Annotated in this window: 75 protein-coding genes; 38 read left to right on the forward strand and 37 right to left on the reverse strand. The window is 60.9% G+C overall.

Annotation, left to right across the window (positions count from 1 at the left end):
* Window positions 1–89 precede the first annotated feature (89 nt).
* The 3 genes from AC07YV_RS18480 to AC07YV_RS18490 form a co-directional block, all read right to left on the reverse strand.
* The gene (locus tag AC07YV_RS18480; RefSeq protein WP_102700614.1) at window positions 90–1,670 is read right to left on the reverse strand and encodes an aldehyde dehydrogenase (NADP(+)); all 1,581 of its coding nucleotides are present in this window, start codon (window positions 1,668–1,670) and stop codon (window positions 90–92) included.
* A 10-nt stretch (window positions 1,671–1,680) separates the two neighbouring features.
* Window positions 1,681–2,673, reverse strand: coding sequence for an AraD1 family protein (araD1, locus tag AC07YV_RS18485; RefSeq protein ID WP_102700613.1), 993 nt, complete (start codon window positions 2,671–2,673; stop codon window positions 1,681–1,683).
* A 144-nt stretch (window positions 2,674–2,817) separates the two neighbouring features.
* Window positions 2,818–4,140: an MFS transporter gene (locus AC07YV_RS18490; protein WP_102700612.1), complete on the reverse strand. Its 1,323-nt coding sequence runs from the start codon at window positions 4,138–4,140 to the stop codon at window positions 2,818–2,820.
* A gap of 194 nt (window positions 4,141–4,334) precedes the next feature.
* On the opposite strand from AC07YV_RS18490, the gene AC07YV_RS18495 reads away from it, so the two are divergent.
* Window positions 4,335–6,071, forward strand: a complete 1,737-nt coding sequence (locus tag AC07YV_RS18495) for an IlvD/Edd family dehydratase (protein ID WP_102700611.1) — start codon at window positions 4,335–4,337, stop codon at window positions 6,069–6,071.
* Between the two features lie 185 nt (window positions 6,072–6,256).
* Window positions 6,257–6,976 (forward strand): FadR/GntR family transcriptional regulator, encoded by a 720-nt coding sequence (locus AC07YV_RS18500; protein ID WP_156385876.1) that lies wholly within the window; start codon window positions 6,257–6,259, stop codon window positions 6,974–6,976.
* 147 nt (window positions 6,977–7,123) lie between these two features.
* On the opposite strand, the gene AC07YV_RS18505 is transcribed toward AC07YV_RS18500, so the two are convergent.
* Both AC07YV_RS18505 and AC07YV_RS18510 read right to left on the reverse strand, forming a co-directional pair.
* On the reverse strand, window positions 7,124–9,508 hold the full coding sequence (locus tag AC07YV_RS18505) for an efflux RND transporter permease subunit (protein WP_102700610.1): 2,385 nt from the start codon (window positions 9,506–9,508) through the stop codon (window positions 7,124–7,126).
* A gap of 28 nt (window positions 9,509–9,536) precedes the next feature.
* Window positions 9,537–10,589 (reverse strand): WD40/YVTN/BNR-like repeat-containing protein, encoded by a 1,053-nt coding sequence (locus tag AC07YV_RS18510; protein WP_102700609.1) that lies wholly within the window; start codon window positions 10,587–10,589, stop codon window positions 9,537–9,539.
* A 375-nt stretch (window positions 10,590–10,964) separates the two neighbouring features.
* On the opposite strand from AC07YV_RS18510, the gene AC07YV_RS18515 reads away from it, so the two are divergent.
* The gene (locus AC07YV_RS18515) at window positions 10,965–13,172 is read left to right on the forward strand and encodes a hypothetical protein (protein WP_146025376.1); all 2,208 of its coding nucleotides are present in this window, start codon (window positions 10,965–10,967) and stop codon (window positions 13,170–13,172) included.
* A 171-nt stretch (window positions 13,173–13,343) separates the two neighbouring features.
* Here AC07YV_RS18515 and pepN read toward each other — a convergent pair whose 3' ends face one another.
* From pepN to AC07YV_RS18545, 6 genes are read right to left on the reverse strand one after another with little or no spacing between them, the layout of a single operon-like run.
* Window positions 13,344–16,001, reverse strand: coding sequence for an aminopeptidase N (gene pepN, locus AC07YV_RS18520; RefSeq protein ID WP_102700607.1), 2,658 nt, complete (start codon window positions 15,999–16,001; stop codon window positions 13,344–13,346).
* A 10-nt stretch (window positions 16,002–16,011) separates the two neighbouring features.
* Window positions 16,012–16,842, reverse strand: a complete 831-nt coding sequence (locus AC07YV_RS18525) for a DUF2797 domain-containing protein (RefSeq protein ID WP_102700606.1) — start codon at window positions 16,840–16,842, stop codon at window positions 16,012–16,014.
* A complete protein-coding gene (locus AC07YV_RS18530) occupies window positions 16,839–17,099 on the reverse strand; it encodes a YeaC family protein (RefSeq protein ID WP_007979148.1) in 261 nt (86 codons plus the stop codon). The genes AC07YV_RS18525 and AC07YV_RS18530 overlap by 4 nt, the downstream gene beginning before the upstream one ends.
* A gap of 33 nt (window positions 17,100–17,132) precedes the next feature.
* Window positions 17,133–18,002 carry a rhomboid family intramembrane serine protease gene (locus tag AC07YV_RS18535; protein ID WP_015095365.1) on the reverse strand — a complete coding sequence of 290 codons (870 nt, stop codon included), beginning with the start codon at window positions 18,000–18,002 and terminating at the stop codon, window positions 17,133–17,135.
* Entirely contained in the window at window positions 17,999–18,973 is a 975-nt protein-coding gene (locus tag AC07YV_RS18540; protein ID WP_420849089.1) for a metallophosphoesterase, read from the reverse strand. The genes AC07YV_RS18535 and AC07YV_RS18540 overlap by 4 nt, the downstream gene beginning before the upstream one ends.
* The gene (locus AC07YV_RS18545; protein ID WP_008016128.1) at window positions 18,970–19,860 is read right to left on the reverse strand and encodes an NAD(+) kinase; all 891 of its coding nucleotides are present in this window, start codon (window positions 19,858–19,860) and stop codon (window positions 18,970–18,972) included. Before AC07YV_RS18545 ends, AC07YV_RS18540 begins: the two co-directional genes overlap by 4 nt.
* A 117-nt stretch (window positions 19,861–19,977) precedes the next feature.
* Here AC07YV_RS18545 and AC07YV_RS18550 point away from each other — a divergent pair, with 117 nt between their 5' ends.
* On the forward strand, window positions 19,978–20,928 hold the full coding sequence (locus tag AC07YV_RS18550; protein ID WP_102700604.1) for a DUF1853 family protein: 951 nt from the start codon (window positions 19,978–19,980) through the stop codon (window positions 20,926–20,928).
* A gap of 160 nt (window positions 20,929–21,088) precedes the next feature.
* On the opposite strand, the gene AC07YV_RS18555 is transcribed toward AC07YV_RS18550, so the two are convergent.
* The gene (locus tag AC07YV_RS18555; RefSeq protein WP_102700603.1) at window positions 21,089–22,192 is read right to left on the reverse strand and encodes a DUF2855 family protein; all 1,104 of its coding nucleotides are present in this window, start codon (window positions 22,190–22,192) and stop codon (window positions 21,089–21,091) included.
* A gap of 54 nt (window positions 22,193–22,246) precedes the next feature.
* Between AC07YV_RS18555 and AC07YV_RS18560 the strand changes: the two genes are divergently transcribed.
* Window positions 22,247–22,912: a TetR/AcrR family transcriptional regulator gene (locus AC07YV_RS18560; protein ID WP_102700602.1), complete on the forward strand. Its 666-nt coding sequence runs from the start codon at window positions 22,247–22,249 to the stop codon at window positions 22,910–22,912.
* 17 nt (window positions 22,913–22,929) lie between these two features.
* Here the strand turns inward: AC07YV_RS18560 and AC07YV_RS18565 are convergent, their stop codons facing one another.
* Entirely contained in the window at window positions 22,930–23,490 is a 561-nt protein-coding gene (locus tag AC07YV_RS18565) for an NADPH-dependent FMN reductase (RefSeq protein ID WP_102700601.1), read from the reverse strand.
* Window positions 23,491–23,665: 175 nt separating this feature from the next.
* Between AC07YV_RS18565 and AC07YV_RS18570 the strand changes: the two genes are divergently transcribed.
* Both AC07YV_RS18570 and AC07YV_RS18575 read left to right on the forward strand, forming a co-directional pair.
* Window positions 23,666–23,893: a hypothetical protein gene (locus tag AC07YV_RS18570; protein ID WP_102673602.1), complete on the forward strand. Its 228-nt coding sequence runs from the start codon at window positions 23,666–23,668 to the stop codon at window positions 23,891–23,893.
* 88 nt (window positions 23,894–23,981) lie between these two features.
* Entirely contained in the window at window positions 23,982–24,875 is an 894-nt protein-coding gene (locus AC07YV_RS18575; protein ID WP_102700600.1) for a LysR family transcriptional regulator, read from the forward strand.
* Here the strand turns inward: AC07YV_RS18575 and AC07YV_RS18580 are convergent.
* The 5 genes from AC07YV_RS18580 to AC07YV_RS18600 all read right to left on the reverse strand — a co-directional run bounded on the left by AC07YV_RS18580 (window position 24,841) and on the right by AC07YV_RS18600 (window position 30,169).
* Complete coding sequence (locus AC07YV_RS18580) at window positions 24,841–25,455, reverse strand: GNAT family N-acetyltransferase (protein WP_102700599.1); 615 nt, start codon at window positions 25,453–25,455, stop codon at window positions 24,841–24,843. The two genes, AC07YV_RS18575 and AC07YV_RS18580, sit on opposite strands and share 35 nt — an antisense overlap.
* 14 nt (window positions 25,456–25,469) lie before the next feature.
* On the reverse strand, window positions 25,470–27,725 hold the full coding sequence (locus AC07YV_RS18585; RefSeq protein WP_102700598.1) for an Orn/Lys/Arg family decarboxylase: 2,256 nt from the start codon (window positions 27,723–27,725) through the stop codon (window positions 25,470–25,472).
* A 183-nt stretch (window positions 27,726–27,908) separates the two neighbouring features.
* Window positions 27,909–28,670 carry a DNA polymerase III subunit epsilon gene (gene dnaQ / locus AC07YV_RS18590; protein ID WP_102700597.1) on the reverse strand — a complete coding sequence of 254 codons (762 nt, stop codon included), beginning with the start codon at window positions 28,668–28,670 and terminating at the stop codon, window positions 27,909–27,911.
* Window positions 28,671–28,865: 195 nt separating this feature from the next.
* A complete protein-coding gene (gene rnhA / locus AC07YV_RS18595) occupies window positions 28,866–29,318 on the reverse strand; it encodes a ribonuclease HI (protein WP_007979123.1) in 453 nt (150 codons plus the stop codon).
* A 92-nt stretch (window positions 29,319–29,410) separates the two neighbouring features.
* Window positions 29,411–30,169: a class I SAM-dependent methyltransferase gene (locus tag AC07YV_RS18600; RefSeq protein WP_007979122.1), complete on the reverse strand. Its 759-nt coding sequence runs from the start codon at window positions 30,167–30,169 to the stop codon at window positions 29,411–29,413.
* 65 nt (window positions 30,170–30,234) lie between these two features.
* Here AC07YV_RS18600 and gloB point away from each other — a divergent pair, with 65 nt between their 5' ends.
* From gloB to fabI, 8 genes are all read left to right on the forward strand, one after another.
* A complete protein-coding gene (gene gloB / locus AC07YV_RS18605; RefSeq protein WP_102700596.1) occupies window positions 30,235–31,002 on the forward strand; it encodes a hydroxyacylglutathione hydrolase in 768 nt (255 codons plus the stop codon).
* 99 nt (window positions 31,003–31,101) lie between these two features.
* Window positions 31,102–32,532 carry a transglycosylase SLT domain-containing protein gene (locus AC07YV_RS18610; RefSeq protein WP_102700595.1) on the forward strand — a complete coding sequence of 477 codons (1,431 nt, stop codon included), beginning with the start codon at window positions 31,102–31,104 and terminating at the stop codon, window positions 32,530–32,532.
* A 278-nt stretch (window positions 32,533–32,810) separates the two neighbouring features.
* Window positions 32,811–34,631 carry an extracellular solute-binding protein gene (locus AC07YV_RS18615; protein ID WP_494990340.1) on the forward strand — a complete coding sequence of 607 codons (1,821 nt, stop codon included), beginning with the start codon at window positions 32,811–32,813 and terminating at the stop codon, window positions 34,629–34,631.
* Window positions 34,628–36,469, forward strand: a complete 1,842-nt coding sequence (locus AC07YV_RS18620) for an extracellular solute-binding protein (RefSeq protein ID WP_102700593.1) — start codon at window positions 34,628–34,630, stop codon at window positions 36,467–36,469. The genes AC07YV_RS18615 and AC07YV_RS18620 overlap by 4 nt, the downstream gene beginning before the upstream one ends.
* Window positions 36,470–36,473: 4 nt before the next feature.
* Entirely contained in the window at window positions 36,474–37,547 is a 1,074-nt protein-coding gene (locus AC07YV_RS18625; RefSeq protein ID WP_007979116.1) for a microcin C ABC transporter permease YejB, read from the forward strand.
* 1 nt (window position 37,548) lies between these two features.
* Window positions 37,549–38,568, forward strand: a complete 1,020-nt coding sequence (locus AC07YV_RS18630; RefSeq protein WP_102700592.1) for an ABC transporter permease — start codon at window positions 37,549–37,551, stop codon at window positions 38,566–38,568.
* Between the two features lies 1 nt (window position 38,569).
* Window positions 38,570–40,180, forward strand: coding sequence for an ABC transporter ATP-binding protein (locus AC07YV_RS18635; protein ID WP_102700591.1), 1,611 nt, complete (start codon window positions 38,570–38,572; stop codon window positions 40,178–40,180).
* A 19-nt stretch (window positions 40,181–40,199) separates the two neighbouring features.
* Window positions 40,200–40,994 carry an enoyl-ACP reductase FabI gene (gene fabI, locus AC07YV_RS18640; protein WP_007979113.1) on the forward strand — a complete coding sequence of 265 codons (795 nt, stop codon included), beginning with the start codon at window positions 40,200–40,202 and terminating at the stop codon, window positions 40,992–40,994.
* Between the two features lie 169 nt (window positions 40,995–41,163).
* On the opposite strand, the gene AC07YV_RS18645 is transcribed toward fabI, so the two are convergent.
* Window positions 41,164–42,024 carry a LysR family transcriptional regulator gene (locus AC07YV_RS18645; protein WP_102700590.1) on the reverse strand — a complete coding sequence of 287 codons (861 nt, stop codon included), beginning with the start codon at window positions 42,022–42,024 and terminating at the stop codon, window positions 41,164–41,166.
* A gap of 113 nt (window positions 42,025–42,137) precedes the next feature.
* Here AC07YV_RS18645 and AC07YV_RS18650 point away from each other — a divergent pair, with 113 nt between their 5' ends.
* Window positions 42,138–42,563, forward strand: coding sequence for a VOC family protein (locus tag AC07YV_RS18650; protein ID WP_102700589.1), 426 nt, complete (start codon window positions 42,138–42,140; stop codon window positions 42,561–42,563).
* A 518-nt stretch (window positions 42,564–43,081) separates the two neighbouring features.
* Here AC07YV_RS18650 and AC07YV_RS18655 read toward each other — a convergent pair.
* The 6 genes from AC07YV_RS18655 to AC07YV_RS18680 form a co-directional block, all read right to left on the reverse strand.
* The gene (locus AC07YV_RS18655) at window positions 43,082–43,663 is read right to left on the reverse strand and encodes a GGDEF domain-containing protein (RefSeq protein WP_102700588.1); all 582 of its coding nucleotides are present in this window, start codon (window positions 43,661–43,663) and stop codon (window positions 43,082–43,084) included.
* Between the two features lie 74 nt (window positions 43,664–43,737).
* The gene (locus AC07YV_RS18660; RefSeq protein WP_102700587.1) at window positions 43,738–44,319 is read right to left on the reverse strand and encodes a hypothetical protein; all 582 of its coding nucleotides are present in this window, start codon (window positions 44,317–44,319) and stop codon (window positions 43,738–43,740) included.
* A gap of 1 nt (window position 44,320) precedes the next feature.
* Window positions 44,321–46,489, reverse strand: a complete 2,169-nt coding sequence (locus tag AC07YV_RS18665; protein WP_102700586.1) for a xanthine dehydrogenase family protein molybdopterin-binding subunit — start codon at window positions 46,487–46,489, stop codon at window positions 44,321–44,323.
* Between the two features lie 7 nt (window positions 46,490–46,496).
* Window positions 46,497–46,952: a (2Fe-2S)-binding protein gene (locus AC07YV_RS18670; protein ID WP_007976259.1), complete on the reverse strand. Its 456-nt coding sequence runs from the start codon at window positions 46,950–46,952 to the stop codon at window positions 46,497–46,499.
* 172 nt (window positions 46,953–47,124) lie between these two features.
* The gene (locus AC07YV_RS18675; RefSeq protein WP_102700585.1) at window positions 47,125–48,279 is read right to left on the reverse strand and encodes an NnrS family protein; all 1,155 of its coding nucleotides are present in this window, start codon (window positions 48,277–48,279) and stop codon (window positions 47,125–47,127) included.
* On the reverse strand, window positions 48,279–48,527 hold the full coding sequence (locus tag AC07YV_RS18680) for a transmembrane sensor/regulator PpyR (RefSeq protein WP_102700584.1): 249 nt from the start codon (window positions 48,525–48,527) through the stop codon (window positions 48,279–48,281). The genes AC07YV_RS18675 and AC07YV_RS18680 overlap by 1 nt, the downstream gene beginning before the upstream one ends.
* A 292-nt stretch (window positions 48,528–48,819) precedes the next feature.
* Here AC07YV_RS18680 and AC07YV_RS18685 point away from each other — a divergent pair, with 292 nt between their 5' ends.
* The 5 genes from AC07YV_RS18685 to AC07YV_RS18705 all read left to right on the forward strand — a co-directional run bounded on the left by AC07YV_RS18685 (window position 48,820) and on the right by AC07YV_RS18705 (window position 54,387).
* The gene (locus AC07YV_RS18685; RefSeq protein WP_041474885.1) at window positions 48,820–49,344 is read left to right on the forward strand and encodes a sigma-70 family RNA polymerase sigma factor; all 525 of its coding nucleotides are present in this window, start codon (window positions 48,820–48,822) and stop codon (window positions 49,342–49,344) included.
* Window positions 49,341–50,324, forward strand: a complete 984-nt coding sequence (locus AC07YV_RS18690; protein WP_102700583.1) for a FecR domain-containing protein — start codon at window positions 49,341–49,343, stop codon at window positions 50,322–50,324. Before AC07YV_RS18685 ends, AC07YV_RS18690 begins: the two co-directional genes overlap by 4 nt.
* A gap of 99 nt (window positions 50,325–50,423) precedes the next feature.
* Window positions 50,424–52,913 carry a TonB-dependent siderophore receptor gene (locus tag AC07YV_RS18695; protein WP_102700616.1) on the forward strand — a complete coding sequence of 830 codons (2,490 nt, stop codon included), beginning with the start codon at window positions 50,424–50,426 and terminating at the stop codon, window positions 52,911–52,913.
* A gap of 103 nt (window positions 52,914–53,016) precedes the next feature.
* Window positions 53,017–53,520, forward strand: coding sequence for a VOC family protein (locus AC07YV_RS18700; protein WP_102700582.1), 504 nt, complete (start codon window positions 53,017–53,019; stop codon window positions 53,518–53,520).
* A gap of 33 nt (window positions 53,521–53,553) precedes the next feature.
* Window positions 53,554–54,387, forward strand: a complete 834-nt coding sequence (locus AC07YV_RS18705) for a helix-turn-helix transcriptional regulator (RefSeq protein ID WP_102700581.1) — start codon at window positions 53,554–53,556, stop codon at window positions 54,385–54,387.
* Window positions 54,388–54,600: 213 nt separating this feature from the next.
* Here the strand turns inward: AC07YV_RS18705 and AC07YV_RS18710 are convergent, their stop codons facing one another.
* Together AC07YV_RS18710 and AC07YV_RS18715 are read right to left on the reverse strand one after the other, a co-directional pair.
* A complete protein-coding gene (locus AC07YV_RS18710; RefSeq protein WP_102700580.1) occupies window positions 54,601–55,188 on the reverse strand; it encodes a LysE family translocator in 588 nt (195 codons plus the stop codon).
* A gap of 86 nt (window positions 55,189–55,274) precedes the next feature.
* The gene (locus AC07YV_RS18715) at window positions 55,275–56,606 is read right to left on the reverse strand and encodes an aminotransferase-like domain-containing protein (protein WP_102700579.1); all 1,332 of its coding nucleotides are present in this window, start codon (window positions 56,604–56,606) and stop codon (window positions 55,275–55,277) included.
* An 89-nt stretch (window positions 56,607–56,695) separates the two neighbouring features.
* Between AC07YV_RS18715 and AC07YV_RS18720 the strand changes: the two genes are divergently transcribed.
* The 6 genes from AC07YV_RS18720 (at window position 56,696) to AC07YV_RS18745 (ending at window position 61,915) form a co-directional block, all read left to right on the forward strand.
* On the forward strand, window positions 56,696–57,592 hold the full coding sequence (locus tag AC07YV_RS18720) for a DMT family transporter (RefSeq protein WP_102700578.1): 897 nt from the start codon (window positions 56,696–56,698) through the stop codon (window positions 57,590–57,592).
* Window positions 57,593–57,682: 90 nt separating this feature from the next.
* On the forward strand, window positions 57,683–58,303 hold the full coding sequence (locus AC07YV_RS18725; protein WP_102700577.1) for a LysE family translocator: 621 nt from the start codon (window positions 57,683–57,685) through the stop codon (window positions 58,301–58,303).
* A 32-nt stretch (window positions 58,304–58,335) separates the two neighbouring features.
* Window positions 58,336–59,292, forward strand: a complete 957-nt coding sequence (locus tag AC07YV_RS18730) for a Dyp-type peroxidase (RefSeq protein WP_494990337.1) — start codon at window positions 58,336–58,338, stop codon at window positions 59,290–59,292.
* A gap of 70 nt (window positions 59,293–59,362) precedes the next feature.
* Complete coding sequence (locus AC07YV_RS18735) at window positions 59,363–60,445, forward strand: bifunctional transcriptional activator/DNA repair enzyme AdaA (protein ID WP_102700575.1); 1,083 nt, start codon at window positions 59,363–59,365, stop codon at window positions 60,443–60,445.
* A gap of 35 nt (window positions 60,446–60,480) precedes the next feature.
* The gene (locus tag AC07YV_RS18740) at window positions 60,481–61,293 is read left to right on the forward strand and encodes an isocitrate lyase/PEP mutase family protein (RefSeq protein ID WP_102700574.1); all 813 of its coding nucleotides are present in this window, start codon (window positions 60,481–60,483) and stop codon (window positions 61,291–61,293) included.
* A 4-nt stretch (window positions 61,294–61,297) separates the two neighbouring features.
* Window positions 61,298–61,915, forward strand: a complete 618-nt coding sequence (locus AC07YV_RS18745; protein ID WP_102700573.1) for a DNA-3-methyladenine glycosylase family protein — start codon at window positions 61,298–61,300, stop codon at window positions 61,913–61,915.
* 128 nt (window positions 61,916–62,043) lie between these two features.
* On the opposite strand, the gene AC07YV_RS18750 is transcribed toward AC07YV_RS18745, so the two are convergent.
* The 3 genes from AC07YV_RS18750 to AC07YV_RS18760 form a co-directional block, all read right to left on the reverse strand.
* Window positions 62,044–63,141 (reverse strand): extracellular solute-binding protein, encoded by a 1,098-nt coding sequence (locus AC07YV_RS18750; protein ID WP_102700572.1) that lies wholly within the window; start codon window positions 63,139–63,141, stop codon window positions 62,044–62,046.
* Window positions 63,142–63,143: 2 nt separating this feature from the next.
* Window positions 63,144–64,268 (reverse strand): agmatine deiminase, encoded by a 1,125-nt coding sequence (gene aguA / locus AC07YV_RS18755; protein WP_102700571.1) that lies wholly within the window; start codon window positions 64,266–64,268, stop codon window positions 63,144–63,146.
* A gap of 100 nt (window positions 64,269–64,368) precedes the next feature.
* Complete coding sequence (locus AC07YV_RS18760; protein WP_102700570.1) at window positions 64,369–65,253, reverse strand: LysR substrate-binding domain-containing protein; 885 nt, start codon at window positions 65,251–65,253, stop codon at window positions 64,369–64,371.
* A 355-nt stretch (window positions 65,254–65,608) separates the two neighbouring features.
* Between AC07YV_RS18760 and AC07YV_RS18765 the strand changes: the two genes are divergently transcribed.
* Window positions 65,609–66,097, forward strand: coding sequence for a GFA family protein (locus AC07YV_RS18765; protein WP_102700569.1), 489 nt, complete (start codon window positions 65,609–65,611; stop codon window positions 66,095–66,097).
* A 108-nt stretch (window positions 66,098–66,205) separates the two neighbouring features.
* On the forward strand, window positions 66,206–68,449 hold the full coding sequence (locus AC07YV_RS18770) for a TonB-dependent siderophore receptor (protein WP_102700568.1): 2,244 nt from the start codon (window positions 66,206–66,208) through the stop codon (window positions 68,447–68,449).
* Window positions 68,450–68,542: 93 nt separating this feature from the next.
* Here the strand turns inward: AC07YV_RS18770 and AC07YV_RS18775 are convergent, their stop codons facing one another.
* Entirely contained in the window at window positions 68,543–69,151 is a 609-nt protein-coding gene (locus AC07YV_RS18775) for a MiaE family protein (protein WP_102700567.1), read from the reverse strand.
* Window positions 69,152–69,314: 163 nt separating this feature from the next.
* Here AC07YV_RS18775 and AC07YV_RS18780 point away from each other — a divergent pair, with 163 nt between their 5' ends.
* A complete protein-coding gene (locus AC07YV_RS18780; protein ID WP_102700566.1) occupies window positions 69,315–70,178 on the forward strand; it encodes a universal stress protein in 864 nt (287 codons plus the stop codon).
* A 111-nt stretch (window positions 70,179–70,289) separates the two neighbouring features.
* Here the strand turns inward: AC07YV_RS18780 and AC07YV_RS18785 are convergent, their stop codons facing one another.
* A complete protein-coding gene (locus AC07YV_RS18785) occupies window positions 70,290–70,760 on the reverse strand; it encodes a DUF1289 domain-containing protein (protein WP_095966964.1) in 471 nt (156 codons plus the stop codon).
* Between the two features lie 454 nt (window positions 70,761–71,214).
* Between AC07YV_RS18785 and acnB the strand changes: the two genes are divergently transcribed.
* Window positions 71,215–73,815 carry a bifunctional aconitate hydratase 2/2-methylisocitrate dehydratase gene (acnB, locus tag AC07YV_RS18790; protein ID WP_102700565.1) on the forward strand — a complete coding sequence of 867 codons (2,601 nt, stop codon included), beginning with the start codon at window positions 71,215–71,217 and terminating at the stop codon, window positions 73,813–73,815.
* A 171-nt stretch (window positions 73,816–73,986) separates the two neighbouring features.
* On the opposite strand, the gene AC07YV_RS18795 is transcribed toward acnB, so the two are convergent.
* Both AC07YV_RS18795 and AC07YV_RS18800 read right to left on the reverse strand, forming a co-directional pair.
* Window positions 73,987–74,193, reverse strand: coding sequence for a hypothetical protein (locus AC07YV_RS18795; protein WP_494990338.1), 207 nt, complete (start codon window positions 74,191–74,193; stop codon window positions 73,987–73,989).
* A 40-nt stretch (window positions 74,194–74,233) separates the two neighbouring features.
* Window positions 74,234–75,514, reverse strand: coding sequence for a serine/threonine transporter (locus AC07YV_RS18800; RefSeq protein WP_102700564.1), 1,281 nt, complete (start codon window positions 75,512–75,514; stop codon window positions 74,234–74,236).
* Between the two features lie 367 nt (window positions 75,515–75,881).
* Here AC07YV_RS18800 and AC07YV_RS18805 point away from each other — a divergent pair, with 367 nt between their 5' ends.
* From AC07YV_RS18805 to AC07YV_RS18825, 5 genes are all read left to right on the forward strand, one after another.
* The gene (locus AC07YV_RS18805) at window positions 75,882–76,265 is read left to right on the forward strand and encodes a tautomerase family protein (protein ID WP_102700563.1); all 384 of its coding nucleotides are present in this window, start codon (window positions 75,882–75,884) and stop codon (window positions 76,263–76,265) included.
* A 29-nt stretch (window positions 76,266–76,294) separates the two neighbouring features.
* Complete coding sequence (locus AC07YV_RS18810) at window positions 76,295–76,882, forward strand: TetR/AcrR family transcriptional regulator (RefSeq protein WP_102700562.1); 588 nt, start codon at window positions 76,295–76,297, stop codon at window positions 76,880–76,882.
* Window positions 76,883–77,209: 327 nt separating this feature from the next.
* Window positions 77,210–78,175 (forward strand): 2-hydroxyacid dehydrogenase, encoded by a 966-nt coding sequence (locus AC07YV_RS18815; protein ID WP_102700561.1) that lies wholly within the window; start codon window positions 77,210–77,212, stop codon window positions 78,173–78,175.
* Between the two features lie 144 nt (window positions 78,176–78,319).
* Entirely contained in the window at window positions 78,320–79,387 is a 1,068-nt protein-coding gene (locus AC07YV_RS18820) for a phosphotransferase family protein (RefSeq protein ID WP_102700560.1), read from the forward strand.
* A gap of 136 nt (window positions 79,388–79,523) precedes the next feature.
* Window positions 79,524–80,291, forward strand: coding sequence for an SDR family oxidoreductase (locus AC07YV_RS18825; protein WP_007976320.1), 768 nt, complete (start codon window positions 79,524–79,526; stop codon window positions 80,289–80,291).
* Between the two features lie 187 nt (window positions 80,292–80,478).
* Here the strand turns inward: AC07YV_RS18825 and AC07YV_RS18830 are convergent, their stop codons facing one another.
* Window positions 80,479–81,486 (reverse strand): Ig-like domain-containing protein, encoded by a 1,008-nt coding sequence (locus tag AC07YV_RS18830; protein ID WP_102700559.1) that lies wholly within the window; start codon window positions 81,484–81,486, stop codon window positions 80,479–80,481.
* A 145-nt stretch (window positions 81,487–81,631) separates the two neighbouring features.
* Between AC07YV_RS18830 and AC07YV_RS18835 the strand changes: the two genes are divergently transcribed.
* Window positions 81,632–82,282 carry an SDR family oxidoreductase gene (locus AC07YV_RS18835; RefSeq protein WP_102700615.1) on the forward strand — a complete coding sequence of 217 codons (651 nt, stop codon included), beginning with the start codon at window positions 81,632–81,634 and terminating at the stop codon, window positions 82,280–82,282.
* 62 nt (window positions 82,283–82,344) lie between these two features.
* On the opposite strand, the gene AC07YV_RS18840 is transcribed toward AC07YV_RS18835, so the two are convergent.
* Window positions 82,345–83,346, reverse strand: a complete 1,002-nt coding sequence (locus AC07YV_RS18840) for a hypothetical protein (RefSeq protein WP_102700558.1) — start codon at window positions 83,344–83,346, stop codon at window positions 82,345–82,347.
* A gap of 236 nt (window positions 83,347–83,582) precedes the next feature.
* The gene (locus AC07YV_RS18845; RefSeq protein ID WP_102700557.1) at window positions 83,583–84,590 is read right to left on the reverse strand and encodes an Ig-like domain-containing protein; all 1,008 of its coding nucleotides are present in this window, start codon (window positions 84,588–84,590) and stop codon (window positions 83,583–83,585) included.
* 123 nt (window positions 84,591–84,713) lie between these two features.
* Between AC07YV_RS18845 and AC07YV_RS18850 the strand changes: the two genes are divergently transcribed.
* On the forward strand, window positions 84,714–85,075 hold a 362-nt coding region (locus tag AC07YV_RS18850), incomplete at its 3' end, for a hypothetical protein (RefSeq protein WP_494990339.1).

The raw sequence follows: 85,075 nt of genomic DNA on the forward strand, positions 1-85,075 counted from the left end.
CGCGAATGGGGGGTAACATTCAACATCTCTGTCGACTGACACTCCGCCTTCGCGAGCAAGCCCGCTCCCACAGGGATTGTGGCCAGCCGTTAGAGGGCCTCGCGCGATGGTTGCCCATCCACCAGTCGCTGGATGCGTAGCGGATTGCCGTTCTTCAGCGCGTCCGGCAGCAAACTGTCCGGGTAGTTCTGGAAACACACCGGGCGCAGGAAACGATCGATGGCCAGTGTGCCCACCGATGTACCGCGCGCATCGGACGTTGCCGGGTAAGGTCCGCCGTGGACCATCGAGTCGCAGACTTCCACGCCAGTGGGATAGCCATTGAGCAGGATTCGCCCAACCTTCTGCTCCAGCAATGCCGTCAGCCCGGCGAACTGCTCGAGGTCTTGCGGCTCGCCAATGACGGTGGCGGTCAATTGGCCGTGCAGACCGTTCAGGGCGGCCGTCAGTTGCGCCTGATCCGCGACCTCGACCACCACGGTGGTCGGCCCGAACACTTCCTCTTGCAGGACTTCATCGCGATCGAGCAGCAGGCGCGCATCGGCCTTGAACAGCTGCGGCTGGGCCTGATTGCCCTGTTGCGGATTGCCGGCCAGGTGTTCAATTCCCGGATGCGCCAGCAGTTTTTGCAAGCCTTGTCCGTAGCTGCCCAGGGTGCCGGCATTGAGCATGGTTTGCGCCGGCTGGTCGCCCATCAGCCCGGCCACTTGCTGCACAAAGGCACTGAACGACGCCGAGCGAATGCCGATCACCAGACCCGGATTGGTGCAGAACTGCCCGCAACCCTGCACCACCGAGGCCGTGAGGTCCCGGGCAACCGTGTCGGCCCGCACCTGCAATGCCTGGGGCAAGACGATCACCGGGTTGATGCTCGACATCTCGGCGAACACCGGAATCGGTTGCGCACGTGCCGCGGCCATGTCGCACAGGGCTCGCCCCCCCTTGAGCGAACCGGTGAACCCCACGGCCTGGATGGCCGGATGCTTGACCAGTGCCTCGCCGACACCCCCGCCGTAGATCATGTTGAACACACCGGCCGGCATACCCGTTTTTTCCGCAGCGCGAATGATCGCATCGGCCACCTGCTCGGCGGTGGCCATGTGGCCGCTATGGGCCTTGAACACCACCGGGCACCCGGCGGCCAGCGCCGAGGCGGTATCGCCACCGGCGGTGGAGAACGCCAGCGGAAAGTTGCTGGCACCAAACACCGCCACAGGTCCCAGGCCGATGCGGTACTGACGCAGGTCCGGACGCGGCAACGGCTGACGCTCCGGCAATGCCCGGTCGATTCGCGCGCCGTAGAAATCACCGCGACGCAGCACTTTGGCGAACAGGCGCATCTGTCCGCTGGTACGCCCACGCTCGCCTTGAATCCGGCCTGCGGGCAACGCCGTTTCACGGCAGACGACAGCGACAAAATCATCCCCGAGGGCGTCCAGTTCATCGGCGATGGCATCGAGAAACTGCGCCCGTCGCTCCGCGCTCAGGCTGCGATAGGCCGGATAGGCGTCCGCGGCAGCGTTGGCCGCCGCATCGACTTCCTGCGATGTCGCCTGAAAAAAATCGTGGGGCAAGGCCTCACCCGTGCTGGCATCGACACTCTGCAACTTGACGCTGCCGGCGGCGCTGCGTTGGCCGCCGATGTAGTTGTGACCAAGAATCCGGATCATGGGTAAGTCCTCAAAGTGTGCCGACGGTGCCGGGTTCGAAAGCCGCCGGGACCGGGGCGATGCCGTTGATCAATGGTGCGCCGAACTCGGCCTGGGTGATCTCGAACACGTCACCCGGTCGGGTGCGAATGCCGTCGGCAAAGGACAGGGTCGCGGTACCGAAGAAGTGAATGTGCACGTCCCCCGGGCGCAGGAACTGGCTGTACTTGAAATGATGGAATTCCAGGTTGGCGAGGCTGTGGCACATGTTCGCCTCGCCACTGAGGAACTCGTTCTGCCACAGCACTTCGCCGTTGCGCAGGATGCGGCTGGTGCCCGCCAGATGCTGCGGCAGCTCGCCCACCCGCAGTTCCGGGCCGTAGCTGCAGCTGCGCAGTTTCGAATGGGCCAGGTACAGGTAGTTCTTGCGCTCCATGACGTGGTCGGAGAACTCGTTGCCCACGGCAAACCCCAGGCGATACGGCTTGCCGTCGTGACCGATCACGTACAGGCCGGCGATCTCCGGTTCTTCACCGGCATCTTCGGCAAACGGCGGCAAGGGAAATGGCTGGCCAGGCCGGACGACGATGCTGCCATCGCCTTTGTAGAACCATTCCGGTTGCACGCCGGCTTCATCCGCCGCCGGCTTGCCACCCTCCACGCCCCATTTGAATATGCGCATGGTGTCGGTCATCGCGGTTTCGTCGCCGCTCTGCTGGTGCATCTTGTCCCGGGCCGACGCACTGCCCAGATGGGTCAGGCCCGTACCGCTGACCAGCATGTGCGCCGGGTCCGCATGATCCAGCGGCGGCAGGATGCGCCGTTGCGTCAGCAGATCGACATAGTCATGGCTGATGCCCAGCCCCAGGCTCTGCACCTGTTGTTCAAGGCTCGCGCCCGCCTCGATCGCCGCCAGTGCCAGGTCGCGTACAGTGCGCGCGTCCTGCACTTCACGGACCAGGCCGTTGTCGACCACACCGACACGGCGTTCGCCGTTACTCAATTCGAATTGAACCAAATGCATGAATTTCTCCTATTCCTTTAAAACACCGTAAATCCCTGTGGGAGCGAGCCTGCTCGCGATGGCTGTGTATCAGTCGCCATCAATGTTGAATGTGACGACCTCATCGCGAGCAAGCTCGCTCCCACAGTTGATGGGTGTTGGTCTTTAGGTACGGGTGGCCCCACGCGCACTCGCCGCAAACTCATCAGCCGGCAGGACATGTTTACGTTCCAGCAGGCGATAGACGACGCCAGTCAGAATCAGCCCGAACACCATCACGCCCGACAGGAAATACAGGCCCGAAGCCAGGTTGCCGGTGTATTCCTTGAGTGCGCCGATCACGAATGGGCCGAGGTAGCCGCCGAGGTTGCCCACCGAGTTGATCAAGGCGATCCCCGCCGCCGCACTGGCGCCGGCAAAGAAGCGGCCCGGCAAGGTCCAGAACACCGCCGTGCAGGAAAACAGGGCGAACGCCACCAGGCACAGCGCCGCCAGTTGCAGCACCGGCACCGACAGCCAGGCGCTGAGAAACAGGCCGATCGCACCCAGCACGTAAAGCACGGCGAGGTGGCCGTAGCGGTCATTCAAGCGGTCGGAACTGCGCGGAATGATCAGCAGGCCAACAATGCCGAAGATGTACGGCACCGCGGAAACGAAACCGGTCACCAGGTCGCTGCCGCCGAACTGCTTGATCAGGGTCGGCAACCATAAGCCGAGGCCATAGATGCTGAGGGTCACCGGCAGGTAGAACAGCGCCAACAGCAGGACGCGCTTGTCCTTGAGGGCGTGCAGCGGATTGCCGTGACGGGTCTGGCCATACGCGTCCAGGTCCTTTTTCAGCTCGCCGCTCAGCCAGTCTTTTTCCGCCTGGTCCATCCACTTCACTTGCTGCGGGCCGTCCGGCAACCAGCGCAGTACAGGCCAGGTCAGCAGGATCGCCGGGATGCCAATGACAATGAACAGCCACTGCCAGCCGTGCAGCCCGAGCACGCCGTCCATACCCAGCAGGCCGCCGGACACGGGGCCGGTGATCATCATCGCAATGGGTTGCGAGAGGATGAACAGCCCCAGGATCTTGCCGCGATGGCGCACCGGGAACCATTGGGTGATGTAGTACAGAACACCGGGAAAGAAACCGGCCTCGGCGGCGCCAAGCAAAAAGCGCATCACATAGAAACTGTTCGGCCCCTGGACGAAGGCCATGCCGATGGTGATGGCGCCCCAGGTGATCATGATCCGCGCAAACCAGCGCCGTGCGCCAAAGCGGTCGAGCATCAGGTTGCTGGGGATTTCCAGCAGGAAGTAGCCGATGAAGAACAGCCCGGCACCCAGTCCGTACGCCGCATCGCCCAGGCCGATGTCGGCGCCCATGTGCAGTTTGGCGAAGCCCACTGCGGAGCGGTCTACGTAGGCGATCAGGTACAGCAGGATCAGGAAGGGAATCAGTTTCAGCGTGATGCGACGGATAAGCCGCAGTTCCTGGCTCATGAGATCGGTCTCCAATTGTTGTTGTTATGGAACCTCGGGGGACGCCTCTCGCGAAAAATTCGCCAGGACCATCCCTCCGTTTGAGCGGACTATATAGTAATACTATTTACTCAACAACACTTCCAAACATCGCAATTTGAGCTTATGTTACGCCTCAGCTCGAACAATATAGTCATACAATAAGAGAACCGATCATGTCTGATAAGAAACCCACCCTGCGCTCCGCCCAATGGTTTGGCACGGCCGACAAGAACGGCTTCATGTACCGCAGCTGGATGAAGAATCAGGGCATCGCCGACCACCAGTTCCATGGCAAGCCGATCATCGGCATCTGCAACACCTGGTCGGAACTGACTCCGTGCAACGCGCATTTCCGCCAGATTGCCGAGCACGTCAAACGTGGCGTGATCGAGGCCGGCGGCTTCCCGGTGGAGTTCCCGGTGTTCTCCAACGGCGAATCCAACCTGCGTCCTACCGCCATGCTCACCCGTAACCTGGCGAGCATGGATGTGGAAGAAGCCATTCGCGGCAACCCGATCGATGGGGTGGTGCTGCTGACCGGTTGCGACAAAACCACCCCGGCACTGCTGATGGGCGCCGCCAGTTGCGACGTACCGGCCATCGTCGTCACTGGCGGGCCGATGCTCAACGGCAAGCACAAGGGCAAGGACATCGGCTCCGGCACCGTGGTCTGGCAACTCAGCGAACAGGTCAAGGCCGGCACCATCAGCATCGACGACTTCCTCGCGGCCGAGGGCGGCATGTCCCGCTCGGCCGGCACCTGCAACACCATGGGCACGGCCTCGACCATGGCCTGCATGGCCGAAGCACTCGGCACCTCCCTGCCCCACAACGCCGCGATCCCGGCCGTGGATGCGCGCCGTTATGTGTTGGCGCACATGTCCGGCATGCGTGCCGTGGAGATGGTGCATGAAGACTTGAAGCTATCGAAGATCCTCACCAGGGAAGCCTTTGAAAACGCCATTCGCGTCAACGCCGCTATCGGCGGTTCGACCAACGCGGTGATTCACCTCAAGGCCATCGCCGGGCGCATTGGCGTGGAGCTGGACCTCGACGACTGGACCCGTATCGGTCGCGGCATGCCGACCATCGTCGACCTGCAACCGTCGGGACGCTTCCTGATGGAGGAGTTCTATTACGCCGGTGGCTTGCCGGCAGTGCTGCGTCGCCTCGGCGAAGCCAACCTGATCCCGAACCCGAATGCCCTGACCGTCAACGGCAAAACCATCGGCGAGAACACCAAAGACGCGCCGATTTATGGCGAGGACGAAGTGATCCGCACCCTCGACAACCCGATCCGCGCCGATGGCGGCATCTGTGTCTTGCGCGGCAACCTGGCACCGCTGGGCGCCGTGCTCAAGCCGTCCGCCGCCACGCCGGCACTGATGCAGCATCGCGGTCGCGCGGTGGTGTTCGAGAACTTCGACATGTACAAGGCGCGGATCAACGACCCGGAACTGGACGTGGATGCCAACTCGATCCTGGTGATGAAGAACTGCGGGCCGAAGGGTTATCCGGGCATGGCCGAAGTGGGCAACATGGGTTTGCCAGCCAAGCTGCTGGCCCAGGGTGTGACCGACATGGTGCGCATTTCCGATGCGCGCATGAGCGGCACCGCGTACGGCACTGTTGTCCTCCACGTAGCCCCCGAAGCCGCTGCCGGTGGACCGCTGGCCGCAGTGAAAGAAGGCGACTGGATCGAACTCGATTGCGCCAGCGGCCGTTTGCACCTGGATATTCCCGACGCCGAACTGGCCGCGCGCATGGCCGACCTGCAACCGCCGCAGAATCTGATCGTCGGGGGATATCGTCAGCTGTACATCGACCATGTGCTGCAAGCGGACCAGGGTTGCGACTTCGACTTCCTGGTCGGTTGCCGTGGGGCTGAAGTGCCCCGTCACTCCCACTGATCACCTCCGTCCCCTGTGGGAGCGGGCTTGCTCGCGAAAGCGGAGTGTCAGCCTACGCATATGTTGCCTGACCCACTGCTTTCGCGAGCAAGCCCGCTCCCACATTTGATCTACGCCCGCCTCAAGTTCGTGCCGCGCCTGCTATCATGCGCGACACCTATTCGCACAGGACCGCGCCGTTCCCCATGGATTACCGCAAACCCTCCGACCGCAAAAGCATGCACTCGCGCATCGTCCAGGAACTGGGCATGCAGATCGTCTCGGGACGTTTCCTGCCGGACGACAAACTGCCGGCCGAAGCGCTGTTGTGCGAAGAATATGCGGTCAGCCGGCCGGTGCTGCGCGAAGCCACCCGAGTATTGGTTGCCAAGGGCCTGGTGTATTCCCGCCCGCGCGTGGGGACCGTGGTCAAGCCGCGCAAGGACTGGCACATGCTCGATCCGGACGTGCTGCACTGGTTGATGCAGAGCAGTCCGCAGAACCAGTTTTTCGACCTGCTGACCAGTGTACGCAGCATCATCGAACCGGCCGCTGCCGCCCTCGCCGCGCAATTCGCCACCGAGGCGGACATCGCGTCCATCGGTGAGGCCTACCAGCGCATGGAAGCCGCGCCGACACCGGAGGCGCTGTTGCAGCCGGACCTGGACTTCCACAGCCGCATCGCCGACGCCACGCACAACGACTTGCTGGCCAACCTGTGCAACATGCTCTCGGTGGCCATCGCCGAAGCCTTGAAGCATTCGAACCAGCGACCGAACCTGCATGAACTGGCGCTGCCGCGGCACAAGGCAATCCTGACCGCCATTGAAAACCGTGATGCTCTGGGCGCCCGGCATGCAACGCTGGTGCAGCTGGATGATGCGCGCAGTGCGTTGAATGTGGTGTTGGGTAGCGATCCGTCGTAGAGCAACGTCAAAAGATCGCAGCCTGCGGCAGCTCCTACAGGTGTACACCATTCCCCTGTAGGAGCTGCCGAAGGCTGCGATCTTTTGATCTTCAACGCACACAAAAAAGCCGCAACCAAGGTTGCGGCTTTTTCATTTCAACATGGATCAGTGAGCAAACAACGAATTACCCTTCTGCCCCGCCAGTTTCTCCGGCTTGATCAGGAACCGCGCCAGTGCCGGCAACAGCCACAGCGCACCGAACATGTTCCACAGCAGCATGAAGGTCAGCATCAGACCCATGTCGGCCTGGAACTTGATGGCCGAGAAGATCCAGGTGCACACGCCGATCGCCAGGCACAGACCAGTGAACAGCACGGCCTTGCCAGTGGACTTCAGCGTCTGGTAGTACGCCTCTTGCAGCGGCAGGCCGGCACGCAGGAAGCTTTCCAGGCGGCTATAGATGTAGATGCCGTAGTCCACGCCAATCCCCACCCCGAGCGCCACGACCGGCAAGGTCGCCACTTTCACGCCGATGCCCATGAAGGCCATCAGCGCGTTGCCGAGTACCGAGGTCAGCACCAGCGGCAGCACGATGCACAAGGTCGCCGCCCACGAGCGGAAGGTGATCATGCACATGACCGCCACGCAGATGTACACCAGGATCAGGATGGTCAGCTCGGACTTCTTGATCACCTCGTTGGTGGCCGCCTCGATCCCGGCGTTACCGGCAGCGAGGATGAACTCCAGGCCGTCCTTGTTGTTTTCCTTGGCGAACTCCTGCACCGCATGCACCGCGCGATCCAGGGTTTCGGCCTTGTGATCGTTGAGGAACACCAGCACCGGCGCCAGGGAGCAGCTGTTGTTGTACAGGCCGTCGGCGCGGGCAATGGAGTTGTTCAGCACATCAGGGTTACGCGACAGGGTTTCCCATTTCAGGTTGCCTTCGTTCATGCCCTTGATCATTTGCTTGGACACGGTCACCAGGGAAATCGCCGACTGCACGCCCTCGGTGTTCTGCATCTTCCACATCAGCTCGTCGATCGGCGCCATGGCTTCGTAGCGCGAGCAACCTTCGGACTTGGTCTTGACCATCACCACCAGCACGTCGGAACTGGTGGAATAGTTGTTGATGATGAAGTTGTTGTCCTTGTTGTAGCGCGAGTCCGGACGCAGCTCCGGGGCACCCTGGTCGAGGTCGCCGATTTTCAGGTTCTGGCTGTACCACAGGCCGCCGCCGAAGGCGATCAGCGCCAGCAGAATGGAAACCGGCGCGACTTTGGCGCTGGCGAAATTCGCCAGCAGGCGCCAGAACGGATGTTCGCGGGTGGCGTCTTTCTTGCTGCGGGCCACGGCACGCTTGCTGATGCCGACATAGGAAATCGCCACCGGCAACAGGATCAGGTTGGTGAACACGATCACCGCCACACCGATGGATGCGCCGATGGCCAGCTCGCGGATCACGCCGATATCGATGATCAGCAGCGTGATGAAACCCACGGCATCGGCGAGGATCGCGATCATCCCCGGCAGGAACAATTGACGGAAGGTGCGACGCGCCGCCGTCAGGGCGTTTTCCGCTTCACTCGATTGCAGGGCGATCCCGTTGATCTTCTGCACGCCGTGGGAAATACCGATGGCGAAGATCAGGAACGGCACCAGCATCGAATAGGGGTCGAGCCCGAAGCCGAAGAAGTGCATCAGGCCCAGCTGCCAGATCACGGCCACCAGCGTCGTGCTCAACACGGCGACGGTACTGCGCAGGCAGTTGGTGAACCACAGCAGGAGGATCAGGGTGATGACGAAGGCGATGCCGAAGAACATCACGACCATCACCAGGCCATCGATCAGGTCACCGACCTTCTTGGCGAAACCGACGATGTGGATCTTCACATTCGGGTTCTGCGCTTCGAACTTGGTGCGGATCTTGTCTTCAAGCTCGTGGGAGAACTTGCGGTAGTCCAGCGCCAGCAGCTTGCCCTGGTCCTGCGGGTCCGGGTAGGACTCCAGCAACGGAATGTCGACGATGCTCGATTTGAAATCGTTGGACACCAGGCGCCCGACCTGACCGGACTTGAGCACGTTGTTGCGCAGCAGATCGAGGCTGGCCTGGGAGCCGTTGTAGCTCTGCGGAATCACTTCACCGCCGGCGAAGCCCTCTTCCGTCACTTCGGTCCAGCGAATGCTGGGACTCCACAGCGATTTCAGACCGGAACGGTCGACACCGGAGATGTAGAACACCTCGTCGTTGATCTGACGCAGGGTCTCCATGTACTCCTTGGAAAAGATGTCGCCATCGGTGGCTTCCACCGAGATCCGCACGGTGTTGCCCAGGTTCGCCAGATCGTTGCGGTGCTCCATCATCTTCTGGATGAAGGGATGCTCCAGCGGGATCATCTTTTCGAAGCTGGTGGACGGACGGATCAGCGTCGCCTGCCAGAACAGGAAAATACTGACCAGCAGGCAGATCGTGATCACTGCCGGACGGTTGTTGAAGATCAGGCGCTCGAGGAACGTCGCCTTGTCCTGGTGATGCGTACTCAAGGAAGTCATAGCTCCGCCTTCTTATTATTAACCCGGCTCATTTGCCCGACTCGGTGCCGTTTGGCGAGGTGACGCGAACGCCGCCCTGCCCGGCCAGAACCAGATTGCCATTGCCTGCCGCCGTCACTGCCGAGACCGAAATACGGTCCGGACGGTTGACCACCTTGAAGGTTTCGCCATTGTCACTGCTGCGAATCACCGAACCGCCGTTGCCGACGATCACGATGGAACCATCGTCGAGCAGCGTGCCGCCGGAAAGCCCGAACTCCAGGTCGCCGCGCTCAGCCTTGAGCTCGACTTGCTCCCAGGTGCTGCCGAAATCCGTGGAGCGATAAAGGTTGCCGCGCAGTCCGTAGGCCAGCAGCGTATTAGCCTGCGCCGTGCCGATCACGCCAAACAGCGAACCTTCGTACGGACCTTCGAGCTTCTCCCAGGTCTGGCCCCAATCAGCGGAGCGGAACATGCTGCCCTGCTCGCCGACAATGAACAGCCCGGCGTCCTTGACCGCGGCAATCGCGTTCAGGTGGTACTGGTCTTCGTTGTCCAGGCGGTCGCTGGCGTCTTCCCAATGTTTGCCACCGTCGGTGGTTTCCATCAGCGAGCCATAAGCGCCCACGGCAAAGCCGCTGTCGACGTCCTTGAACCAGACATCGAGCAGCGGCGATTCACGATTGAGGTCTTCGAATTGCTTGGTCCAGGTCACGCCGCCGTCTTCGCTGGCGAGGATCTGCGCGTCATGGCCGACGGCCCAGCCATGCTTGTCATCGACAAAGAACACCGACGTCAGCAGGGCCCGGGTCGGAACCTTGGCCTGGGTCCAGGTCGCGCCCTGGTCATCGGAATACAGGATGTGCCCACGATCCCCGACCGCCACCAGGCGCTTGCCGGCGTGGACGACATCGAGCATCAGGCTTTTGGCAGCCTTGGCCGATTCAATGGAATAAACAACATCGGATGCTGGCGCCGCCGCGGCCAGCACAGGTGCCGACAGCATGGCAGAGCCCAACAGCGAGAGCGCTGTAGCCAGCAACGCTAATTTGCGCAGTGCCGGCGGGCGGCAGATACCCACACCCATGACAGGCTCACTCATAGACCTTCTCCCATTATTATTGTTAGGTCGTTCAACCTTTCTGGGCGCCGCAAGGGTGCGTGTCCGGACCGGCTGTTTCAGAGCATAGTCCTGAAACCCGCCATCCAGAGCCCCTTCGGAAGCTGGCCTATCCTATCGGTGTTTTTTAATGTCTGACAATCGACGCCACGTTATGTTTTGTTAACCGAGGGGGGATGCGGCCCGGGTGAATGGTCGGGTATTGCCGAGGGTGATCGAGTTGTTCATGGACGGTCTATACCGGTGTTTGGCTGATTCATGTAGCCAGGCGAATTGTAACCATGAGCGTTTTTTGTCAGAAACCGACTGGCCGCCCCCTTATGGTGGTACGCATTGACTCCCCATGGACGGCAAAAAATGCCTTCACCCCCAAACGGCGCAATCGGCGCAAGCGGCCGCACATCCAGCAGCCGTCCCGCAAACGACAACCCTCCAAAAAACCAAACACCCCTTGCAACAGCGGTGAAACTCGTTACCCAGGGACCATCGGTATTAGTGTCGCCCGTGCAACCACTCAAGACGGGGTTGCCGGAAAATCTGGATGGCAAGAGCCCCAGATCGATTGCCAGCGGCGACAAGCAGACAGCTGGCAGACATAGAACTGCTGCCTTGCGTGCAGAAAAAGCCAAAAGATCTGCTGCGCTGGAGACCAAAAAACAACAGTTCAACGCCCATCGCCCGACGCAGAAGGCAGCGTTCGCCAAAGTCGTTGCTGCCAGAAAAGATTTTGAGTTGAAAAGGGAAAAACTTGTTTGCGCTTTCAATAGCCTGGAGGTCGCATCGCCTGCGGGCAAGGACCAGGCAGCACCGGAATATAAATATGAAGAGGCGCTTAACGATACCAAAGTAGCCCACGACGTATTCGAAGTCGCCATGCGCAAGTGGAAACAGTGCCTGGACAATGCCAAGCCGGTGCGACAGGAGTGGATTAATGCCCTGAATCATGTTCGAGAAATTGACACTGACACCGCTCACGAAAACGATCTGCGGAAAACATTGATCGATGCAGCCACTGAGCAGATGTTGTGTAATAGTTTGCTGAGCAAACAGGGTCGCGACCTGCAAGTTACCTCCGAAGGTGAAAGCATAGACAAGCTGTTATCGCGGGTGAAGATCGAAATGGACCGTGGCGAGTCCGCTGCTTACGAAAATTTGATGGCACAGCAGAAAAAAGAAATAGACAAATTAAAAGAGTTGTTAGTGGGGACGATCCAACTAGAAACGATGCTTGAGGAAATACCTCGGCTGACGAAGTCCCACGCCCATGATAAAACTCTGAGGATGGTGTCAAGCTTGCATGACTCCAGCAGTGTGAAGTTATGCATGCTGCCCCGCTACAAAAACTTGATACTAAACCACCACCGCCCGATCGATGATCTGACCGAGCTTAACTTCCTCAAGCAATTAGTTGGAAACGAACTGCACTCTGCGGTCAGGGCGCACATTGAGATGCGCAACAATCGGGGCACCCCCCCGGAAAACAAAATCTCGACGTACGAGAATGCGCTCAATCAGTATGAAACCTATGCCCACGCCATTCGCTCACTCAAGGAAATGGGCTCAACTCAAATCCGCATGGAATATCAGGAGCCCTTTCAACAATGTCTCGAAGAGGCTCGCGTCATTGCCGAAAAAGATCTGGCCGCTGCGATCCTAGAGGTCGAAGAAGTCATGGTATTGCCCCGCTCGTCACTGCCGTTGAAACACAAGCCGGAAGAAACACGCAACTTAAAGTTGCTCAATAAAGGCGCTTTGACCAAGAAAACTGAAGTTCGAAAGCCCAAAGTGGAACACGAAGCCATCGAGACTCGTACCCCTCAATCCGGCGAAATCGCAAATACCCGGCAAGAGAGTCCATCGAAAAGTGACTACGCCGAAATTGAGCAAACACTAGCTATCGCGCCAAAACCGGTCTATCGGTCTGCGACAACCATTATCGCGGCAGGTAACAAACTGCTACTCGATCGCGCAAAACGCGAAGCAAAGATTCAACGCGAAATTAAACAGCTGAATGACCCTTCGCTGCGCGAAGAAAAGCGTCCTGCGGAATGGAACACCTTGCTGGAGCAGCTCGCCGAACAACTGGAATCAATCATTGACGAACTTGTTCTCGTCAAAAGCGAAGACCCGAAAACATCGGCAGTCATCGAAGCGTTTCGTACTGAAGCAAAAGATTTGAAGTCTACAGGTCTGAAGTACCGCAATGCCGGATACAAAAGGCAGGCGCCGACGGCGGAGAAGCTTCTAGTCTTGTGGCAATGTGAAGAGCTGAGTATCGAACCACTGAAAAACCGCCAAGCCACGAACGCAAGGGACTTTCTCACAGAGTTTGCCATCAGGGATAAACACTCCGGCGAAGTCCTGTGGTATGCGCACTTTCACTATGCCAACAGCACCGATCCAGACTTGGCCTATGTCGCTGGCCACTTGAAGCGCGCGGATCAACGTTCCATCGGGTTCAAGACACAGCTCAAACAGTCGCAGGAAGACACGCAAGTGGTGCGCGTCTGGCGAAGCAAGGTGCCTACCGAAATAGCCAGGCAACTATTCTTTAAAACCTCTTGAATGTTTTCAAGGCACCACTCCGCAAACAAGTTCGCGGCGTGGTTGCTTCCCAGGCACCGAAACTTCCGCAGAGATGATGTCAACGCCTGCTGGAATCGAACATCCCTTGTGGGAACGAGCCTGCTCGCGAAGCAAGCACCGCGCAGTGCCTGGCACTGCGCGGTATCAGGATCAAGCCAGGCTTTTGCTGACCACCTCAAACACATCACTGGACAACTGCCCCGAAGCCCGAATCCGCTCCAGCTCCCCCTTCATCAAAGCCTGCCGAGCACCGTCATACTTGCGCCAGCGCGTCAAAGGCGCCAACTGCCGAGAAGCAATCTGCGGATTGAACCCGTTCAGCTCAATCACCAGATCCGCCAGGAAGCGATACCCGGAACCATCCGCCGCATGGAAGTTGATCAGGTTCTGCCCGGCAAACGCGCCGATCAACGCCCGCACCTTGTTCGGGTTCTTGATGTTGAACGCCGGGTGCTGCATCAACGCCTTGACCCGTGCCAGCCCGCCCGGCAACACGCTGCCGGCCTGGACACTGAACCACTGGTCCATGACCAGCGGGTTGTCCTTGAAGTGCTCGGCGAAACTGGCCAGCGCCTTGGCCTTCTCGGCCTCGAACGGCGAATTGACCAACACGGCGAGTGCCGTCAGGCGCTCGGTCATGTTGTCGCAGGCGTCGAACTGCTCCAGCGTCGCCGCCAGAACCTCCGGCTTGCCGCTGAGCATCAGGTACGACAGCGCGATGTTCTGCAAGGCGCGACGGGCAAAATGTTCGGCCTCGGCCACGTACGGTGTTTGCTTCGAAAGTTCGCGGTTGGCCTGGTAACGCAGCCACAAGCCCTCGAACAACGCGTCAGCCAGTTGCTTGCGGGCAAACTCGCGGGCGCTGTGAATCGCTTCGACGTCCGCCACTTCGCTGATTTCGGTCAGGTACGCTTCGCTTGGCAGCGAGAGCATTTCGGCGACCATGGCCTGATCCAGCGACGCGTCCGAGAGCACCGTGCGCAGCGCCGACACCAGACGCTGATCGAGCACCAGGGCTTCGCCCTTCTGCTGCTGGGCGATCAATTCCTGCAGCACCTGCACCGACAGTTGCTGGCCGGCATCCCAGCGGTTGAAGCCGTCGCTGTCGTGCTGCATCAGGAACATCAACTGGTCGCGGTTGTACGGGAAGCTCAGTTTCACCGGTGCCGAGAAACCACGCAGCAGCGAAGGCAGCGGCTGTTCGGCGATGTCGACGAAGGTGAAGGTCTGCTCGGCTTCGGTCACCGAGATCACTCGGGAAGTGCCTTGGGCCGACGCCTCTCCGGCAAGACGCAGGGCAATCTCGCCACCCTTGCTATCGAGCAGCCCCAGCTCGACCGGGATCACGAACGGCAGTTTTTCAACCTTGTCCGGGGTTTCCGGGCAGCTCTGGCGGAAGGTCAGGCTGTAGGTTTTCGCCGCGGCATCAAAGGACTCGCTCACCGCCAGTCGCGGTGTACCGGCCTGGCTGTACCAGCGCTTGAACTGGGTCAGGTCGACGCCATTGGCATCTTCCATGGCCTTGATGAAGTCATCGCAGGTCACGGCCTGGCCGTCATGGCGTTCGAAGTACAGGTCGCTGCCTTTGCGGAAGCCTTCGGCGCCGAGCAGGGTGTGGATCATGCCGACCACTTCCGAGCCCTTTTCGTACACGGTCAGGGTGTAGAAGTTGGAAATCTCGATGAAGCTGTCCGGGCGCACGGCGTGAGCCATGGGGCCGGCGTCTTCGGCGAACTGGTGGGTGCGCAGGTACGCCACGTCCTGGATGCGCTTGACCGTGGCCGAGTTCATGTCCGAGGAGAACCCGGCATCGCGGAACACGGTGAAGCCTTCCTTGAGCGACAGCTGGAACCAGTCGCGGCAGGTCACGCGGTTGCCCGACCAGTTGTGGAAGTATTCGTGGGCGACGATCGCCTCGACCCGCTGGTGCGCGGCGTCGGTGGCGGTGTCGGCCTTGGCCAGCACGGCGCTGGAGTTGAAGATGTTGAGGCCCTTGTTCTCCATGGCGCCCATGTTGAAGTCGTTCACGGCAACGATCATGAAGATGTCCAGGTCGTACTCGCGACCGTAGACCTCTTCGTCCCAGCGCATGGACTTCTTCAGGCTGTTCATGGCGTGCTGGCATTTGTCGATGTTTTCCGGCTCGACGTAAATGCGTAGCGCTACGTTGCGCTCGCTCATGGTGGTGAAGCTGTCTTCGACGCACCACAGGTCACCGGCCACCAGTGCAAACAGGTACGCCGGTTTCTTGAACGGGTCTTCCCAGGTCGCCCAGTGCCGGCCGTCTTCGCCGGGGCCGGAAGCGATCGGGTTGCCGTTGGACAGCAGCACCGGATAGCTGTGCTGCTCGGCGACGACCGTGGTGGTGAATGTGCTCATCACGTCCGGGCGGTCGAGGTAATAGGTGATCTTGCGGAAGCCTTCGGCCTCGCACTGGGTGCAGAACATCGTGCCGGACTTGTACAGGCCTTCCAGTGCGGTGTTGGTTTCCGGATGGATCCTGACGCTGGTATCGACCGTGAAGGTCGCGCTGGTCGGGTGCAGGGTCAGGTGATTCTCGGTCAGCTGATACTGTGCCTCGGAAAGCTCCTGGTCGGCCAGGGTGACCGACAGCAGTTCCAGCTGCTGGCCGTCCAGCACCAGCGGCGGCAGCCCCGGGCCACGCTCGGGGTTACGGCGCATCACCAGTTGCGCATGGACCAGGCTGTGGTCCTCGTACAACTCGAAGGTCAGGTGTGTTTCGTCGATCAGGTACTCGGGCGCCTGATAGTCCTTGAGGTAGATCATCTTCGGTTGTTCGGTGCGCATGCTGGAGTCCTTACTGATGCACGGCGAGCTGGTAAGCCGTGTATTTACGAATGTTGATCACGCCGGTGTCGAAGATCAGGTATTGGCCCTTGACCCCCATCAGCGTGCCTTCGGCAATCGGGTTCTTGTCCAGGTTGAAGCTGACAATCTTCGCCGGGTATTGCTCGACCGGGTAGCGGATTTCCAGCGGTTCGACGCCGGTAACCGTCTGGATCGCCTGCAAGCCGAATCGTTCCTGCAACCCTTGCAAGCCTTCGGCGCAGCTGTCGAACAGTTGATCGCGAACCTCGGCCAGGTTCACCGCCGCCGCATCGCCCTTGAGTAAAGCACGCCAGTTGGTCTTGTCCGCCACCTGGCTGCGAAACAGATCCTCGACGAAACCCGACTGCTGCCGGGTCGATACGCGCACGATCGGCAAGGCCTGGCTCGCCCCCTGGTCGAGCCAGCGGGTCGGCAACTGGGTGGCACGGGTAATCCCGACTTTCACCCCCGACGAGTTGGCCAGGTACACCACGTGATCGGTCATGCAGAACGTCTCGCCCCACTCCGGCTCCCGGCAGGTGCCGGCGTCGAAGTGGCAGCGCTCCGGGCTCATGATGCACACGTCGCACTGGGCCAGCTTGGTCATGCACGGGTAGCAGTAACCCTGGCTGAAGCTGGTCTTGGTCTTGCGTCCGCAATGGGTGCAGTGGATCGCCCCCAGGTATTCCAGGCGCACCGTGGTGCCGATCAACGGATTGACCGGGACCTCGGTTTCGCCCAGACGGAAAGCGTATTGCACGTTCGGCCCGTCAAGGCGTGCCGACATTTTGCTGATTGCACCGCGACCAATCTCGATCAATGGATGGCATCCGACTTGAACAGGATGTTCGGCACTTCGATCGACTTCGAGGCGCATTCCTGCGGCCCCATGTAGCCGGTACGCTGGTCCTCGGGCAGGTTCTGGATTTCCCAGGCGATCATCGCCTGCAGCGACAGCTCGCGTTGTTCGGCGGTGAGCTTGCCACCGTCGGACCATTTGCCGATTTCCACGGCCAGTTTCAGGCTCTCGTAGATATCGGGGGTGATGTTCTGGATCATTTCGTTAAAAGAGGACATTGGGTCTCCGTCTCTTTATTGCATGTTCTTGAATTAGGCGGCCAGTTTACGGCGGTTATACAAACCGCCCAACAAACCGGTGAAGCATCCGATGAGTAACCCGCTGACGTGGGCCGCGTTGGCGATTTCGCCGAAGCCGATCATCGAGACCAGCCCGGACAGGCACAGCAGCAACCACACCAGCATCATCACCAGCACGCCGCGCGGCAGGCGATAAGCCGGGTTCGGCGCCAGCAACTGGAAGATCCAGCAATGCCCGAGCAGGCCGTACAGTACGCCGGACAGGCCACCGAACAAGGTCGGGCCACTGAAGTAGTACTGGGCGTAGTTGGACACCAGGCTGAACAGCAGGGTCAGGCCGATCAGGTTGATGCTGCCCTGGCGCGACTCGATGCGCCGCCCCAGCTCCCAGTACCACATGCCGTTCATCGCCAGGTGCAGGATGCCGAAGTGGATCAGCATCGGCGTGAACAGGCGCCACCACTGCCCCGCCGCCAGGCTGTCGGCCAGCGGTGTGAAATGGATGTATTCGCCGACTACGCGAAATTCGAGGAAGGTCAACCAGCGCATGGTTTCCAGGTTGTCACCGAGCAAGGTGATGGCACCGACGATGAGGCTCAGCAGCAACACCAGCGCAGTGGCCCTGGCATATTTCAATTGTTCGACAAAGCCCGGGCGCTTGATGGTCTGCGCCACCGGTATGTCCAGTTGCTGGTCGGGATCGCCCGCCGGAAACCGTTCGTACAGCGCGCGCACGTCTTCACTGATGTTGTCCGGCACCCACAGCACTTGCTCGCCCGCTTCTTCGCTGACCCGATGGGGCACTTGCATGCGCTTGAGCAGGGTGACGAACCCGCTCAAGTCCACCGCCAGGGGCAGACGCAATACCGCTACAGCACTCATTGCAGCACCTCCGGCCGCTCGACATCGACCCAGACGAATTTATCCGGATCGAGGCGGGTTTCCTGATCCAGTCGATAGGCAACCAGTTTGCCGTAGAGCACTGCGCTGTAATCCAGGCAGGCCAGGTTCGGGCGGATCGGTGCCGGCTTGCCGCTGCGCCAGTAATGGCCGACGAACAACAACGGCTCATCGATGCCATAGCGCAGCAGGCTGTTCTTTTCAGTGGACGTCAGCGGCGTCCGCGCCACGGGCTCAGGCAGCGCGTCCGGCTGGAACACGATGTCGCCGTAGGTTTTCGGATCGTCTTCCCAGAACTTGGTGCGGAAGAACGAACGCACCAGGCCGTCGCCGCTGGTCATGGTCAGGCCATGGGGCAAGCGCATGTCGGTGCCGCGCAGCAGGCGATCGAACACGGTGCAGGCAAACGAACCCGACTCCGCCGATGCCTGGAGAAAATGCTCGTCGACGCAACCGTTGGGGAACAACGCCCGCAGCGGCTCGATCAGCCCGGCATCCCAGCAGGCGTGGACCACGCGAAAGCGCCCGGCATCGACAAACAGCGGCAGCTCATAGAACCATTGCTGGAAGTCGTGCCAGTCAGCCGGATGGCCTTCGAACTGGGTCAGGGTTTCTTGCAGCAGGCGAGCATGGCGCGGCGTGTGCTCGCGCACGAACTGCTTGCCGCTGCCGGGCAGCGCCGGTGTGCTCCAGCCCAGCGCATTGAACTCATGGTTGCCCATGATGCACAGCGCCTGACCGGCCTCGACCATGTCGTGGACGATGTGCAGCGCCTCGCGAATCCGCGGGCCGCGGTCGATGATATCGCCGACGAACACCGCCATGCGCGAAGCATGCCGCCAGACGCCACCCTGTTTGTGATAACCGAGTCGGTCGAGCAAGTGCTCCAGGGTCAGGGCGCAACCGTGCACGTCACCGATCAGGTCGTAGCTACGCGCGGGATCGAGCATCAGTCGCCTCCACCCCCCAGCTTGCTGCCCCAGCCGAGCTTGGTCCGGCAGACTTCGTAGTAGTTGTGGTCGAGCGGGTGAATCAGCCGCAGTTTCTGGGCTTTTTTGCTGACGGTAATGGTGTCGCCGGGCGCGCAGGTGAAGTGGTTCTGCCCGTCGCACGAGACTTGCGGGTAAATCTGCATATCCTTGGACACGACGATTTTCAGCTCACTGTTGCCATCGACCACGATCGGTCTACCCGACAAGGTATGGGGGTACATCGGCACAATAACAATAGCGTCGAGCTTGGGGTGCATGATCGGCCCGCCGGCAGACAATGCGTAGGCGGTGGAACCGGTCGGCGTGGCGACGATCAGGCCGTCGGCCTTCTGGCTGCAGACGAACTGGCCGTCGATGTACAGCTCGAATTCGATCATTCGCGTGGATTTGCCGGGGTGCAGCACGACGTCGTTCAGGGCATCGCCCTGGCCGATCGCCTCACCATGGCGGCGGACTTCGGCCTGCAGCAGGAAGCGGTTTTCCACCAGATAGTGGCCATCCAGCACTTCGGCGACCTTGGTTTCCAGCTCGTCGGGGCGGATGTCGGTGAGGAACCCCAGGCTGCCCCGGTTGATACCGAGCACCGGAATATTGTGTTTGGCCAATGCCCGGGCAGCACCGAGCAGGCTGCCGTCACCACCGACCACGATGACCATGTCGCAGACTTCGCCGAGCATCTTGCGCGACGAGGTTTGCAGGCCGTGCCCTGGCAGCACTTCGGCGATGGTGTCTTCGAGGATCACGTGCAGGTGACGATCGAGCAGAAACCGTTTCAGTCGGCGGACGGTATCCAGCACCTGGGAACTGCCCAGGCGACCGATGATGCCGATATTGCGAAATTGCTCCATGGGGCTCCTGCGGGGATCTGTGTGGCGGCGAAAACCACGATTATGGGCGAAAGCGGCCCGTAGACAAAATCCTTTCAGCTTCAAGGGTGTGCCCGTGTTTCGGGCTATGCTCGCAAGATGATGCTATTTCCGGATTTGCTCCACCTGCCCCATCAGTTACGCCATCCCGAAGTGCGTGACCTGGCGTGGGTCATCCTCGCCCCGCCCATGCTGGACGATACCCCGTGGCCGCAACGTCACCCGTTGGCCGGCAGCGACTGGGTGCAGGCACCGGACCGGCTGGAGCAGTGGCTGCGGCAGCTGGACCGGGACAGTTATGGCTTGCTGCACTGGCTGGCCCAGGCCCGGACCCGCCGCCTGGGTCTGTACTACGAACGCCTCTGGCAATTTGCCGTGCAGCACGCGCCGGGCATTGAGCTGATTGCCGCCAACATGCCGATTCGCCGCGAAGGGCACACCCTGGGTGAACTGGACATGCTGCTGCGTGACCGCGACGGCGTGCATCACCTGGAACTGGCGATCAAGCTCTACCTCGGCCCGCAATCGGGCGACGGGCACGACACCGCCCAGTGGCTGGGCCCGGGCTGCCACGATCGGCTCGACCGCAAACTGGCGCACCTGAGCCAGCATCAGTTACCGATTTCCGCACGCCCCGAGAGCCGTGAAGTACTGGCGGCGCTGGATATCCAGGCCTTCAGCGCCCATTTGTGGCTGGGGGGTTATTTGCTCTACCCCTGGCCCGGACAGGCCGCCCCGCCGTCGGGTGCCCATCCGCAGCATTTGCGCGGTCGCTGGCTGCATCAAAAGGATTGGCCGGCGTTGGTTGCCCAGAGCGCGCCCGGTCGCTGGCAACCCCTGCCCCGCCATGCCTGGCTGGCACCGGCGCACTATTCGGCGGAGCACACCTGGACCCCTGAACAGATGCGGGCATGGCTCAAGGACCTGGACCCGCTGGCGCCGGCACAACTGCTGGTACGCCTGACGGAAAATGCCAATAGCGACTGGGAAGAGGCCGAGCGATTGTTTCTGGTGGCGGATCTTTGGCCGAATGTGCCGGGACAGGGTTGAGTTTTTGTATTGCCTGTGCCGGCCCCTTCGCGGGCAAGCCCGCTCCCACAGGGATCTTCAGCGGATACAAAATCTGTATTCGACCGAGATCAAATGTGGGAGCGGGCTTGCTCGCGAAGAAGTCACCACGGTCTATCCGGGATGCACGAAGACTGCCCGCCTACAACCGAATCACATGCCCCTCGACAGGTGGGACCTGGCCATGGAACAAGCGGAAAATGACGCTTTGCGCTGCCTCATAACCTCGACTTTCAATCACCTTCAACAACGGTTTCTCACTTTCCGTCACCTGCCGAATAAACCGCAGCAACCCCTCGCCGATATGCTGGCTGACCCCTTCCGGCCCCCATTCGGCATTGCGCTTGCGGATCTGGATCGGTGCAAAAAAGAACACCGGTTGTGGCCCTTCGATAGCCGTCAACCGTGCCTCATCGGTACTTTGCGCAGAGCCGGCGAAGCAGCTGTAGACCAGTTGTCCGGCACAGTGCTGGTGCACCTGATCCCGCAACGGGAGGTCACCCGAAAAATCCACATACAGCGCAGGACGATCATTCCCAAGACTCGTCAGCTCTTCATAGGACACTACCCGCTCGTAACAACCGAGGGTTTCGACAAAAGCTTTGTTGGCGGCCGAGGTCAGGGCAATCCGCTCCAGTTGCGGATGACTCTCCAGGCAGACCGCCGTGCCGTAGGCGGTTTTACTCGACGCACTGGAAAACACCAGCCGGGTTGCGCCAAAGAACTGGTTGTCCTGGAGGAAGTCCGCCAGCATTGAAGAGGTCAGGAACAGTGGCTTGAGCAATATCTGCAGGTTTTCGGTTTCCGGGCTGTAGTACGGATCCCAGCTGCAACGGGTGTATTGGTTGTACGCCGAGGTCAGCCCCAAGCGATGCCCGACCCCGTCGTAGAAGCCTCGTTCGGTGACCCGTTCCGGGCGCATCCACAGGTGGCTGGCCAGCGGAAAGTAACCGTAGAAGCGCTCGCCCACCTCGATGCCGACCACGGTCGAAACAATGACATCCGCGAACCCCCAGGCCGGAATGTGGCCCCAGCCCTCCTCGCCTGCAGGAAAGAAACCCCAGTAGTTCATTGAATTGCCATACGCCGCGTACGTAATGTTGTTGGTGGTCAGTGCGCAACGATCAATCTTCAGGATCACCTCGCCGGCAGCCGGAACCAGGCTACGTCGCTCCTGCGCTATGCGGCTCTGATCCAGGGCATTTTTACGGGTAATCAGGCGTGTTACCGTGGTGAAATCCTGCATGTTCGGTCTCCTGCTGCGACAAGGTGGCGGGTCACACAAGGGTAATGACTGCCGATGAAGAGTGGGTTCGGAAACACCAGGGGCGGCTCGCCCACCCTCAATTCCCGCGCCAAACCGCTGAAACGACCGAGTCAGGCTCGGGCGATCCTCACCGTCGAGGCGATTTACGAGGCTTTTGTTCGGATTTGGCAGCGCAACGGCTGGTCAAGACTGACCACCCGGGATGTGGCACTGGAAGCCGGGGTGGCGGTTGGCACGCTGTATGACTATTTCCCGAGCAAAAAAGCCCTGCTGTCGGGTTACATCCGGCATCGCCTGGATGTACTGCTGGCCCAACTGGATCAAGACGTCATCCAGGCAAACGACCTGGACTGGCTGGCGCGCATCAAGCGACTGATACGCCTGACCTGCGACCCTGACGATCCCCGACAACCCCTGTTCAACCATGCCGTGTCGCTCATCGAGCATCAGATCGCCGAACCCAAGCATCACCGAAGGGTGTACGAAGAACTGTCGCAAAAATGGCGGGAAGCCTTCGCGGCCTGCGGCGATATACCGATGCAGCCGTCAGCGCCGACCATAGAAGCCTGGGTCATCATGGCCTGGGGCGGTCGTCGCTACTGCGTCACGGCACAACCGGCGGCGGAACAAACCGCCGCCTGGCTGTCGGAAATGGAAGCACTGGTTTGCAGCCGATTGGCCAGCGCTTCGCAGGACTGAGCGCTGGCAAACGAACATCAGATTTTCTTGTGCTGCTCGACCCATTGCCCATAGGCATTGATGAAACTTTGCAGAAACGGCTTGACCGACTCGGACAATTTGCCCGCCTCGTCGAACGCCGAACCGGCGTTCCCGAGATAGGCCTCCGGTTGCTGCATCAGCGGCACATTGAGAAACACCATGGATTGACGCAGGTTGTGGTTGGCACCAAACCCGCCGACGGCCCCCGGCGAAACGCTGATAACCGCGCCCGGCTTGCCGCTCCAGGCACTTTTCCCGTAGGGGCGCGAGCCCACGTCAATCGCATTTTTCAACGGCGCCGGCACCGAGCGGTTGTATTCCGGGGTCACGAACAGCACCGCGTCGGATGTACTCACCTGTTGCCGGAAAGTGCTGTAGGCTGCCGGCGGTGAAGCACCATCGATGTCTTCGTTGTAGAGCGGCAGATCGCCAATTTCGACGATGTTCAGCTTCAGATTGGCCGGTGCCAGTTCAGCCAGGGCCCGTGCGACCTTGCGGTTGATCGATTCCTTTCTCAAGCTGCCGACCACGACGGCGACCGAATAGACGTTACTCATGGGAATGTCTCGACTGTCCGATATGAAGAGCTTGTAGTTATAGATGACGATTCAAGCAGCGGGCGACTGAAAACGCCGTCCCTGACTATTTTTTTCCTGTAGGAAAACTTACCTCACCCAGGCACGGTCTACAGAGCCGCAAATTGAGTGATTTATCTCCAGAGGTTCTAAGCAGATGGCAGCAGTACTCGTCGGTCAGTTCCATGCAAGAGACGCGCAAGGCCGTATTTATTCGGTGCACGAGTTCCAGGAATCTACCCCGGCGGTAGACGGTTCAGGGCCTGTCACTACCTATAAGCTGGCCATTGGCGACCGTGTCAACAAGGTCGACGACAATGAATTCATGCTGGTGCAAACCGGCGTGACCATTACCCGCGAACCGCAAACCGTCAGCGCTTCATAACCCGTCGTTATGAGCAGAAGTCATATGCGCGGACTTGGGGTAGGATTCAGCCACTGACTCCTCCACCTGCTGAACATGGACTTCACGCATGCGCTTACGCCATATCGAAGTGATCCAGGCGCTCCTGCAGACCGGTCACCTGGGCACCGCCGCCGAATGGCTGCAGTTGCCAGTGACCGAAGTCGAGCGCTTGCTGCGCGACGCCGAGGATCAGTTGGGGTTCATGCTGTTCGCCAGTGTTCGCGGACGATTGCAGGCCACCCGCGAAGCGCAGCAACTGCAGGTGGAAATCGCCCGGGTCTACGACGCGCTCGAACCGGTGCAACGTCTGGCCAACAGCCTCAGGCAATACCTGGCGCCGCCGCTGCGCATCATCTGCACCCCGCCCTTGGCCAACCAATTGTTGCCACACAGTATCGCGGCCCTGCGGCGACGCCTGCCCGACGCGCCTTGCACACTGCTGAGCCAGCCGACCCGCGACATCGTCAGAAGCCTGCTGCTGCGTGAAAGCGATCTGGGCCTGAGCCTGCACGACCCCGATCACGCCGACCTCGATTGCCAGGTGATTGCCCAGGGCAAACTTCAGTTGCTCGCCCCCCATGGCTGGCTGCAACCGAAACAGAAATACATTTCACTGCAGGACCTGGCCGGCCAATCGATGATCGGCCTGGAGGGGCACGACCCGCTGAGCCCGGCACTGGAAAACAAACTGCACGGCTTGCGCCCGGCCCCGGTGATCCAGACCCGGGTGCAGACGCACCAGATGATGCGCAGCATGGTCGAGGCCGGCGAAGGCCTGGCCATCGTCGACCCCTTCACCGCCCTCGGTGCCAAAGCCTCGGGACTGGACAGCTGCCCGCTGGCACCCGCCATCCCGGTCAGCCTCTACGCCCTGTCCCTGAAAAACGCCGAACCCTCTCCGGCGGTTCAGACCCTGTTGGCCATCGTCACGGAACAAGCCGCGGCGATGCTGACGAACTGAGCGGGTTTTCCAGCGGGTTTTCGAACAGTCGATACCAGAACAGCGCCACTTCGGCGGTGTTCGGATCGATGCCGCGATAGCGCAGGTGATCGATCCCGCCGATCACGTAACCGCAGCGTTCATAGAGCCGGCAAGCCCCCAGGTTGTTGTTCTGGGTTTCGAGCATGATGCCCGGGAGTTTCTTCTTGCGACTCCAGAATTGCGCCACATCCAGCAGGGCCTTGGCCACGCCGTGCCGCCGGGCCGGCGCATGCACCGCCAACTCGTCGATATGGGCAAAACCGTTCCAGTTGGTACTGACCACCAGGTGCCCTACGGGCTGGTCATCCAGGTAGGCCATGAAAATCGCGCTGTCGGCGGCATCGCGAAAGCTGCTGAACTCCTCCGGGTCGATGCCGTAGCACTTGCGATAAGGCGTGATCGGCGTCACCGGCCACTGTGCGACCGGTTTGCCGATTTCGGCCGCACCATAGGCTGCGACTTCAAAACTGAAATCACTGCCCCAGATATAGGCGGCAAAACCTTCATCGGCAACCCGTACCGACAACCCTGGATAATTCGGATTTATAACCGGCTGCATACTGGGAAAGGTCCTCACTCCTTGATGCAATCGACGGTGTAGCACCGCCCACTGCCCTGATCTTCATGTTGCAATCCGTGCACATCAGCAACGAACCCCGGGAAACTGCTATCGAACGTGCGGGCAAACGCCAGGTAATCGATGATCGAGCGGGTCGACTCGGTAAAGCGCTCACCCGGCATGATCAACGGAATGCCGGGTGGATACGGCACCAGCATCACCGCGGCGATCCGTCCGTCCAGCGCATCGATCGACACCGCCTCGACTTCACCGCGCACCAATTGATCATAGGCGTCCGCCGGCTTCATCGCGACTTCCGGCAGTACCGTGTACATGCGCTTGAGGTGCCTGGCGGTGGCATTGCTGCGATAACAGGCATGCAACTGATCGCACAGATCACGCAGCCCCATGCCCTGATACCGCGCGACGTTTTCCTGCGCCACGCAAGGCAGGCAACTGGCCAGACTGACGTTGGCGTCATAGCTGCGCTTGAACTCCAGCAATTCAGTGAGCAGCGTGCTCCACTTGCCCTTGGTGATACCCATGGAGAACAACACCAGGAACGAATACAGCCCGGTCTTCTCAACCACCAGGCCACGCTCCCAAAGGAACTTGCTGACCACCGCCGCCGGAATCCCGCGCTCGCTGAGGGCGCCACCGGCCGTCAGCCCCGGCATCACCAGCGTGACCTTGATTGGGTCGAGCAGCACATAGTCATCGGTCACGCCGCCAAAGCCGTGCCAGTCGGCCTCCGGCTGCAGCAACCAGTCCTCGGTGACGACCCGCTCGATGCCTTCCGCCGACGGCGGTTGCCAGATCGAAAACCACCAGTCATCAGCGGCAATATGCTGGCGCAAGTTAGCCAGCGCCCGGCGAAAGCTCAGGGCTTCGTCGAACATTTCCTGCAGCAGCGAACGCCCGGCCGGCCCTTCCATCATGGCCGAAGCCACATCCAGCGAGGCGATGATGCCGTACTGCGGCGAGGTCGAGATGTGCATCATGAACGCTTCGTTGAAGCGATCCCGGTCCAGTTGCCGAGCGCCGCCATCGCGCACGTGAATCATCGATGCCTGACTGAAGGCCGCCAGCAACTTGTGGGTGGAGTGGGTGGTGAACACCAACGGACTGTCTTCAGCGCGGGACGTGCCCATGCCGTAGCGCCCGGCAAAAAACTCATGGAACGCCGCATAGGCGTACCAGGCCTCGTCGAAGTGCAGCACCTCGACGCTGTTGCCCAGTTGCTGCCTGATCAGTTCGGCGTTGTAGCAGAGGCCGTCATAGGTCGAATTGGTCACTACGGCGAGCTTGACCTTCGGTGAGCGCCCCTTGGTCAGCGGACTGGCGTCGATCTTGGCCTGGATCGATTCGCGGCTGAACTCGCTCAGGGGAATCGGGCCGATGATCCCCAGCTCATTACGCTCCGGGCACAAGTACAGCGGGATCGCGCCAGTCATGATGATCGAGTGCAGCACCGACTTGTGGCAATTGCGATCCACCAGCACCAGGTCATCGCGAGCGACCACCGAATGCCAGACAATCTTGTTGGCGGTGGATGTGCCATTGATCACGAAAAAGGTGTGATCGGCACCAAAGTTGCGGGCTGCGCGGGCCTCGGCTTCAGCCAGGGGGCCGGTGTGATCGAGCAAGGAACCGAGCTCCGGCACCGATACCGAAAGATCCGAGCGCAGGGTGTTTTCCCCGAAAAACTGGTGAAACGCCTGCCCGACCGGACTCTTGTGATACGCCACCCCTCCGCCGTGACCGGGGGTGTGCCACGAGTAATTGGAATCCGCGGTGTGCTGCACCAAAGCCTTGAAGAACGGCGGCAACAGGCCATTGAGGTATTTGCGCGCGGCGCGGGCTACCTGCCGGGCAAGAAAAGGCACGGTGTCTTCAAACAGGTAAAGAATGCCGCGCAACTGGTTGAGCTCGGCCATGGCATCGGCGGGCGCGTTTTCCAGGGTCACTTTTTCGCCCAGGGCGAAGATCGGCAGATCCGGCGCACGCACTCGCGCCAGACCGATCAGTTCGGCCATGTTTTGCAACAAATGCGAATGGGTGCTGGCGTCCTCGGACGCTATCAACATGCAGGACAGGCCATGATAGGTCGACGCCACCAGTCGTCCTTCGGTGTAGTCCACCGCCGAAACGACGCTGAACCCTTCCTGCTCCAGCTCCCGGGCAATCCCCCGCACGCGGTCGCCGGCGACGCTGTCGGCCTTGATGTCGCGATGGACAATCAGGACCGGGAATTTCAAATCTTTATACATGAGGCTCAGTGTCCTGAGGCGGCAGACCAGAGCCTGCCAATCACCTCAGGGTAGAGTGTTGCAGCGCAAGTGGCGAGCGGTGCGGTTATTCGAAGATCAAAAGATCGCAGCCTTCGGCAGCTCCTACAGGGAACGCTTTTCTCTGCAGGAGCTGCCGAAGGCTGCGATCTTTTTTCCATGCCCCTACGCCTGCTGCGCTTCAGCCTCTGCCAACTGCACCCACAACGCCGGGGCACCAGCGGATTTGCCGATGATTTCCAGGCGCGCCGCGTGGCGGGCCAGGTCGTCTTCGCTGGCGCGGATGATGCGCGTCGGCTGGCGATCCGCCGGCAAACGACGGATCTCGGTGGCCGAATTGTCCGCCCCTTCACCGGAGCCATTGCCATCGGAGGCGTTACCGGCCAGGGACAGGCTGGTCTGCCCGCCGGTCATGGTCAGGTAGACGTCGGCGAGAATCTCGGAGTCGAGCAAGGCGCCGTGCAGTTCACGGCCGGAGTTGTCGACGCCATAACGTTTGCACAAGGCGTCGAGGCTGTTGCGCTGCCCCGGGTGACGCTCCCGGGCCATCATCAGGGTGTCGAGGATCGTGCAGTGCTGCGTGATGTCCGCGCGGTCCTGCTGCCCCATCAGGGCGAATTCGTTGTTGATGAAGCCAACGTCGAACGCCGCGTTATGGATGATCAGCTGCGCGCCCTTGATGAACTCGAAGAACTCTTCGGCCACCTCGGCAAAACGCGGCTTGCCCACGAGGAATTCGTTGGTGATGCCGTGAACGCCGATGGCGCCCTCGTCACTTTCGCGATCGGGCTGCAGGTACACGTGAAAGTGCCGGCCCGTCAGGCGTCGGCCGATCAACTCGACACAACCGATTTCAATAATCCGGTGGCCGTCGGTCACCGGCATGCCGGTGGTTTCGGTGTCGAGTACAACGGATCTGGTGGCCATCAGTGCTCAGCTCTCAATCGGTCAATCGTGCAAAAGCGGCGATGTTAACACGCTCGCCGGGGTCTTTCAGGTGGACCGTGTTGCGCCCTTCGCGAGCGGGCTCGCTCCCACAAGGGCTCTTCGGCATATGGAGATCAACTGTGGGAGCGAGCCTGCTCGCGAAGGCCGCGACTCGGTCCAGCAGTCGAGCCCAAATCAGCCCTGCTTGTACCCACGCACTTCATCGACGCCACGGTTGGCCAACTGGTCGGCGCGTTCGTTGCCGTGATGGCCAATATGCCCGCGCACCCATTTCCAGGTGACCTTGTGGCGGTTGACCTGCTCGTCGAGCAATTTCCACAGGTCGGCGTTTTTCACGGGCTCCTTCGCCGCGGTTTTCCAGCCGCGCTTCTTCCAGTTGTCCATCCACTCGTTGATGCCTTTCATCACGTACTGGGAGTCGGTCACCAGCAGCACCTCACAGGGACGCTTGAGCTCTTCCAGGCCACGGATCGCGCCCATCAGCTCCATACGGTTGTTGGTGGTATTGGCTTCGCCGCCCCAGAGTTCCTTTTCAACGCCCTTGCACACCAGCAGTGCGCCCCAGCCGCCAGGGCCAGGATTGCCCTTGCAGGCGCCGTCGGTGAACAGTTCTACGCTATCGCTCATGCCAATCTATCCAGAAAATGCGCTGGCCCGCCGATCGCAGATCGACGACGCCCGAAGCCGGGACAGGCCCGGCCGCAAATGAAAAGTGTGTATTACGGTTCGATGTTGCGACGGTTGACCTTGGCCATCGGTAAAGGAATCAACTTGCCCATCGGCTCGCGCCGCTCCTGACGGACCGGTCGCAGGCCCACCACGATCTTGCGCGCCACCAATAAATAGAAGCCGCCGCCCGACAGTTGCCAGTCACCGGCCTTGCGCTCCCAACCGGCCAGGCGGGCCTGCCACGCCGGTGACGCAAGCGGCGGACGATAGCACCCGAAGCGGCGTTTCTCCAGCGCGAAGCCCAGCAGGTTCAGCCAGTCCGCGACCCGTGACGGCGAAATGCAGCGCGCCTTGCGCAGCCCATCCTGAGCAAACACATGCCGCAGGCCCCAACTGCTCCAGGGATTGATGCCGATGATCAGCAAATGCCCACCGGGTCGCACGCTGCTTGCCGCCTCGCGCAGCAAACCGTGGGGCGACAGACAGAAATCGAGGCCGTGCTGCAGCACCACCACATCGGCGGCGTGCTCGCTCAGCGGCCAGGCCTGCTCCTCACAAACGATCTCGACCCCCGGCAACGGCGCGCCAAGGCGTACGTTACGCTGCACCTGCGGCGCTGACGGCGGGGTCTGGGCCGAGGGGCCGTAATGCACCAGATAGCCACCAAAGAACCGCCCGAGCTCGTCTTCGAGCATGCGCCGCTCTTCGTCCAGCAGGAATTGCCCGATCGGACCTTCCAGCCACTCGCGGGCGGCGCTGATCAACGCCAGCCAGTCAGGATCAGCCTGTGCGAACGCTTTATCAGTCATTGCATTCTCCAACGCGCCAGGAAGTTCTAAGATGCGCCATTGTTTTCCGCTTGGCGAATCCGACGATGATACAGATCACAGCCCTACCCGCCTTCACCGACAACTACATCTGGCTGTTACAAGACCACGGCAGCAAACGCTGCGCGGTGGTCGACCCGGGTGATGCCGCCCCGGTACACGCCTGGCTCACGGCAAATCCGGGCTGGGTACTGAGTGATATTTTGATCACTCACCACCATCATGACCACGTCGGCGGGGTCGAACAGCTGAAAAAAGCGACGGACGCGAAAGTCTATGGTCCGGCCAGCGAAACGATCCCGGCCCGGGAGGTTGCGCTCAAGGATAACGACCGTATCAGCGTGCTGGGGCTGGACTTCGATATCTTCGCGGTCCCCGGCCACACCCTGGGGCATATCGCCTATTACCATCACGGTTTGCTGTTCTGCGGCGACACCCTGTTTGCCGCCGGCTGCGGGCGGTTGTTCGAAGGCACGCCACAGCAAATGTACAGCTCGCTGACACGCCTCGCTGCGCTGCCGGAAGACACGCTGGTCTACTGCACCCACGAATACACCCTGAGCAATCTGAAGTTTGCCGCAGCCGTCGAACCGAACAATCCGGACACGGCCGAACGCCTGGCCAAAGTCACCCGCCAACGGGAATCCGGGATCATGACGCTGCCGTCGACACTGGCACTGGAAAAGCTCACAAACCCGTTTTTGCGCGCCGCTGAAACATCCGTTAAAGAAAAAGCGGACGAACGGACCGGCACCGATAACTCGGCGCCCGATATGGTTTTTGCTGCGCTGCGAGCGTGGAAAGACACGTTCTAAAGGCGTCCCCCAAGGCTGTAACAATTCTGAAAGGTTGACCGCGCAGGGTGCGCTTTCTAGAATCGCCCGACATTTTTGCCCGGAACTTACTTCCAGCCAATGTCGTCACCTATTCGCAAAGCCATCAGTTCCGACGCATTGACCCGCCTGGCTCAAGCCATTGCGGTGGCTGTGTCCGCCACCCTGGCGGGCTGTTCCAGCCATGCGCCGCAGACCGATGCGGCGCACACGCAGAACATCGCCGCGCGCGCCAAGCAGAAGCCGATCTGGCTCAGCGAAAAGCCCAGCCCGCAAATTCCACAGGACGTCTGGGAGCGTATGCGCCAGGGCTTCCAGTTGCAGGACGGGCTGGGTGTCAACCCGCGCATCGAGCAGCAGCGCCTGTGGTTCGCCAGCAATCCGTCTTTCCTCGAAAACGCCGGCGAACGTGGCAGCCTCTACATTCACTACATCGTCGAACGCCTTGAAGAGCGCAACATGCCGCTGGAACTGGCCCTGCTGCCAGTGATTGAAAGTGCCTATAACCCGATGGCCTACTCTCGGGCCAACGCGGTGGGTCTTTGGCAGTTCATCCCGTCCACCGGGCGTTACTTCAACCTGCGCCAGACCCGTTTCTATGATGGCCGCCGCGACATCACCGCGTCGACCACCGCCGCGCTGGATTACCTGACCCGCCTGCACGACATGTTCAACGGCGACTGGATGCTGGCCCTGGCGGCCTACAACGCCGGTGAAGGCACCGTCAGCCGGGCCATCGAGCGCAACGAGCGTCTCGGCCTGCCGACCGACTACTGGAACCTGCCGCTGCCCTCCGAAACCCAGGCCTACGTGCCGAAGCTGCTGGCGCTGTCGCAAGTGGTGATGGCGCCGGAAGCCTACGGCGTGAACCTCAACCCGATCGCCAACCAACCCTATTTCCAGGTCGTCGAAATCAATCAGCGCATGGACCTGTCCAAGGTCGCTGAAGTCGCCAACATCGACGAAGACGAACTGTTCCAGCTCAACCCGGCCTTCAAGCAGCGCACCACCATCGACGGCCCGCAGCACCTGCTGGTGCCGACCTCCAAGGCGCAACTGCTGACCAGCAGCCTGCAGACCATGCGCCCTGAAGAGCTGATCAGCAAGAAATCGCTCAAGCCGGTCTTCGAGGGCGCCGACGACACCCAGGTCGCCAGCGCCAGGCGCTCCTACCGGGTCAAACGGGGTGACAACCTCGGCTCCATCGCCAAGGCCAACAACGTTGACGTGAAGGACCTGCAACGCTGGAACAAATTGACCGGCAAGAATCTCAAGCCCGGCCAGACCCTGGTCATGCAGGACAACAGCAAACGCAGCTCCGGGCGCGTCAACACCGTGATTGCCGCCAACTCCAAAAAGCAGCAGACCAAGTACAAGGTCCAGCGAGGCGATTCGCTGGCCCTCGTGGCCAAGCGCTTCAACGTCGAGATGCAGCACCTCAAGCGCTGGAATCCTCGTGTCGGCCAGGCGCTGAAGCCCGGCCAGATGTTGACGGTGGCCAATCCGCATTAAAAAAGTGCCCCTGATTTCAGGGGCTTTTTTATGCCTGCGCAGTTTTTGTGGGCAGTGCAAGAACCTGTGGGAGCGAGCTTGCTCGCGATGACGGTGTATCAGTTTGCATTGATGGCGACTGACACGCCGCCATCGCGAGCAAGCTCGCTCCCACAGGGATTGTCGCCCGACCGATATTGCGCATTAATCCCCTGTCTTTTTCCTGTCCATACAAGCTGTTACTGTACGGTCCACAAAGCCCAAGCCGCCTGGATCGGATCTCCTATTTGAAGCGTCCCCTGCCCCTGCTCCTGATCAGCCTGGCCTTGAGCTCCACCGCAAGCGCGACGATCAGCGAAAGCCATGGTTATGCGCAGTTCGGCACGCTCAAGTACCCGGCCCGATTTACCCATTTCGACTGGGTCAACCCGCAAGCGCCCAAAGGCGGTACGTTGCGGGTGATGGCGTTTGGCACCTTCGATACGCTCAACCCGTACACCTTCAAGGGCACCAGCCCGGTCACCACGCCGAACTTCCTGCAATACGGCATCAACGAACTCAACGAACCGCTGATGGTCGGCACCGGGCAGTACGCGCCGTCGGGTGACGAGCCCGCGTCCAGCTATGGCCTGATCGCCCAGTCGGTGGAGTACAGCGAGGACCGCAGTTGGGTGGTGTTCAACCTGCGTCCTGAAGCACGCTTCCATGACGGTACGCCGATTACCGCCTTCGACGTTGCGTTCTCCTATCGCACGCTGCTCAAGGAAGGGCATCCGCTGTACCGCACCAACCTTCAGGAGGTGCTGCGGGTCGACATCCTCAACCCGCAGCGCATCCGTTTCGTGTTCAAGCGTGCCGGCAATCCGCTGCTGATCCTGCGCCTGGGCGAAATGCCGGTGTTGCCACAGCACTACTGGAAAGGCCGTGACTTCAAGGCCACCACGTTCGATCCGCCACTGGGCAGTGGGCCGTATCGCGTCACGTCGGTCACGCCAGGACGCCAGATCGTCTTCGAACGGGTCAAGGATTACTGGGGTAAGGACCTGTCGGTCAATCGCGGCAAGTACAACGTCGATCGTATGGAAGTCGAGTTCTACCGCGACAGCGACGTCGCGTTCGAGGCGTTCAAGGCCGGTGAGTTCGACATCTATATCGAGCATCAGGCGAAGAACTGGGACACCGGCTACAACTTTCCCGCCCTACGCCGCGGTGACGTGATCAAGACACAGATCCCCCACCAGATCCCGACCCAGACCCAGGGCCTGTTCATGAACGGCCGCCGGGCGACTTTCTCGGACGCCAGGGTCCGTGAAGCGCTGGGGCTGATGTTCAACTTTGAATGGACCAACCGCGCGCTGTTCAGCGGTGCCTACAAGCGCGCCATGAGCTATTACCCCAACAGCGAGTTCTCGGCCAGCGGCTTGCCGGTCGGACATGAATGGCTGTTGCTCAAGCCCTACCGTGAACAGCTGCCGGCCAGGCTCTTTACCGAGCCGTTCAGCCTACCCCAGACCGATGGCCGCGCTATCCCCCGGGAGACCTTGCGCAAAGCCCTCGGCCTGCTCGCCGAAGCCGGCTGGAAGCTCAATGGCCAGCACCTGCAAAACGCCACAGGCCAACCCTTGCGCCTGGAGTTGTTGCTGGTCAACCCGAACCTGGAACGCATCCTCCAGCCCTACGTCGAGAACCTCGCCAGCATCGGCATCGATGCGCAGCTGCGCACGGTCGATCGCGCGCAATACAAGCAGCGCCTCGACCAGTTCGATTTCGACATGATCCTGATGACCCTCAACCAGACCCTCAGCCCGGGCCTGGAACAATGGCAGTACTTTCACTCCAGCCAGGCCGGGGTCAAGGGCAGCAAGAACTACGCCGGCATTACCAACCCGGTGGTCGACCATCTGCTCGAACAGTTGCTGGCCGCCCAGACCAGAGACCAGCAAGTCGCCGCCGGCAAGGCCCTTGACCGCGTGCTGCTGTGGCAGCACTACATCATTCCCAACTGGTACCTCAATTATCACCGTCTGGCGTACCGCAACCGGCTCGCCTTTGTCACCACGCCGCCCTACACCCTGGGCCTGAATGCGTGGTGGCTGAAATCTTCGGAGAAAGATCAATGAACCCCATCCGCACCCTGCTCCTGCAGGCCAGCGGCCTGTTGTTCGCCGGGCTGGCCTGCGCCGCCCCGCAACACGCCGTGACCCTGTACAACGAGCCGCCGAAATACCCGGCCGACTTCAAGTACTTCGACTACGTCAATCCCGACGCGCCCAAGGGCGGGATCTTCCGCCAGGCCGGGTTCGGTGGCTTCGACAGCCTCAACCCGTTCATCAGCAAAGGCGTGCCGGCGGATGATATCGGCATCATCTACGACACCCTGGCCAAGCAAGGCCTGGACGAGCCGTTCACCGAGTACGGACTGATCGCCCGGCTGATCGAGAAGGCCCCGGACAACGGCTGGGTGCGCTTCTACCTGCGCCCCGAAGCTCGCTTCCATGACGGCCATCCGGTACGCGCCGAAGACGTGGTGTTCAGCTTCCAGATGCTGACCAAGGACGGCGCACCGATGTACCGCGGTTACTACAACGACGTGGCCGAAGTGATCGCCGAAGACCCGCTGACCGTGCTGTTCAAGTTCAAGCACACCAACAACCGCGAGCTGCCGCTGATCCTCGGCCAGTTGCCGGTGCTGCCCAAGCATTGGTGGGCCGACCGCGACTTCAACAAGGGCAACCTGGAGATCCCGTTGGGCAGCGGCCCCTACAAGGTCGGCGAAGTGAAGGCCGGGCGCTCGGTGCGCTACGAGCGGGTCAAGGATTACTGGGGCAAGGATCTGCCGGTCAATCGCGGTTTCTATAACTTCGACGTGATGACCACCGATTACTACCGCGACAACACCGTCGCCCTGGAAGCCCTCAAGGCCGGGCAGTTCGACTACTGGCTGGAAATGACCGCGAAGAACTGGGCCAATGCCTACAACATCCCGGCGGTCACCGAAGGCCGACTGGTCAAGGAGCAGATTCCCAACGGCAACCCGACCGGCATGCAAGGCTTCGTGTTCAATATGCGCCGCCCGGTGTTCCAGGATGTGCGCGTACGCCAGGCCTTGTCACTGTTGCTGGATTTCGAATGGACCAACAAGCAACTGTTCAACGGGGCCTATGTGCGTACCCGCAGTTACTTCGAGAACTCGGAAATGGCTGCCACCGGCCTGCCTGACGCCGAGCAGGTGGCGATCCTCGAGCCGTTCCGCGCCAAGCTGCCACCGCAAGTGTTCAGCGAAGCCTTCCAGAACCCGAGCACCGACGGCAGCGGCATGATCCGCGCCCAGCAACGGCAAGCCTATCAACTGCTGCAGGAAGCCGGCTGGCGCATCGTCGATGACAAAATGGTCGACGCCACCGGCAAGCCGGTGGTCATCGAGTTCCTGTTGGCCCAGACCGAATTCGAACGGGTGCTGCTGCCGTTCAAGCGCAACCTCAGCGACCTGGGTATCGACCTGGTGATCCGCCGGGTCGACGTCTCGCAGTACATCAACCGCGTGCGCTCCCGGGACTTCGACATGATCGTCGGCAGCTTCCCGCAGTCCAACTCACCGGGTAACGAACAACGGGAATTCTGGATGTCGGCCGCCGCCGACAAACCCGGCAGTCGCAATTCCATGGGGCTCAAGGATCCGGTGGTCGATCAACTGGTCGAGCGACTGATCAACGCCGATTCGCGCAAAAGCCTGGTAGCCCATGCCCGCGCGCTGGACCGCGTTCTGCAATGGGGCTATTACGTAATACCCAACTGGCACATCAAGACCTGGCGCGTGGCGTACTGGAACCACCTCGGCCACCCGAAGGTCTCGCCCAAATACGACATCGGCACGGCCACCTGGTGGGTCAAGCCCGACATCAAGCCGGCGATAGAAGTCGAAACCATACTGCAGGCCGATCCTGCGGGCACGGAGTAATCAGATGCTGGCGTACATTTTTCGTCGACTGTTGCTGATCATTCCGACCCTGTTCGGCATCCTGCTGATCAACTTCGTGATCATCCAGGCCGCACCGGGCGGGCCGGTGGAACAGATGATCGCCAAGCTCGAAGGCTTCGAAGGCGCCACCAGCCGCATCGCCGGCGGCGGTGCCGAAGTCTCGGTGGCAGGTTCCGCCTATCGCGGCGCCCAGGGTCTGGACCCGGCGCTGATCAAGGAAATCGAGCACATGTACGGCTTCGACAAATCGGCGCCGGAACGCTTGTGGATCATGGTCAAGAACTATGCGTCGCTGGATTTCGGCGACAGCTTCTTTCGCGACGCCAAGGTCATCGACCTGATCAAGGAAAAGATGCCGGTGTCGATCTCCCTCGGGCTGTGGAGCACCCTGATCATGTACCTGGTGTCGATCCCGCTGGGGATCGCCAAGGCCACGCGACACGGCAGCCATTTCGACGTCTGGACCAGTTCGGCGATCATCGTCGGCTACGCGATCCCGGCGTTCCTGTTCGCCATCCTGTTGATCGTGGTGTTCGCCGGCGGCAGTTATCTGGACTGGTTCCCGTTGCGCGGGCTGACCTCGAACAACTTCGATGAACTGAGCATGGGCGGCAAGATCCTCGACTACTTCTGGCACCTGGCGCTGCCGGTGACCGCGCTGGTGATCGGCAACTTCGCGACCATGACCCTGCTGACCAAAAACAGCTTCCTCGACGAAATCAACAAGCAGTACGTGATCACCGCCAGGGCCAAGGGCCTGACCAACCACCGCGTGCTGTACGGCCACGTGTTCCGCAACGCCATGTTGCTGGTGATCGCCGGTTTCCCTTCAGCCTTCATCGGTATCTTCTTCACCGGCTCGCTGCTGGTGGAGGTGATCTTCTCCCTCGACGGCCTGGGCCTGATGAGTTTCGAAGCGGCGATCAACCGCGACTACCCGGTGGTGTTCGGCACGCTGTTCATCTTCACGTTGCTGGGGCTGGTGGTGAAACTGATCGGCGACCTCACCTACACCTTTGTCGATCCGCGCATCGACTTCGAAAGCCGGGAGCATTGAGATGAACCTGTCCCCTCTCAACCGCCGGCGCTTCGAACTGTTCAAGGCCAACAAGCGTGGCTGGTGGTCGCTGTGGCTGTTCCTGATCCTGTTCGGCGCCAGCCTGGGCGCCGAGCTGATCGCCAACGACAAGCCACTGGCGGTGCATTACGACGACAACTGGTACTTCCCGGCGCTCAAGCGCTACCCGGAAACCACCTTCGGCGGCGAGTTCCCGCTGGAGGCCAACTACAAGAGCCCGTACATCCGCGAACTGCTCAAGGCCAAGGACGCCTGGGTGCTCTGGGCGCCCATTCCCTACAGCTACCAGAGCATCAACTACGACCTGAAAGTCCCGGCCCCGGCCCCGCCCTCGACGGACAACCTGCTGGGCACCGACGACCAGGGCCGCGACGTGCTGGCCCGGGTGATCTACGGTTTCCGCATTTCGGTGCTGTTCGCCCTGACCCTGACCCTGTTCAGTTCGATCATCGGTGTGATCGCCGGGGCCTTGCAGGGTTTCTACGGCGGCTGGGTGGATCTGGCCGGGCAGCGCTTCCTGGAGATCTGGTCCGGACTGCCGGTGCTGTACCTGCTGATTATCCTCGCCAGTTTCGTGCAACCCAACTTCTGGTGGCTGCTGGGGATCATGCTGCTGTTCTCGTGGATGAGCCTGGTGGACGTGGTGCGCGCCGAATTCCTGCGCGGGCGCAACCTGGAATACGTGCGTGCCGCCCGCGCCCTGGGCATGCAGAACGGCGCGATCATGTTCCGCCATATCCTGCCCAACGCGATGGTCTCGACCATGACCTTCATGCCGTTCATCCTCACCGGCGCCATCGGCACATTGACCGCCCTGGACTTCCTCGGTTTCGGTCTGCCGGCGGGCAGTCCGTCGCTGGGTGAACTGGTGGCCCAGGGCAAGTCCAACCTGCAGGCGCCCTGGCTGGGCATCAGCGCCTTTGCGGTGCTGGCCCTGATGTTGAGCCTGCTGGTGTTCATCGGCGAATCCGCTCGCGATGCCTTCGACCCGAGGAAGTGAAATGAATCAGGACAATCTGATCGAAGTGCGCAACCTGTCCGTCGAATTTGTCGTCGGCAATCGTTGTCAGCGGGCCGTCGAAGGCGTCAGCTTCGACATCAAGCGCGGCGAAACCCTGGCCCTGGTCGGCGAGAGCGGTTCCGGTAAATCGGTAACCGCACATTCGATCCTGCGCCTGTTGCCCTACCCGCTCGCCCGCCATCCCTCCGGCACCATCGAATATTCCGGGCAGAACCTGCTGGACCTGAAGGAAAAAACCATCCGCCACATTCGTGGCAACCGGATTGCGATGATCTTCCAGGAGCCGATGACCTCGCTCAACCCTCTGCACTCGATCGAAAAGCAGATCAACGAGGTGCTGGGCATCCACAAGGGCCTGACTGGCAAGGTCGCGACCAAACGCACCCTGGAGTTGCTGGAGATGGTCGGCATCCCCGAGCCGCACAAGCGCCTCAAGGCCCTGCCCCATGAATTGTCCGGCGGCCAGCGTCAGCGGGTGATGATCGCCATGGCCCTGGCCAACGAACCGGAACTGCTGATCGCCGACGAGCCGACCACCGCGCTGGACGTGACCGTTCAGCTGAAAATCCTCGAATTGCTCAAGCAATTGCAGGCCCGACTGGGCATGGCGCTGCTGCTGATCAGCCATGATTTGAACCTTGTGCGAAGAATTGCGCATCGCGTATGTGTCATGCAGCAAGGTTGCATCGTCGAACAGGCATCGTGCGAAGAATTGTTCCGCGCGCCGCAGCATCCGTACACTCGGGAACTGCTGGCAGCGGAGCCCGGCGGCAAGCCTGCAAGCAACGTGATCGGCCCGCCCTTGCTGGCGGTCGAGGACCTGAAAGTCTGGTTTCCGATCAAGAAAGGCTTGCTCAAGCGCACGGTGGATTACGTCAAGGCGGTCGACGGCATCAACTTCAGCCTGCCCCAGGGCCAGACCTTGGGGATAGTGGGTGAAAGCGGTTCCGGCAAGTCGACCCTGGGCCTGGCGATTTTGCGGCTGATCGCCAGCAAAGGCGCCATTCGCTTTGAAGGCCAGCCGCTGGACAGCCTGACGCAGCAACAGGTCCGGCCGCTGCGGCGGCAGATGCAAGTGGTGTTTCAGGACCCGTACGGCAGCCTGAGCCCGCGGATGTGCGTGAACGACATCGTTGGCGAAGGCCTGCGGATCCACAAGATGGGCACCGAGGCGGAACAGGAACAAGCGATCATTGCAGCACTCAAGGAGGTAGGCCTGGATCCGGACACCCGGCACCGCTACCCCCACGAATTTTCCGGCGGGCAACGGCAGAGAATCGCCATTGCCCGGGCATTGGTGTTAAAACCGGCGTTGATTTTGCTGGACGAGCCGACTTCGGCCCTCGACCGCACGGTACAACGCCAGGTAGTGGAGCTTTTGCGTTCGCTGCAAACCAAGTACAACCTGACGTATCTGTTTATCAGCCATGACCTGGCTGTGGTGAAAGCGCTGAGCCACCAGTTGATGGTGGTCAAGCATGGCCAAGTGGTCGAACAGGGAGACGCGCAAAGCATTTTTGCCGCCCCCCAACATCCGTATACACAGCAGTTGCTGGAAGCCGCTTTTTTGGCTCCGGCCACTGCGCAATAACCTGAAAGAGGAGCAACACATGGGTTTTCTCGCCGGTAAGCGCGTACTGATCGTCGGTGTCGCCAGCAAGCTGTCCATCGCATCCGGCATTGCTGCCGCCATGCATCGCGAGGGCGCTGAGCTTGCCTTCACTTATCAGAACGACAAACTCAAGGGTCGTGTCGAAGAGTTCGCACAGAGCTGGGGTTCGAACCCTGAGCTGTGCTTCCCGTGCGACGTGGCCAGCGATGAAGAAATCGCCAAGGTCTTCGTTGAGCTGGGCAAGAAGTGGGACGGCCTGGACTGCATCGTGCACTCCGTCGGCTTCGCCCCGGGCGACCAACTGGACGGCGACTTCACCGAAGCCACCACCCGTGAAGGTTTCCGCATCGCTCACGACATCAGCGCCTACAGCTTCGTGGCCCTGGCCAAGGCCGGCCGCGAAATGATGAAAGGCCGCAACGGCAGCCTGCTGACCCTGTCGTACCTGGGCGCCGAGCGCACCATGCCGAACTACAACGTGATGGGCATGGCCAAGGCTTCCCTGGAAGCCGGCGTACGTTACCTGGCCGGCTCCCTGGGCCCGGACGGTACCCGCGTCAACTGCGTTTCGGCCGGCCCGATCCGCACCCTCGCCGCTTCCGGCATCAAGAACTTCCGCAAGATGCTGGCCGCCAACGAAGCGCAAACCCCGCTGCGTCGCAACGTCACCATCGAAGAAGTCGGCAACGCCGGCGCCTTCCTGTGCTCGGACCTGGCGTCCGGCATCAGCGGTGAAATCATGTACGTGGACGGTGGCTTCAACACCACGGCCATGGGCAGCCTCGAAGAGTAATCTTCGGTCAGCCAAGAAAAACCCGCCTCTATTGGCGGGTTTTTTATGCCTGTGATTTCCGCCATGACTCGATCAAATGTGGGAGCGGGCTTGCTCGCGAAGGCGTAGTGTCAGTCGATATAAATGCTGAAGACACACCGTATTCGCGAGCAAGCCCGCTCCCACAGGGTCAGTGTTGTGTCAGGCATTGGGCGAACAACTGCTGAATCGGCTGCATTCGCTGGCTGTACCGCTGCAACAACACAATCTCCCGATAGAACGTCAACTCGCCCAAGGGAATGACTCGCACCCCGACCCCATGCTCAAGCCACAACCCCGCCTGCGGCAACAACGAAATCCCCAACCCACACTCAACCATTTTGACAATGGCCTCCAGCTCATCCAGCTCCAGTGCCCCGTGCACCTCGATCTGCTGTTCGCGCAAAAACCGCGTCACCAGTCGCCCGCCAAACGAATTGCGGTCGTAGCGCACATGCGGGTGCTCGGCGAGCAGTTGCAACGGATCATCGCCGTCCAGGTCCGCCGGTACGATCAGCACGAACGGCTCCCGGCGTATCACCTGCGCGGACAACTCCTTGGGCAGTTCGAATGGCGGCTTGATCAGGATCGCCAGGTCCACTTCTCCGGTGTCCACCTGACTCAGCAGGTTCAGTGACACACCCGGCACCAGCTTGGGCTCCAGCAAGGGCGCCTGTTGGCGCAATCGCAGCAGCGCCTGGGGCAGCAGCCCGGTCTGGACGGTCGCCACCGCGCCGATTTTCAACTCGCCACGGTACTCGCTGACATCGTCACTGACCGCCATGCGGTTGAAGGTTTCGAGCATTTCCCTGGCCATCGGCAACGCACGCTGCCCCGCCGCATTGAGCAGCGCCTGGCGGCCGGTGCGGTCGAACAGACGAATGCCCAGGGCCTGCTCCAGGTTGCGAATCTGCGCGCTCACGGCCGACTGCGTCAGGCCGATGTGCATACCGGCCGCGGCAAACGTGCCGTGACGCGCCACAGCGACAAAGGTTTTGAGTTCTCGCAGCATGGCGGCCTCGATTGATCGAAATAATTTGAGCTCGACGCAAAAATTATCGTCTTTCAATCAAAAAGCACAGGACTAAACTCTACACACGCCCACCCACCACCGAGGTTCGCCCGATGCAACTCTGCCCTTTTCACCTGGCCATTCCGGTCTACGACTTGCCCGCCGCCCGGCACTTTTATGGCGCGGTGTTTGGCCTGGAAGAAGGTCGGTCGAGCGACCATTGGGTCGATTTCAATTTTTTCGGCCATCAACTGGTGATTCACCTGGCACCGAAAAACCCTTCGCAAGAAGCAGCCCACACCAATGCCGTCGATGGCCACGATGTGCCGGTGCCGCATTTTGGCGTGGTGCTCGGGATGGCGGAGTGGGAAGCGCTGGCCGAGCGGCTGAAGTCGCTGGGAACTCGCTTCGTGATTGAGCCGGGGATCCGTTTTCAGGGGCTGGTGGGCGAACAGGCGACGATGTTTCTGTTCGATCCTTGCGGGAATGCGCTGGAGTTCAAGGCGTTCAAGGATATTGGGCAGTTGTTTGCCAAGTAAAGATATGCGGTGCCTGTCAGGCCGCCTTCGCGGGCAAGCCAGTTCCAGCATTTGATTTTTGACACAGTTGAAAGGGCGGAAGATCAAGATCAAAAGATCGCAGCCTTCGGCAGCTCCTACAGGAGGAATGCGTTTAGCCGAAGAGCAGGTTCGCCCCCACAGTAGGTCCGCGTACACAAACGCTCTTCACCACTCATCAGGCCGAGCGTTAGCTCGCCTGCAGCTCTTGATCCACCCGCCCCCTCGGAAGGCTGAGTGGAGGTGTTCATCCGGGGATGGGCGCGCAGCGCCGTTCGACGCAGTCGAACTCATTGCATGTAGGTCGAAGCGAAGCCGACCGGAGGGCAATGCCCCCGGATGAATACCGCAGCGAAGGTACCCCGAGCCTCAGCGAGGGGCCGTACGTAAGGGGCGAGACCTTTTGGTTACTTTTGGGGCGTTTGCCAAAAGTGACTCGCCGTAAGGGCGAAACCATAAGCCGCCGTTACCGAAGAAACGGATATGTACACAGTCCAGCCCTAACGGCTCATCACACTCTCAGCCTCCCCCAGCAACTCCTCGATCGAACCATGAACAACCGGGTCATATTCAACCTGGACAACACTGAAGTGAATGTCATAACTGCGATGCGCCGCAGCGTTGCGCTCATCGAGTATCTCATTGAGTCGTGCCTTGATCGCCGCAATCTCAACGCTGCCAGACCCGGTCAGCAGCGCCACGAAGCGGTCGCCTTCGAGCCGGCCGACCACATCGTTTTCACGAAAGCCGATACGCAGGACATCGGCGAAGGTCTTGAGCGCATCGTCACCTTTGGCCCGGCCATACAGATAGCTGATGCGCTTGAACTCATCGAGGGAGAAGTACAGCAGCGTCGCTGGCGTCTCCAGCGTCCGGCAAGCCTCCAGCCCGAGTCGGGCCAGCGCGGTGAAGCCATGGCGATTGGACAGCAGCGTCAGCTCATCCATGCTTGCCATTTGCACGCCCGCCAACTCTCGTTCGGCCTGGCGCGCCATTTCACGCAGCCGCTCCCGTTCTTGCTGTGGCGTGAGCAACGGGCTCGCGGAACGGCCCGATTTGCCCGTTTTGCCTGAGATCAACATCGTTCACTCCCATTGCTGGTATGCACTTTAGAGTCGCCCATACCCGCATTGACTCCCTGCAAGCGTGCCGTTGGTCAGCTTCCCGCCACCGGGCACGGCCCTCCTGCGTCGGCCCAGCGTTTGAATTGGCTGACGAAGATGTCGTGCGGCACCGGCACCGGCGCGCGATTGCCGCCCGGGTTCCAGCCCCACAGCACCAGCTTGTCGTCGCTGACGTGCTTGATCAGCGCGGCGAAATCCCGGTCGCCGTTGCTGGCGCGATCCTTGATCATCGTGCACAGCCGGTCGGCCGGCAGGCCGATCCAGGCCATCCGCTGCGCTGCCGGCGGCAGACTCCAGTGTGGCGCCCCGGGCGGCGCATGAGGACCATAACTGGCCGGTGGATTGCTTTGCGCATGACAGGTTGCACAGGGCAACCCGGCCGAGCCCTTGCCGTCCATGCCACGCACGACATTCATCGCATGGGGCACACCGGCATCGAATTGCAGCGGCGAATCCCCGGGAATGTGGCAGTTCTGGCAACGGGGGCTCTGGAAGACTTTCTGCACGGTGTCGAACGCCTGCAAGGCCTCTCGGTCATCGGCGAACACGTGCGATGCATAGGCGATGAGACAGACCAGGATCACCGCCCCAAGCAACCAGTGATGACGTTTCATCTCACACCCCCGACAGCTGCAAGGGCAGCTCGCGCAGGCGCTGCCCGGTCAGGGCAAACACCGCGTTGGCCACCGCCGGCGCCGTGGGTGGTACACCGGTTTCGCCGATACCGCCAGGTTTATCGCTGCTGGGCACGATATGCACTTCGACCACCGGCATTTCGTTGAGCCGCAGCACCTGATAGTCGTGATAGTTGGACTGCACCACCTGCCCGTCCTTGAGCGTCAGCTTGCTGTGCAAGGCGAAGCTCAAACCGAAGGTGATGCACGACTCCATCTGCGCGGCGATGCTCTGCGGGTTGACCGCAATGCCGCAGTCCACCGCGCACACCACCCGGTGCACACGGATGGCGAGATTGTCCTGGGACACCTCGGCCACCTGGGCCACGTAGCTGCCGAAGGATTCATGCACCGCCACACCCAGGGCATGGCCATCGGGCAGCGGCGCCTTCCAGTTGGCCTTCTCCACCGCCAGGTTCAACACACCGAGGTGGCGCGGATGGTCCTTGAGCAAGGTGCGCCGGTACTCCACCGGGTCCTTGCCGGCCGCCGTGGCCAGCTCATCGATCAGCGACTCCATGACAAACGCGGTGTGGGTGTGTCCCACCGAACGCAGCCACAGCACGCTGATCCCGGTTTTCGGCGAATGCAGTTCGATCTGGTGATTGGCCAGCCCTCCGATGTAGGGGCTATCGGCCACGCCTTCGACCGAGGTCTTGTCGATCCCGTCCTTGACCATGCTCGCTTCAAGCGAGGTTCCGGCCATGATCGACTGCCCGACCATCACATGCTTCCAGGCCAGCGGCAGACCGTCAGTGCCCAGCCCGATACGCGCATGGTGCAGGAACGCCGAACGGTAATAGCCGCCGCGGATATCGTCCTCCCGCGCCCACACGGTTTTCACCGGCATCCCGGCGGCCTTGGCGACATGCACCGCTTCGCTGACGAAGTCCGAGGTCGGATTGGCCCGGCGCCCGAAGCCGCCGCCGAGAAACTCGGTATGGATCTCGACCTGTTCGGGTTTGAGCCCGGTGATTTGCCCGGCGACCATCTGGTCCAGGGTCTGGAACTGGGTGCCGGTCCAGATTTCGCACTTGTCCTTGCTGATGCTCACGGTGCAGTTGAGCGGTTCCATCGGCGCATGGGCCAGGTAAGGCACACTGTATTCGGCGTCGATGGTCCTGGCCGCTTTCGCCAGCGCAGCCTGGGTATCGCCCGCCTGACCGGCGTTCAGGCCAGGGGTGGCGGCGAGTTTGCGGAAGCTTTCCAGCAGCGCCTGGCTATTGAGCCCCGCGTTCGGCCCCGGGTTCCACTCGACTTTCAGCGCATCGCGCCCCAGCTTCGCCGCCCAATAATGATCGGCAATCACCGCAATGCCCGTCGGCACTTGCACCACTTTGTGCACGCCGGGAATCGCCAGCGCCTCGGCGCCTTCAAAGGATTTGACGCTGCCGCCGAAGGTGGGCGAACGGGCGACCATGGCCGTCATCAGCCCATCGAACTGCACGTCCATGCCGAATTTCGCCCGGCCGGTGATTTTCTCCGGTGTGTCCAGGCGTTTTGTGGGTTTACCGATCAGGCGCCAGTCTTTCGCGTCCTTGAGTTTGATCGAGGCCGGGTCCGGCGGTGGCAGCTGTCCGGCATCATCGGCCAACTCGCCGTAGGTGGCGCGATGCTCACCGGCAACCACCACGCCCGACTCTGTATGAATCTGCGAGGGAGCGACGTTGAAACGCTTGGCCGCGGCATCGATCAACATCAAGCGCGCCGCCGCGCCGGCCAGACGATAGCGATCGAATTCCATCCAGGTCGAGGTCGAGCCACCGGTGATCTGCATCCCGCCAAACCCGGGCATGCCGTAGTCGGCGGCCGATGCCGGGGAATGCTCGACACGGATCTTCGACCAGTCGGCGTCCAGTTCCTCGGCAATCAGCATGGTCAGGCCGGTCCAGATGCCCTGGCCCATTTCCGAATGGCCGAGCAACACGGTGACGCTGTTGTCATTGCCAATGCGCAGGAAAGCGTTGGGCGCAAACACGTTGCCCTGATTCTCCGCGCCCATGGCGAACCGGTGGGCGCCGGGCATGACAAACGCCACCACCAGCCCGCCGCCCAGCACAGCACTGCCCTTGAGAAAACCCCGGCGCGATAACGCGTTGATGCTGTTCATGGCCACCTCAACCCAGCTCGGCGGCGCGCTTGACCGCCGCGCGAATCCGCGGGTAAGTGCCGCAGCGGCAGATGTTGCCGGACAGCGCCTGATCGATGTCGCTGTCGGTCGGCTTGGGAATTTTCGCCAGCAGCGCCGCCGCCGACATGATCTGCCCGGACTGGCAGTAACCGCACTGGACCACGTCGAGTTCCGCCCAGGCCTGTTGCACCGGGTGCGAGCCGTCCGCCGACAGGCCCTCGATGGTGAGAATCTTTTGTCCATGGGCGACGGCGGTGGCCGGTGTGATGCAGGCGCGTAGCGGCGCGCCGTCGACGTGCACCGTGCAGGCTCCGCATTGGGCCATGCCGCAACCGAACTTGGTGCCGGTGAGGTGGGCGACATCGCGCAAGACCCAGAGCAACGGCATGTCGGCGGGGACATCCAGCTCCTGATCCTGGCCATTGATGTTCAGGGTGAGCATGGCGCGGTTCCTCAGACTCACGGTGATCTGAAGGGGCGTCGCTGCAGCCTTGTACAACCTGCGCGCGCCTCGGGTTATCCCTTCAGCTAAGCGCAGATTTTCCGCCAGACCTCGGTGCATCGACCACCGGTCATGCAAAGGCCGCCTCGATGGGCGGCCCTGGAACCCTTCGCTAGAGCCTTGGCCCCAATAGAATCCCGGTGTAGCGCCAGACAAACAGCGCAAAAGCGCTACACCACAGCAACGCCGACAGCGCCAATCCGAGACTGGAAAAAGGCACCAGCCCTACCCGGCACGCCCCCGCCAGCAACACCAGGACAAACCCCGCCACGACCGCTCCGGACGGCTGCAGCAAACGCCCGGTATGCCCCAGGCTGACCCGCGCGATCATCGCCAGAATCAACCCGCCGATACCGCCGACGGCCAGCGCGTGGGTGGCCAGGCTTTGTTGCGCCAGCCAGCCCAGGTGCCACAGCGCCATGGCCAGTGTCGCCACGGCGAGCCAGGCGTAAGCCAGGTACAGCGACCACAGCAGCGGCACGCGCCACAGGCCGCGGTCATGCCAGCGCCACAGGCGCAGCAGATGCAAACCGCTGATCAACGCAAACAGCAGTGCCAGCCACACACGGGGCACGTCATTCAAACCGGCGGCAAAGGACAGCGCCGCCAGCATGGCGCTGACCAGCAGCACCTTGCCCGGCAACGGATGGGCCGTAGCCGTTGCCGGGCGGTTCAAGCCGCGCTGGATAAAGAACGGAATCACCCGCCCGCCAATCACACTCATCAGCGCACCGACCAGCCACAGGGCGGCCAGCACGCCATGCCGTTGCAGGTTGCCGTCATCAACGGCAACCCCCAGCAGCGTCAACGCCTGACACCCGGCCAGCAGCGACACCATCAACAGAATCGGATAATTCTCGCGTTTGCCCGCAGCCAGCAGGTCGCGCCCCAACGCCCACGCCAGCAGCGGCAGAAAAGGCACCTGCAAGGCCAGAAGCAGGGATGCAGGCATCGGCAGGCACCAGGCCAGTCGCGCCAGCAGCCACACCAGCACCAGGCCGATCAGCGGCCAGCCCTTGAGCCCCGTCCGACCTGTCCAGTTCGGCACCGCAGTCAGGAGGAACCCGGCAATGATGGCCGCGGCAAAGCCGAAGGGCATTTCATGTCGATGCCAGGCCAGCATGCCGCCCACGGGTTGCGCCTGGGGTAAACGGCCGTACAGCCACATTGCCCAGACCGCCACGGCAAAGGTGGCGAAACCGGCCCCGGCCAGAAAGAACGGCCGAAAACCAACACTGAAAAGCGCTGCAGCGCCAAGCTTTCGCATCAAGCCACCACCCGGACCAAGCCTCGGCTCAGGCGATATTGGGAAAGCAGGCGCATGACATAACCGATTTTCAACAGGGTCGGGCCGAGAATGGTCATGGCGTGCAGGCTGACCAGCACGACGATCGGAAGCTGACCGTCGTAGAGATAGGCGCCGTAGATGCCGGCCAGCAGCATCGCCAGACCAGCGCCGAGCACACGGCTCGACAGTTGAAGAACGTTCTGAGGGTTGCTGAAGAAGTCGGACATTTTGCGTACTCCTGAAGGCGTTCAGTTGTACGTTGCCTGCATCATGTTTCGTGCCAATGAGCTAACTCCCTGTAAATCAATGGCCTCGGGGAACCGCAGTCAATTTGACTCACAGCAAAAATAGTCTTAATGACACACACAGATGTCATAAAGACTGCAAATCCATTCGACCCCGGGTCAAACCCTGTAAAAGCAAACCAATATCATTTGCACAGTCATAGGCCTTTTGCTTTAATCGCGATCAATTCTTATTTACACAGGCATGCGGATCGCCCATGGACATGTGCTCACGATGACGGTTGCCGACTCCTCCTGCGTCCAGAACCTCTACGCCAGCCACCACCACTGGCTGCACGAGTTGCTGCGCCGACGCTTGAACAATGCGTTCGATGCCGCCGACCTGGCCCATGACACCTTCATTCGGGTGCTCAAGCGTCCGCAGGTGTTTGACGGGGAAACCCACGAACGCTCTTACCTGGCGACCATCGCCCGAGGCCTGTGCATTGACCATTGGCGTCGTCGCCAGCTGGAACAGGCCTGGCTCGAGACCCTGGCCGCGCAGCCCCAGGCCGTCCAGCCTTCGCCGGAGCAGCGGGCGATCATCGTCGAAACCCTGTACGAAGTGGATGCCATGCTGCAGCGCTTGCCCCAGCGGGTGCGTGATGCGTTCGTTCTGGCGCAGGTGCATGGGCTGCCCTACCGAAACATTGCCGAAGAAATCGGCGTGAGCGAGCGCATGGTGAAAAAGTACCTGGCCCAGGCGCTGATGCATTGCGCAATGCTCGAAGCCGAACTCGACGGCCTGCTGATTCAATGACCCGCGCCGCCACCCACGCCATCAGCCACGCCTGCCTCGAACAGGCGGCCAGCTGGTACGTGCAACTCAACGACCAGCACGCCAGCGAGCAGGAACGCGAGCATTGGCAAGCCTGGCTGGCGCAAAGCGGCGAGCATCAGGCCGCGTGGCACTATGTCGAGCGTGTGAGCCAGCGCTTTGCCGCGCTACAGGACAATCATCAGCAAGCGGCCGGCCACGTATTACGCAACAGCGGGCGCGCTTCCATCAGCCGCCGCCAGACGGTCAAGAGCCTGCTGGTCCTGGTGTCGGGCAGTTGGCTCGGCTGGAGCGCATGGCGGCAAAGCGCCCTGCCGCTGACTCTGGCCCGATGGGCCGCCGACCTCTCCACCGGCACCGGCGAAACCCGTGAAGCCCGGCTCAGCGATGGCAGCCGGATCTGGCTCAACGCCCTCAGTGCACTGGATGTACGTTTCGACACCGCACAACGGTTATTGCTGTTGCAGGCCGGAGAGGTGTTGATCGACACCGCCAGCGACACCAGCCGCCCGCTGCGGGTGCAAACCGTCGAGGGCCGCCTGCGCGCGCTGGGCACGCGTTTCAGCGTGCGTCAGGAAGATCGGCAAACGCTGTTGAATGTCTACGAAGGCGCCGTTGAAGTCCGCACCACCCAGGGTCAGGTGCAGGTGGTCAAGGCCGGAAAGCAGCTGTGTTTTACACAAGACCACACACCGACACCGACCGCAGCGTCGGCCGGCCGCGAAGCCTGGCGCCGCGGCCTGTTGCTGGCGGACAACCTCCCCCTGGGGCAGTTGCTCGAAGAACTGAGCCGCTATCGCCCCGGGCATCTGGGATGTGACCCGGCGGTGGCCGGGCTGCCGGTCATGGGTGCGTTCCCGCTCAAGGACACCGATCAGGCCTTGCGCCTGCTGGAAGCGGCATTGCCGGTCCGGGTGCAGAAGCCGCTGGAGTGGTGGGTCAACCTAGGCCCGAAAACCTGATGAGGTTTTTTTCCGGCGCGTCGGTTCCCTTTTGCCTTTTTCGCTCGGTTAATCCTTCAAGCACTACGAATGCAGATTGATCCGAATTCCGGGAACACCATGCCGCGCGCCACCCTTACTCGCCAGCGCTTCGCCTTGCATCCGCTGGTGCTGGCGCTGGCGGTGCTCCTGCCGGGTCTGGACGTGTCCCGCAGTCAAGCCGCCCCTCTGGTCGATAGCGAACAACCCGGCAGCCAGACACGCCATTACGCAATCGCCGGCGGAGCGCTGGTGAGCGTTCTCAACCGCTTTGCCGAACAGGCCGGGATTTTCCTCGCCGGACACAATGAACTCGCTGCCGGCAAACGCAGCCCTGGCCTCAACGGTGTCTACAGTCAGCAGCAAGCGTTGCAGCGACTGCTGCAAGGCAGCGGCCTGCAAGCGCAACGCCAGGGGAACGGCGGGTATGTGCTGCACGCCGCCCCCGTGGCACAAGATGCGCTGGAACTGGGGGCGACCAACATTTCCGGGCAGGCACCCGGGACGACCAGCGAAGACTCTCATTCCTACACCGTCGGCTCGACGTCTTCTGCCACCGGCCTGCCGCTGTCCCTGCGCGAGACGCCGCAATCGGTCACGGTCATCACCCGCCAACTCATGGACGACCAGGGCGCCACCAGCATCGTCGACGCCCTGCGCCGCGCGCCCGGCATCAGCGTGCAAAACTACGACAGCGAGCGCTGGGAGTTTTCCAGCCGTGGCCTGCCGATCACCAACTTCCAGTACGACGGCGTCAATACCGACTACGACGGTGTCTACGACTACGGCACCACCAGCACCGACATGGCCCCCTATGACCGCGTCGAAATCATCAAGGGCGCGACCGGCCTGATGACCGGCGCGGGTGATCCCTCGGCGACCGTCAACCTGATTCGCAAGCGCCCGACCCCGTCATTCAAAGCCTCAGTCAGCGGCACCGTCGGCTCCTGGGACACCTATCGCAGCGAAGGCGATATCTCCGGACCGCTGAGCGCCAGCGCCAATGTCCGCGGGCGCCTGGTCGGGGTCTATCAGGAGCGCAGCGCCTACATCGATCACTACCGCAACACCAGGGACATCGCCTACGGCATTGTCGAAGCCGACTTGACCCCGGACACCCTCGTCACCCTCGGTATCGACCAGCAAGACACCCGTTCCCGGGGCGCCAGCTGGACCGGTTTCCCGATGTACTACAACGACGGCTCGCGCACTGATTTCTCCCGTTCCTTCAACCCGGCCACCGACTGGAGCCGTCGCGATTTCACCAACCAGACGCTGTTCGCCAACGTGCAGCAACAACTGGCCAACGACTGGACACTCAAGGTCAGTTACGACCGCAAGCACCGCCAGCACGACACCTTCCTCGCCTCCGCCAGTGGCGGCAACCCGGACCCGGCCAGCGGTGACGGCATGTTCATGTACATGGGCAAGTTCAAGGGCGACCAGGTGCAGGACAACGTCGACGTCAACCTGAGCGGTCCGTTCACCCTGGCAGGTCGCGAGCACGAACTGATCGCCGGGCTCATGTCGATGAACACGCGCCAGGACATCCCGGTGTACGGCTCGGTGTACCCGCCTCTGGACGGCAGCATCTTCGACTGGCGCGGCGAGTTTGCCAAACCCGAGATCCCGCGGGTGGGCACCGACGACATCGTCCAGCGCCAGACCGGCGCCTACCTGGCCACCCGGCTCAAACCCGTCGACGACCTGGCGCTGATCCTCGGCGCGCGCGTCAGCAACTTCAGCGGACACGACGACCTGGACTACAGTGACCCGCACAGCGCCGACCTGCGCGACAGCTATCGCCAGAGCGGTGTCGTCACGCCTTACGCCGGGCTTGTCTATGATCTCGACGACACCTGGTCGGTGTACACCAGCTACACCAGCATCTATCAGCCGCAAATGAGCAAGGACGCCAACCGCCAACTGCTCGATCCGGTACAGGGCAAAAGTCTTGAAGCGGGCATCAAGGCCGAATACTTTGACGGGCGCCTGAACGCCAGCTTCGCCCTGTACCGCATCGAACAGGACAACATCGCCGAACATGTCAGCGGCGTTGATACCGAGTCGGTGTACCGCGCCGTCCAGGGCGCCACCACCCAAGGCTTCGAATTCGAACTGGCTGGCGAGTTGCGCGACGGCTGGAACCTGGCGGCCGGCTACACCTACAACCACACCCGCGATGCCCAGGGTGATTACGTCTACGGTTCGGTGCTGCAAACCACGGCACCGGAACAGCTGGTGCGGGTTTTCAGCACCTACCGCCTGCCAGGCGCGTGGGACGGGCTCACCGTCGGCGCCGGCGTGAACTGGCAAAGCGAATTCTTCGGCAAGGTGTTCCGTCCCGACCCCACCGATACGGTGAACTTCGGTCAGTACACGACGATCACCCAACCGGGTTACGCCCTGGTGGACGCGATGGCGCGCTATCACTTCAACGAGCACCTGAGCACTACGCTGAACGTGAAGAACCTGTTCGATAAAACCTACTACACCGGGCTGGGCAACTTCGGCACCGGGTTTTATGGCGAACCGCGCACCGTGCAACTGACCACCCGCTGGGCTTTCTGATCGCGCCCTGAAACGGCTGTTTGGCGATCTACGGTACTGCCGACCCCACTCAGGCTGGCTACGCTGTATTCCTGCATGCATAACCTGCCGAGGAGTGCCCGCCATGCAACGCGTACAAAAACTCACGCCCTGCCTGTGGTTCGACGATCAGGCCGAAGAAGCGGCGAAATTCTATTGTTCGATCTTCGACCATTCGAAAATCACCGCCGTCACCCATTACGGCCACGCCGGTTTCGAGTTCCACGGCCGGCCCGAAGGCTCGGTCATGACCGTCAGTTTCGAGCTCGACGGCCAGAGTTTCACCGGCCTCAACGGCGGGCCCCTGTTCAAGTTCACTGAGGCGGTTTCGTTTCAGGTCAATTGCCTGAGCCAGGAAGAAGTCGACCATTACTGGGGCAACCTGTCGGCCGGTGGCGCGCCCGAGGCCCAGCAATGTGGCTGGCTCAGGGACAAGTTCGGGCTGTCGTGGCAGATCGTCCCCGTCGCGATGATGGACATGATCAAAGACCCCGACACGAAAAAATCCCAACGGGCCATGCAGGCGATGATGCAAATGAAAAAGCTCGATATCGCCACACTGCAACGAGCCTTTGACGGCGAGAGCTAATACACTCGGACGCTGACCTGCCGAGGAGAGAGCATGAAGCACGCCGTTGCCAAGAACGCCGACAAGGCCCCGCGCTTCTGGCGCGATGACGCCCTGCCCTTCATCGAAGCCCGCGCCATCGCCGACGGGCGCGAGGTCTGCTACACCCGGCACGCCCACGAACACTTTTCCATCGGGGCGATCACCGCCGGGCGCAGCACCTATCTCCATGAGCAGTCAGCCTTCGAGGTCAGCGCCGGCACGGTGGTGCTGATGAACCCCGGCGACGTCCACGCCTGCAACCCGATCGAAGACCAACCCTGGTCGTACCTGATGCTGTACGTCGATACGCCGTGGCTGACCGATTTGCAGCACCAGCTCGGGTTCAGTGATGACGCGGCGTTTCGCCGTTTTTCAGCGACCCATACGCGCGATGCCAACCTGTTTGCCGGCCTTGCGCAGTTGTATGAAGTGTTGGTCGATCCGCAGCAGGATGTCCTGCGCAAGCACAGCGTGGCCGTGGAGTTCTTTACTGAGGTTCAGCTACGACTCAACCCGGTCGATCAGCCGCTGCGCGAACCCAATTTCAAGCTCGAGCGTGCCGCCGATTACATCCGCGAGCACTGCACCAAAACCCTCAGTCTCGAAGACATTTGCGAGGCGGCGCAATTGTCGCCGTCCTACCTGATCCGCGCCTTCAAACAGCATTACGGCATGACGCCCCACGCGTTCCTGGTGAACCGGCGCATCCAGTTCGCCCGGGATCAATTGCGCAGCGGCAAGCTGATCGCGGACGTGGCACTGGAAGCGGGGTTCGCCGATCAGGCGCATTTTCAACGGGCGTTCAAACAGCATCTGGCGGCGACACCGGGGCAGTATCGGGGGTGATACCCGAGGTTTACCTAGATCTGTGGTTTAGCTAAATCTGTGGCGAGGGGGCTTGCCCCCGTTCGGCGGCGAAGCCGTCGTAAAACCAGCATGCAGCCTATGTCTGAAGGAACGCCGGGGGCCGCTTCGCAGCCCAACGGGGGCAAGCCCCCTCGCCACAACACCCCTTTGCCACAACAAACTCACTCACCACAAATTCTGTGTTGATTGCAGCTACGGCAACACCAGATACACCGCACTCACCACCAGCAGCAACGCCATGACCCGATTGAACAACCGCATCCCCACCGGGTTGTTCAGGAAGCCGCGCAAAAACGTCCCGGCATAAGCCCAGCAACCCACCGACACATAACAGATCACCAGATAAATCGCGGCAAACTGCCAGACCAGGCGTGCCTCGCCATCGGCGACAAACGCGCCCATGCCGGCCACGCAGGCCAGCCAGGCCTTGGGGTTGAGCCATTGCATGATGGCGCCATACAGCATTGACGGAGCCTGCGCCGATTCACTGGCTTGCACCTGCCCATTGTCGGCCGCCAGCTTGAAGGCCATGTACAACAGAAAGGCCACGCCGGCCCATTGCACCCCCTGGGTCAACGCCGGCCACCGTTGCAACAGCTCATGCAGGCCCAGCCCCATCAGCACCAACAGCAGGACAAACCCCAGCGTGGCCCCGGCCACGTGACGCTGGCTGGCCCGGAAACCAAACCGCGCGCCGGCGCTCAACGCCACAATATTGACCGGCCCCGGCGTAATGGACGCGACCAGCGCAAACGCCGCCATGGACATCATCAGATTCATTGCACACCTTCTTCCATCGAGTTGAACAAGGCCCTCAAGGTAAAGAGCCAAGCGATTCGCGTATTGAACAAAACTGCCCTGCAGCGCTATGAGTAATAACCGACGACGCTTTTCACCTTGGTCAGGGCAATGCGCAGCGAGTCCATGTCCACCGAGCCCAACGCCAGGCGTATCGCGTGGGGCACATGGGCTGAAATCGCAAAGGGCTCGGCCGGCGACACCGACACTTGCTCGCGCATCAGCGCCATGGCGATCTGGTCGGCCCGGGCGTCTTCCGCCAACGGCAACCAGATGAAGTAGGAATTCGGGTGACTGACAGTCCTGAGTCCCGCCAGCACCTCCCGGGCCAGGGCTTGCCTGGCTCGGGCGTCCGCACGTTTTTGCGCCTCCAGCTGGACGACGGTGCCATCGTCGAGCCAGGCCGTGGCAATGGCGGTCATCACGCCGGGGGTGTTCCAGGTGGTCGCCATGATGGTGCGTTCGAAGGCGGCGATCCATTGCACGGGTGCCGCAATAAAGCCGACGCGCAAGCCGGTGGCGATATTCTTCGACAGACCGGACACGTACACCGTTCTTTCCGGCGCCAGCTCGGCCAGCGGCGGCGGCACGTTTTCGGCCAGGAACGCGTAGGCGGCGTCCTCGATGATCGTCAGGTCATGCTGGCGCGCTATCGCCACCAGCTGCTCGCGTTGATCGGCGTCCATCACCCAGCCCAGCGGGTTATGCAAGGTCGGCATCGAATAAACGGCGCGCACCGATCGGCTGCGGCAGAGTTTTGCCAGGGCCGGAAGATCAGGCCCGGTATCCGTGACCGGAATGGGCAAGACTTCCAGATGCAGGGTTTCGGCCAGCGTCTTGAAACCGGGGTAGGTCAGCGCATCAGCGGCGATGACATCGCCGGGCTTGAGCAGCGTCATCAGCGTCACCGCCAGGCCATGCTGGGCACCGCTGACGATCAACACCTGTTCGGCCGGCACGTTCAGCCCGCGCTCGACCAGATGACGGGCGACCGAAGCCCGCTCATGCAGGCGCCCCGCGTGGGGCTGATAGCGCAGGAGCGCCTCCAGGTCACCGGACAACGCCAGTTGACGCAAGGCATGGCGCAGCAGCTCGGCCTGGCCGGGCAATGACGGGTAGTTGAAGTTCAGGTCAAGCATCCCCGCCGCCACCACGTGCTGCGAGATGCCCTGCCCCGGCGGCAGCGAAGTCTCCCTGACAAAGGTCCCGCGACCGGTTTCGCCACTGACCAGGCCCATGCCCTCCAGCTCGGCATAGACCCGGCTGGCGGTGACCAGCGCCAGGCCGTGCTCGGTTGCCAGTTGCCGGTGCGTCGGCAGGCGCGTGCCCGGCGGCAAACACCCGGAACGGATGTCGGCGGCAAAGGCATCCACCAGCGTTTTATAACGGGATCGAGGCATGTTGAGATGTATCCATGACAATTTTTTGATTGTATCGATACTCGCTCATACGATGGGTTTCGTGCAATCAGACAATGAGCGTGAGCCAAATGGAACGGACTTCGAACCTGCAACACCGGACGCTGGAAAACAACACCAGCGGCTGGATCAACGGACTGATCGGCGTGGTGATCTTCAGCGGCTCGCTGCCGGCGACCAGGGTGGCGGTGCTGGAATTCGATCCGGTGTTCCTGACGGTTGCGCGGGCGACCATCGCTGCGATCCTGGCGCTTTGCCTGCTGGGGTTATTCAAGGAAAAACGCCCGGCGCGCCAGCAACTGGTCCCGCTGATCATAGTCGCCCTTGGCGTGGTCATCGGTTTCCCCCTGCTGACGGCCCTGGCGCTGCAATACGTGACGTCCGCGCACTCCATCGTCTTCGTCGGCCTGTTGCCCCTGGCGACGGCGGTGTTTGGCGTGCTGCGCGGCGGCGAGCGACCACGGGCGGCGTTCTGGATTTTCTCGGTGCTGGGCAGCCTGTTGGTGGTCGGCTTTGCCCTGTCCCAGGGACTGAGCGCCTCCCCGCAAGGCGACATCCTGATGCTGCTGGCGATCCTTGCCTGTGGCCTGGGTTATGCCGAAGGCGCGAAGCTGTCGCGCACCCTCGGTGGCTGGCAGGTGATTTCCTGGGCGCTGGTGCTGTCGCTGCCGGTCGTGGCGCTGCTCAGCTGGATGCGCATGCCGGCTTCGTTCAGCGGCATCAGCACCCCAGCCTGGTTCAGCCTGGCGTACGTCTCGCTGTTCAGCATGCTGATCGGTTTCGTGTTCTGGTATCGCGGCCTGGCCCAAGGAGGCATCGCCGCGGTTGGACAGTTGCAGTTGCTGCAGCCGTTTTTCGGGCTGACCCTGGCGGCGACCCTGCTGCATGAACAGGTCAGCCTCGGCATGCTGGGTGTGACCGTCGCGGTGATCCTGTGCGTCGCCGGGGCGAAAAAATTCGCCAAATAGCCCTGATACGGTGGTTTACGCCCATCACTGTATGGGTCTGACCACCGCCGGGCTGTGATAAAAATAGCGCTCTTGCTTCAGGAGCCGACCATGGACCTCGCCACCCTCACCCTGTTTCTGCCGGCCTGCTTCGCCCTCAACATGGCACCCGGGCCCAACAACCTGCTGTCGGTCAGCAATTCGACCCGCTATGGCTACCGCACCGCGTGCGTGGCCGGCATCGGCCGGTTGCTGGCGTTCGCCGGGATGATTGCCCTGGCCTCGGCGGGGTTGGCGGTGGTGCTGCAGACCTCAGAGCTGTTGTTCTACGCCATCAAGATCCTGGGTGCGGCGTATCTGTTCTACCTCGCCTGGCAATTGTGGCGTGCCAATCCCGGTGTCGAGAACCTGGTCACCAGTGCGCCCGTGGGCACGCTGGCACTGGCCCGGCAGGAGTTCCTGGTGGCGGCCGGCAACCCCAAGGCGATCCTGATCTTCACCGCGTTCCTGCCGCAATTCGTCGACTCGACCCAGGCCATTGCGCCGCAGTTCGTCGTATTGGGCGCGTTGTTCCTGGTGCTGGAATGGGTCGCCATCGGCGCCTATGCCTATATGGGCCTGCACATGCGCCGCTGGTTCGCCAGGCCGTCCGGCAAGCGCCTGTTCAACCGCTGCTGCGCCGGGTTGCTGTCGGCGGCGGCTTCAGTGTTGCTGATGGCGCGACGCGCCTGAATATTCCGCCTGCTCATGGAGTGCAAATGCCAATGGATCACCCAACACCAGAGCCTCAAGCGGTATGCAGCCCCATCACCGGCAGCGCGATTTTCATCGTCGCCACATTGGCACCCGGCGGCGATGCGGCCGCTAAAGTGCGGGCCTGGTGTGCAGACATCGCGGCCCTCACGCGCTCGGTCGGCAAACGTGTTCCCTCCGGCAATTTGTCGTGCATCTGTGGCTTTGGCTCCAGTGCCTGGAACACCTTGTTCGGCAGCCCTCGCCCGGCTTCGCTGCACGGGTTTCGCGAGTTCGGCGCCGAAGGACGTCGAGCGCTGGCAACACCGGGCGACATATTGCTGCACATTCGTGCCGAGCAGATGGACCTGTGCTTCGAACTGGCCACGCAATTGCTCTCGTCCCTTGGAGACGCGGTCACGGTCGTCGATGAAGTTCAGGGCTTTCGCTATTTCGATATGCGCAGCATCATCGGCTTTGTCGATGGCACCGAAAACCCGGTCGGTCGCAAGGCTGCCCACTTCACGATGGTCGGCGATGAAGACCCGCTGTTTGCCGCGGGCAGCTATGTGCTGGTACAGAAATACCTGCACGACATGACGGCCTGGAACGCGCTCTCAGTCGAGGCCCAGGAACGGGTGATCGGGCGCACGAAATTGTCCGATATCGAACTGGATGACTCGATCAAACCCAGTTGCTCCCACAGCGCCTTGACGACGATCACCAAGGACGGGCAGGAAGTGAAAATCCTGCGCGACAACATGCCGTTTGGCCGGCCCGGTGCCGGTGAGTTCGGCACGTATTTCATCGGCTATGCCCGTTCACCTGAGCCTATGGAACAAATGCTCGAGAACATGTTTGTCGGCAAGCCGCCTGGCAATTACGACCGCCTGCTGGATTTCAGCACGGCAGTCACGGGTGGCTTGTTCTTTGTGCCTTCGGCCGATCTGCTGGAAGAACTGGCCGATCGCGAGCCATCCCACACCTGATTGGAAACCACTGGAATTCGCTGTCGATTTTCCGGTGGAGGCCACCCATGACGCCCTCTATGCTGCGCCCATGAACCTACAAAAAACGCTGCTCCCGCCCCGCACCGAGATGGTTCGCGCCATGCTCGAACGAGACACCTCCTACGAGGGCGTGTTCTTCACGGCGGTCAAGACCACCGGCATCTTCTGCCGCCCCGGTTGCACCGCCCGCAGCCCGAAGCCGGATAATGTCGAGTTCTTTGCCAACGCCGAGCAATGCCTGGCGGCGGGCTACCGCGCCTGCCTGCGCTGCAAGCCGCTGGACACCGCCGCCAGCGCGCCGGACTGGGTGCAGAAGCTGTTCAAATCGGTAGACGCCGACCCGGAGCAGCGCTGGACCGACGCCCAGCTATTGGCCGCAGGCATCGAGCCGCTGAAACTGCGTCGCTGGTTCAAGCAGCATTTCGGCATGACCTTCCATGCCTGGCTGCGCGCCCGGCGCCTGGGCATGGCATTGGGCGGGATCAAACAGGGCGACTCCATCGACGCCGTCGCCTTCGATTCCGGCTACGAGTCCCTGAGCGGCTTTCGCGATGCCTTTCAAAAGTCGTTTCACATCACCCCGGGCCGCGCGGCCAACAGCGAGCCGCTGCTGTTCACGCGCCTGACCACGCCGCTGGGGCCGATGATCGCCATGGCCGAACGGCGCGGGCTGGTGTTGCTGGAATTTCTCGATCAGGCCTCACTGAACCCTTCGGTCGAAGCGTTGCAAAACCGATTCGGTTACGCCGTGGCCCCGGGGCACAATACCCATTTGCAGCAGATCGAAGCGCAATTGTCGGCGTACTTTGCCGGGACGCTGACCGAGTTCAGCGTTGCCCTGCACATGCCCGGCAGCGAGTTCTCCCGCCGCGTCTGGGCTGAACTGGCGAAGATCCCCTACGGCCAGACCACCACCTACGGCACCATTGCGGCGACGCTGGGCAAGCCCGGTGCCAGCCGGGCGGTAGGCCTGGCCAACGGGCATAACCGCTTATCGATTGTCGTGCCGTGCCACCGCGTGATCGGCGCCGACGGCTCGCTGACCGGCTACGCTGGAGGCCAGCCACGCAAGGCGTTTCTGCTCAGGCTGGAAAACGCTGCGGTGCAGCTCACGGAGCAGTTGGCGCTCTGATCCCCCCACAGGCTTTTCATAAGGAAGGAAACTCGATGGACAGGCTCGACAATCTACTGCACCAACTGCATCACGAAGGTTTGCTGATCCTCACCAACGTCGCCGATGCCGCCGGGGCGCGACTGGTAGAGCAACTGGGCAACAAGGCGGTGGCCACCAGCAGCGCCGCGGTGGCCTGGGTGCATGGCTACCCGGACGGCAACACCCTGCCCCTTGAGCGCCTGGTCTCGACCGTCGAGTCGATTGCCCGGGTCATTTCGGTGCCGCTGACCGTGGACATCGAGGCCGGTTACTCCGACGACCTGGAACGGGTGGCACAGGTGGTTGACGCGGTGATCGCCGCCGGCGCGGTAGGGATCAATATCGAGGACGGTTCCTCGCCGCCGGAGTTGCTGGTACGCAAGATTGAAATCGCGCGCCAGGTGGCCGATCGACGTAACGTGAACCTGTTCATCAATGCGCGCACCGATGTCTACCTGCGCGGCCTGGTGCCTGCCGAAGACCGCGTCGCCGAAACCCTCAGGCGCGCCGCGCTGTATCAGGCGGCCGGTGCCAATGGCCTGTTTGCCGCGGGCGTTACCGCCGAGTACGAGATCAAGGCGCTGTGCCACGGCACCTCGTTGCCATTGAATGTGCTGGGGTTCCCGGGCCTGCCGTCGCCCGAAGCGCTTGAAGCGCTTGGCGTACGCCGTCTGAGCGCCGGTTCCGGCATCGCCGAATTCCTCTATGGCGCCATGGCCGGCATCGCCCAAAGCTTTTTGCAAACAGGCAAATTCGATAGCCACAACCTGAAAGCTTTCACCTATGGCGAAATCAACGCCCTGTTGAAACCGTCCGGGAAAGCCTGAGCCCATGGTCGACGGCTATCGGGCAGCCAGTGAGTTCCTGGCCGCCATCGATGACGACTGGCGTCGCCACATCGACGCCATCGGCCCGTGCCTGCACCAGCCGCATGCGGCTCGTGATCCGTACGAGTCGCTGGTGCGGGCGATTGCCTATCAGCAACTGCACGCCAAGGCCGGCGATGCGATTGTCGGACGGCTGCTGGCGCTGTTCGGTTCGGGCTCCCTTCCCCGGCCTGAACAGATCGTCGCCACGGACTTCGACCGATTGCGCAGTTGCGGATTCTCCGCGAGCAAGATCGCGACCATCCAGGGTATCGCCCAGGCATCGCTGGACGGTGTGGTACCGGATTACGCCACGGCGCTGGCCATGGACGATGAAGCATTGATCGAGCGGTTGATCACGTTGCGCGGGGTGGGGCGCTGGACCGTGGAGATGCTGCTGATCTACAGCCTGGAACGCCCGGACATCCTGCCGGCCGACGACTTTGGCGTGCGCGAGGGTTATCGCCGGCTCAAGGGGCTCCAGGTGCAGCCGACACGCAAGCAGATGATCGAGATCGGCTCGGCGTGGAGCCCGTATCGGACGGTGGCGGCCTGGTATTTGTGGCGGGTGCCCGGGCGGTAGACCGCGTTATCGTTCTTCGCGAGCAAGCCCGCTCCCACAGTGTCCGAGTCGTACACAAAAAATATGTATACCGCTAAACCTGTGGGAGCGGGCTTGCCCGCGAAGACGTCAGTCCAGTCAACACAGCATCACAACCCCGACTTCAACCGGCTGAACGCCCGGATCAACGCCCGGTTGAACGCCTTGCCATTGTCATTCTTGCTGTACAACGAAGCCTTGACCGCGGCCGGTGGATACGTCCCCGGATCATTGCGGATCGCCGGGTCGATCAGGCCATCCGCCGCCGTGATCGCATTGGCGTAATGGATGGTGTCGGTGATCGGCGCAATCACGTGCGGGGTCATCAGGTAGTCCATCAATGCCAGGCCGGCCTTCGGATGCGGCGCATCCTTGGGAATGACCATGGCATCGAACCAGATCAACGTGCCCTCCTTCGGAATCCGGTACTTGAGCGAATAGGGTTTGCCCGCCGCCTCGGCCTGGCCCGCCGCGATGCCCACGTTGCCGTTCCACGACATCGCCACGCAGGTGTTGCCGTTGGCCAGGTCGCTGATGTTCAGGTCGTTGTCGAAGTAGCGAATGTACGGCCGAATCTTCGCCAGTTGCTGCTCGGCGAGTTTCAGGTCGTCGAGGTTCTGGCGATTGATGTCCAGCCCCATGTACTTCATGACCGCCGCGAACACTTCATTGGGATCGTTGAGCAGGCTGACCCCGCAATCGGCGAATTTCGCGACCACTGCCGGGTCGAACAGCATCGCCCAACTGTCGGTCGGCGCGTCGGGCAGGCGCTGTTTCACGGCCTGTTCCTGATAACCCACGCCCGTGGTGCCCCAGGCGTAGATCCCGGCATAGCGGTTGCCCGGATCGAACACCGCCATGTGCTGGCGGAACTCCTCGCCGACGCCAGCGAAATGCGGCAGTTGCTGCTTGTCGACCGTCTGCACCGCACCACTCTCGATGGCGCGCGACAGGTGCTGCCCCGCCGTCAACACCAGGTCGTAGCCACTGCGACCGGTGAGCAGCTTGGTCTCGACGGTTTCCAGGGAGTCGAAGTGATCGACCACCACATGGATGCCGGTTTTTTCCTCGAAATTCTTCAGGGTATCCGGGGCCAGGTACTCGCCCCAGATATACAGGTTGACCACCGGTTTGGCGGTATCGGCGGCCTGCACACACAGGGGTGCAAGCACCAGCAGTATTGCTTGAGTCAGTTTGTGCAGGCCCATGGTCACACTCCCTTTTTGTTGCAAGCAGTGCCGGCGTACTGCGGCATGGTGATGCATGCGACGTTGCCACCGCCGAGGAGGATTTCCCGGGAGTTTTCGATGCCGACGATGTTGTGTTTCGGAAACAGCTCGGCCAGGGTCGCCAGCGCCACCTTGTCGTTGCGATCACCAAACAGCGGCACCACGATGGCGCTGTTGCCGGCGTAGTAGTTGATGTACGACGCGCAGATCTTCGTCCCGGCCTGGCGGGTATGGGTGCTGTCCTGCTGGTCCAGCCCTTCGGCTTCTTCGGCCGTCCACTCCAGCACATCCGGCTGCGGCAGCTTGTGCACGATCAGCTCGCGGCCGCGACTGTCGCGGGTGCTGCGCAGGATGTCATAGGCTTCCTGATAGATTTCCCACTGCGGGTCGTCGCGGTTGTCGGTCCATTGCAGCACCACTTCACCGGGGCGCACGAAGCAGGCGAGGTCGTCGACGTGGCCATCGGTTTCGTCGAACTTGCAGCCCCGCGGCAGCCAGATCACCTGCTCGGCACCGAGGTAGTCGGTGAGGCGACGGGTGACTTCGTCCTTGCCCAGATGCTGGTTGCGGTTACGGTTGAGCAGGCATTGCTCGGTGGTGAGGATGCTGCCCTGGCCGTCGCTCTGGATGCCGCCCAGTTCGGCAATCAAGGGGGCGCGATAGCGGTCGAAGCGTTCGATTTCGAGGATCTTGCTCGCGATCTGGTCGTCCTTGTCCCACGGGTAGTACAGGCCGCCGTCGAGTCCGCCGTAGGCATTGAACTCGAAGTCGACGCCGCGCACTTCGCCGCTCTGGTCATTGACCACAAAGCACGGGCCGCTGTCGCGGAACCAGGTGTCGTTGCAGGTCATTTCCACCACACGCACTTGCGGCGGCAACTGCCGGCGCGCGGTGGCGAACTGTGCCGCCGAGGCGCACACGGTGACCGGTTCGCTCATGGAAATGGCGGTGACGATCTGCACCCAGACTTTCTGCGCAGGCTTGGCACCGTTGCGCCAGACGTCGGTGCGCTCCGGCCAGCCGAGCCAGCAACCGGACTTGGCTTCGAATTCGCCGGGCAGACGGAAACCGTCCTGTTTGGGAGTGGTGTCGAGCAAACGGGCCATGGTCAAACCTCTTCAGCAGGGATTGGAATGACCACAGGCTAAGGGTGTTGGCGACTGGCTCGCCAACGATGATTATTTCGGAATACTTGAATTCAACTCATCAATCGAGCAACTGATCGTTGAACCATTCCAGCATCTGCGCCACGGCCGGACGCTCCAGCCGCACCCGTTCGCACACCAGCGCGTATTGGCCCAGGGCGGTCATGCTCGACGTGAACGGCCGTACCAGGCGGCCGCTGAGCAAATCTTCCTGGGCCGTCAGGTTGTCGCCCATGGCCACGCCCTGCCCTTGCGCCGCCGCCTCCAGCGCCAGCCCGGCATGGGCGAAATACAACTGGCGGTCGGGGCGCTGGTCACCGGCATGGCTGGTGAGCCACGCGGTCCAGGTCTTGCCGTCCTGGTCGTCGTGCAACAGGCAATGGCGGGCCAGGTCCTTCGGGGTTTTCAGCGAGCCCTGGTTGAACAGGCCGGGGCTGCACACCGGGAAGAACTGCAACGCCGGCAGCGGCCGGACGAAATACGCGCTGCTGTCCACCGGGCCGGTGCCGTAGGTGATCGCCAGGTCGATGTCTTCCCCCGGGGCCGTGGCGTCGATCGGTTGTTCGTACAGATGCAGGGTGATGTGCGGATAGCGCGCATAGAAATCCGTGAGACGGCTCATCAGCCACTTTTGCGCCAGCTCGGCGGTCACCGCCAGACGCAGCACCGCGAGCGATGAAGGATCGCGCAGTTCATCGCAGGCATCGCCAATCAGTTCGAACGCCTGCTGCAAACTCTGCATCAGGCGCCCGGCGGCCAGGGTCGGGCGAATCTGCCGGCCTTCGCGCACGAACAGCGGCACACCGAGCTGCTCCTCGAGCTGGCGAATCTGGTGGCTGACCGCGCTGTCGGTGACACACAACTCGGCCGCCGCCCGGCCGAAATGGGCATGGCGAGCCGCGCATTCGAAGGTTCGCAGGGCTGCCAGGGAAGGTAATCGTCGCATCAGGTCGTGTCCCGGTTTCGAGGGGGACATGCTGACTTGGCCTTTGGCAGGCGTCCAGTGGGACCGCGTTATCGTTCTTCGTCGGAACGCCGCCCGGAGCAAGCCCGCTCCCACAGGGGATCGCATTCAAAATGTGGGAGCGGGCTTGCTCGCGAATGGGCCGGCCCACTCACCACAAATCCACCCGCCCATCACCTTCCCTTATGGATCATGACATCCACCCGCACCCGGCACATGCTGGACGTGACCCGCGCACAAAGCGGCGATGCCGAACTCACCCTGGCTTTTCGCACCTGTCGAGTCACGCTAAGGGTCTAGGCTGTCCCGGGTACGCTCAAGACAGCCCGAGGCTCCCATGCAACTCGAAGGTTCCTGCCATTGCGGCGCGGTGTCGTTCAGCCTGACCTGCGCCCACCCCTACCCCTACCAGCGTTGCTACTGCTCGATCTGCCGCAAGACCCAGGGCGGTGGCGGCTATGCGATCAACCTCGGGGGCGATGCCGCCAGCCTCAAGGTGCGCGGGCGCAAGCACATCGCGATTTACCATGCGCGGCTCAAGGAAGAAGGCGACAAACGCGCCCACAGCAGCAGCGCCGAGCGGCATTTCTGTGCGGTCTGCGGCTCGGGCCTGTGGCTGTTCAGCCCGCAGTGGCCGGAATTGATTCATCCGTTCGCCTCGGCCATCGACACGCCGCTGCCGGTACCGCCGGAGCACACGCACCTGATGCTCGGCTCGAAAGCGCCGTGGGTGGAGGTCCAGGCGCAGCCCGGGGATCAGCAGTTCGATCTGTACCCTGAAGAATCCATCGCCCAGTGGCATCAGCGTCTCGGCCTGGCTGGCTGAGAATAATTATCAGTTTTTTTCAGGCGGCAGTTCCCCTTTGCATGTTTCGTTCGGTTAACCCCTCAGAAGCACTTCAACTACCGATCGATTCGATGCAAAGGGATCCCCATGTCGCACCCGCTTGTCACCCGTTTCCGTTTTGCCTTGTGCCCTCTGGCGCTGGCCCTGCCCGCCGCCCTGCTGAGCCTCACCGCCCACGCCGCTGAAACCGATGCCGAGAAGAAGCCGGCGAAGGACGACGGTGTACTGCAACTGGGCGCAACGACCATTTCCGCCCAGGCGCTGGGCGCCACCACCGAAGGCACCCACTCCTACACCACCGGTTCAACGTCTTCGGCCACCGGCCTGCCCCTGTCGATCCGCGAAACGCCGCAATCGGTGACCGTCATCACCCGCCAGCAGATGGACGACCGCGGCGTGCAGACCATCGGCGACGCGCTACGCAACACCCCCGGCATTTCGACGCAGAAGTACGACAGTGACCGCACCGAGTTTTCCGCCCGTGGCTTTGCCATCACCAACTTCCAGTACGACGGCATCAACATCCCGTATGACGGCGTCTACGGTGAAAACCCCAGCAATGGCGACGACGCCTCCAGCCTGGACCGCATCGAAATCGTCAAGGGTGCGACCGGACTGATGACCGGTTCGGGCGACCCGTCCGCCACCGTCAACCTGATCCGCAAGAAGCCGACCAAGGAATTCAAGGCGTCGATCAGCGGCACCGTCGGTTCGTGGGATGCCTATCGCAGCGTCGGTGACATTTCCGGTTCGCTGAACGATTCCGGCAGCGTACGTGGCCGCTTTGTCGGCGCCTATTCCGACAAGAACTCCTATCAGGATCACTACAGCCAGAAGAAGGACCTGTTCTACGGCGTCCTCGAAGCCGACCTGACGCCCGACACCCTGCTGACCTTCGGCGTCGACAAGTCCAGCACCACTCCGCGCGGCTCGTCCTGGACCGGCAACCCGGTGTACTTCTCGGACGGCGGCCGTACCGACTTCCCGCGTCACTTCAACCCGGGCGCCGACTGGAGTCGTCGCGACTTCGACGACATCACCTACTTCGCCTCCCTGGAACAGGCCCTGGCCAACGACTGGACGTTCAAGGCCACTGTCGACCAGAAAACCACCGATCACGACACTCGCCTGGCCTCGGCCAGTGGCGGCAACCCGGACCGTGCCACCGGTGAAGGCATGTTCCTGTACTGGGGGCGCTGGGAAGGTCATCGGGTGCAAAACACCGCTGACGTGAACGTCACCGGTCCCTTCTCACTGGGTGGCCGCGAGCATGAACTGGTGGCCGGTTTCATGGCCTCCCACTCGCGCCAGACCGGCGCGACCTTCGACACCAGCGCCTTCGCCATGGTCCCCGGGAGCATCTACGACTGGAACGGCGATCTGCCGGAACAGGACTTCCCGAAGAACGGCAAGTACGAACGCACCCAAAGCCAGAACGGCCTGTACCTGGCCACGCGCCTGCACGCGACCGATGACCTGTCGATCATCCTCGGCAGCCGCTTGAGCACCTTCAAGTACAACGAAGACTATTCGTACTATCCGGGTGCGGGACTCGATGACACCCATGCCAGCTACAAGGAACATGGCGTGGTCACGCCTTATGCCGGTGTGGTCTATGACCTGGATGACACCTACTCGGCCTACGCCAGCTACACCAGCATCTACCAGCCGCAAACCTACAAGGACATCAACGGTTCGACCCTGGCGCCGGTCGAAGGCGACAGCTACGAAGCCGGCCTGAAAGCCGCCTACTTCGACGGGCGACTGAATGCCAGCCTGGCCTTCTTCCGCATCGAGCAAGACAACCTCGCTGAATCGATCGGCACCAACGCGGTGACCAACGAAGGCATCTACAAAGCCGTCGACGGCGCGACCACCAAAGGCGTCGAGCTGGAATTGGCCGGTGAATTGGCCGAAGGCTGGAACGTGTCGGCCGGCTACACCTACGCCCGCACCCGTGACGCCGATGAACAGCGCATCTTCGGCTTCCCGCTGTCCACCAGCAAACCGGAACACGTCGTGCGTACGTTCACCACCTACCGCCTGCCCGGCGCACTGGACAAGGTGACCATCGGCGGCGGCATCAGCTGGCAGAGCGCGTTCTACGGCAAGATCTACAGCCCGACCGTGGGCGACTACACCCGCATCAAGCAAGGCGGTTACACCCTCGTCGACCTGATGAGCCGCTACCAGTTCAACGAGAACCTGAGCTTCACCGTCAACGCCAACAACGTCTTCGACAAACGCTACCTGACGGGCCTGGGCAACTTCGACACCACGTACTACGGCGAACCGCGTAACGTGATGTTGACCACCACGTGGGATTTCTGAAGCTGAACACCTGACAAAAATCGGCCTTTTTGGCTAATACCAGTCAGTCAAGCCGTGGAACCTGTGGGAGCGCGTCGGAACCACACCAGTTGATCAGGCTGCGACCGGTACACCGCTATGGAAACGGAATTCCACATCCGGGGATTCGATCAGTTCCTGTTCGGCGGCGCGGACCTTGTCGATCACCTGGGCGATGTCCCTGGCGTCGCCATACTGGTAGGCCAGTTTCAGGTAACCCTGGAAATGCCGCGCCTCGCTCTTGAGCAAACCGAAATAGAACTTGCCCAATTCTTCGTCCAGATGCGGCACCAGCGCTTCGAAACGCTCGCAACTGCGGGCCTCGATGAAGGCGCCCACCACCAAGGTGTCCACCAGCTTCACCGGCTCGTGACTGCGCACCACCTTGCGCAGGCCCGACGCATAACGCCCGGCAGACAGCTGGCGCAGGCCAATCTTGCGGCGCTTCATCAGGCGCATGACCTGCTCGTGGTGCACCAGTTCTTCCCGGGCCAGGCGCGACATCATGTTGATCAGGTCGACGTGGGAATGGTACTTGGCGATCAGGCTCAACGCGGTGCTGGCGGCCTTGAATTCGCAGTTCTTGTGGTCGATCAGCAAGGTTTCCTGATCGGCCAGCGCGGCTTGAACCCAGCCGTCGGGGGTGCGGCAGCCAAGGAACTCGTGAATTTCGGGAAGGATCATGGGGCTCACGGACAAATAGGTTCAAAACGAAGGGCGCCGATTATACCGGCCTGCCCGCAGACCACCAGTCGCCAACCGTTGATATGCATCAAGTCCCCGAATCGCAGGCAGCAACTATAGTTGTGCAACGCCGTGCCTTTTTTATTTTCAGGAGATCGCGCTCATGCAAGCCGTACGCAGCATTCTGGTGGTCATTGACCCCGAACACTCCGAAAGCCTCGCGCTTAAACGGGCGAAGCTGATCGCCGGCGTGACCCAGGCGCAGTTGCATCTGCTGGTGTGCGACCCCAAGCATGATCACAGTGCCATGTTGAGTGTGCTCAAGGCCGCTTTGACGGAGGACGGCTACAGCGTCACCACCGAGCAGGCCTGGAACCATAGCCTGCATCAAACCATCGTCGAGGTTCAGCAAGCCGAAGGCTGCGGTCTGGTGGTGAAGCAGCACTTTCCCGACAGTGCCCTGAAAAAGGCCCTGCTGACACCCGAAGACTGGAAATTGCTGCGCCAATGCCCTTCCCCGGTACTGCTGGTGAAAACCGCTGGCTCATGGAAAGACAAAGTGATCCTGGCCGCAGTCGACGTCGGCAACACCGACCTCGAACACCGCCACCTGCACGACACCATCATTAATCATGGCTATGACATCGCAACCCTGGCCAAGGCCCGTTTGCACGTGATCAGCGCCCACCCGTCACCGATGCTGTCTTCGGCCGACCCGACGTTTCAACTCAGCGAAACCATCCAGGCGCGCTACCGCGAGCAATGCAAGTCGTTCCAGGCCGAGTACGACATCGACGATGAACACCTGCACATCGAGGAAGGTCCGGCGGACGTGTTGATTCCGTTCATGGTGCACAAGCTGCAGGCGGCCGTGACCGTCATCGGCACCGTGGCGCGTAGCGGGTTGTCAGGCGCGTTGATCGGCAATACGGCGGAAGTGGTGCTCGATGCGGTCGAGAGCGATGTATTGGTGCTCAAGCCGACGGAGATCGAGGATCATCTTGAGGAGATTGCCGGCAAGCATTGAGATATGTGGTGATTGAAAGGCCGTCTTCGCGAGCAAGCCCGCTCCCACAGAGGATTTGTGAACGACGCAAATCCCCTGTGGGAGCGGGCTTGCTCGCGAAGCTTTTAAAAATCAGCCTTCAAACGCGTCCTTGAGGAACCCCGGCGCTATGTAGCGCTGGTAATGCGCCTCGGAGAGCAGGAAAAATTCCCGATCAATGGCATCGCGCAATTCCGGCAGGTTCCAGTCGCGAAATTCCGGCAGCAACACCATCCCGTAGGCTTCCAGGTTGTTGATCACCCGCGCCCCCCGGGCGATCAACTGGTAGGCCCAGCAATATTCCGACTGATGGGGCACGAAACGGATCTTGCGTTGCTCCAGCTGCATCCGCAGCTGCGCCGGATCGAAAATCTCCACCTTGGCGGCCATCACTTGCGACAGCAATTGCTCAAGACGCAGCCATACAGCGCGCTTTTCCTCCTCGTTGTAACCGTTCCAGTGGATCACTTCGTGGTGGAAACGCTTGCAGCCACGGCACACCAGGTCACCGTAAACAGTGGAGCAAAGGCCGACGCACGGCGTCTTGATGGTCTGATTGGGCATAGGTAGGCAAAACGCGAAAAAGCAGAACAGGCCGGCATGTTAGACCTTTGTCCACCATTGATCACCCCTCAAAGTTCAGGGCCATGGCTAAATCGGCGTTTACCGGCCGCCACCAAAGTCCAATAAAACCTGACTTACCTTAAATTTTTTTTTGCCGTAGAATCAGCCTGCCTTTTTAGGCGCCAATGTCCGTTAGAAGCTGTTTTCAAAGCGTCACGAGCACAGTCGTTCCTTCAGAGCGGTGTTGGCGAGGGGTTTTTCCAGCGGGGAAAAGCCCAACGCCAACCCTCATCAGCTCCCGTTCTGCAGGCGTAAAACTTTGAAAGCAGCTTCTGTAAGGAATTGTCGGTAATTCTGGCTAAGTGGCTCACAACGCCATGCAGCGCATGAGTACGGCAATTTCGGGATGAGCGTCCCGGACACCCATTTGGGACCACTGATGAGGGTAATAACTGTGCTTGAAGCCTACCGCAAACATATCGAAGAGCGCGCAGCACTGGGTATCGTTCCCCAGCCGCTAAACGCCGAACAAACTGCAGGCCTGGTCGAGCTGCTGAAAAATCCCCCGGCTGGCGAAGAAGCATTCCTCGTTGACCTGATCACCAATCGCGTTCCGCCTGGAGTGGACGAAGCAGCCTATGTCAAGGCCGGCTTCCTGTCCGCCATCGCCAAAGGCGAAGCCAACTCCCCCCTGATCGACAAGAAGCGCGCTGTTGAACTGCTCGGCACCATGCAGGGCGGCTACAACATCGTGACCCTGGTGAACCTGCTGGACGACGCCGAATTGGCGCCAGTAGCCGCCGAAGAACTCAAGCACACCCTGCTGATGTTCGATGCCTTCCACGACGTCGCGGAAAAAGCCAAGAACGGCAACGTTCACGCCAAAGGCGTACTGCAGTCCTGGGCTGACGGCGAGTGGTTCGTCAAGCGCCCTACCCTGGCCGACAAGATCAGCCTGCGCGTGTTCAAGGTCTCCGGCGAAACCAACACCGACGACCTGTCCCCTGCTCCGGATGCCTGGTCCCGCCCGGACATCCCGCTGCACGCCCTGGCCATGCTGAAAATGGCGCGCGACGGCATCGTGCCGGACGCACAAGGCGTCACCGGTCCGATGAAGCAGATCAAAGAAATGCGCAACGCCGGCTTCCCGATCGCCTACGTCGGCGACGTGGTCGGTACCGGTTCTTCGCGTAAATCGGCGACCAACTCCGTACTGTGGTTCTTCGGCGACGACGTTCCTTACGTGCCGAACAAGCGTGCCGGCGGTTTCTGCTTCGGCAACAAGATCGCTCCGATCTTCTACAACACCATGGAAGATGCTGGCGCACTGCCAATCGAATTCGACGTTTCCAACATGAACATGGGCGACGTGATCGACCTGTACCCGCATGCTGGCAAAGTCTGCAAACACGGCACCGACGAAGTCCTGACCACCTTCGAAATGAAGACCCCGGTCCTGTTGGACGAAGTTCGTGCTGGCGGCCGTATTCCGCTGATCATCGGCCGTGGCCTGACCGAGAAGGCTCGCGCCGAGCTGGGCCTGCCACCTTCGACCCTGTTCAAGAAGCCTGAAGCACCGGCTGAAAGCACCAAGGGTTTCACCCTGGCGCAGAAAATGGTCGGCAAGGCTTGCGGCGTGACCGGCGTGCGTCCGGGCACCTACTGCGAACCGAAGATGACCACCGTGGGTTCCCAGGACACCACAGGTCCAATGACCCGTGACGAACTGAAAGACCTGGCGTGCCTGGGCTTCTCGACCGACCTGGTGATGCAGTCCTTCTGCCACACCGCGGCTTATCCAAAGCCGATCGACGTGACCACCCACCACACCCTGCCTGACTTCATCATGACCCGCGGCGGCGTTTCCCTGCGTCCGGGCGACGGCATCATCCACTCGTGGCTGAACCGCATGCTGCTGCCAGATACCGTCGGTACCGGTGGTGACTCCCACACCCGTTTCCCGATCGGCATCTCGTTCCCGGCCGGTTCCGGTCTGGTCGCGTTCGCCGCAGCCACTGGCGTCATGCCGCTGGACATGCCTGAGTCGGTCCTGGTTCGCTTCAAGGGCGAACTGCAGCCAGGCGTCACCCTGCGTGACCTGGTTCACGCCATTCCTTACTACGCGATCCAGGCTGGCCTGCTGACCGTAGAGAAGAAAGGCAAGAAGAACGCCTTCTCCGGTCGCATCCTGGAGATCGAAGGCCTGCCCAAGCTGACCGTCGAGCAAGCGTTCGAACTGTCCGACGCCTCGGCTGAACGTTCGGCTGCCGGTTGCACCATCCAGCTGTCCAAAGAGTCGATCGCTGAATACCTGCAGTCCAACATCACCCTGCTGCGCTGGATGATCGGCGAAGGCTACGGCGATGCCCGTACCCTGGAGCGTCGTGCCCAGGCGATGGAAGCCTGGCTGGCCAACCCTGAGCTGATGGAAGCGGACAAGGACGCCGAGTACGCCGAAATCATCGAGATCGACCTGGCCGACATCAAGGAGCCTGTACTGTGCGCTCCGAACGACCCGGACGACGCTCGCCTGCTCTCCAGCGTTGCTGGCGAGAAGATCGACGAAGTGTTCATCGGTTCGTGCATGACCAACATCGGTCACTTCCGCGCTGCCGGCAAGTTGCTGGAACAGGTCAAGGGTCAGCTGCCAACCCGTCTGTGGCTGTCGCCGCCGACCAAGATGGACGCTCACCAGCTGACCGAAGAAGGCTACTACGGCATCTACGGCAAGGCCGGCGCGCGCATGGAAATGCCGGGCTGCTCGCTGTGCATGGGTAACCAGGCACGTGTAGAGCCGAACTCGACCGTTGTGTCGACTTCGACCCGTAACTTCCCGAACCGTCTGGGTGACGGCGCGAACGTCTACCTGGCTTCGGCTGAGCTGGCGTCCGTGGCTTCCATCCTGGGTCGCCTGCCGACCGTCGAGGAGTACATGGAATACGCTGGCAAGATCGACAGCATGGCGGCCGATGTCTACCGCTACCTGTCCTTCGACCAGATCGCCGAGTTCCGTGAAGCTGCTGCGAACGCCAACATCCCGGTCGTTCAAGCCTAACGTTGCAACGCAATGAAAAACGCCGCCCATCGTGAGATGAGCGGCGTTTTTTTATGCCTTCTGCCTCAGCCCCCTCCCCCTGTGGGAGCGAGCTTGCTCGCGATAGCGGCGGGTCAGTCGACATGGATGTAACAGACAGACCGCCATCGCGAGCAAGCTCGCTCCCACAGGTTATGCGCCAGCCTTCAAGGCTTGCTGCACCGCACCATCCACACTCAACCCACTCAGCACCACCCCGCTAATCTCCACCTGCGGCAACACCGCCAACAGGTCCTGCCAACGGTTGGGTTGCTCGGTGGGATCAGCCTTCGGTTCGCTCGACAATCCAGTGCCTCCAGGCGAAAAAAAACCGCTGCACGTATCACGTGCAGCGGCCACTGTAGCTGTCAACCCGGCACTGCGCGAGCAGGCCGGTGGATCACGCGCTCAACGAATAGATCAACGCCGAGATCGCCACCAGCCCCACCGCCGTCACGAAGACGTTGGACGCCTGACCGCGATAGCGTGCCATCGCCGGCACCTTACGAATGGCGTACATCGGCATCAGGAACAGGATCGCCGCGATCACCGGGCCACCGAGGGTTTCGATCATCCCGAGGATGCTCGGGTTCAGCGTGGCGACGATCCAGCACACCACCAGCATGAACGCGGCGGTCATGCGGTCCAGGGCCTTGGCGGACGGACGCTTGCCGCTCTTGACGATCAGCCCCTTGAGACCTTCGCTGGCGCCGATGTAGTGCCCCAGGAACGACTTGGAGATGGCCACGAAGGCAATCAACGGTGCCGCGAAGGCGATAGTCGGGTTGCTGAAGTGGTTGGCCAGGTACGACAGGATCGACAGGTTCTGCGCCTTGGCTTCAGCCAGTTGCGCTGGCGACAGGGTCAGCACGCAACTGAAGACGAAGAACAGCACCATCGCCACCATCAACAGGTGCGCCCGGGACAGGATCTGCGAGCTGCGCTCCTCGGCGTGATCGCCGTAGCGACGCTTCTGGTCCACGGCGAACGCCGAGATGATCGGCGAATGGTTGAACGAGAACACCATCACCGGAATCGCCAGCCACAGGGTGTGCAACAGCGCCGACGGTGCCGGCACGCTGCTGGCGGTGGTCAGGATGCCGCCGTTCCAGTGCGGAACCAGGTACACCGCCAGGAACAGCAAGGCGACGATGAACGGATAGACCATCAGGCTCATGGCCTTGACGATCAGTTGCTCGCCGCAACGCACCACCGCCAGCAGGCCGAGGATCAGCACCAGCGACAGCACCGCGCGCGGCGGCGGCGTGATGTGCAGTTGATGCTCGAGGAAACTGCCCACGGTGTTGGTCAGGGCCACGCTGTAGATCAGCAGGATCGGGAAAATGGCGAAAAAGTACAGCAAGGTGATCAGCGCACCGGCCTTGATGCCGAAATGCTCTTCCACCACTTCCGTGATGTCGGCGCCTTCGCGACCGGACAACACAAAACGGGTCAGCCCGCGGTGCGCGTAGAACGTCATCGGGAACGCCAGCAACGCCAGGATCAGCAGCGGCCAGAAACCGCCGAGGCCCGCATTGATCGGCAAAAACAGGGTGCCCGCACCAATCGCCGTGCCAAACAGGCCCAGCATCCACGTGGTGTCCTGGCGATTCCAGCTCGAAAGCGTTGCGGGTGTTGCTGCTACATAGCGTTTGTTGACGCTATTGGCCTGATCATTCATCCGGTGGGATCTCCACATTCCGGTCACTTGCCACCCGGTCAGAACGCGTCGGAATACCCGACAGGCAGCGCCCTGACTGGAACAGGGGCGCGATTCTGGAGGATTAGTGAACAGAAGCAAAGACTTAGGTGAGGAACGGTGGTACCAGATTGACGAAAGTTCCCCCTGTGGGAGCGGGCTTGCTCGCGAAGGCGGTGTGTCAGACACATCAATGCTGAATGTGCCGCCGTCTTCGCGAGCAAGCCCGCTCCCACAGGGATTTGGCGGGTTCAGATACTGTGCTTGATCGCAAGATGGCGCTTGCCACTTGATAAAGGTCCACCATCATGTATTTTTAAACAACCTGCATTCCTCCTGGAGTCTTCCCATGCCACTGGTTCGCGTCGACATCAAAAAACATCAGGACCCCACCCACGCCAAACGCATCGGCCAACTGATCTACGCCGCGATGCACAGCACCATCGGCGTGCCGGAGAACGATAATTTCCAGATACTCGCCGAACACGATGAGCAGCATTTCATCTTTGATCCCGGTTACCTGGGTATCGACCGCACGGACCAGTTGGTGGTGATCCAGATCACCATGAGCGAGGGGCGAACCCTCGAGCAGAAAAAACGCCTCTACAAAACCATCGCCGAAAGTCTTCACACAGAGTTGGCCGTACGCCTGGAGGACGTTTTCATCAATCTGGTGGAAGTCAAAAAAGAGAATTGGTCGTTTGGCAACGGAATTGCCCAATACGCCCTCTGATGTTCAACCTCAAGACCTGAGAGTGACCCATGCCCCGCGTTTCCCGTAAACAAGCCGACCTCAACCGCGAGAACATCGTCGATGCCGCCACGCGGCTGTTCCGCGAACGCGGTTTGCACGGGATCAGTGTGGTGGATGTGATGGCCGCCGCGGGCCTGACCCACGGCGGCTTCTACGGGCACTTCGAATCCCGCGAAGCCCTGGCGCAAGAGGCCAGTGGCCGGGCCTTCGAGCAGGCCGCGCAACGCTGGCAAGCGCGGGTGGCCGATCAAGAGAGCAAGGACACCGCCCGCCGCGCCGTGGTCGGAACGTACCTGTCCAGCGAAAGCCGGGACAATCCGGGTGACAGCTGCCCGGTGGTGGCCTTTGCCGGGGACATGTGCCACGAGGCCGCCGAGAGCGGTTTGCGCCAAACCTATCTGCAGGGCCTGAACAACCTGCTCGACTCCCTGGGCTCGCTGCTCGACACCGAAGACGAGGCCGACAAACGGCAGCAGGCGCTGGTGCAGTATTCGCTGATGTTCGGCGCGTTGATGTTGTCCCGGGCGACCCGCGGCGATCCACTGTCGGATGAAATTCTCGAGGCTGCCCGAGCAGCACTCTCGGCGTCGAAATAAAAGGTACTTCACGCAATCCCGGGAAACTGTAGGAGCCAGCCTGCTGGCGATGGACTCCAGTGCGCCGCGTTCATCCAGCTCATACGCGTTATCGTTGACGACCATCGCTGCGATGCGGCGACCCGACAAGCCAGCTCCTACAGGGGACCGCGCCCACGCTAAAACTGTAGGAGCCAGCCTGCTGGCGATGGACTCAAGAGCGCCGCGTTCATCCAGTTCACACGCGTTATCGTTAACGACCATCGCCGGCGGTTGCCAAGCTATCCTGAAATCAGCAATCTCAAGTGACGTTCGAGCCGATTTTCCGATGCCCACAGGGAGCCAAGCATGCCTGTAACCGTTCTGGTACTGGTTGAAACCATCAATGATTACCTGCCTATTCTCGAACATCAGGGCTTCCACCTGATACTGGCCCCGACGCCCGCCGAGCGTGCCGAAGCCATCGCCCGCCACGCCGGGCAGATCGACGCCGTCCTGACCCGCGGACCATTGGGGCTGTATGCCGATGAAATCGCCGCGCTGCCCAAACTCAAGATCATCTGTGTGATCGGCGCCGGCTATGAACACGTCGACCTGCAGGCCGCCGCCGACCGGGGCATCACAGTCACCAATGGTGCCGGGGTCAACGCCTCGTCCGTCGCCGACCATGCCATGGCGCTGCTGCTGTCGCTGGTCCGCGACGTGCCCCGCTGTGATGCCGCCGTTCGGCGCGGCGAGTGGCCGAAGATCATGCGCCCTTCCCTCGCCGGCAAACGCCTGGGCATCCTCGGCCTCGGCGCGGTCGGCATGGCCATCGCCAAACGTGCCGGCGCCGGCTTCGACATGAGCATCTGCTATCACAACCGTCAACGTCGCAGCGATGTGCCCTACACGTTCTGCTCGACCCCGACCGAACTGGCGCGCGCCTCGGACTTCCTGATCGTCGCCACGCCCGGCGGCCTGGGCACCAAGCACCTGATCAATCGCCAGGTCCTAGACGCCTTGGGCCCCAAGGGTTTTATCGTCAACATCGCCCGGGCCAGCGTGATTGCCACCGCCGACCTGATCACCGCCCTGGAGCAACGCCGGATCGCCGGCGCCGCGCTGGATGTGTTCGACGCCGAACCGAAGGTGCCGGATGCGCTAAAGACCCTGAGCAACGTGATCCTCACGCCCCATGTCGCCGGGCTGTCCCCGGAAGCCACCCAGGGCACCGTCGAACTGGTGGGCAAGAACCTCGTGGCGTTTTTCTCCAGCCAACCGGTGCTGACGCCGATCGAATTGCCGCCGGCCATGAGCCGGGTGGTTCATTGAGGGCAATTCAAACAGCTGTATCAAAAACAATGATTGGCCGGCAACACGCTCACCTATAAGAGCCGATCGCGGTTGTGGGTGCGGGGTATGCGCATTAGATTAGCCAATAGTTTCAGGCCTCCAGAATAAGCAGAAGGGATAAGCATGGCGCTTACTGACCAGTCCACCCGTATCCGCACCGGCGAAGAGCTCGATGCCAGCCTGATTGATCCATACCTCAAGGCCCATATTCCGGGGCTCAGCGGTTTGCCGAAAATCAGCCAGTTCCCGGGCGGCGCGTCGAACCTCACTTACTTGCTGGAATACCCCGAGCAGGAATTCGTCCTGCGTCGCCCGCCCTTCGGCCACAAGGCCAAGTCGGCTCACGACATGGGCCGTGAATTCCGCATCCTCAATCAACTGCGCGACGGATTTCCGTACTGCCCGAAAGCCTACGTGCACTGCACCGACGAATCGGTGATCGGTGCCGAGTTCTACGTGATGGAGCGGGTCAACGGCATCATCCTGCGTTCCGACCTGCCGCCGGAGCTGGGGCTGGATTCGGCGAAAACCGAGGCCCTGTGCAAGAGCTTCATCGACAAGTTCGTCGAACTGCACCAGGTCGACTACAACGCCTATGGCCTCGGTGACCTTGGCAAGCCGCAAGGCTACGTGGCGCGGCAGATCAAAGGCTGGAGCGATCGCTACGAGAAGGCCCTGACCCCCGATGCGCCACAATGGCAAACGGTGAAAGCCTGGCTCAACGACAAGATGCCGGCCGACCATCCGACCTCCAGCATCGTGCACAACGACTACCGCTTCGACAACGTCATCCTCGACCCGGCCAACCCGATGCAAATCATCGGCGTGCTCGACTGGGAGCTGACCACCCTGGGCGACCCGTTGATGGACCTGGGCAACACCCTCGCCTACTGGATCGAAGCCGATGATCCGGCACCGGTGCAGATGATGCGCCGCCAGCCAAGCCACGCGCCGGGCATGTTGACCCGCCGCGAGTTCGTCGATTACTACGCCCAACGCTCGGGCATCCAGATCGACAATTTCGATTTCTACTACACCTACGGCCTGTTCCGCCTGGCCGGCATCGTGCAGCAGATCTACTACCGCTTCTACCACGGCCAGACCCAGGACAAACGCTTCGCGCAGTTCATTCACATGAACAAGCTGCTGGAGCAGATGAGCCTGCAGGTCATCCAGAAATCCAGCCTGTGACCGTACGCGATCCCTGTGGGAGCGAGCCTGCTCGCGATGATCGTGAACGATAACGCGCACTGACCGGCTTCAACTGAACAGCATTGGCCGCACCCGGCATTTGACTCGATAACAAGACTTTTCATAAGGGAATCCCATGTCCAAGACTCAGTTGTTCGACCTCGACGGCAAGATCGCTTTCGTCTCCGGCGCCAGCCGTGGCATCGGTGAAGCCATCGCCAAACTGCTGGCCCAGCAAGGCGCCCACGTGATCGTCTCCAGCCGCAAGCTTGAAGGCTGCCAACACGTCGCCGACGCCATCATCGCCGCTGGCGGCAAGGCCACCGCCATCGCCTGCCACATCGGCGAAATGGAACAGATCAGCCAGGTCTTCGCCGGCATCAAGGAACAGTTCGGCCGCCTCGACATCCTGGTCAACAACGCCGCGACCAACCCGCAGTTCTGCAACGTCCTGGACACCGACCTCAGCGCCTTCCAGAAAACCGTCGACGTGAACATTCGCGGGTATTTCTTCATGTCGGTCGAAGCCGGCAAGCTGATGCGCGAAAACGGCGGCGGCAGCATCATCAACGTCGCCTCGATCAACGGCGTTTCGCCGGGGATCTTCCAGGGCATCTACTCGGTGACCAAGGCGGCAGTGATCAACATGACCAAGGTGTTCGCCAAGGAATGCGCGCAGTTCGGGATTCGTTGCAATGCCCTGCTCCCGGGCCTGACCGACACCAAGTTTGCATCGGCGCTGGTGAAGAATGAGGCGATCTTGAACACGGCGCTGCAGCAAATTCCGCTCAAGCGCGTGGCGGATCCGAGTGAGATGGCGGGGGCGGTGCTTTACCTCGCCAGCGATGCTTCAAGCTATACGACAGGAGTTTCGTTGAATGTGGATGGTGGTTTTTTGTCCTGATTCGCGTCACGCCTGGAATAAAAAGGCAGCCCGTGGGACCGATGGGGCTGCCTTTCTACTGGTTGAGCAATCATTCAGGCGAATCCTGAACATCAATACTCACCCATTGGCGCATTCTGATGGTCGACGTGAGCACCTCGATCTTCGCTTGCTCCACTTTGAAGGCGGTTACTGAAGTTGGTGTTGCTTAGTTCTCGCCTCCTGTAATCCTCACCAGCAGTTCGAGCGGTGTTGCCCCCACAGGAAGCGCTGCTACCGCTTTGATTACACGCACGCCAGGAGTACTGAAGCGCAAGCCGGTCGAAAGGGCTATCCCGTTGGCGTCAGTTTTATACTGGGATGGCTCGTGTTCAGGGGCTGTAAACGTCACATCCACACCCACTGCAGGAGAGCCATCTGAATTCATGAGCCTCACCCTGAAAACAAGCCAAAAGTTACGAGGCAACACGACTTCACCAGGAGGCAACGGCAAGTCGACATTGAGCAGATCAAGGAATCGGAAAACCTCTCGACTCAACCGATTCGTCGGCGTTAAAAGTGACGCCCTTTCACCTTCGCTAAACAACTTCAACTTGAATATTCCGGATTGCAGCTGTTTGCCGGTTAACGTCCATTCATGCTTCGTGGATAGCTCACGAAGCTCTGGCACACAAGTGAAGTCACTGGGTACAACCCCTGATAGAGGCTCCACGTCAATCGCCAACGGTGCACCCGCCAGCAAATCTCCATTCTTGTACTCCAGCGTCAGTAGGTTGGGCTGCCCGGCAATGAAGTTTGCCCCGCGCGACGGCATCGCCTCGCCATTGAGCAAAACCGTTACCTCCTCCGCCAGATTGCTCGAAATCACCGCACTTTGATGTACCCACGGCACCTCCACTTCCCTACTGAAAAACACCAGGGTGATACGCCCGCTCTTGCCTGCGTCCGGGGTAATCTTCCATTCGAACTTGCCAAGGACGGGATCCACCCAATCGCCAAATGTCGGCGATGCAACGATGGTCAACTCTCCATTTTCAGGCAGCCCCAGGTTCAGCGCCCTGGCGATCGCGGGTGGGGCCTCCACCGTCACAACGTTCTCCTGCCCAAGGAGCAAAACGAGTTTCGCTCCCCATTCCACTTTATTGCCGTTGATCGACAACGTGGCTTGTTTCCAGGGGCTTGATGCAACCGTTGCGGCTTTTAGTTCGTCGGTCATGACGACATTTCCTTTTCAGCGTTGGACATAAAAAACAGTCCGTGAACTATCAGGAAAAATCGACAAGTTGAAAACAGCTATAAGTGATAGGCCACTTAGAACAAAACACGATAAACAGTCTAAATTTCCGTATCAAAGTCAGGTACTGAATGAAGTCAGTGCTCAACTCGACAGTTGGATCACTTTCGTCTCCGGCGCCAGTCGTGACATCGGTGAAGCCATCGCCTGCCACATTGGCGAAATGGAACAGATCAGCCAGGTCTTCGCCGGCATCAAGGAACAGTTTGGCCGCCTCGACATCCTGGTCAACAACGCCGCGACCAACCCGCAGTTCTGCAACGTCCTGGACACCGACCTCAGCGCCTTCCAGAAAACCGTCGACGTGAACATCCGCGGCTACTTCTTCATGTCGGTCGAAGCCGGCAAGCTGATGCGCGAAAACGGTGGCGGCAGCATCATCAACGTCGCCTCGATCAACGGCGTTTCGCCGGGGATCTTCCAGGGCATCTACTCGGTGACCAAGGCGGCGGTGATCAACATGACCAAGGTGTTCGCCAAGGAATGCGCGCAGTTCGGGATTCGTTGCAATGCCCTGCTGCCGGGCCTGACCGACACCAAGTTTGCTTCGGCGCTGGTGAAGAATGAGGCGATCCTGAACACGGCGTTGCAGCAGATTCCGTTGAAGCGGGTGGCGGATCCGAGTGAGATGGCGGGGGCGGTGCTGTATTTGACAAGTGATGCTTCCAGTTATACGACTGGGGTTTCGTTGAATGTGGATGGTGGGTTTCTGTCCTGATTCGATAGTTTGATGAAAAAAGGCAGCGATAGCTGCCTTTTTTATACAAAACAAGCTCACATCTATCTGTCTCTGATATGGATATTGATGACATCAACATGGTCGCCAACACCCGAAAACTTAAACATAAACTTACTCGACGAAGTGTGCAAATTCTTTGCTATATCCATTCTACTCACTATTGAACCGGGACCAACAGTGTAACTAAAAGGAGGCGCCGGCCGAACATTTAAAAACCCACCGCCTTCAACCTCAACGGTATCTCCTTCCATTTCTGGAGATACACTAACTAAAAAAATATGATTACCCCAATCCCCAATATCCGCCTGACCAACACCATCAATCATTTCAACTTCCTTGCCAGCCACACTATAGTTAACATCAATTTGTTTACACCCAATATAAATTGAATCTTCAAGAATCGAACAGTACAACTCCAACCTGAAAAAACCACGCCCAGCAGTAACACAACCAACATCCCATTCAAGATCAAATGTTTCATCACCAATAGCTGGAACACTTTCGACCTTCTCAGGGAATTGCTCACCTAAAACTTCATACCGCATAATGAATGCAAGCCCAACTACTGGACTATTTTGTTTTGCCACCAATTTAATGTTGCGACGATTCGTTCTAAGAAAAGCGATATCAGCATCTGAAGCATCTTTATCATCAACTTTTACTTCAATTTCATCAGCCAAGTTACTCGAAATCACCAGGCTTCGGTGCTCCCACGTTTCCTCCACTTCCCTGCTGAAAAAAGCCAGGGTGATACGACCGCTCTTGCCAGCCTCCGGTGTAATCTTCCAATTGAACTTGCCGTTGACGGGATCAACCCAATCGTCAAAATTTGGCGATGCAACGATGTTCAAACCGCCATTCTGAGGCAGTCCCAGGTTGAGTGCCTTGGCGACCTCGGGTGGGGCCTCCACCGCTACAACGTTTTCCTGCCCGCGAAGCAAAACGGGTTCCGCACCCCATTCCACTTTCTTGCCGTTGATCAATAATGTGGCTTGTTCCCAAGGGCTTGGTGCAACGGTTACGGTATTTAGTTCGTTGGTCATGACGACATTTCCTTTTCAGCGTTGGACATAAAAAACAGTCCGTGAACTATCAGGAAAAATCGACAAGTTGAAAACCGCTATAAATGATAGTTTTCCTAGAGAAAAACTCGATAAAAGCTCTAGATTTGTATGTACGGAATAAAAAAAGGCAGTCGATTGACCGCCTTTCTTCATTCCGATGATAAAATTCACTCTTTTTAACTTATCAAGTGAGACGAATATTGTTTGATCCGCTTTTAACTCTGTGGCAGAACATCCAAAAGCAACTTTGCCACATACTCTCGGCTATCGCTTGTCATTACCGCAGAACATTCTCGTTTGCCCACTGTCGAAAAAGAAAATGCCGAAGTCGCGATCCCATTAGAACCGGTAGTGCCGGTTTTTGGGGCGTCGCCCTGGACATTGAATGTCACAAGGGCACCCTCTACCGGAGAATTATCAGGCCTTCTTACCCGAACAACCATAAAGTAGATACCTGTGACTACGCCCACCTCAACCGGCGGTTGAGGTAGCTCTACATACTCGCCCCCAATCAACGCCAGGTACCTTAGCCTGAAAGCAGGCACCAATCGGTTAGCCGGCGTAAGCAACGCCGTCTGCTCTCCTTCATTGAAAAATTTCAGCCTGAATGTTCCCTCCTTCTCAGCACCGGTGATAGTCCACTCGTGCCCCCCGGAAAACTCTCGAAGAGGTGGTTCACTAACAAGATCCTCAGGTTCAAGCCCTCGCCCAGGAGCCCAATCGAGAGCCAGGGGAATACCATCCAATAGATTTCCATTCTTGCAAGTCAAAGCGACTTTTTTTGTTTTGCCGCCGACAAGATTCACACCGCCTGAAGGTAATTCAATACCGTCGAAATAAACTGTAACTTCATCGGCGAGATTACTCGAAATCACCACACTTTGATGTCCCCACCCCACATCCATTTCCCGACTGTAAAACACCAGGGTGACAGGGCCGCTCTTGCCCGGGGCCGGCGTAATCTTCCATTTGAACGTGCCTGAGTCGGGAAGCACCCAATCGCCAACTTTCGGCAATGCAACGATGTTCAAATCGCCTCCGTTCACGAGGTCCAGGTTCATCTCCCTGGCGATCTCGAGAGAGGCCTCCACCGTCACAATGTTCTCCTGCCCACGGAGCAAAACGACTTTCGCTCCCCTTTCCACCTTCTTGCCGTTGATCAACAACGCGGCTTGTTCCCACGAGCTTCGTGCAACGGTTGCAGCTTTCAGTTCGGCGGTCATGACGACGTTTCCTTTTCAGCGATGGACCTAAAGACAGTCCTTTAACTATCAGGAAAAACCGACACACCGGGAACTGTCATAAATGACAGATCAACTAGAACAAATTGCGATAAAAAACCGCTGATGATTTACAAATCATTCAAGTTTTTTGAGGACGCCGGTCAACAAGTGCCGGATCACCCCGTCGCCCAAGGCGACGATGAAGGCAATCACCATCACCCCGAGCAGGTCGAGGTTGCTGCGCATCGCGCTGATCGCGCCTTCAATGGCGAATTCCGCCGTACCGGCAAGGTCGGCGATCAGTACGGTGCTCTCGACACGGGGGCTTCAACGAAGACAGCGCCGGGTTTATTGCGTAACGCAGCGAGTCGTGGTGGTGACTCGGGTCACCTCGCCGTTTTCAGCCCGCACATCGCCCAGTACGTCGGTTTTATCCATGGCCTGGCAGGTGCGTACAGGAGGGGGTGGCGTGACCGTTGGAGGGG

Source organism: Pseudomonas sp. GW456-E7 (assembly GCF_059424105.1).

Bases quoted from the DNA above. Each gene is read 5' to 3' on its own strand.
- AC07YV_RS18550 (WP_102700604.1), top strand. From the start codon at position 19,978: ATGATGCTATTTCCGGATTTGCTCCACCTGCCCCATCAGTTACGCCAT.
- AC07YV_RS18645 (WP_102700590.1), bottom strand. From the start codon at position 42,024: ATGCTGCGAGAACTCAAAACCTTTGTCGCTGTGGCGCGTCACGGCACG.
- pepN (WP_102700607.1), bottom strand. From the start codon at position 16,001: ATGCGCACCGAACAACCGAAGATGATCTACCTCAAGGACTATCAGGCG.
- AC07YV_RS18735 (WP_102700575.1), top strand. From the start codon at position 59,363: ATGAACCTACAAAAAACGCTGCTCCCGCCCCGCACCGAGATGGTTCGC.
- AC07YV_RS18770 (WP_102700568.1), top strand. From the start codon at position 66,206: ATGTCGCACCCGCTTGTCACCCGTTTCCGTTTTGCCTTGTGCCCTCTG.
- AC07YV_RS18805 (WP_102700563.1), top strand. From the start codon at position 75,882: ATGCCACTGGTTCGCGTCGACATCAAAAAACATCAGGACCCCACCCAC.
- rnhA (WP_007979123.1), bottom strand. From the start codon at position 29,318: ATGAGCGATAGCGTAGAACTGTTCACCGACGGCGCCTGCAAGGGCAAT.
- AC07YV_RS18800 (WP_102700564.1), bottom strand. From the start codon at position 75,514: ATGAATGATCAGGCCAATAGCGTCAACAAACGCTATGTAGCAGCAACA.
- dnaQ (WP_102700597.1), bottom strand. From the start codon at position 28,670: ATGGCCACCAGATCCGTTGTACTCGACACCGAAACCACCGGCATGCCG.
- AC07YV_RS18665 (WP_102700586.1), bottom strand. From the start codon at position 46,489: ATGAACAGCATCAACGCGTTATCGCGCCGGGGTTTTCTCAAGGGCAGT.
- AC07YV_RS18750 (WP_102700572.1), bottom strand. From the start codon at position 63,141: ATGGGCCTGCACAAACTGACTCAAGCAATACTGCTGGTGCTTGCACCC.
- AC07YV_RS18725 (WP_102700577.1), top strand. From the start codon at position 57,683: ATGGACCTCGCCACCCTCACCCTGTTTCTGCCGGCCTGCTTCGCCCTC.
- AC07YV_RS18565 (WP_102700601.1), bottom strand. From the start codon at position 23,490: ATGAGTAACGTCTATTCGGTCGCCGTCGTGGTCGGCAGCTTGAGAAAG.
- AC07YV_RS18745 (WP_102700573.1), top strand. From the start codon at position 61,298: ATGGTCGACGGCTATCGGGCAGCCAGTGAGTTCCTGGCCGCCATCGAT.
- AC07YV_RS18690 (WP_102700583.1), top strand. From the start codon at position 49,341: ATGACCCGCGCCGCCACCCACGCCATCAGCCACGCCTGCCTCGAACAG.
- AC07YV_RS18575 (WP_102700600.1), top strand. From the start codon at position 23,982: ATGCGCTTACGCCATATCGAAGTGATCCAGGCGCTCCTGCAGACCGGT.
- AC07YV_RS18660 (WP_102700587.1), bottom strand. From the start codon at position 44,319: ATGAAACGTCATCACTGGTTGCTTGGGGCGGTGATCCTGGTCTGTCTC.
- AC07YV_RS18630 (WP_102700592.1), top strand. From the start codon at position 37,549: ATGAACCTGTCCCCTCTCAACCGCCGGCGCTTCGAACTGTTCAAGGCC.
- AC07YV_RS18830 (WP_102700559.1), bottom strand. From the start codon at position 81,486: ATGACCGACGAACTAAAAGCCGCAACGGTTGCATCAAGCCCCTGGAAA.
- AC07YV_RS18780 (WP_102700566.1), top strand. From the start codon at position 69,315: ATGCAAGCCGTACGCAGCATTCTGGTGGTCATTGACCCCGAACACTCC.
- AC07YV_RS18820 (WP_102700560.1), top strand. From the start codon at position 78,320: ATGGCGCTTACTGACCAGTCCACCCGTATCCGCACCGGCGAAGAGCTC.
- AC07YV_RS18655 (WP_102700588.1), bottom strand. From the start codon at position 43,663: ATGTTGATCTCAGGCAAAACGGGCAAATCGGGCCGTTCCGCGAGCCCG.
- gloB (WP_102700596.1), top strand. From the start codon at position 30,235: ATGATACAGATCACAGCCCTACCCGCCTTCACCGACAACTACATCTGG.
- AC07YV_RS18730 (WP_494990337.1), top strand. From the start codon at position 58,336: ATGGATCACCCAACACCAGAGCCTCAAGCGGTATGCAGCCCCATCACC.
- AC07YV_RS18560 (WP_102700602.1), top strand. From the start codon at position 22,247: ATGAAGAGTGGGTTCGGAAACACCAGGGGCGGCTCGCCCACCCTCAAT.
- AC07YV_RS18600 (WP_007979122.1), bottom strand. From the start codon at position 30,169: ATGACTGATAAAGCGTTCGCACAGGCTGATCCTGACTGGCTGGCGTTG.
- AC07YV_RS18480 (WP_102700614.1), bottom strand. From the start codon at position 1,670: ATGATCCGGATTCTTGGTCACAACTACATCGGCGGCCAACGCAGCGCC.
- AC07YV_RS18610 (WP_102700595.1), top strand. From the start codon at position 31,102: ATGTCGTCACCTATTCGCAAAGCCATCAGTTCCGACGCATTGACCCGC.
- AC07YV_RS18715 (WP_102700579.1), bottom strand. From the start codon at position 56,606: ATGCCTCGATCCCGTTATAAAACGCTGGTGGATGCCTTTGCCGCCGAC.
- AC07YV_RS18635 (WP_102700591.1), top strand. From the start codon at position 38,570: ATGAATCAGGACAATCTGATCGAAGTGCGCAACCTGTCCGTCGAATTT.
- AC07YV_RS18620 (WP_102700593.1), top strand. From the start codon at position 34,628: ATGAACCCCATCCGCACCCTGCTCCTGCAGGCCAGCGGCCTGTTGTTC.
- AC07YV_RS18570 (WP_102673602.1), top strand. From the start codon at position 23,666: ATGGCAGCAGTACTCGTCGGTCAGTTCCATGCAAGAGACGCGCAAGGC.
- AC07YV_RS18490 (WP_102700612.1), bottom strand. From the start codon at position 4,140: ATGAGCCAGGAACTGCGGCTTATCCGTCGCATCACGCTGAAACTGATT.
- aguA (WP_102700571.1), bottom strand. From the start codon at position 64,268: ATGGCCCGTTTGCTCGACACCACTCCCAAACAGGACGGTTTCCGTCTG.
- AC07YV_RS18710 (WP_102700580.1), bottom strand. From the start codon at position 55,188: ATGAATCTGATGATGTCCATGGCGGCGTTTGCGCTGGTCGCGTCCATT.
- AC07YV_RS18530 (WP_007979148.1), bottom strand. From the start codon at position 17,099: ATGTCCTCTTTTAACGAAATGATCCAGAACATCACCCCCGATATCTAC.
- AC07YV_RS18580 (WP_102700599.1), bottom strand. From the start codon at position 25,455: ATGCAGCCGGTTATAAATCCGAATTATCCAGGGTTGTCGGTACGGGTT.
- AC07YV_RS18495 (WP_102700611.1), top strand. From the start codon at position 4,335: ATGTCTGATAAGAAACCCACCCTGCGCTCCGCCCAATGGTTTGGCACG.
- AC07YV_RS18705 (WP_102700581.1), top strand. From the start codon at position 53,554: ATGAAGCACGCCGTTGCCAAGAACGCCGACAAGGCCCCGCGCTTCTGG.
- AC07YV_RS18840 (WP_102700558.1), bottom strand. From the start codon at position 83,346: ATGACCAACGAACTAAATACCGTAACCGTTGCACCAAGCCCTTGGGAA.
- AC07YV_RS18810 (WP_102700562.1), top strand. From the start codon at position 76,295: ATGCCCCGCGTTTCCCGTAAACAAGCCGACCTCAACCGCGAGAACATC.
- AC07YV_RS18685 (WP_041474885.1), top strand. From the start codon at position 48,820: ATGACGGTTGCCGACTCCTCCTGCGTCCAGAACCTCTACGCCAGCCAC.
- AC07YV_RS18535 (WP_015095365.1), bottom strand. From the start codon at position 18,002: ATGAGTGCTGTAGCGGTATTGCGTCTGCCCCTGGCGGTGGACTTGAGC.
- AC07YV_RS18700 (WP_102700582.1), top strand. From the start codon at position 53,017: ATGCAACGCGTACAAAAACTCACGCCCTGCCTGTGGTTCGACGATCAG.
- AC07YV_RS18505 (WP_102700610.1), bottom strand. From the start codon at position 9,508: ATGACTTCCTTGAGTACGCATCACCAGGACAAGGCGACGTTCCTCGAG.
- AC07YV_RS18545 (WP_008016128.1), bottom strand. From the start codon at position 19,860: ATGGAGCAATTTCGCAATATCGGCATCATCGGTCGCCTGGGCAGTTCC.
- AC07YV_RS18585 (WP_102700598.1), bottom strand. From the start codon at position 27,725: ATGTATAAAGATTTGAAATTCCCGGTCCTGATTGTCCATCGCGACATC.
- fabI (WP_007979113.1), top strand. From the start codon at position 40,200: ATGGGTTTTCTCGCCGGTAAGCGCGTACTGATCGTCGGTGTCGCCAGC.
- AC07YV_RS18785 (WP_095966964.1), bottom strand. From the start codon at position 70,760: ATGCCCAATCAGACCATCAAGACGCCGTGCGTCGGCCTTTGCTCCACT.
- AC07YV_RS18845 (WP_102700557.1), bottom strand. From the start codon at position 84,590: ATGACCGCCGAACTGAAAGCTGCAACCGTTGCACGAAGCTCGTGGGAA.
- AC07YV_RS18765 (WP_102700569.1), top strand. From the start codon at position 65,609: ATGCAACTCGAAGGTTCCTGCCATTGCGGCGCGGTGTCGTTCAGCCTG.
- araD1 (WP_102700613.1), bottom strand. From the start codon at position 2,673: ATGCATTTGGTTCAATTCGAATTGAGTAACGGCGAACGCCGTGTCGGT.
- AC07YV_RS18555 (WP_102700603.1), bottom strand. From the start codon at position 22,192: ATGCAGGATTTCACCACGGTAACACGCCTGATTACCCGTAAAAATGCC.
- AC07YV_RS18720 (WP_102700578.1), top strand. From the start codon at position 56,696: ATGGAACGGACTTCGAACCTGCAACACCGGACGCTGGAAAACAACACC.
- AC07YV_RS18815 (WP_102700561.1), top strand. From the start codon at position 77,210: ATGCCTGTAACCGTTCTGGTACTGGTTGAAACCATCAATGATTACCTG.
- AC07YV_RS18740 (WP_102700574.1), top strand. From the start codon at position 60,481: ATGGACAGGCTCGACAATCTACTGCACCAACTGCATCACGAAGGTTTG.
- AC07YV_RS18825 (WP_007976320.1), top strand. From the start codon at position 79,524: ATGTCCAAGACTCAGTTGTTCGACCTCGACGGCAAGATCGCTTTCGTC.
- AC07YV_RS18675 (WP_102700585.1), bottom strand. From the start codon at position 48,279: ATGCGAAAGCTTGGCGCTGCAGCGCTTTTCAGTGTTGGTTTTCGGCCG.
- AC07YV_RS18775 (WP_102700567.1), bottom strand. From the start codon at position 69,151: ATGATCCTTCCCGAAATTCACGAGTTCCTTGGCTGCCGCACCCCCGAC.
- AC07YV_RS18500 (WP_156385876.1), top strand. From the start codon at position 6,257: ATGGATTACCGCAAACCCTCCGACCGCAAAAGCATGCACTCGCGCATC.
- AC07YV_RS18515 (WP_146025376.1), top strand. From the start codon at position 10,965: ATGCCTTCACCCCCAAACGGCGCAATCGGCGCAAGCGGCCGCACATCC.
- AC07YV_RS18760 (WP_102700570.1), bottom strand. From the start codon at position 65,253: ATGCGACGATTACCTTCCCTGGCAGCCCTGCGAACCTTCGAATGCGCG.
- AC07YV_RS18670 (WP_007976259.1), bottom strand. From the start codon at position 46,952: ATGCTCACCCTGAACATCAATGGCCAGGATCAGGAGCTGGATGTCCCC.
- AC07YV_RS18510 (WP_102700609.1), bottom strand. From the start codon at position 10,589: ATGAGTGAGCCTGTCATGGGTGTGGGTATCTGCCGCCCGCCGGCACTG.
- AC07YV_RS18680 (WP_102700584.1), bottom strand. From the start codon at position 48,527: ATGTCCGACTTCTTCAGCAACCCTCAGAACGTTCTTCAACTGTCGAGC.
- AC07YV_RS18695 (WP_102700616.1), top strand. From the start codon at position 50,424: ATGCCGCGCGCCACCCTTACTCGCCAGCGCTTCGCCTTGCATCCGCTG.
- AC07YV_RS18650 (WP_102700589.1), top strand. From the start codon at position 42,138: ATGCAACTCTGCCCTTTTCACCTGGCCATTCCGGTCTACGACTTGCCC.
- AC07YV_RS18625 (WP_007979116.1), top strand. From the start codon at position 36,474: ATGCTGGCGTACATTTTTCGTCGACTGTTGCTGATCATTCCGACCCTG.